The 115,343-nt window shown below is 35.4% G+C and carries 79 protein-coding genes (1 of these 79 cut by a window edge); 49 read left to right on the forward strand and 30 right to left on the reverse strand.

Annotation, left to right across the window (positions count from 1 at the left end; translation table 11 throughout):
- Positions 1–312: 312 nt before the first annotated feature.
- Complete coding sequence (locus ABTV69_RS17315) at positions 313–1,263, reverse strand: PhoH family protein (RefSeq protein WP_144212431.1); 951 nt, start codon at positions 1,261–1,263, stop codon at positions 313–315.
- A 262-nt stretch (positions 1,264–1,525) separates the two neighbouring features.
- On the opposite strand from ABTV69_RS17315, the gene ABTV69_RS17320 reads away from it, so the two are divergent.
- The 6 genes from ABTV69_RS17320 (at position 1,526) to ABTV69_RS17345 (ending at position 7,818) form a co-directional block, all read left to right on the forward strand.
- The gene (locus ABTV69_RS17320) at positions 1,526–2,353 is read left to right on the forward strand and encodes an SAM hydrolase/SAM-dependent halogenase family protein (RefSeq protein ID WP_433830964.1); all 828 of its coding nucleotides are present in this window, start codon (positions 1,526–1,528) and stop codon (positions 2,351–2,353) included.
- 286 nt (positions 2,354–2,639) lie between these two features.
- On the forward strand, positions 2,640–2,936 hold the full coding sequence (locus tag ABTV69_RS17325; protein WP_433830966.1) for a putative quinol monooxygenase: 297 nt from the start codon (positions 2,640–2,642) through the stop codon (positions 2,934–2,936).
- Between the two features lie 205 nt (positions 2,937–3,141).
- Positions 3,142–3,867 (forward strand): gliding motility-associated ABC transporter permease subunit GldF, encoded by a 726-nt coding sequence (gldF, locus tag ABTV69_RS17330; RefSeq protein WP_433830968.1) that lies wholly within the window; start codon positions 3,142–3,144, stop codon positions 3,865–3,867.
- Positions 3,867–5,552, forward strand: coding sequence for a gliding motility-associated ABC transporter substrate-binding protein GldG (gldG, locus tag ABTV69_RS17335; RefSeq protein ID WP_433830970.1), 1,686 nt, complete (start codon positions 3,867–3,869; stop codon positions 5,550–5,552). Before gldF ends, gldG begins: the two co-directional genes overlap by 1 nt.
- A 107-nt stretch (positions 5,553–5,659) precedes the next feature.
- The gene (gene dnaN, locus ABTV69_RS17340) at positions 5,660–6,778 is read left to right on the forward strand and encodes a DNA polymerase III subunit beta (RefSeq protein WP_111283020.1); all 1,119 of its coding nucleotides are present in this window, start codon (positions 5,660–5,662) and stop codon (positions 6,776–6,778) included.
- A 410-nt stretch (positions 6,779–7,188) separates the two neighbouring features.
- Positions 7,189–7,818, forward strand: coding sequence for a DsbA family oxidoreductase (locus ABTV69_RS17345; protein WP_433830972.1), 630 nt, complete (start codon positions 7,189–7,191; stop codon positions 7,816–7,818).
- An 88-nt stretch (positions 7,819–7,906) separates the two neighbouring features.
- Here the strand turns inward: ABTV69_RS17345 and ABTV69_RS17350 are convergent, their stop codons facing one another.
- Positions 7,907–8,038 (reverse strand): hypothetical protein, encoded by a 132-nt coding sequence (locus ABTV69_RS17350; protein WP_433830974.1) that lies wholly within the window; start codon positions 8,036–8,038, stop codon positions 7,907–7,909.
- Between the two features lie 220 nt (positions 8,039–8,258).
- Between ABTV69_RS17350 and ABTV69_RS17355 the strand changes: the two genes are divergently transcribed.
- From ABTV69_RS17355 to pdeM, 6 genes are all read left to right on the forward strand, one after another.
- On the forward strand, positions 8,259–8,579 hold the full coding sequence (locus tag ABTV69_RS17355; RefSeq protein WP_433830976.1) for a hypothetical protein: 321 nt from the start codon (positions 8,259–8,261) through the stop codon (positions 8,577–8,579).
- A gap of 16 nt (positions 8,580–8,595) precedes the next feature.
- The gene (locus tag ABTV69_RS17360) at positions 8,596–8,982 is read left to right on the forward strand and encodes a YidH family protein (protein WP_433830978.1); all 387 of its coding nucleotides are present in this window, start codon (positions 8,596–8,598) and stop codon (positions 8,980–8,982) included.
- A gap of 36 nt (positions 8,983–9,018) precedes the next feature.
- Entirely contained in the window at positions 9,019–10,023 is a 1,005-nt protein-coding gene (locus ABTV69_RS17365) for a ligase-associated DNA damage response exonuclease (protein WP_433830980.1), read from the forward strand.
- An 80-nt stretch (positions 10,024–10,103) separates the two neighbouring features.
- Entirely contained in the window at positions 10,104–11,705 is a 1,602-nt protein-coding gene (locus ABTV69_RS17370) for an ATP-dependent DNA ligase (protein WP_433830982.1), read from the forward strand.
- On the forward strand, positions 11,706–14,165 hold the full coding sequence (locus ABTV69_RS17375) for a ligase-associated DNA damage response DEXH box helicase (protein ID WP_433830984.1): 2,460 nt from the start codon (positions 11,706–11,708) through the stop codon (positions 14,163–14,165).
- 6 nt (positions 14,166–14,171) lie between these two features.
- Complete coding sequence (gene pdeM, locus ABTV69_RS17380) at positions 14,172–14,810, forward strand: ligase-associated DNA damage response endonuclease PdeM (RefSeq protein WP_433830986.1); 639 nt, start codon at positions 14,172–14,174, stop codon at positions 14,808–14,810.
- Positions 14,811–14,921: 111 nt separating this feature from the next.
- On the opposite strand, the gene ABTV69_RS17385 is transcribed toward pdeM, so the two are convergent.
- From ABTV69_RS17385 to ABTV69_RS17395, 3 genes are all read right to left on the reverse strand, one after another.
- On the reverse strand, positions 14,922–16,052 hold the full coding sequence (locus ABTV69_RS17385) for an efflux RND transporter periplasmic adaptor subunit (RefSeq protein ID WP_433830988.1): 1,131 nt from the start codon (positions 16,050–16,052) through the stop codon (positions 14,922–14,924).
- Position 16,053: 1 nt separating this feature from the next.
- Positions 16,054–20,430: a CusA/CzcA family heavy metal efflux RND transporter gene (locus ABTV69_RS17390; protein WP_433830990.1), complete on the reverse strand. Its 4,377-nt coding sequence runs from the start codon at positions 20,428–20,430 to the stop codon at positions 16,054–16,056.
- 79 nt (positions 20,431–20,509) lie between these two features.
- Positions 20,510–20,827: a hypothetical protein gene (locus ABTV69_RS17395; protein WP_433830992.1), complete on the reverse strand. Its 318-nt coding sequence runs from the start codon at positions 20,825–20,827 to the stop codon at positions 20,510–20,512.
- A gap of 496 nt (positions 20,828–21,323) precedes the next feature.
- Between ABTV69_RS17395 and ABTV69_RS17400 the strand changes: the two genes are divergently transcribed.
- The 5 genes from ABTV69_RS17400 (at position 21,324) to ABTV69_RS17420 (ending at position 25,608) form a co-directional block, all read left to right on the forward strand.
- Positions 21,324–22,166, forward strand: a complete 843-nt coding sequence (locus ABTV69_RS17400; RefSeq protein ID WP_433830994.1) for an STAS domain-containing protein — start codon at positions 21,324–21,326, stop codon at positions 22,164–22,166.
- A 15-nt stretch (positions 22,167–22,181) separates the two neighbouring features.
- Positions 22,182–22,580, forward strand: a complete 399-nt coding sequence (locus ABTV69_RS17405) for an STAS domain-containing protein (protein WP_433830996.1) — start codon at positions 22,182–22,184, stop codon at positions 22,578–22,580.
- Positions 22,561–22,977, forward strand: coding sequence for an anti-sigma regulatory factor (locus tag ABTV69_RS17410; protein ID WP_223711099.1), 417 nt, complete (start codon positions 22,561–22,563; stop codon positions 22,975–22,977). The genes ABTV69_RS17405 and ABTV69_RS17410 overlap by 20 nt, the downstream gene beginning before the upstream one ends.
- Positions 22,970–23,983 carry a SpoIIE family protein phosphatase gene (locus tag ABTV69_RS17415; protein ID WP_433830998.1) on the forward strand — a complete coding sequence of 338 codons (1,014 nt, stop codon included), beginning with the start codon at positions 22,970–22,972 and terminating at the stop codon, positions 23,981–23,983. The genes ABTV69_RS17410 and ABTV69_RS17415 overlap by 8 nt, the downstream gene beginning before the upstream one ends.
- A 71-nt stretch (positions 23,984–24,054) precedes the next feature.
- The gene (locus ABTV69_RS17420) at positions 24,055–25,608 is read left to right on the forward strand and encodes a sensor histidine kinase (RefSeq protein ID WP_433831000.1); all 1,554 of its coding nucleotides are present in this window, start codon (positions 24,055–24,057) and stop codon (positions 25,606–25,608) included.
- Positions 25,609–25,620: 12 nt separating this feature from the next.
- Here ABTV69_RS17420 and ABTV69_RS17425 read toward each other — a convergent pair whose 3' ends face one another.
- The gene (locus ABTV69_RS17425) at positions 25,621–25,914 is read right to left on the reverse strand and encodes a winged helix-turn-helix transcriptional regulator (RefSeq protein WP_433831002.1); all 294 of its coding nucleotides are present in this window, start codon (positions 25,912–25,914) and stop codon (positions 25,621–25,623) included.
- Between the two features lie 438 nt (positions 25,915–26,352).
- Here ABTV69_RS17425 and ABTV69_RS17430 point away from each other — a divergent pair, with 438 nt between their 5' ends.
- The 13 genes from ABTV69_RS17430 (at position 26,353) to ABTV69_RS17490 (ending at position 45,928) form a co-directional block, all read left to right on the forward strand.
- The gene (locus ABTV69_RS17430) at positions 26,353–28,707 is read left to right on the forward strand and encodes a mechanosensitive ion channel family protein (RefSeq protein ID WP_433831004.1); all 2,355 of its coding nucleotides are present in this window, start codon (positions 26,353–26,355) and stop codon (positions 28,705–28,707) included.
- 578 nt (positions 28,708–29,285) lie between these two features.
- A complete protein-coding gene (locus ABTV69_RS17435) occupies positions 29,286–29,897 on the forward strand; it encodes a phage tail protein (RefSeq protein WP_433831006.1) in 612 nt (203 codons plus the stop codon).
- A gap of 11 nt (positions 29,898–29,908) precedes the next feature.
- A complete protein-coding gene (locus tag ABTV69_RS17440) occupies positions 29,909–30,523 on the forward strand; it encodes a phage tail protein (RefSeq protein ID WP_433831008.1) in 615 nt (204 codons plus the stop codon).
- Between the two features lie 5 nt (positions 30,524–30,528).
- Complete coding sequence (locus ABTV69_RS17445; RefSeq protein ID WP_433831010.1) at positions 30,529–31,122, forward strand: phage tail protein; 594 nt, start codon at positions 30,529–30,531, stop codon at positions 31,120–31,122.
- Positions 31,123–31,132: 10 nt separating this feature from the next.
- Positions 31,133–37,657 (forward strand): MBG domain-containing protein, encoded by a 6,525-nt coding sequence (locus tag ABTV69_RS17450; RefSeq protein ID WP_433831012.1) that lies wholly within the window; start codon positions 31,133–31,135, stop codon positions 37,655–37,657.
- A gap of 28 nt (positions 37,658–37,685) precedes the next feature.
- Positions 37,686–38,999, forward strand: coding sequence for an OmpA family protein (locus tag ABTV69_RS17455; RefSeq protein ID WP_433831014.1), 1,314 nt, complete (start codon positions 37,686–37,688; stop codon positions 38,997–38,999).
- A gap of 269 nt (positions 39,000–39,268) precedes the next feature.
- Entirely contained in the window at positions 39,269–40,201 is a 933-nt protein-coding gene (gene nadA, locus ABTV69_RS17460; protein WP_433831016.1) for a quinolinate synthase NadA, read from the forward strand.
- A 28-nt stretch (positions 40,202–40,229) separates the two neighbouring features.
- Entirely contained in the window at positions 40,230–41,744 is a 1,515-nt protein-coding gene (nadB, locus tag ABTV69_RS17465) for an L-aspartate oxidase (RefSeq protein ID WP_433831018.1), read from the forward strand.
- A 31-nt stretch (positions 41,745–41,775) separates the two neighbouring features.
- Positions 41,776–42,507, forward strand: a complete 732-nt coding sequence (ric, locus tag ABTV69_RS17470; protein ID WP_433831020.1) for an iron-sulfur cluster repair di-iron protein — start codon at positions 41,776–41,778, stop codon at positions 42,505–42,507.
- A gap of 11 nt (positions 42,508–42,518) precedes the next feature.
- A complete protein-coding gene (locus ABTV69_RS17475; protein ID WP_433831022.1) occupies positions 42,519–44,642 on the forward strand; it encodes a ribonucleoside triphosphate reductase in 2,124 nt (707 codons plus the stop codon).
- Positions 44,623–44,790, forward strand: a complete 168-nt coding sequence (gene nrdD / locus ABTV69_RS17480) for an anaerobic ribonucleoside-triphosphate reductase (RefSeq protein WP_433831024.1) — start codon at positions 44,623–44,625, stop codon at positions 44,788–44,790. The genes ABTV69_RS17475 and nrdD overlap by 20 nt, the downstream gene beginning before the upstream one ends.
- Positions 44,744–45,460: an anaerobic ribonucleoside-triphosphate reductase activating protein gene (locus tag ABTV69_RS17485; RefSeq protein ID WP_433831026.1), complete on the forward strand. Its 717-nt coding sequence runs from the start codon at positions 44,744–44,746 to the stop codon at positions 45,458–45,460. The genes nrdD and ABTV69_RS17485 overlap by 47 nt, the downstream gene beginning before the upstream one ends.
- A 21-nt stretch (positions 45,461–45,481) precedes the next feature.
- On the forward strand, positions 45,482–45,928 hold the full coding sequence (locus ABTV69_RS17490) for a copper resistance protein CopD (protein WP_433831028.1): 447 nt from the start codon (positions 45,482–45,484) through the stop codon (positions 45,926–45,928).
- A 65-nt stretch (positions 45,929–45,993) separates the two neighbouring features.
- Here ABTV69_RS17490 and ABTV69_RS17495 read toward each other — a convergent pair whose 3' ends face one another.
- Genes ABTV69_RS17495 through ABTV69_RS17505 form a run of 3 tightly spaced genes read right to left on the reverse strand, consistent with a single transcriptional unit; the run spans position 45,994 to position 48,091 of the window.
- Positions 45,994–46,356, reverse strand: coding sequence for an immunity protein Imm33 domain-containing protein (locus tag ABTV69_RS17495; RefSeq protein WP_433831030.1), 363 nt, complete (start codon positions 46,354–46,356; stop codon positions 45,994–45,996).
- Between the two features lie 14 nt (positions 46,357–46,370).
- Positions 46,371–47,069 carry a LytR/AlgR family response regulator transcription factor gene (locus tag ABTV69_RS17500; RefSeq protein WP_433831032.1) on the reverse strand — a complete coding sequence of 233 codons (699 nt, stop codon included), beginning with the start codon at positions 47,067–47,069 and terminating at the stop codon, positions 46,371–46,373.
- Entirely contained in the window at positions 47,066–48,091 is a 1,026-nt protein-coding gene (locus tag ABTV69_RS17505; protein ID WP_433831034.1) for a sensor histidine kinase, read from the reverse strand. The genes ABTV69_RS17500 and ABTV69_RS17505 overlap by 4 nt, the downstream gene beginning before the upstream one ends.
- A gap of 141 nt (positions 48,092–48,232) precedes the next feature.
- Between ABTV69_RS17505 and ABTV69_RS17510 the strand changes: the two genes are divergently transcribed.
- From ABTV69_RS17510 to ABTV69_RS17525, 4 genes are all read left to right on the forward strand, one after another.
- Positions 48,233–50,620: a TonB-dependent receptor domain-containing protein gene (locus ABTV69_RS17510; RefSeq protein WP_433831036.1), complete on the forward strand. Its 2,388-nt coding sequence runs from the start codon at positions 48,233–48,235 to the stop codon at positions 50,618–50,620.
- A gap of 166 nt (positions 50,621–50,786) precedes the next feature.
- On the forward strand, positions 50,787–51,374 hold the full coding sequence (locus tag ABTV69_RS17515; RefSeq protein ID WP_433831038.1) for a TetR/AcrR family transcriptional regulator: 588 nt from the start codon (positions 50,787–50,789) through the stop codon (positions 51,372–51,374).
- A 60-nt stretch (positions 51,375–51,434) separates the two neighbouring features.
- Positions 51,435–52,244: an SDR family NAD(P)-dependent oxidoreductase gene (locus ABTV69_RS17520; protein WP_433831040.1), complete on the forward strand. Its 810-nt coding sequence runs from the start codon at positions 51,435–51,437 to the stop codon at positions 52,242–52,244.
- A 502-nt stretch (positions 52,245–52,746) separates the two neighbouring features.
- Positions 52,747–53,223 carry a hypothetical protein gene (locus ABTV69_RS17525; RefSeq protein WP_433831042.1) on the forward strand — a complete coding sequence of 159 codons (477 nt, stop codon included), beginning with the start codon at positions 52,747–52,749 and terminating at the stop codon, positions 53,221–53,223.
- Between the two features lie 31 nt (positions 53,224–53,254).
- Here the strand turns inward: ABTV69_RS17525 and ABTV69_RS17530 are convergent, their stop codons facing one another.
- Genes ABTV69_RS17530 through ABTV69_RS17540 form a run of 3 tightly spaced genes read right to left on the reverse strand, consistent with a single transcriptional unit; the run spans position 53,255 to position 57,151 of the window.
- Positions 53,255–53,605 (reverse strand): hypothetical protein, encoded by a 351-nt coding sequence (locus tag ABTV69_RS17530; protein ID WP_433831044.1) that lies wholly within the window; start codon positions 53,603–53,605, stop codon positions 53,255–53,257.
- A gap of 18 nt (positions 53,606–53,623) precedes the next feature.
- Positions 53,624–54,712 (reverse strand): PepSY-associated TM helix domain-containing protein, encoded by a 1,089-nt coding sequence (locus ABTV69_RS17535; protein WP_433831046.1) that lies wholly within the window; start codon positions 54,710–54,712, stop codon positions 53,624–53,626.
- A gap of 57 nt (positions 54,713–54,769) precedes the next feature.
- Positions 54,770–57,151 (reverse strand): TonB-dependent siderophore receptor, encoded by a 2,382-nt coding sequence (locus tag ABTV69_RS17540; RefSeq protein ID WP_433831048.1) that lies wholly within the window; start codon positions 57,149–57,151, stop codon positions 54,770–54,772.
- A 469-nt stretch (positions 57,152–57,620) separates the two neighbouring features.
- On the opposite strand from ABTV69_RS17540, the gene ABTV69_RS17545 reads away from it, so the two are divergent.
- The 7 genes from ABTV69_RS17545 (at position 57,621) to ABTV69_RS17575 (ending at position 66,423) form a co-directional block, all read left to right on the forward strand.
- The gene (locus ABTV69_RS17545; protein ID WP_433831050.1) at positions 57,621–58,610 is read left to right on the forward strand and encodes a hypothetical protein; all 990 of its coding nucleotides are present in this window, start codon (positions 57,621–57,623) and stop codon (positions 58,608–58,610) included.
- A 341-nt stretch (positions 58,611–58,951) separates the two neighbouring features.
- The gene (locus ABTV69_RS17550) at positions 58,952–59,854 is read left to right on the forward strand and encodes a carbohydrate kinase family protein (RefSeq protein WP_433831052.1); all 903 of its coding nucleotides are present in this window, start codon (positions 58,952–58,954) and stop codon (positions 59,852–59,854) included.
- Positions 59,855–60,011: 157 nt separating this feature from the next.
- Positions 60,012–62,189, forward strand: a complete 2,178-nt coding sequence (locus tag ABTV69_RS17555) for an HAD-IIB family hydrolase (RefSeq protein WP_433831054.1) — start codon at positions 60,012–60,014, stop codon at positions 62,187–62,189.
- A 216-nt stretch (positions 62,190–62,405) separates the two neighbouring features.
- Positions 62,406–63,938, forward strand: coding sequence for a glycosyl hydrolase family 32 (locus ABTV69_RS17560; RefSeq protein ID WP_433831056.1), 1,533 nt, complete (start codon positions 62,406–62,408; stop codon positions 63,936–63,938).
- A 226-nt stretch (positions 63,939–64,164) separates the two neighbouring features.
- Complete coding sequence (locus ABTV69_RS17565) at positions 64,165–64,689, forward strand: PPC domain-containing DNA-binding protein (protein WP_433831058.1); 525 nt, start codon at positions 64,165–64,167, stop codon at positions 64,687–64,689.
- 378 nt (positions 64,690–65,067) lie between these two features.
- On the forward strand, positions 65,068–65,658 hold the full coding sequence (locus ABTV69_RS17570; RefSeq protein ID WP_433831060.1) for a Crp/Fnr family transcriptional regulator: 591 nt from the start codon (positions 65,068–65,070) through the stop codon (positions 65,656–65,658).
- A 75-nt stretch (positions 65,659–65,733) separates the two neighbouring features.
- The gene (locus tag ABTV69_RS17575) at positions 65,734–66,423 is read left to right on the forward strand and encodes a CPBP family intramembrane glutamic endopeptidase (RefSeq protein ID WP_433831062.1); all 690 of its coding nucleotides are present in this window, start codon (positions 65,734–65,736) and stop codon (positions 66,421–66,423) included.
- A gap of 399 nt (positions 66,424–66,822) precedes the next feature.
- Here the strand turns inward: ABTV69_RS17575 and ABTV69_RS17580 are convergent, their stop codons facing one another.
- On the reverse strand, positions 66,823–67,179 hold the full coding sequence (locus tag ABTV69_RS17580; protein WP_433831064.1) for a hypothetical protein: 357 nt from the start codon (positions 67,177–67,179) through the stop codon (positions 66,823–66,825).
- Positions 67,180–67,350: 171 nt separating this feature from the next.
- On the opposite strand from ABTV69_RS17580, the gene ABTV69_RS17585 reads away from it, so the two are divergent.
- The 7 genes from ABTV69_RS17585 to ABTV69_RS17615 are packed head-to-tail and all read left to right on the forward strand — an operon-like array spanning position 67,351 to position 72,708.
- A complete protein-coding gene (locus tag ABTV69_RS17585) occupies positions 67,351–68,478 on the forward strand; it encodes an NAD(P)/FAD-dependent oxidoreductase (protein ID WP_433831065.1) in 1,128 nt (375 codons plus the stop codon).
- Positions 68,479–69,192, forward strand: a complete 714-nt coding sequence (locus tag ABTV69_RS17590) for a methyltransferase domain-containing protein (protein WP_433831067.1) — start codon at positions 68,479–68,481, stop codon at positions 69,190–69,192.
- Positions 69,189–70,241 (forward strand): type III polyketide synthase, encoded by a 1,053-nt coding sequence (locus ABTV69_RS17595; RefSeq protein ID WP_433831069.1) that lies wholly within the window; start codon positions 69,189–69,191, stop codon positions 70,239–70,241. The genes ABTV69_RS17590 and ABTV69_RS17595 overlap by 4 nt, the downstream gene beginning before the upstream one ends.
- 11 nt (positions 70,242–70,252) lie before the next feature.
- A complete protein-coding gene (locus ABTV69_RS17600) occupies positions 70,253–70,690 on the forward strand; it encodes a 3-hydroxyacyl-ACP dehydratase FabZ family protein (protein WP_433831071.1) in 438 nt (145 codons plus the stop codon).
- Positions 70,687–71,955 carry a beta-ketoacyl-[acyl-carrier-protein] synthase family protein gene (locus tag ABTV69_RS17605; RefSeq protein ID WP_433831073.1) on the forward strand — a complete coding sequence of 423 codons (1,269 nt, stop codon included), beginning with the start codon at positions 70,687–70,689 and terminating at the stop codon, positions 71,953–71,955. Before ABTV69_RS17600 ends, ABTV69_RS17605 begins: the two co-directional genes overlap by 4 nt.
- 1 nt (position 71,956) lies before the next feature.
- Positions 71,957–72,211, forward strand: coding sequence for an acyl carrier protein (locus tag ABTV69_RS17610; RefSeq protein ID WP_433831075.1), 255 nt, complete (start codon positions 71,957–71,959; stop codon positions 72,209–72,211).
- Positions 72,208–72,708 carry a 4'-phosphopantetheinyl transferase family protein gene (locus ABTV69_RS17615; protein WP_433831077.1) on the forward strand — a complete coding sequence of 167 codons (501 nt, stop codon included), beginning with the start codon at positions 72,208–72,210 and terminating at the stop codon, positions 72,706–72,708. Before ABTV69_RS17610 ends, ABTV69_RS17615 begins: the two co-directional genes overlap by 4 nt.
- An 8-nt stretch (positions 72,709–72,716) precedes the next feature.
- On the opposite strand, the gene ABTV69_RS17620 is transcribed toward ABTV69_RS17615, so the two are convergent.
- The 11 genes from ABTV69_RS17620 to ABTV69_RS17670 form a co-directional block, all read right to left on the reverse strand.
- Positions 72,717–74,966, reverse strand: coding sequence for a hypothetical protein (locus ABTV69_RS17620; RefSeq protein WP_433831079.1), 2,250 nt, complete (start codon positions 74,964–74,966; stop codon positions 72,717–72,719).
- Positions 74,967–75,169: 203 nt separating this feature from the next.
- Entirely contained in the window at positions 75,170–75,823 is a 654-nt protein-coding gene (locus tag ABTV69_RS17625) for a hypothetical protein (RefSeq protein ID WP_433831081.1), read from the reverse strand.
- A 77-nt stretch (positions 75,824–75,900) separates the two neighbouring features.
- Entirely contained in the window at positions 75,901–83,184 is a 7,284-nt protein-coding gene (locus tag ABTV69_RS17630) for a pectinesterase family protein (protein WP_433831083.1), read from the reverse strand.
- Positions 83,185–83,556: 372 nt separating this feature from the next.
- Positions 83,557–85,248, reverse strand: coding sequence for a glycoside hydrolase family 28 protein (locus ABTV69_RS17635; RefSeq protein WP_433831085.1), 1,692 nt, complete (start codon positions 85,246–85,248; stop codon positions 83,557–83,559).
- Positions 85,249–85,270: 22 nt separating this feature from the next.
- A complete protein-coding gene (locus ABTV69_RS17640; protein ID WP_433831087.1) occupies positions 85,271–86,491 on the reverse strand; it encodes a glycoside hydrolase family 88/105 protein in 1,221 nt (406 codons plus the stop codon).
- 6 nt (positions 86,492–86,497) lie between these two features.
- Positions 86,498–88,141, reverse strand: coding sequence for a glycoside hydrolase family 43 protein (locus tag ABTV69_RS17645; RefSeq protein ID WP_433831089.1), 1,644 nt, complete (start codon positions 88,139–88,141; stop codon positions 86,498–86,500).
- Positions 88,142–88,309: 168 nt separating this feature from the next.
- Positions 88,310–89,959, reverse strand: a complete 1,650-nt coding sequence (locus ABTV69_RS17650; RefSeq protein ID WP_433831091.1) for a DUF5123 domain-containing protein — start codon at positions 89,957–89,959, stop codon at positions 88,310–88,312.
- A gap of 12 nt (positions 89,960–89,971) precedes the next feature.
- Complete coding sequence (locus tag ABTV69_RS17655; RefSeq protein ID WP_433831093.1) at positions 89,972–91,867, reverse strand: RagB/SusD family nutrient uptake outer membrane protein; 1,896 nt, start codon at positions 91,865–91,867, stop codon at positions 89,972–89,974.
- Between the two features lie 25 nt (positions 91,868–91,892).
- Positions 91,893–95,114, reverse strand: coding sequence for a SusC/RagA family TonB-linked outer membrane protein (locus tag ABTV69_RS17660; protein WP_433831095.1), 3,222 nt, complete (start codon positions 95,112–95,114; stop codon positions 91,893–91,895).
- Positions 95,115–95,263: 149 nt separating this feature from the next.
- On the reverse strand, positions 95,264–96,019 hold the full coding sequence (locus ABTV69_RS17665; RefSeq protein WP_433831097.1) for a hypothetical protein: 756 nt from the start codon (positions 96,017–96,019) through the stop codon (positions 95,264–95,266).
- Positions 96,020–96,575: 556 nt separating this feature from the next.
- Positions 96,576–100,910, reverse strand: a complete 4,335-nt coding sequence (locus ABTV69_RS17670) for a two-component regulator propeller domain-containing protein (RefSeq protein WP_433831099.1) — start codon at positions 100,908–100,910, stop codon at positions 96,576–96,578.
- A 331-nt stretch (positions 100,911–101,241) separates the two neighbouring features.
- On the opposite strand from ABTV69_RS17670, the gene ABTV69_RS17675 reads away from it, so the two are divergent.
- Positions 101,242–103,854, forward strand: coding sequence for a glycoside hydrolase family 3 C-terminal domain-containing protein (locus ABTV69_RS17675; protein ID WP_433831101.1), 2,613 nt, complete (start codon positions 101,242–101,244; stop codon positions 103,852–103,854).
- A gap of 66 nt (positions 103,855–103,920) precedes the next feature.
- On the opposite strand, the gene ABTV69_RS17680 is transcribed toward ABTV69_RS17675, so the two are convergent.
- The 6 genes from ABTV69_RS17680 to ABTV69_RS17705 form a co-directional block, all read right to left on the reverse strand.
- Positions 103,921–105,705 carry a mechanosensitive ion channel family protein gene (locus ABTV69_RS17680; RefSeq protein ID WP_433831103.1) on the reverse strand — a complete coding sequence of 595 codons (1,785 nt, stop codon included), beginning with the start codon at positions 105,703–105,705 and terminating at the stop codon, positions 103,921–103,923.
- A 78-nt stretch (positions 105,706–105,783) separates the two neighbouring features.
- A complete protein-coding gene (ilvN, locus tag ABTV69_RS17685) occupies positions 105,784–106,290 on the reverse strand; it encodes an acetolactate synthase small subunit (protein WP_433831105.1) in 507 nt (168 codons plus the stop codon).
- A 419-nt stretch (positions 106,291–106,709) separates the two neighbouring features.
- Positions 106,710–107,735 (reverse strand): NAD(P)-dependent alcohol dehydrogenase, encoded by a 1,026-nt coding sequence (locus ABTV69_RS17690; protein ID WP_433831107.1) that lies wholly within the window; start codon positions 107,733–107,735, stop codon positions 106,710–106,712.
- Between the two features lie 265 nt (positions 107,736–108,000).
- Complete coding sequence (locus ABTV69_RS17695; RefSeq protein WP_433831109.1) at positions 108,001–108,603, reverse strand: murein L,D-transpeptidase catalytic domain-containing protein; 603 nt, start codon at positions 108,601–108,603, stop codon at positions 108,001–108,003.
- A gap of 194 nt (positions 108,604–108,797) precedes the next feature.
- Entirely contained in the window at positions 108,798–109,583 is a 786-nt protein-coding gene (locus ABTV69_RS17700) for an SDR family oxidoreductase (protein WP_433831111.1), read from the reverse strand.
- 143 nt (positions 109,584–109,726) lie between these two features.
- On the reverse strand, positions 109,727–115,343 hold the 3' portion of the coding sequence (locus ABTV69_RS17705; protein WP_433831113.1) for a DUF7507 domain-containing protein. 3,044 nt of this gene lie beyond the right edge of the window; 5,617 of the gene's 8,661 nt are visible here — the last part of the coding sequence; the start codon falls outside the window, past its right edge; it ends in the stop codon at positions 109,727–109,729.

The raw sequence follows: 115,343 nt of genomic DNA on the forward strand, positions 1-115,343 counted from the left end.
GTATATACAAATGTGCTGTCTTTATTATTTTTAATTTTGTTTTATTGGGGATTACATATTCTGTATCATACCAGGTACCAAGAAATTTATTTTTAGGTTTTTCTTTTTTATATAGATTGTTCCTTTTTACATGAAATTATGCAAATCAACAATAGAAATATTAAGCCACTTTTTTTCATATATAAAATTTCAAAAAATCTTTTTAAAAAAAAATATTCGTTTTGCACCTTTTTATAAAACGTACAAAACGAATATTAATAAATGTTAAAACACATTTCACGATTTACATTTAACATTTCACTAAAAAAAGTATCAATCGTGATTCTCAATTTGCTTGTAAGCATCGATAACCTTTTTAACCAATCTGTGGCGTACGATATCTTTATCATCAAGATAAATAATACCGATACCTTCAATGTCTTTTAGAACCAAAATAGCTTCTTTAAGACCAGAAATAGTTCTTCTTGGCAAATCGACCTGTCCAGGATCACCCGTAATCATAAATTTGGCGTTTTTACCCATACGAGTCAAAAACATTTTCATTTGCGAGTGTGTGGTGTTTTGTGCTTCATCAAGAATTACGAAAGCATTATCCAACGTACGTCCGCGCATAAAAGCAAGGGGCGCAATCTGAATAATTCCTTTCAAAATATAATCCTCTAATTTTTCGTTCGGAAGCATGTCACGCAACGCATCATAAAGCGGTTGCATGTAAGGATCGAGCTTTTCTTTCATATCCCCAGGAAGAAAACCAAGATTTTCACCAGCTTCTACTGCAGGACGTGTTAGAATGATCCTTTTTACTTCTTTATCTTTAAGCATTTTAACCGCCATAGCGACACCGGTATACGTTTTTCCGGTTCCAGCAGGACCAATAGCAAAGACCATATCGTTTTTCTTGATCGTATCAACCAGCAATTGCTGATTTGGTGTCATTGCCTTGATAATCTTACCGCCAACACCATGAACTAAGATTTTGTCATGATCGTAAGCTCTTTTTTCTTCTTGACCATCACTCATTATTACACGCTCAATTACATTATCGTCGATATTATTGTAACGTGTAAAATGAAGCATTAATCTTTGAAATCTTTTTTCGAATTCGTCTAAAACTTCTTTTTCGCCAAATGCTTTTAAAGTTGTCCCTCGCGCTACGATTTTAAGCTTCGGGTAATACTTTTTAATGATTTCTAAATGGCTGTCCTGCGCGCCCCAAAATTCTTTTGGTGCAATATCTACTAGCTCGATTATTCTTTCGTTCAAATGAAGTAGTTTTAAATTAAAAATTCCTTTTAATATTTAGTGGTTGTCGGGTCACTTTTAGGTCACAGTATTCTGTCGCAGTTTTCAGTTTTTTGTTTCTTAAACTTAAATCTTTGTTTTTGAATATTGTAACTTGCAAATGCTTTAAAAATTACAAATTGTCTTTTCTTTCTTTCAATTTGTGTTTACTATTATTAGCTTTGCATTTCTCAAATTTAATGAAATTTAGATTTAAATACTATCAATAGTTATAAACAAAATTATGTCAATAATTACCCTTACTACAGACTACGGCTTAAAAGATCACTTTGTGGGGTCGCTGAAGGGTAAAATACTTTCTGAAAATTCAGAGGTTCAAATCGTTGACATTTCTCATGACATTGATCCCTTTAATACCGCCGAAGCAAGTTACATTATTGGAGCTGCCTATATGAGCTTTCCAAAAGGCACCGTGCATCTTATTGGTGTGGATATCGAACGCAATAAAGAGAACCAGCATATTGCTATGCAATGGAATGATCACTACTTTATTTGCGCCGATAACGGAATTTTAAGCATGCTTACGCAGAAAATCGTTCCGCAGAAAATTGTAGCGATCAATATTCACGATCGTTTTCCTATTGAAGCTACAGATTTGGATATTTTTATTCAAGTTGCTTCGCATTTATCTAAAGGCGGATTACTGAATGTAATTGGAAAAGAAATTCCGTCTATTAAAGAAGCAACCGAACTGCAAGCGCTTGTAGCTGATGATGGAAACTCGATAAAAGGAAACATCATTTACATTGACCATTTCGGAAACGTGGTTACGAATATTTCTAAAAAGCAATTTTTAGAAATATCGCGCGGTCGTCCGTATGAAATTGTAATGAAACCAAAAAGCATTAAAACGATTCTGCCAAATTATTCGGCAATTGCCACTTCTGATAAATATCCTATCAAAACTTATGAAGGAGAAAAACTGGCTATTTTTAACGAAGCTGGTTACCTTGAAATCGCCATTTTTAGAAGCAATCCTACTAAAGTTGGTTCTGCAAATAGTTTGCTAGGATTGAATTATCGTGATGTGATTACGATTAAGTTTTCTTAAAAAACATTTTAGATTTTAGATTGCAGATTTTAGATTTCCGTCTAGTTTGTCATTCCTAACGAGGAATCATACTAGGAATTCCTAATAGTTGAGTTCCAATCTTTGTTGAATCCCGCGTGTGATTTCTCCTTACGTCGAAATGACAAAAATGCACCTAAAAACATCTCATTAATATATTTTAATTTTTATTTAAAACAACAATCTATTTTGGTATTTTTGCGCACCTGTAAGACTTTAGGCATTCAAAAAATCTAAAATCTGCAATCTAAAATCTAAAATAATTAAGATGTTCGTAAGAATAGTAAAAATGAGTTTTCACGAAGAAAAAATTCCTGATTTTCTGGAAAATTTTGAATCTGTGAAAGAGAAAATACGAAATGCTGAGGGAAATCGTTTTTTAGAATTGTATCAGGACAAAAATGATAAATGCATCTTTTTCACTTACAGCTATTGGGAAACCGAAGCCGATTTGGAAAATTATAGAAATTCTGAACTTTTTAATACCGTTTGGAATTTTACAAAGAAACTATTCAATGCAAAACCAGAAGCGTGGAGCGTTGACAAATTAGTTAGTTTAAAATAGTTTCAAGTTTAAGGTTTCAAGTTAATATTGGAACGGAGAATTGGAACGAATTTAACCGCAAAACTTTGAATAAAAACTTTGCGTTAAACTTTGCGCCTTTGCGGTTAAAAACAAACACAAAGTAAAGCAACTTGAAACGTGAAACATGAAACAAAAAAAAATAATCGATTAAACGATTAAACAAATAAACGAATAAACGTTATACATGAAATCAATCATTTTACGAGAAATAAAATCCTTTTTTGGTTCTCCTATTGGCTATTTGGTCATTGCGATTTTCTTAATTAGCAACGGACTATTTTTATGGGTCTTTGAAGGAGATTATAATATTCTAAAAACAGGTTATGCCGATTTAACTCCGTTTTTCACATTGGCACCTTGGATTTTAATTTTCTTAATCCCAGCGGTAACTATGAGAAGTTTCTCTGACGAAAAAAAACAAGGAACTTTAGAATTGTTATTGACAAAACCTCTATCAATCTGGGAAATCGTAAATGGTAAATTTTTTGGTTCATTTTTGCTGATTATTTTAGCCATCGTTCCAACTTTGATTTACGTGAAAGTAATTTCAGATTTAGGTTCGCCAGAAGGCAATATTGATATGGGAAGCACCATTGGTTCTTACTTTGGATTATTGTTTTTAATTGCTTCTTATTCATCAATCGGAATATTTACTTCTACCCTTTCAGAAAATCAGATTGTGGCTTTTATTATTGCCGTTTTCTTATGCTTTTTCTTCTATTTTGGTTTTGAAGGATTGAGTTCACTAATCCCAGGATCAAATGGTTTTATTTCAGCTTTCGGAATGCAAAATCACTTTAAAAGTATGAGTCGAGGCGTAATTGATACTCGCGATATTATTTACTTTTTAAGCATTGCAATTGCTTTCTTGTCTTTTACTGTTTACCAATTAAAATCTTATAAAGCTTAATGAAACTCTCTACAAAACATAATTTAAAGACATTAGGCATCACTATTTTTATTTTAGTTGTTTTAAATGTACTTGGAACCATATTTTTTCATCGTTTTGATTTAACAAAAGACAAACGTTATACTTTATCTCCAACTTCATTAGGAATTCTAAAACAAGTTCAGAATCCGCTTTCTATAAAGATTTATATGGAAGGAGATCTTCCAGCCGATTTTAGACGTTTGCAGCAAGAAACCAAACAATTATTAGAAGAATTCCAAGCTTATAATAAAAATATTGTTTTCGAATTTGTTGATCCGTTAGAAAATGAAGACGAAAGCGAAGAATTGACAAAATCACTTTTCCAGAAAGGTTTAACGCCAATAAACATTACGGTTGACGATAAAGGAAAACAATCTCAAGCAATGGTTTTTCCTTGGGCAGTTGCGGTTTACAACAACAAAGAAGTTAATATTCCATTATTAAAAAATATAATGGGCGCTTCAACTACGCAAAAAGTAATGGGATCTATCCAGCATTTAGAATATTCCATCGCTGATGCTATCAATAAAATCACTAAAAACAAGCAGAAAAAAGTTGCTATTTTAAGAGGAAACGGCGAATTGAAAGAAATTCATATCGCTAAAATGCTGATGCAGGTTAAAGAAAGCTATTATATCGGACCTTTTACTTTAGATTCGGTTGCAAAAGATCCAAACGGAACTTTAAATGCGCTTAAAAAATACGATTTAGCGATTATTTCTAAACCAACAGAAAAATTCTCAGACGAAGAAAAAGAAGTTCTGGATCAGTTTATTATGAATGGCGGAAAAACGCTTTGGCTAATCGATCAGGCGGCTGCAGACATGGATAGTCTGTACAATGAGATGGGGGCAACTTTGGCTTATCCGAGAGATCTAAACCTAAACGACATGTTTTTCAAATACGGATTTAGAATTAATCCTGATTTGATTAAAGACGAACAAGGAAGCCCAATAAAACTGGCAACTGGCGAACAAGGAAGCGCGACACAATATCAAGATTTTATCTGGAAATTTGCTCCTCAAGTTTATCCGACAAGCCAGCATCCGATCGTTAAAAATCTGGGCGGAATTAAATTCGATTTTGCAAACCCAATCGATACTTTGAAAAACGGAATTAAGAAAACGGTTTTACTGCAATCTTCTCAATATTCCAAAACTATCGGAACGCCAACTGAAGTGAACCTGAATATGGTTACGGAGAAAACAACTCCACAAGATTATTTGAATAAAGGAAACAAACCGCTTGCTGTTTTATTGGAAGGTTCTTTCCATTCGGCTTTTGAGAATAGAGTTTTGCCTTTCAAAGACAATTCTTTTACAGCACAAGGAAAACCTAATAAAATGATTGTGATTGCTGACGGAGATTTGGCTAGAAATCAATTGGACAAAAATATGATGCCAGTTGAATTAGGTTACGACCAAAGAACTGGCCAATTGTATGACAACAAAGACTTCATCATGAATTGTATCAATTACCTTCTTGATGACACAGGACTTATTAACATTAGAAGTAAGGACGTTGAACTGCCTTTATTGGACAAAGAAAAAGTTTATGAAAGTTATACTTTTACACAATTCATAACTATCGGAGTTCCAATTCTTATTTTATTAATTTTTGGATTTGCTTTTACTTTTATTAGAAAAAGAAAATACAGCAAATAGATGTTAATAAAAAAATGTAATACTTTGGATAGTTTAAGATATATTTGTAATCCGTATATTTAGACCTTTATTTACTCAAAGGTGCATCAAAAAATAAAACAAAACAGATGAAATTTATAGTATCGAGTTCGTACTTATTAAAGCAATTACAAGTTTTAGGTAGTGTAATCAATAGCAATAATACGTTGCCTATTTTAGACAACTTTTTATTTGAACTAAACAACAATGAGTTGACCGTTTCGGCTTCAGATCTTGAAACGACTATGTCGGCTACATTATCGATCGATTCTACAAGTAAAGGAAGCGTAGCAGTTCCTGCAAAACTTTTACTTGAAATTTTAAAAACTTTCCCAGAGCAGCCGTTAACTTTTACTGTTGAAGACAATAACACAGTAGAGATTAGCTCTAATTCTGGAAAATATGCATTGGCTTATGCAGCGGGAGAAGAGTTTCCTAAAGCGGTAAGTCTGGAAGATCCGTCTGTAACACTTGTTCCTGCAGAAGTTTTGGCAACTGCGGTAAGCAAAACTATTTTTGCTGCTGGAAACGACGACTTACGTCCGGTAATGTCTGGAGTATTCTTCCAGTTTTCACCAGAAGGATTAATCTTCGTAGCTACAGATGCTCATAAATTGGTAAAATATGCTCGTACAGATGTAAAAGCATCTCAAGTAGCAGATTTCATCATGCCTAAAAAACCTTTAAACATTTTAAAAAGTATTTTAGGAAGTTCTGATGCAGAAGTAAAAATTGAATACAACGATTCAAATGCGACTTTCTCATTTGACAATTATATCTTAATGTGTCGTTTAATCGACGGAAAATACCCTAACTACGAAGCGGTAATTCCTAAAGAAAATCCAAACAAATTAATGATCGATCGTTCTTTATTCTTAAGCTCTGTTCGTCGTGTTGCAATTTTCTCTAACAAAACTACACACCAAATTCGTTTGAAAATTGCTGGAGCTGAATTAAACGTTTCTGCAGAAGACATCGATTACTCAAACAAAGCAGAAGAAAGATTGACTTGTGATTATCAAGGTGATGATTTACAAATTGGTTTCAACTCTCGTTTCTTAACAGAGATGTTGACAAACCTTCAGTCAGACATGATTATGCTTGAAATGTCTTTACCAAACAGAGCCGGAATTTTGACTCCTGTTGATGGTCTAGAAGAAGGAGAAACAGTTACGATGTTGGTAATGCCTGTAATGTTAAATAGCTAACATTAAAGTTTCTTTCTGTTACAGGGATATTTTTTAGTTTTAAATAAAAGATCTATCATTGTAAAAAAAAAGATATCGCTATTAACCAACCATTTTTTATACCTAGAAACCGCAATTCCCATAAAGAGTTGCGGTTTTTTATTTTTCTTTTTTGTTGATTTTGTTTCAGGTTTCAAGTTTCACGTTGATATGATTTGTTTTGATTTTTTTTACCGCAAAGTGCGCAATCCCGATAGCTATCGGGAACGCAAAGTTCGCAAAGTTTTTTCTCAAAGCTTTGCGAACTTTGCGTTTTTACTAAGTCATCAAAAATAAAAAACCTTGCGAACTTTGCGGTTAAATAAACACGCATATCAACGTGAAACTTGAAACCTGAAACAAAAACAAACAAAAATCCTTATCTTTACGATATGAAAATAGAAATTTGGTCGGACATCATGTGTCCGTTTTGTTATATCGGAAAAAGACAATTGGAAACTGCTCTTGCAGTATTTCCTAATGATGAATTTGAAATTGAATGGAAAAGCTTTCAGCTTGATCCAACCATCACTTCGCAACCTGATATGGACGTTTATACGTTCTTAGCAGAAAGAAAAGGCATGTCGGTTGAACAATCTAAAGAAATGCACCAAGGTGTCGCAGAACGCGCTAAAAGTGTTGGCTTAGATTATAATTTTGATAAGGCTGTAATCTCAAATTCTTTAAACGCACATCGAATCATTCAATTGGCAAAAACTAAAAATATGGGTGATCGAATGGAAGAAATTTTCTTTAAAGCTTATTTCACAGATGGACAAGATTTGAATAATGGCCAAACTTTGATTAAATTAGGAATGCAAGCCGGTTTAGAAGAAAATCAAATAAGAGAGGTTCTTGAAAGCGATGATTTATTTATCAAAGAAGTGGAAGCAGATATTAAAGAAGCTAATGAAATTGGCGTGCAGGGAGTTCCATTCTTTGTGTTTGATCGCAAATATGCCGTTTCGGGCGCTCAACCTATTGAAACTTTTGTAAAAACAATTCAGGAAGTTTTAAAATAAAACTTTAATCTTATAAAAACCTAAAAGCGTGCTGTCTACATTTAAACAGCACGCTTTTATTATTTAGTTTTACTAGAAACTAAAAAAATTAATGACCAGCTCTACCTTTAGAATCGTTAGATTTTGTTGTAGTACTTTTTCCTCTAGAACCAGCTGTTGATTTTTGAGTTTTTCCAGAATCTTTCATTCCAGATTTCGAATCTTTTCTTGAAGTTTCCATAATGTTTATAATTTTTTAATTATTAGTTATACAAAGTTGCAAAATACGTAACTGCTTATTTTACAGAATTATATTTGAGTTTTACAAAATGAGAATTAAGTAAAATAGCCGCGATAACAAATCATGTAAGATTAAAAGTAAATCCTATAATTTTTTTAAGCATCTAATTTTCAAATTTGTATATATCAAATTTGAAAATTACTAATTTAAAACAGCAGCCATGAAAAAAGATTCAAACAGCCGACAAACTGCAAACTTAAGTGATTTTAAATGCAGTAAACCCGATCACGTTGACACTGCACATGAAAATGAGGCAATGGACCAAGAATTTACTTCGGGACAAAATGAAGATACTCACTATAGAAAGCAGTGCAATCATTTTTCTGATGACTGCTACGAAATCATAGAAAGCGGATTAAATCTTGCCGAAGATAATACTCCTTTTTCTACTTATGATAACAGTAATCCTTACGACAGTTATAATCTAGATAATGAAGATGACAAATACAACTGCCCTCCTTATAGAAATTTTGAATACTAAAAACATTTGAATATTTATGTCGCCAAAGAATGATCAGGAAGTTATGAACGAATACTTGTCTAATGAAAGAACTTTATTGGCTTGGATTCGTACTGGAATTGGAATAATGGTTTTCGGATTTGTGGCAGTAAAATTTTCATTGTTTTTAAAACAACTTCCTGCTGAATATTTAGCAGAAACAGTTGCGCCCAAAAGCAATTTCACAATCTATTTAGGAATAGGCTTATTGATTGCGGGTGCTTTGACGATTTTACTGTCTTATATACGTTACATTCACACAATCAAACTATTAAAAAAAGGAAAATATCAGTATTCAACTGCAATGCTTACTTTTATTACAATGATGTTATTTGTGCTAAGCATATCACTAATAGCTTATTTAATCATAGCGGCCAGCGCATAAAGTATAATTATCTAATTGCCATATCATCTAATTGAAATGAATATACCATTATTACAATTTAACGATAAAGGAATTTACTGCCAGCAAGCCGATGTCTATCTCGATCCGTGGCGGCCAGTAAAGAATGCGATAATAACTCATGGACATTCTGATCACGCGCGTTGGGGACATGAAAACTATATTACTCATTATTCCAATATTCCAATTATAAAACATCGTTTAGGCGAAATAAATGTTTCGGGTAAAAACTGGAATGAAACCTTTACGATAAATGGCGTAAAATTCTCTTTTCATCCAGCTGGACATATAATTGGTTCGGCGCAAATTAGAGTCGAACACAAAGGCGAAGTGTGGGTTTTTACAGGTGATTATAAAACCGAAGACGATGGAATTTCAGTTCCTTACGAAGTGGTTAAATGCCATTCATTTATAACCGAATGCACTTTTGGACTTCCTGCTTTTAAATGGGAACCGCAAACCAATGTTATGACCGATATCAATAATTGGTGGGCAGAAAATCGTGCAGAAGGAAAAACGTCAATTCTGTTTGGTTATTCTTTAGGAAAGGCACAACGATTATTAAAATATCTTGACACTAGCATCGGCCAAATATATACGCATGGCGCAATAGAAAATATGACCAATGTTGTTAGATCACAAATCGATTTGCCACCAACTACGAGAATTACTTTAGAAACCAAAAAACAAGACTTATTAGGCAATATTGTAATTGCACCGCCCAGCGCACACGGAAGCACTTGGATAAGAAGAATGACACCCTTTGTTACAGGAACTGCTAGTGGCTGGATGGCATTCAGAGGCGCTAGACGCAGACGAGCTGTCGACCGAGGTTTTGTTTTAAGCGACCATTGCGATTGGAATGGATTACTAGAAAGCATCAAGGCCACTGGAGCCGAAAAAGTAATCTGCACTCACGGATATTCAGACATATTCTCAAGATATCTCCGAGAATTAGGTTACGATGCCAGAACAGCAAATACACAATACGAAGGAGAAACGAATGATTCTGAAGAAGGATAAATGTCAAATGTGAGAAGTTAGACGAAAACGAAAAACATTAACTTCTCACATTTCACCTCTAACATTTTACAAGAAAAAAAATGAAAAATTTTGCCGAGCTTATAAAAACCTTGGATAGTTCTAATAAAACATCGGTAAAAGTTGATGCTTTGACAAATTATTTCCTGAAAGCAAGTGACGAAGATAAAGTCTGGACGATTGCGATACTTTCGCACCGCCGCCCTCCCCGACCGGTTAATACGACTTTATTGCGTCTTTGGGCAAACGAATTGGCGAACATTCCACTTTGGCTGTTTGAAGAAAGTTATCATATTGTTGGTGATCTAGCTGAAACTATTGCACTAGTTATTCCTACTACAAAAGAACATTCCGATAAAAGTTTGACTGAATTTCTTGAAGAAATCATTGCTTTAAAAAAGAAAACTGATTTGGAGAAAAAGGAATATTTACAAACCAATTGGTTGAATTTAAATTATTACGAAAGATTTGTCTTCACTAAATTAATTACAGGGAGTTTCAGAATTGGTTTGAGTCAGAAATTGATGACCAGAGCACTTTCTAAAGCAGAAAATATTGAAGAAGACACATTGGCTTATAAACTGATGGGTGATTGGAATCCGAACACGATTACGTTTCAGGAATTGATTTTGAATGAAAGAAGCAGTGATTATTTATCAAAGCCTTATCCGTTTTATTTGGCGTACCCAATTGAAGGCGAATTGGAAAATTTAGGAAATCCAGAAGATTGGAGTGCCGAGCATAAATGGGACGGAATTCGTTCGCAAACGATTATTCGTGAAAACGAAATTTACGTCTGGAGTCGTGGCGAAGAATTGGTAACCGACAAATATCCAGAATTCAATTCTTTTGTTGGAGTCATTCCAAATGGAACTGTAATTGATGGCGAGATTCTTCCCTTCGTAGAAAATGAAATCGGAACTTTTAATGATTTACAGACTAGAATTGGCCGAAAAAATATTTCTGCTTCGGTTTTAAAGAAAACGCCTGTAATCATAAAAGCTTACGATTTATTGGAGTGGCAAGGAAATGACATTCGAAATCTTCCTTACGAAGAACGTCGTACAGTATTAGAAGAGCTGTTTACTACTTTAATTGGAAAAGACATTCCGTTACAGCTTTCTGAACGAATTAATTTTTCGAGTTGGGAAGATATTACAACTGAAAGACTAAAGTCCCGCGAAATGAGAAGCGAAGGTTTGATGTTAAAAAGGAAAGATTCTCCTTATCTCGTTGGAAGAAAAAAAGGAGATTGGTGGAAATGGAAAATCGAACCTTTAACCATCGATGCCGTTCTCACCTACGCTATGCGTGGTCATGGACGACGATCCAATTTATTTACGGATTATACTTTTGCCCTTTGGCAGGAAAATGAAAACAACGAACGCGAACTTGTAACTTTTGCGAAAGCATATTCTGGTTTAACCGATGCTGAATTCAGAATGGTCGATGATTTTATTAAAAAAAATACTTTAGAACGATTTGGCCCCGTAAGAAGTGTTACGCCAAAATTAGTTTTTGAAATTGGTTTTGAAGGAATTTCACTTTCTAAAAGACATAAAAGTGGCGTAGCAACTCGATTCCCGCGAATTTTAAGATGGCGTCACGATAAAAAGATTGAAGAAGCCAATTCGATAGAAGATTTAAAAAATATGATTTTATAGATGAACAGAGAGCAGTTATTTACAATCGCCAGCAATTGGTTTGAAAGTCAGGGATGGAAGCCTTTTCCGTTTCAGACACAGACTTGGACTGCTTTTCTGCAAGGTAAAAATGGTTTATTGAATGCGCCAACAGGAAGCGGAAAAACCTATGCATTATGGCTTCCGATCCTATTAAATTATATCAAAGAAAATCCGAATTACAAAATAAAACACAATCCAGGTTTAAAAGCCATGTGGATTACCCCACTTCGTTCTTTATCTGTCGAAATCAAACAAGCCGCAGAACGAGTTTTAACCGATTTAGACATTCCTATGACTGTTGGAATTCGTTCTGGAGATACTTCTTCATCAGAAAGAGCCAAACAAAAAAGCAAAATGCCCGATCTGCTAATTACCACTCCTGAGAGCCTTCAATTGCTTTTGGCCTCAAAAGGCTATGCCAATACTTTTAAAAACTGCAGTTCAATTGTAATTGACGAATGGCATGAATTATTAGGAACCAAACGCGGCGTTCAAGTAGAATTGGCTTTATCCCGATTAAAAACTATTGCCAAAAATATTCGAATTTGGGGAATTTCGGCCACAATAGGCAATTTACAGCAAGCTCAGCAAGTTTTATTAGGCGTTGATTCTGAAGCTTTTTATAATTCCGTTTTAATAAAAGCAGTAATTCATAAAAAAATAAAAGTAGTTTCTATCATTCCAGAAAAAATGGATACGTATCCGTGGCGCGGACATATGGGATTGCATTTAATTGATGAAGCTGCTAAGATCATAAAAGCCAGTAAAACGACTTTAATTTTTACGAATGTTCGTTCGGCTTGCGAAATCTGGTATCAGCGATTATTAGAAAAATATCCAGAATTTGCTGGAGAAATGGCGATGCACCACGGAAGTATTGATCGTGAAACCAGACTTTGGGTAGGGAATGCGATTCGAAATGAAGAATTAAAAGTCGTTGTTTGCACTTCGAGTTTGGATTTGGGCGTTGACTTTGCTCCTGTCGAATCCATTATCCAAGTTGGCGGGCCAAAGGGTGTTGCACGTTTTATGCAGCGCGCGGGACGAAGCGGTCATCAGCCTGGAAAAGAAAGCGTTATTTATTTTCTAGCTACTCACGCTATCGAACTTATCGAAGCTTCTGCTTTAAAAAAAGCGGTTGAAAATAGTGTTATTGAAGATCGAGTTCCGTATTTAAACAGTTGGGATGTTTTGGTGCAATATCTCAACACTTTAGCCGTTTCCGATGGATTTTATCCTAACGAAATTTTCAAAGAAATTCAAGGAACATTCAGTTATCAAACTATTTCAGCAGAAAATTGGAATTGGATTTTAAACTTTATTACTCAGGGAAGCCAAAGTCTCCATGCTTATGACGAATTTAAAAAAGTAGAAATCGACGAAAACGGCTGTTATAAAATAAACAGCAGAATGGTTGCCATGCACCACAGAATGCAGATTGGAACAATAGTTGGTGATGCTGTTATGAATGTGAAATACGTGAGTGGCGGTTATATCGGAACGATTGAAGAATGGTTTATTTCTAAGTTAAAACCGGGCGACACTTTTATTTTCGCAGGAAAAAAACTAGAGTTATTCAAAATCAGGAACATGCAGGTTTTAGTTAAAAAAGCGAGTCCGAAGAAAGAATCGAAAATTGCGAGTTGGATGGGCGGGCGTTTGGCTCTTTCTTCTCAAATGAGCGAATTGCTACGAAAAGAACTGTATCGTGCCAATACTGATAATCTTTCGCCTGAATTAAAAGCTTTACAACCTTTATTTCAAAGACAAAGAAAAGAATCGATTGTGCCAAGTTCAGATGAATTTCTAATTGAAACTTTTAAAACAAGAGAAGGTTATCACGCTATTTTTTATCCTTTTGAAGGCCGTTTTGTTCACGAGGCACTCGCAAGTTTATTGGCTTTCAGAATTAGTTTATTGCAATCCATCACTTTTTCTTTGGCCTATAACGATTATGGTTTTGAATTACTATCAGATCAGGAAATTGATATTGAAGCAGTTTTAGATAATAATTTATTTTCAACGGAATATGTGCATCACGATTTGCAGAAAAGCCTAAATTCCACCGAAATGGCGCGAAGAAAATTTAGAGATATTGCTGTAATTTCGGGATTGGTTTTTACAGGTTTTCCTGGAAAAATGGTCAAAACGAAACATTTGCAAAGTGGTTCTCAATTATTGTTTGAAGTTTTCAGAGATTTTGAACCCGATAATTTATTATTGCATCAAGCGTATCGAGAAACATTCGAACATCAATTGGAAGAAGGTCGGTTGATACTGGCTTTGGAGAGAATTGCCAATCAGAAAATTATCTGGAAACAATGTTTAAAACCAACACCTTTTAGTTTTCCAATAATCACCGATCGATTAAGAGAAAAATTATCGAGTGAAACTTTGGCTGAAAGAATCCAAAAAATGACGGCTTCTTATATGAAATAACAGCTTATGAAAATTCAAATACAAAACGAAACTTTTACACTTCATCCAAGCGGAGCTGTTTTTTGGGAATCTAAAAAAATCATTATCATTTCTGATGTTCATTTGGGAAAAGTAACACATTTTAGAAAACACGGAATTGCAATTCCTCAAAATGCCGTTTCAGAGAATTTTAGAAGGATAACTGATGTTTTAGACTATTTTGAACCTGAAAAAATTATCTTTTTGGGAGATTTATTTCACAGTGCGAAAAATTCAGAATGGGATTTATTCGAAGAATGGATTTCAAATCACAATCAAGAAACGTACTTAGTTGAAGGAAATCACGATATAATTGACCAGAAACATTATTATCAAATTGGAATTCTTGTCGTTGATGTTTTACAAATTGATCATTTTTTCTTCACGCATCATCCAACAGAAAAAGACGATTTGTTTAATTTTGCAGGACACATTCATCCTGGAATAATCTTGCGCGGATTGGGAATGCAGAGCTTAAAACTGCGTTGTTTTTTTCAAAAACCAAACCAAATGATTTTGCCTGCTTTTGGAGAATTTACAGGAAAATTTATTCTGAAACCTGAAGAAGAGCATCTTGTTTATGCGATTGCTGGAGATGAAGTAGTTTTGATAAATAAAAGTAATTAAAAAAATATATCACTTTTATTTACAATATTTTAAAAATTATTATTTAAAGTAAAAAATAAAACCCAGTAAAACTAAATTCACTGGGTTTCTATTTATTTTCTAACGAAAAAATTACTGCTCATCGTTATTCATTGCCGACATCAAAAGCGTGTAAGCATTTTTGATTATCACTTTTGAAGAACTTGAAATTGCATCAGAAGTGATTTGAGTAAAACCTTCATTTTTAACTCCAGATTTAACTTCATTCATTTGATATTGATTATTCCCAATATCGGTAAAAACATAAAATTTTCCTTCCCAACGCACAACGGCATCTTCTGGAACCGTTAGCGCTTTTTGGTTTTCGATTTCAACTTCCGCATTCACAAAAAGTCCTGGCAAAAGATCAGGATTATAACTGTTCACATTACAAATGATTTCTGCTGCTCTATCTCCGTTTAAACTTTGGTTGATAAAAGCAATTTTTGCTGCATACTTCTTCGCATCTGAAGCATTTGTATACGCCATAACTGTTTGACCAATTGAAAGCGACGTCACATCTTTTTCGAATGCGTTTAAAGTCAGAACAATATCTTTTTTATCAATTAATTCGAAAAGCATATCCGTTGGATTTACATATTTTCCGATGTTGACATTTACTTTAGAAACCAAACCATTTATCGGCGAAATTACTTTTATCGTTTTGCTAATGTTCCCAACATTTAATGTTTTAGCATTAATTCCTAACAAGTTTAATTTTTGTTCTAAAGAAGACATGGTGATACGCTCCGTTCGCATTTCAGTCGTAATTTGCTCCAAAACTTTATCACTTGCCGCTTTGTTTGCATTTAACTCTTTCTGTCTTTTGTATTCATTTTGAGCCAGTTCGAACTTTTCTTTCGCCATTAGATAATTTTGCTGCAATTCTATAAACTGCATATCTTCTAAAACAGCTAAAACTTGACCTTTCTGAACGTTCATTCCCGCAATAAGATTGGTGCTTTTCACGTAACCTCCCAACGGAATACTGATACTAATTACGCTTTTTGGCGGAACCGTTACTGTACCTTGAAGTTGCAAAATCTCCTTTACATTCTTAATTGTTGGATTTCCATTTTCTAAACCAGCATTTTTAACTTGTTCAGGACTTAATTTAATGATGTCAATGCTTTTATTTTCAGCACTTTTGCTTTCTTCGTTTTTCTTCTTTCCGCAAGAAATTAGAAATAAAGCGCTTATAAACGCTACAATATATTTTTTCATTTTAAATATTATTAAGATTTTGTAATGTAACAACTGCTTTATTGTAAGCATTAAGTGCATCTAAATATTCACTTTTAATCGTAATAGCCTGATTGACTACCAAAACCCATTGCAAATAATCGATATCTCCGTTTTGCAATTGACTGCTTGACGCATCGATAATCGTTTGAGCATTTTTCAATCCATCAGTTTCATAATACTGTAAACTTTCTTGGTATTTTTTCAGCTCGCGATCTGCATTTTCAATGTTCGTTTTCACTTCTATTTTAGCTGCTTCAGAAAGTTCAACAAAGCTTTCGTATTCAGCTTTTGCTGCTCTTTTTCGTTCTGACTGGCTTGCAAAAAATATCGGAATTGAAAGCCCTGCATTTACATAATTAAATCTTTGCCCGCTACCGTAATAAACTTCTTGACCTACAGTATTAGTTTGAGAGCCAATAATGCTTAAATTATTGTATCCTAAAGTAATCTCGGGAAGCATTTTTGCACCTTCCGTTTTCCATCTGTACTTAGCCGATTCTGACTCAAACTGCGAACGCTGAACGGCAGGAAGATTGTCTGTTTTTAAATTTTTGATAGACGAACGATCTAAAACCGCTTTTAAATTTATCTTTTTTGGAGCGTGTTCCACTTTGTCTTGAAGAATGGCATTGAACGAATTCAAAGCAATTTCAATATCACGGTTTACCATTACCAATTGATTGCTATAGAATTGTCTCGCAGATTGTGAAGCGCTTTTTTCTAAAACATTTGCTTCTCCGGCTTTAAACCTTAGATCTGATTTTTTCTCCATAATTCTGTAGATAGAATCAGCATAAACTAGAAGCTCTTTTTTGCTGTTTAGCCACAAATAATCGTAGTAAATATTTCGAACACGCGTTTTTATTTCTTGTGAAGTCAATTGCACTTCTGCTTTTGCTTTATTGAAATCGGCTTTCAAAGCTTTTTTCTGATTGCTGTAAACCGTCGGAAAAGCAAAAGTCTGGCTGATTCCAAATCGAGTATCATTCTGCGCGCTATTAAACTGTCCGTAATCGGCGTCTATTTGCGTTTGCGGAATATTATAAGCCGCTTTCTGCAAATAGCTTTTAGATTGTTCATTCAATTTTGCCGATTTAACTATTCTGTTATTTTGAATCGCGATTGAAATCGATTCGTCAAGCGAAATTGGTAATTCTTGCGCATTTGCCATATTACCAATAAAAAGAATACTCAATAAAATGGTTAGATTATTCATGTGTTTTTTTCTTTTTTTAGTGAAAACTTTAGCGTGATACGTCATTAAATAAATGGCTGGTAATACAAAAAGCGTCAAAAGAGTTGCTGTTACTAGTCCGCCGATAACAACTGTTGCTAGTGGACGTTGCACCTCTGCTCCTGCACCATTACTTAAAGCCATTGGAAGAAAGCCTAAAGAAGCCACAGCAGCTGTCATCAATACAGGACGCAATCTGTTTTTTGTCCCTAAAAGAATAATATCAAAAGGATCTGTGATTTCTCCTTGTTTCTGAATTCGGTTGAACTCGGATATTAAAACAATTCCGTTTAAAACGGCTACACCAAAGAGTGCAATAAATCCAACACCAGCAGAAATACTAAAAGGCATATCGCGCATCACCAAAGCAAATACACCACCGATTGCCGATAATGGAATTGCTGTAAAAATGATAATTCCTTCTTTAAACGATCTGAAGGCAAAGTATAACAAAGCGAAAATCATTAATAAAGCTGCCGGAACAGCAACTCCTAATCTTGCTTTTGCTTGCTGCAGGTTTTCAAAAGCTCCTCCATAAGTAATATAATAACCTGGATCAAATTTGATTTGCTGATTCACTTTTTGCTGTAATTCTTCTACAATCGATTGAACGTCTCTTCCACGAACATTAAACCCAACAATGATTCTTCTTTTGGCATTTTCACGTTGAATCTGATTGGGACCTTCCACTTCTTCGACACTTGCTACTTGATAAAGCGGAATCTGCATTCCTGAAGGCGTTGCAATTAAAAGATTTCTAACATCTTCAATTCCTTTTCGTCCACTATCTTCAACACGAACGACCATATCAAAACGTTTTTCACCTTCGTAAATACTTCCTGCAACGGCTCCCGCGAAAGCGGCATTAATTGTTCTATTGATGTCAACCACTCGAAGACTATATTTCGCCATTTCTGCCCAATTGTAATCAATTACTATTTGTGGCATTCCGGTTACTTTTTCTACATATAAATCGGCTGCGCCTTCAACGGTTTTACTGATTGCTCCCAATTTTTCTGCATACTCAGAAAGTTTCTGAAGATCTTCTCCGTAAATTTTGCAAACCAAATCTTGTTTGGCTCCCGTCATTAATTCGTTAAAACGCATTTGAACAGGAAACTGAAAACCAGTTGTGACTCCAGGTGCGATTCGTTTGACCGTTTTAGTCATTTTATCAGCCAATTCAGGAAACGAAGAAGCACTTGTCCATTCTGATTTGTCTTTCAAAACAATAATCATGTCTCCACCTTCAATTGGCATCGGATCAGTCGGAATTTCAGCACTTCCGATTCTAGAAACCACTTGCTGTACTTCTGGATATCCTTTCTTTAATTCAGCAGAAATCTTCTCTATCGTTTTGGTTGTCGTAGAAAGATTGGTTCCTAACAGCAAACGCGTTTCAACAGCAAAATCTCCTTCTTCTAGTTGCGGAATAAACTCTCCTCCCATTCTTCCGAACAAGACAACAGTAATTCCGAAAAGCGCAAATGCGGCAATAACAATCCATTTTTTAATACCTAAAGCTTTCGTCAGCCAACCTTCGTAAGCATTTTCTAGCTTAGCCATTATACGATCAGAAAGATTCTTTTTATGGCTGATTTTTTTACTTAGAAATAAAGCGCTGATCATTGGTACATATGTCAGTGACAAAATAAAAGCTCCTAGAATGGCAAATGCAACAGTTTGCGCCATTGGTTTGAACATTTTGCCTTCAATTCCTTGCAGAGAAAGAATTGGCAAATACACAATCAGAATGATAATTTGTCCAAACACCGCCGCGTTCATCATACGCGCTGCCGAGCCTGTTACTTCCTTATCCATTTCCTCTTGCGAAATATTATTTACTATCTCGTATTTTTTAGAACTGTGAAGATGATGCAGAATGGCTTCTACAATAATTACGGCTCCGTCTACAATTAGTCCGAAGTCTAAAGCTCCAAGGCTCATTAAATTGCCGCTTACGCCAAAAGTATTCATCATGATAATGGCAAAAAGCATCGCTAACGGAATAACAGAAGCTACAATAAAACCAGCTCTAAGATTTCCTAAGAATAAAACTAGAATCAGAACAACGATTAAAGCACCTTCAATTAAGTTTTTTTGTACCGTTCCAATGGCATTATCTACCATTTTAGTTCTGTCCAAAAACGGTTCAATCTTTAAACCTTCAGGAAGAATCTTCTCGATTTGAGCAATTTTGTCTTTTACATTGACGATAACATTATTGGCATTTTCGCCTTTCAGCATCATGACGATTCCACCAACCGATTCTCCATATTCGTCAGTCGTTAAAGCACCGTATCGAATCGCAGAAGAAATCTTGACATCGGCAACATCTTTTACCAGAATAGGAAGTCCTCCTTGTGTGCTTTTAACCACAATATTTTCAATGTCTTTAATGCTTTTAGCTAAACCAGTACTTCTAATGTAAGAAACCGTTGGACCTTTCTCAATATAAGCTCCACCAGTGTTTTCATTACTGCTATTTAATGCGGTAAAAACTTCACTTATTGTTAAATTTTGAGCTTTTAATCGGGCTGGATTTACAGCAATTTCATACTGTTTTAATTTCCCTCCAAAAGTAGAAACATCGGCAATTCCTTGCGTTCCTAGGAGCTGTCTTCTGATGGTCCAATCTTGAATGGTTCGTAAATCTTCTAACGAATATTTTTCTTCGTAACCCGGTTTAGGCTTTAAAACATATTGGTAGATTTCTCCCAAACCCGTTGTTACAGGCGCCATTTCTGGCGAGTTAGCATTTCTGTCTATTTCTACCTGCTGGAGTCTTTCTGCAATTTGCTGACGAGCCCAATACACATCGGCATCGTCTTCAAAAACAACACTTACCAGCGAAAGTCCGAAGCGGGAAATACTTCTGCTTTCTTTTAAATTTGGAATATTGCTAATTGCTTGTTCAATCGGAAAAGTAATTAGCCTTTCTACATCTTCCGCGCCAAGCGAAGGAGCTGTTGTAATAATTTGCACCTGATTATTAGTGATGTCCGGCACAGCATCAATTGGTAATTGGGTAACCTCATACACACCGTAGACAATCCACAGCAGTGTAAAGATTCCAATTGCCAGTTTGTTCTTAACTGAGAACTGAATTACTTTATTAAGCATAATCTATTAATTAGAAAATAATAAATGAGTGACTGAAAACAATACGTCTCAGGCACTTGAATAAAAATTTTGAAATTAATTATGCAATTGGAGGTCTAAATAAAGAAAGGAGATTTGGATCTGAAAAAAGGTCAGATCGGTAAGTTGGAATTTTTGATTGTGGCAATTCCGGATTAAAAAGAACCGGAAGCAAATCTTTGTCGTCTAAAATGAAAACAAAATGTGCAGTACTACTAATTGTCTTAAAAGGAAGCCGCATGTCGCGATCGTCATCATTGTCGTTTAAATCTTCTCCCCAATAATGCATCGATAAGAAATCTACAAAACTTACATTTTGCAATTTATTATGCTCTTGATAGTGCTCAATAAGTATTGGCAGCTTATAAAACTGCTGCACAAAACTACTGTTGGAGGCAATGAGAAGGATAAATATGTAGACAATTGTTTTTCGCACGAAGCAAATTTAGCTTAATTTCTCTAAAATTTGACAATTTTCAACTGTTGAAAATCTCTTTTAACAATTTAGAAATATAGAAGATCACTTTTATTCCTAACCACATTGATGAAAGTATGCTTATTATCAAATTATCAAAATTCTAATCTATTCTGCTACTTCGTTGTACTATCAAACTACGAATGATTAAAAATTTCCAGTAGTATCTTTGTAATTTAAATTATGAGAAATAACTTTCTTTATTGACCTCTCTCTAAATTTGAAAACTATTATTTCTTTATCAAAAACCTAACAAAATTTCAAATAATAGCTAACATATAGGCTTTTAACTTAAAAAAAACTTCTTTATATTGATTTTAAATTTAATAATTTTTTTCTCATACAATTTAAAGTCATATATTTGAGATGGAAAATTCCAAAATCTAAAAGCAAAAAGCAAATGCAAAACAACGTACTAGGTGTCTTAAAAGAGCACGAAAACAAATTATTAACGATATGGTCTCAAATTCTTTCAGATAGCGGATCTGATGATGGAGCGGTTGAAGAAGAAGAGTCAAAAGAATTTGCTTCGCTCTTTTTAACTGCATTAGTAAAATCAGATGAAAAATATGAGAACTCACAAGAGTTTGAAAAAGTTCAAGATCTTATAGTAGGAATATCTACTTCTAGAGGAAAACGTGGTTTTTCGCCAAGAGAAAATGGGCAATATTTAATTTCATTTAAAGAAGCTGCATTTCGAATTCTTGCTGAATTAATAGAAGAGCCAAAAGCACTTTATGATGCTAATCTAAAATTAAGCGCAATTTTGGATAATATGATGATTATGACTTTTGAAGCCTTTATGAAAGGAAGAGAAGATGTAATCTCTAGACAAGTTGATGAAATTAGCGAAATTTCTACTCCTGTAATTACCGTTTGGGATGGCATTGTTGCTTTACCAATTATTGGAACTTTAGACAGCTCAAGAACACAAACTGTAATGGAAAGCCTTTTACAGCAAATTGTAGATACTGGAAGTTCTATTGCGATTTTGGATATTTCTGGTGTTCCTGCTGTAGATTCTCTTGTAGCGCAACACCTTATTAAGACAGTTAGTGCAACCCGTTTAATGGGAGCTGAATGTATCATTAGCGGTATTCGTCCAGAAATTGCGCAGACAGTTGTGCATTTAGGAATTGATCTAAGTGGTATTACTACCAAAGCTTCGTTGGCAAGCGCTTTAAAAGCAGCTTTTGAAATGCTTCAGTTAAGTGTTGTGAAGAAAAGAAAAATTGTAGAATAAAGATTTCGGGTTTTTATGGAAAGAATTCCTATACTAAAAATGGGAGATTTTCTGCTTGTAACTATCCAAGTAGATTTATATGATCAATTGGCAGAAAATCTTGAAACAGATTTAATAAATACCATTAGTAAACATAGTTCAAAAGGTGTACTAATAGACATCTCGGCAGTTTCCATTATAGATTCTTTTATGGGAAGAATTCTTGGAAACATTGCTGTCATGTCAAAAATATTAGATGCACAAACCGTTGTAGTAGGAATGCAACCCGCAGTTGCTATTACATTGGTAGAACTTGGATTATCTTTAAATGGAGTCATAAGTGCCTTAAATGTAGAAAAAGGTATGGATTTACTTCGCTCAAATATGCACATAAGCGATAACGAAGAGCTGGAGTATGACGACGATAACGAATAGTAAAGAAGAAGCCCCCGTTGTAAAAGAACAGGACGTTGTACCATTGCGCAATCGCGTAAAAGAATATGGTGTAAAAGCTGGTATGAGTATTTTAAATCAGACCAAACTTATTACGGCCACTAGTGAACTTTTGCGTAATCTGCTGAAATATGGAGGCGGCGGAAGAGTTATTATCGAGTCTGTGAGCAACGGACGCGATAATGGCGTACGCGTTACTTTTATTGATAACGGTCCTGGAATAGCAGATATATCTCTGGCAATGAAAGATGGATACAGCACCGGAAAAAGCATGGGATTAGGCTTACCAGGAACAAAAAGACTTGTCAACGAATTTGACATTAAATCAGAACTTGGAAACGGTACTACCGTTACTATAACAAAATGGAAAAATGGATAACACGTTTTCCACTTATAAAATTGATGATAGAAGTCTCATCGCTTTTATAAAAAGAGAAATACATAATCTTGCCCTTCAATTGGGTTTTACTCCGCATAGAGCCGCAGAAACAGATATTATTGTTGCAGAACTTACTTCAAATTTAATGAAATATGCAAACGGCGGTGAATTGCTTTATCGTGCGCATGTTGATGGAGAATATAATGAAATTGAAATTTATTGTCTGGATAAAGGTATCGGTTTTGATAATGTGGCCAAAATCATGAATGATGGCTATTCGTCTTCTAATACACTTGGACACGGTTTAGGTTCGATCAAAAGATTGAGCAATGATTTTCAAATTTACTCCATGAAAAACTGGGGCTGTGTGCAATATGTCAAAATCTGCGAAAAAGCAGATCTCGTACTTCCTACTGCCAAAAGTGGATTAAATACCAGTAGTATTGCTGTCAATTACCCAGGCGAAAAACTTTGCGGAGATGGGTATTATATAAAACAAACTAGCAAAGGTTTTCAGATATTTGTAGGCGACGGATTAGGACATGGAGAAAGTGCCAATGAAGCAGTTGAAGCTGCAATAAAGGCCTTTAGACAATCTGGAGCGTCAGATCCGTCAGCTATTTTAAGAGATATTCATTCAACAGTAAAGAAAACAAGAGGATTAGTTGCGACAATAGCATCTGTAGATTATAAGTCTGAAGTTTGGAATATTTGCGGTATTGGAAACATTAATACTCGAATATACAATGGATTAGAGAATAAAACCTATACGCCTTATAACGGAATAATTGGTCATAATATTCCGCGAACTTTGAACAATACAGTTGTTCCTTATAAAAAGCATCAAATCATTATTATGCACAGTGACGGTTTGCGTACACGATGGAATTTAAACGACTTAACTTCTATTTTTAAGCACAGTCCTGGCATAATAGCATCGGCACTTTACAAGGAAAATGTAAGAGGTACTGACGACGCCACTATATTGGTAGGTAAAATAAATTGAGCATGATAAAAGAGATCATACAAATAAATCTTGATAACGAAATGGACTTAATATTGGCCCATAAACGTTGTATGAAAATTGCAGAAATGTGTGGTATGGCCTCTTCATTTCAAACTCGATTTTCGACCGCAGTATCTGAGGTTGCCAGATGCGCTATTGCAAAAGGCACCAATTCTCTATTAGTTTTAGGACTTAATATTGTAAAAGCTACCCAAAAAGAAATTATTGCTGTAATTACAGATACAGCCGATTTAAAAAGTTGCAGCCCAGAAGCTTTTCTTTATGCTTCTAAAATTTCTGGAAATATCCAATACACTTATGCTAACAATCAATCGGTAACGAGAATAAGCCAGCCCATTACTTCGCCTGGACTTTTATCTGAAGCGAAGATCAAAAGCATTATCGATTATTTTAAATTTGAACCGCCTTTATCTCCGTACGACGAAATTAGAAAGAAGAATATTGAGCTTATTGCTCTTTCAGAAAAATTGGCTGAAAGTGAAAACAAATACAAACAATTAGCCAATACGATTCCGATTTTAATTTGCGTTTTAAATGAGCGCAACAACGTTTTATTGGTAAACGAATCTCTAGAAAATTATCTCGAAATACCTTTACTTGCTTTCGATCGCAAAACTTTAATCAATTTTGTTCATCCTGAAGATATTGATGGAGTTTTGGAAGGCTGGAACAAAGCCAAACAAAACCGTACTACTTTCTTGGAAGAAATAAGAATTAAAAATGGTTCTGAATATATTTGGCATTTAATTTCTATAGTTCCAAATAAAACTGAAGACGGAAGTTTTAATAGCTGGCTGGTTTATTTTGTTGACATCAACGCACAGAAAATGATGGTGGAAACGTTGAAAGACAACACCGAATTAAAATTAATCAAAAATGAACTGGAAACCGCCAACTCTAAACTTCGTTTTAAAAACAAAGAGTTAGAGCAGTTTGCTTATATTGCCAGTCATGATCTTCAAGAACCGCTTCGAAAAATCATGATTATGCTTTCTCGTGCTGGAGAACATTTGAGCGAAGATGAAAAGAAAAAGTATTACTTCGACCGAATTACACTTGCAGCGGGAAGACTATCCAACTTAATTACCGATGTCCTTAATTACTCTAGAATAGATAATCAGCAGCAATTTTCTAAAGAAGTAGATCTTAATCAGATACTTATAGAAGTTTTAGGTGACTTAAGTTTGGTTATTGAAGAAAAGAACGCAGTGGTTAACATAAGTCCTCTTCCAAAAGTTTTTGGTCTTGACACACAGCTCCGTCAATTGTTCTATAACTTAATCAACAACTCTCTTAAATTCAATACCGCAGAGCCTTGTGTAACGGTATCTTATAAAGATATTCCAAAAGACGAAAACGAACCTGTGGGAGCTGCAAATTATGAGGTAATTGCGATTTCCGACAACGGAATTGGAATGGATAGCCAATATTCAAATAGAATTTTTGACATGTTCCAGCGCCTCCATGAAAGAGATCAATATGGAGGAAATGGTATTGGGTTAGCCCTCTGCCGACGTATTATTGAAAATCACAACGGCATCATAACTTTTAGCAGTAAACCAAACGAAGGAACTACTTTCTGGATTTATCTTCCAAAAAAATAATTTTATTTTCTTCTAAGCCAATCCTTCCAAATGTTGAAAAACAGGAATTAAGGCTTTTCCTTTTTCTGTCAAATTGTATTCGATATGAAGCGGTTTCAGCTTAATCGTTACTTTTTCTAAAAGTCCTTCTTCTTCCAATTCTTTTAAGGCTGTAGCCAAAGATTGCTTATTTGAGCCTTGAATTTGGCGTAGTAAATTATTAAAACGCAAAGGCGATTCTACAGCCAAACGAAAAATTTCTGCTTTCCATTTGCCTGATAACATCTTCAGTAATCTTTGTGCTGGACAAGTTTCTGTTTCTTCCATAATTATTGCGGGTAGTCAAAAAAAAATGACCTATTGTTTTGGATTTTTTTTTGGCTAAAATTTGTTGTTATTCTAAAGTAAAAGTATAAAATGAAAGCAAAGAAACCAAGCGAAATGAGCGTTGAAGAGCTATTAAAAACACAAAAAACAATTAAAACTACAATTAGGATTTTAATTCTAATTGCAATTTTACTGCTTCTCATAATTATGTATATATTCCTCGAAAAAGGTTTTTTAGGGTTGATGCTAGTTCCTTTTTCGATGGTAATACATAGTATCAATTCCAATTTCATCAAAGAAGTAAAGAATAAAATCGCAATTAGAAGCTTAAGTTAGTCCCTATCAATAAAAAGGTTCGTTTTTTATAAATTTAATTTTTCTTAACTGAAAGTCTTTCAAAAAAAATTAAATTTGGGCTCCCAAATAAGCCTTTAAATTATGATCATTAGCAAAAAGACCTTTTATTTTTTCTCCCTATTTTCACTTATTTTATTCTCGCAGTTTAACTACGCTCAACAGGAGAAAACAGTTAAAAAAGAAAGCCGAGGAAGATTATTTAACGACACTACAGCTACAGACAGTGATTACTTGACAGCCATTGAAAAAGCTGGAGAAGTACTAGAATCTGCTTATAACGATATTGATTTTGCAGGCGATACGCGTCATCTTTTTGGCGATATGAAACGCACAGAAAGTAAACTGGAATTAATTTTAGCCAGTTTAAAAGGCGCAAATCCGAATGTGCGAAACCAGCAGATGTACCGTATTGTTTTACAAGAAATCCAACAAGAATTGGAAGAACAAAACAAAGCGATTAACGATCGAAATCTGAATCTTGAAAACATTAAAAAACGAGTAATTGATCTTCGCAAAGACAAAACTTTAATGACTTTATTAAAGGATACTATTCGTCGTAAACAGTTTCAAAAAGAATTCGGAAATCTTAGAAAAAGATATGTGGCTACTGATAGTTTGATGACTAAAAATCAAACTACTTTAAACAGCAAAAAAAGACTGACCGTACAGCGAAAGATCTCCGTTTCTAACGCTTTGGCTACTGTTGAAAGCAAACTGGAAAAATCTGGCATCAGTATTTTTAGAAAAGAATATCCTTCTTTATGGCAGATTAGCGATTCTGTTGCCAAGAAACGAGTAACGCACAATATTGGAGCCAAAATTATAATTGAAGAAAATGTGGCTGCCTATTATCTGAGTTATAAAGCTGGCGGACTTATTACGCTATGTTTCTTTATGGGGCTTCTGTTTTGGTATATTTCTCGAAATATCAAATACCTTAAAACAAATGGTTATGCCGAAAATCTACAACTTTTAAACTTTAAATATTTAAACCGAGGTATTTTACTGCCTGTTTTGGTTATTTTATTAAACATTGCAGTAGTCACCAATTTATACGCTCCTGCTCTTTTTTTAGAATTAATTCAGCTTTTTCTTTTAGGAGTTTTAATCTTCCTCTTCAAAAATCAATGGTCTGGGGTTGCCATGAGAAATTGGCTTTTCCTTTTAGGACTATTCTTTGCACTTTGCTTTTTGGATTTGTTTATCACCATTGGATTATTACAGCGTTTTGCTTTTGTTGCAATCAATATTTTAGGAATTCGTTACGGTTTAGTTCAGATTAAAACACTTAAAGAAGAACTTTATATAAAGGGCTTTTTTAAATGGGCAAGCATCATTTTTATCGGATTAAATGTTTTGTCTATTCTCTACAATTTATTTGGAAGAGTTTCACTTTCTAATATGTTAAGCCTTACCGCTTTTATATCACTTACTCAAATTGTTGCTTTAAGCGTTCTTTTGAAGATTATTCTAGAAATTATCCTTCTTCAAATTTACACGACTAGAGTAAAAAGAGGAATCGAAAAAATGTTTGATTACGAAAGTTTATCAGATACTTTAAAAAAGCCATTCATCATTGTAATCAGTTATATGTGGCTGATCGTAATTGCATCCAATTTGAATATCTGGGAGTTGCTTCGCGGTTCTTTAACAAAACTGTTAAGCCATCCAAATACCATAGGAAGTATTACGTTTACGCTTGGTAATATCGTTTTATTCTTTATTATTATCTGGGCAGCGCACTTATTACAAAAATATGTGGCTTATTTCTTTGGAGAAATTGACGATGAAAACGAGGAAAATATCAATAAAAGACAGCATTCAAAATTGCTTATTACAAGATTGGTTGTTTTAATAAGCGGTTATCTTCTTGCTGTTGCAGCTTCTGGAATGCCATTAGACAAATTGAGTATTCTTTTGGGAGCTTTAGGTGTCGGTGTCGGACTTGGACTTCAAAATATCGTAAATAATTTTGTATCAGGGATTATCTTGATTTTTGATAAACCCATTCAGGTTGGGGATGTTGTAGAAATCAGTTCAGAATCGGGGCGCATTAAATCGATGGGATTGCGTACCACTAAAATCAATGCGCCAAACGGTGCCGAAATCATTATTCCGAATGGTAATTTATTGTCCCAAAATATTACCAATTGGACGTATACAGACAATTTCAAATTGGTCGAAATCACTTTTGAAATCAATGGAGAAACAATTCCAGAAGAAATTAATACGGTTGTTAATGAAACGCTGGCTAATCTTCCGTTAGTAAACAATTCAAAACCATCACAAATATACTACAGCGCAATTTCTGACGGCAAATATAAATTGCTAATCAAGTTCTGGTGTAGTATTTACAGAACAGAAGAAACGATAAGTTCTGCCAGACAAGAACTGTATGTAAATTTCAAAAATAAAGGATTAACTTTTTCAAGCTAATCCATATAATGAATGTGAAATTGAGAGCTGTCCCACAAAGACAGCTCTTTTTTTATTACAAAACATTTCTGTTTTCTTATCTAAACAGCTTGTCAGCGCTGTAAAACAGGGGACAAATAAGGGACAAATCAATAGCCACTATAAACTCAAAACACGAGATTTCATACTTTTATCCATTTATGATATTCTAACAGATAGGGTCTGTACACTAGATCTCGTCTAATTGCTAAAACAAAAATTCTACTTTTATAATCTTTTACAAACACAGATAATTTAACTGAAATAATATTCTTGTTGTAATTATCAGAAACAGAAACAACGTTGTGATATTTATGTAAACTTCTAAAAACTCTGAATATTACGCTACTGATTTTCAGCACTAAATAAAAAAAGAGGTGTTTTTACCTATTTTAAAAAGCTAAGGAAACTGTAGTTTTGTACCTCTAAATTAAACTTTAGTCTTTTTATAAGAAATTAAACATAGAAAAATCAATTCATGTAAGAATAAATCTTTTATCAACTTTTAAATATAAAACTCTAATTAAAATCGATAGTCAAACTCAAATACCATTTAACATATGAAAAAAAACTACCTTTTAACATTTCTTCTAATCTTGTCTACTAATTTTCTTTCTGCTCAGGCGATAGGCTATTTAGGAGAAATTCGTCTATTTGCAGGCACTTTTGCGCCCAAATACTGGGCAATTTGTGACGGCAGTTTATTGCCAATAAATCGATACAGCACTCTTTATAGCGTCATTGGCAATCAATATGGTGGTGATGGAATTAGCACATTTGCGGTTCCTGATCTACGTAGCAGAGTTCCTGTTGGAGCAGGCCAATTGCCAGGCGGTTCTAATTACATAGCAGGAGACCAAGCAGGTCAAGAAAATATCACTCTTTTATCTAGCGAAATGCCTCTTCACGCTCATTCTGTTGCAATTGCTGTCAGTAACGAAAACGCATCTACAACACTTCCTACTTCGACTTCAAGCATTGCTGTCTCTGGAATGAATTCAGGTAGAGCTTTTGTAACCAATTCAGGTTACAGCACCACTACAAACACCGTTGACATTCAATCAATTACCACTAATCCAACAGGTTCAGGACAACCTCTTCAGTTATCAAGGCCTAGTCTCGGATTAATTTATATTATCGCTTTAGAAGGATACTATCCAACACGTCAATAAATTTTTATCATATGAAAAAATACTACTTACTAGTACTTATTCTACTACTATTTACTGGAACAACATACGCACAAGACGAGCAGTTTGTAGGAGAGATAAGAATATTTGGAGGCAATTATGCACCAAAAGGTTGGATGAAGTGCGAAGGGCAAATTCTTGCAATTCAGACAAACCAGTATTTATTTTCCCTTTTAGGCACGACTTACGGAGGCAATGGAACCACTAATTTTGCTCTTCCAGATCTGAGAGATAGAATGGCGATTGGTGTTAGCCAAACTAATTATCCGCTAAGTCAAGTTAATTTAGGTCAGGTAAATCCCGGCAACAATACCATAAAAACGGTTAATTTGCCTCCTCACACTCATTCTGCTACAATTAAAGCTTCTTCATCAGTAGGAAATTCAAAAGTGCCTTCTACAGCAGTTTCAATTGCTGCACCGATTCAGAACTTTAATAATTCTGAACGCAACATTAATTATTACAATTCGTCTGCTAAAGATGTAACACTCCCTGTTACAAGTCTGTCTGTATCAACTGCAGGCGCAGGAAGCCCTGTGGCACTTCAACCATTTTTATCAACTAATTATTGCATCGCAGTGCAAGGAATTTATCCATCTCGTAATTAATAAAAATGAAAAAAATATACCTTTTAATAACCGTTTTATTCTTCTGTACAAAACTAACTTATGCCCAAGATCCTTACCTCGGAGAGATTCGAATTTTTGCAGGCAATTATGCTCCTCCAGGTTGGGCTATTTGTGATGGTAGAACATTACAAATTAGCGATAATGATGCTCTTTATACTTTACTAGGCACCACTTATGGTGGAGATGGTGTAACAAACTTTGGTTTACCCGATTTACGAGGCCGTGTTGCAACAGGAGCTTCGTCTAATTCAGCTTTAGGAACTAAAGCAGGAGTAGAATATGTTACCTTAACTCAAGCTAATCTTCCGTCCCATACTCACACAGCGAGCATTAAAGTAAGTTCAGCGAAGGCAACATCACATGTTCCAACTGCTAATGCTTCAATTGCTTCTCCTTCTATAACGGTCAACAATATAACAAGAGACATATTGGGTTATAACGAAAAAACTCCTAATGCTGCTTTAGCTCCAGTAACTTCAACTCCTGCAGGTAATAGTTTACCAATAAATGTAATGCAACCCTATACAGTAGTTAATTATATAATAGCTCTATATGGAATATATCCTATTAGAAATTAAAACAAATACAATGAGAAAAATATACACAACAATACTTGTTATATTCCTTTTTTCCAGCTCCATTTTTGCCCAATCAACAGAAACCTTTGAGACTGAAATTGTAGGTAATACCTCGTTTACAGACAATGGTGTAGTTTTTAATGTTATATCTCAAACTGGAGGGCCATTTGTAATAACAAATGTTGCGGGAACTGGATGGAATGGCACAGCAGCTGATAATCAATATATAGACAATTCAAATGCAGCAGACATAGGCGTTCCCGTTCAATTTACAATTAAAAGCACTTCTAATGCTTTTAAATTAAAATCACTTTATCTACTTCTAAGACAATCTGATTTAAATCCCGGAATTGGAACTGTTAACATTAAAGGAAATTTCAAAGGAAGTAACGTTTTTGATTTAACGCTGAGTGGACCATTCAATAATACTAGCTCCATCAATACTGGTTTTGATCTTATCGATTTAGGCACTTATAGTACATTTGCTAATGCGATAATTGATGAATATACAATAAGTACAACAGGGTCATTTGAGTATGTTGCCCTTGATGCAATGAAATGGGAAAAAGTTGTCTCTGGAATTAATGTAAACAGTTCTTTAACTCCATTTACTTCATGTCAAGGCTTGCCTTCTTCGCAACTACAGTCTTTTTCAGCTTCGGGTTCAGGCTTAAATGGCGATATAATGATAACAGCTCCAACAGGTTTTGAAGTATCTTTGAATGCGGGTGGAAGTTATGCTAATATTATAAACATACCTAATATTGGCGGAAATGTAAATAATACAACTGTTTACGTTCGTATGGCAGCAAGTGCTATAGGTTCGCCTTCTGGAAATCTTACACTATACTCCAACGGGATAGATCCAAAAACTCTTGCATTAACAGGAACAGTAAATTCAGCTCCTGCCATAACAGGAAATCTTTCATCAATAGCTATTTGTACAGGCGCAAATACTAATTTTTCTGTAATTGCATCAAATGCAACAGGATATAAATGGCAGGTAGATAAAGGTGCAGGTGCAGGTTTTACTGATGTACCAAATAGTCTTCCTTATTCTGGCATAAATACTTCAACTTTAACTATAACCGGTGCAACAGCTGCATTAAATGGATATAAATATCAAGTTATAGTAAGCGGAGGATGTACTCCTAGTGCTACTTCAAACAGTGCAACGCTTACTATCAATTCAGCTCCTTCCATAACAACGCAACCATCTGTCACGCCAATTACAGTTTGTGATGGAAACACTGCTACCATATCTGTTACAGCATCGAATGCAACAGGTTATCAATGGTATGTAGATCAAGGCGCAGGTTTTAATCCTGTACCAAATAGTTTTCCCTACTCCGGAATGAACACTAATACTCTAACTATTACTGGAGCAACTGCAGCCCTAAGCGGATATATATATAGAGTTGTAGCAAGTGGAAATTGTACACCAAACGCTACTTCAAATAACGTCGCATTAATTGTAAATTCTTCTCCTTCTATAATCGCACAACCTTCTTCAAAAGTAACTTGTGCGGGTGAAAACACGATTTTTTCTGTAAGTGCATCTAATGCAACTGGATATCAATGGCAAGTTGAAAAAGGGCAAGGATTTGAAAACATATCGGATAATGCTACTTATTCTGGAACAACTACAGCCACTCTTTCAATAACTGGAACGACTTCTGCACTAAACGGCTATCTTTACAGAGCTGTAGCGAATGGAACATGTACACCTATTACAGTTTCAAACAATGCATCATTAACTGTTAAGTCTATTCCAGCTATAACAGCAGATCCTTCATCAATCACAATCTGTTCTGGTGGCAATGCTACTTTTTCTGTGACAGCATCAAATGCAACTGCATACAAATGGCAAGTCGATCAGGGTAATGGCTTAGGTTTTCTTGATGTACCAAGTGGCTCTTTTTATTCTGGATTTAATACTCCAACCCTCATAATAAATGGAGCACCGCCAACATTTAATGGATATAAATTCAGAGCTATAGCCTCAGGATCATGTACGCCAGCTGCTACTTCAAACGTCGCTACACTAACTGTTAAGTATATCAACATAGTTACAGCTCAAAATAATATATTATGTTTCGGCTCTTCGACTGGTTTTGCAACTGCAAGTGTAACCGGAGGAGTTGGCGCATATACTTATTCTTGGTCTAATGGAGCAAGTTCTGCCTCAATAAGCGGATTAATAGCAGGAACTTATACTGTAACAGTAAGTGATGAAGGTGGATGCTCTAATACAGCAAGCGTGACAATAGGACAACCGTCATCTCCTTTAACGCTTACAGCTGGTACGGTAACCAATGTTTCATGTTACGGAGGTGCTAACGGAACTGCAGAGGTAATTGCTTCTGGTGGCACACCAGGTCTTACTTACTCATGGAATACAAGCCCTATTCAATCAACTGCAACAGCCAGAGGACTTGCTGCTGGAACTTATACTGTAACCGTAAAAGATGGCAACCAATGTGTAAAAACATTAGATTTTGAAATATCTGCACCGCCTGCTCTTGTACTAACACAAGGTCCGATCACTCATGTTTCTTGCAAGGGAGGAGCAAATGGTACTGCTACCGTCATTGTTGCTGATGGTAAACCAAATTATTCTTATTCATGGAACACAAATCCTGTACAAACAACTGCTACGGCGACAGGACTTACTGCCGGTACATATACTGTAACTGTATCAGACAACAATACATGCACAAAAACACTACCTTTTACTATTAAAGAGCCAGCAATTTTAGATGCTACAATATCAAAAACAGATGTTCTTTGTAGAAATAGCGCTACCGGAACCGCTACAGTAAGCCCTACTGGAGGAAGTGGCACATACACTTACCTATGGTCTCCATCTGGAGGTACTGCCGCTACTGCTACAGGATTAGCTATTGGGAATTATACCTGTTTAATTACAGACTTTAACGGTTGTTCCATATCAAAAACTATTCTTGTAGATCAGCCTTCTGCATTAAGTGTCACTGGTAATTTTACAAATGCTACTTGTTCTAGTGGTGGAGACGCTACTGTTTTTCCTAGTGGAGGTGTCGGACAATATAAGTACCTATGGACTCCAGGAAATGAAACAACACAAACGATTAGCAATTTAACAGCAGGCAATTATAGCTGTTTGATTACAGATGCAAATGGATGTACCATTACAAAAACTTTTACAATAGGTACAACCAATACTTTAGTTGCACTTGCTACACAACAAGACGTAAAATGTAATGGCGCCCACACTGGATCTGCATCTGTAGTTCCATCTGGAGCTGCAGGACCATTTACTTATGCTTGGTCTCCTTCTGGAGGAAATGGTGATACAGCCACAAATCTAGCTGCAGGAAACTATTCTGTAACCATCACAGCGGGCAACGGATGTTCTATTGTAAAAAACTTTACAATCACAGAACCGTCAGCAATTGTAATCACAAAAACGGGACAGACAAATGTTAGCTGTCCTACTGGTTCTAATGGATCATTATCTGTCCACGTAACTGGAGGAAGTGGTGGGTACAAATATTTATGGGCACCTTCTGGAGGAACTGCCGCAACAGCATTAGGCATTACAGCAGGAACATATACTTTAACTGTAACAGATGGTAACGGATGCGTTAAAACAGAAAATTATACCATTACAGAGCCTGATGCACTTAAACCAACAATATCGAAAACTGATGTTTCTTGTAATGGAGCTTCTAACGGATCTGCAACTGTAACCGTTACAGGAGGAACTGGCGCTTATACCTATTTATGGGCACCTTCTGGAGGAACTGCAGCTACAGCTGCTGGTCTTTCTGCAGGAACTTATACAGTTACCATAAAAGATGCTAACTTATGCCAAACCACAACAACAGTTAAAATAGATGAGCCTTCTGCTCTTACTGCAGCAATATCAAAAACAGATGTTCTATGCAATAAAGCTAATAACGCTACAGCAACAGTAACTGCATCAGGAGGAGCTGGAAATTATACTTACTCATGGTCTCCTTCTGGCGGAACTGCTGCAACTGCAACTGGATTAAGTCCAAATATGTATACAGTTACCGTTACTGATCAAAACGGATGTTTTATAACAAGAACAATAAAAATTATAGAACCTTCTCCCCTTTCAGCAACGCAATCTCACACCGATGTTAAATGTAACGGAGGAAATGACGGAGCAGCTTCGATAATTGTCTCTGGCGGAACAGGGACCTACAATTATTTATGGGCACCATCTGGAGGTACTGCCGCAACAGCAACTGGACTAACAGCAGGAACATATACTGTAACTGTCACAGATGAAAATAATTGCAGTATAGCCGAAATTGTGAATGTTGGCGAACCTTCTCCCCTTTCAGCAACTCAATCTCATACCGATGTAAAATGTAACGGAGGGAATGACGGAACAGCTTCAGTAACGGTTACTGGCGGAACAGGAAACTACAGCTACTTATGGTCTCCTTCTGGAGGAACTGCCGCAACCGCAACTGGACTAACAGCAGGAATATACACCGTAACTATCACAGATGAAAATAATTGCAGTATAACCGAAACTGTGAATGTAGGCGAACCTTCTCCCCTTTCAGCAACTCAATCTCATACCGATGTAAAATGTAACGGAGGGAATGACGGAACAGCTTCAGTAACGGTTACTGGCGGAACAGGAAACTACAGTTACTTATGGTCTCCTTCTGGAGGAACTGCTGCAACAGCAACTGGACTAACAGCAGGAACATACATCGTAACTGTCACAGATAAAAATAATTGCAGTATAACCGAAACTGTGAATGTAGGCGAACCTTCTCCCCTTTCAGCAACTCAATCTCATACCGATGTAAAATGTAACGGAGGGAATGACGGAACAGCTTCAGTAACGGTTACTGGCGGAACAGGAAACTACAGCTACTTATGGTCTCCTTCTGGAGGAACTGCCGCAACAGCAACTGGACTAACAGCAGGAACTTATAGCGTAACCGTTACAGACGAACATTCATGCTCAACAACGAGCACCATCGAAATTACAGAACCAGATGCTTTAACTTTATCTGCAACCTCTATAAATGTTTCTTGTCTTAATGGAAATAACGGAACAGCTTCAGTAACAGTTAATGGAGGAACAGGCAATTACAGCTACTTATGGTCTCCTTCTGGAGGGACAGCTGCAACAGCAAGCAATCTTAAAGCTGGAACATATACCATAACCGTTACCGACGCTAACTCTTGTACCGCTTTTACAACTGTCGAAATCATACAACCTGCAAATCCTGTAAGTTTAAGTACTTCTACAGTAACTGAAATCACTGTAAATGGCGCCTCTTTATCTGGAACAGCCTCTTCTGACGGAATAAATACAGATAAGGGAGAATGTTTATCAGAGGTTGGTTTTGTATATGCTCAGCACGCAAATCCGACTATAGAAGATACTAAAATAAATGTTACTGCTACATTGGGAACATTTGCAAGCACCCTGTCTGGACTTAGAGGAAATAGAACATATTATATTAGAACCTACGCTATTAATAGCAATGGTGTTCTTAATTACGGAAATGAAGTTAGTTTTACCACACCAAAATATACGCTTACTATAACTGCCGCAACAGGACATACTAAAGTATACGGCACAGCTGACCCAGCGTTTAATTACACCTCCTTAGGTTTGGCTAACGGGGACACAAGCTCAATAATAACAGGGCTACTTTCTAGAGAAGCAGGAGAAAATGTTGGAAAATACAATATCAATATCGGAACAATTAATGCTGGTTCAGATTATATAATTGAATTTAAGAGTGCCGAGTTTGAAATTACAAAAGCCAACCAAACAATCACTTGGAACCAGACTTTAGAATATGGCTGTTCGGATTCTGATGTAGAAATCTTGACTGCAACTTCAGATAGCGGTTTACCAATTTCGTATACTATTGCAAACTCAGCAATAGCCACAATTTCTGGAACAACTTTAACTATCATAGGATCTGGAAGCTCAACAATTACAGCTTTACAAAACGGTGACCAAAATCATAATCCTGCTGTAACAGTTATAAAACCAATCGAAATAAGCCAAACCGGGCTTATTGTACAGCAATGGGACAATGTACTATTCTTTGATAACAAATCGAACAATTTTGTGGCTTGGCAATGGTTTAAAAACGGCGTGGCTATTTCCGGTGCAACCCGTCAGTATTATAGTGAAGATCAGCCTTTAAATGGTGCTTATTACGTAGTTACAAAAGATAAAAACGGAAATTCAATCAAGTCTTGTCCAATGGAAACTTTTGGAACTGCTTTTACCAAAAAGATAAAAATCTATCCAAACCCAGTTAGACCTGGAAATGAATTTACTTTAGAATGTGATTTTAGCGAATCTCAACTAAACGGATCCGAGGTGAGTATTTATGACATTACAGGAAAACTAGTTCAGACTATTTCAAATGTAAAAACCAAAAATTCAATTATGGCACCATCGCAAGTGGCTATATATGTTGTCGTGCTTAAGCTGGCCGATGGTCAGTTAAAAACAATCAATTTATTAGTTAAATAAAATGAGATTTAATTTAAAATTACAAGCAATGAAAATTAAAACGACCATAGCTATACTACTATTATTTAATGTCACGATAAAAGCACAAGAATTTAATTTGAAGATTAATGGAGGCCAATCGGGAATTTTATATGATAGCACTATCGGAGACGGGAAATTAAAATTTGGCGGAGGATTAGGTGTTGGATACACCTACTTCTTCAGCAATCACTGGGGAATTTCAACCGGAATTGATATTACTTACAATCAAAATAGTTTTACCTTAAACAATGGAAACACTATTTCAACTTACGAAGTAGACGATCAAACTTCTGCTTTTGAGTATCAAGTAACTCCAACCAATTACAAAGAAGAGCAGCATTTTATTGGTATTGCAATTCCGCTTCTAGCTCAATACAGAACATCTATTGCGCCTAATACGCAATTCTATTTTGGAGCTGGAGGAAAAATTCTTTTTCCAGGAAAACAAACCGTAAAAGCCTCTGCATCCGAACTGCAGCTGAGCGGTTATTATCCCGATATGAATCTGATAATTGATGATTTACCTTCACACGGATTTGGTAAAGTAAACAATTGGCAGGATAAAACAACGGTAAGCTTAGAATCTTCTTTTTTATTAAGTTTTGAAACAGGCCTTACTTTCAAAATAAAAGAAAAAACACAACTTTATACAGGCTTATACGTTGACTACAGTTTGTCTGATTTAGCAAAAGATACTCCAAGCACTAATATTGTGGCTTACGACCCAAACGGAATTGATAATATTCAGGCAAATGGTACAATTGGAAACAGAAAAATTGTGCAGGGAAGCCGTTATCTTTCTGCTGGAATTCAGCTTAAACTAGGTTTTTTATTAGCCAAAAACAAACAAGAACCAGCACCCTCAAAAGTAGAAACAATGTCGCAAACAGAAGCTCCTGTTCAAGAAAATGCTCCTGTTCAACAAAACGTTGTTGAAACTGCACCTGCAAAAATAGAGCTAACGCCAACTGAAAAAACATATATTGAAAAACCTCTTGCCTTTCAAGAAGTTGGAAACACAAGCGTAACGCCAGAATTGGCTACAAGATTAGACGAAATCGCCAAAATTCTAAACTCAAATAACGATACCGAGTTAAATATTACAGGTTATACTTGCGATATTGGAACCGAAGCCCTCAATTTTGAAATCGGAATGAAAAGAGCTGAAGCGGTTGCCGATTATTTGAAAAATAAAGGAATAAAAGCCAATCGAATGCATTTATTTTCGAAAGGACAAAGCGAACCTTTAGTTCCAAATGTTCCAGTAGAAAATAGACCACTAAACAGAAGAGTGACACTTACGCTGATAGACACGAAATAAGACTTAGAGTTATTAAAAATTTAAAGCCTGAAAGAAGAGATTTCTCTTTTTCAGGCTTTTTCCTTTTATTCAAATATAGTATCCGAAACAACGCCATCGCGTAATATAAAAAAACAAATATCTAACAGTATGATTAGAATCATGTTTTAAAAAAAATGTTGATAATACATTTACCCTATTAAAATTATATGCTTTAAGTCATCGCATTTAAAACAAAATCAAAACCAAAATTTCGCTCTCCTACTTAAAGGAGTAAAAAAAACCAGACAATGAACAAGAACTTTTTAGTACAGGAAATAATCCGATTGAAAAAAGAAAAAAATGCCGTTATCCTAGCTCATTATTATCAAGATGAGAATATTCAGGAAATGGCAGATTTTATCGGTGACAGTCTTGAACTGGCTAAAAAAGCTCAAAATACAAATGCTGATATAATTGTTTTTGCAGGAGTTCATTTTATGGCAGAAACCGCAAAGATTTTAAACCCAAACAAAAAAGTAGTATTGCCTGATTGGAATGCTGGCTGTTCTCTTGCAGATGGCTGTCCTCCAAACGATTTTAAATTATTTAAAGAACAGCATCCTGATCATGTTGTTGTGACGTACATTAATTGCTCTGCCGAAATAAAAGCCATGAGCGACTTAGTTTGCACTTCGGCGAATGCAAAAAAAATAATTGAGTCTATTCCCGCAGAACAAAAAATAATATTTGCTCCAGATGAAAATTTAGGCAAATATCTACAAAAAGAAACCAAGCGCGAACTTGTCTTATGGAAAGGCTCATGCGTTGTGCACGAAGCCTTTTCATTGGATAAACTAATTGAGATATACAACAAAAATCCTACTGCAAAAATTGCAGCACACCCTGAATCTGAAAGTCATATTTTAAAAGCAGCACATTACATTGGCTCAACTTCAGGAATTATTAATTTCATTAAAACGGATCCTGCTGCCGTTTTCATTGTGGCCACAGAAGCCGGTATCCTTCATGAGCTTGCAAAAGCAGTACCTGATAAAACGCTGATTCCGGCTCCTACCACAGAAGACAACAGCTGTGCCTGCAGCGAATGTGCTTTTATGAAAATGAATACATTGGAAAAACTGTATTTATGCCTTAAAAATGAAAGTCCAGAAATGCTGGTTACAGAAGAACTGAGAACAGAAGCTCTAAAACCTATACAAAGAATGCTCGAGCTCTCTTAAAACAAAATAACGCTAAAATCAAAATAACATGCTTAAAACAGATATATTGATCGTAGGTTCTGGTATTTCAGGATTATTCTTTGCTATGAAAACGGCAAAAAAACGTCCCGATTTATCCATTGTTATAATGGCAAAAGAAACGGCTAAAAATACCAATACAAGGCTAGCTCAAGGTGGCATTGCTGTAGTTACAGACCATTTAAAAGACAGTTTTAATAAACACATACACGATACGCTTCGCTCTGGAGGCGGTCTCTGCGATAAAGAGATTGTTAATATGGTCATTAAACAAGCACCCGAAAGACTTCAAGAGCTAATCGAAATCGGAACTTCTTTTGATAAAGATGAAAAAGGCCATTGGGATTTAGGTTTAGAAGGCGGACATTCTCAACATAGAATATTACATCATAAAGACAGCTCCGGACAGGAAATTGAGAGCAAATTGCTCAAAATTATTAAAAAGATGCCCAATATTGAACTTTTAGAGAATCATATGGTCATTGACATCAACACCGAAACAAAGAAAGCTAAAACTACTTGTACCGGAGTTTTCTTTTACGAAAAAAAACACAATCGCATCAAATACATGAGAACGCGAACAATTGTTTTAAGTACAGGAGGATGCGGGCAACTTTTTGAAAATACAACAAATCCTAAAATTGCAACTGGAGACGGACTAGCGATGGCGGCGCGCGCAGGTGCAGAAATTGCAGATATGGAGTACATTCAATTTCATCCAACGGCTTTATTTACCGGAAAAGAAAATCCGCTGTTCTTGATTTCAGAAGCCGTACGTGGTTTTGGCGCTCACGTTGTAAACGATGATGGTAAAAGATTTTTATTTAAGTATGATATCAGAGGGGAACTAGCCACTCGAGATATGGTATCCAATGCCATCAGCAAAGAACTTCAATTGAGCGGAAAAGACCATGTTTATTTAGACTGTAGACATCTAGATGCTCGTAAATTTTACGATCATTTCCCAGTAATTGCTGCGCATTGTAATGAATTAGGAATAAAACCAGAAAAAGATTTGATTCCTGTTGTTCCTGCAGCTCATTATCAATGTGGCGGAATTAAAGTAGATCAAAACGGCGTTACCAATATCAAAAATCTATATGCGATTGGTGAATGTGCACGAACAGGACTTCATGGAAAAAATCGCTTGGCATCCAATTCACTTCTTGAAGCTTTAGTTTTTGCACATCAAGCTTCAGAAAATGTAGACCGAACAATTGCTGCATTTGTTTTTTCATCAAAAATATTAATACCAAAATTTCCAAAAGCAGAGTTAGCTACTGATTACCATGCCTTTGAAATATTAAAAAAAGAATTGCAAAAATTGGTCACCTCTTTTTACACCAGCGAAGAACGTGATGCCGATTTAGCTTTTGAAAAAATTAAAGCATTGCATGATAATGCCATTTCACTTATTGAAACTTATGAGATTACGATACCTTACATAGAATTTTCAAATATGATTGCGGCTTCAATGCTTATTCTTAAACATTGTAAAGCTGCAGCAAACAAACAAATGTGCTGAAACCAAAGTTAATTTATATACCCCCTAAATTATGAAACTAACAAGCAAAACTACAATTGGTGAAATCGTAGCAGATGATTTCAAAACAGCAGCCATTTTTACAAAATTTCATATCGATTTTTGCTGCAAAGGACATCGAACAATCGAAGAAGTCTGCAAAAAAAGAGATATTGAAGAAAGTGTTCTTATTGAACATATAGAAAAAGCAAGAAGCAGTTCTGCTAATCAATCTTTTGATTACAAAAGTTGGTCGGCCGACATGATTGCAGATTATATTACCAAAACCCATCATAAATATATTGAAGAAAAGTCCCCCATCATTCTTCAATATTTAGATAAATTATGCGGTGTTCATGGTGCGATTCATCCTGAGTTGCATGAAATTCATACCATTTTTTCAAAATCGTATTTGGATTTAACAACTCACATGAAAAGAGAAGAGTTGGTAGTTTTTCCTTTTATCAAAAGAATGAAAATAGCACACAGTAAAGGTACAGAACTGGAAACACCGCCTTTTTTATCTATCGAAAACCCTATTTTGACATTAAAAGAGGATCATCTTACAGAAGGAGAACGTTTTAGGAGAATTGCTGCATTGACCAATAATTTTACGCCACCAATCGAGTCTTGCAATACCTACAAAGCTGCTTTTGCCATGCTGGAAGAATTTGACAAAGATTTGAAAAAGCACATTCATTTGGAAAACAATATTTTATTTCCTAAAGCAATTGAACTTGAAAAAACATTTGAAAAAGTGTCCTAAATAAAAATACTATGGAAAAATATGTAATCAAACGCAATGGTGAATATAAGCCTTTTGAAGCTTATAAAATTCAGGATGCCATTCAGAAAGCCTTTCAAAGCGTTAATGAGCCTATAGACCAGAGAATTTATAAAACAGTTCTATCTGGTCTTGAGATAAAGTTTTCGTGGCCTGTCGAAGAAATTCAGGACATGATAGAAAGAGCGTTTTTTGAAAAAGGGTATTTCCAGGCTATGCGTTCGTTTATAATTTATCGTCATACCAGAAAATTACAACGGGAACATATTAATGGTTTAAACGACTACACAACATATATAGACAGTACGCAAACTGTTGAAGAATACATTAATCAATCGGATTGGAGGATTAATGCGAATGCTAATATTTCGTATTCAAACGCTGGTTTAGTCAGTAATACCGCAGGAAAAGTGATTGCCAATTATTGGCTGGATAAAATATATAACAAAGAAGAAGGTTCTGCTCATAGGAATGGCGACATACACATTCATGATTTGGATTGTCTTACCGGATACTGCGCTGGTTGGAGCCTGCGTGTGCTATTAAATGAAGGTTTTAATGGCGTGCGCGGCCGTGTCGAGAGCAGACCTCCTTCTCATTTTAGAGAAGCATTAGGGCAAATGGCAAATTTCTTAGGAATTTTGCAAAGCGAATGGGCTGGCGCTCAAGCTTTCAGTTCTTTTGATACCTATCTAGCTCCTTATGTTTTTAAAGATCAGCTTTCTTATGAAGAAGTTTTAAAAGGAATTAGAAGTTTTGTTTACAATCTAAATGTTCCAGCGCGTTGGGGACAATCGCCTTTCACAAATATTACTTTAGATTGGAATGTTCCAGAAGATTTAAAAGAACAAATTCCGACCAGAAATGATCAGCATTTATTTTTGACCGTAAATGATAAAAATCTATTTGAAGAAGCCAAAAAAAGAGGCGCTAAAAAACTGATAGACTTAAAATATGGAGATTTTCAAAAAGAAATGAATCTTATTAATAAAGCCTATTACACGATTATGACGGAAGGAGATGCAAATGGACAACCGTTTACTTTTCCGATTCCGACAGTAAACATCACAGAAGATTTTGACTGGCAAGGAGAAAATGTCGATTTGTTATTTGAAAACACGGCCAAAATTGGTTCGTCTTATTTCCAAAATTTTATTGGAAGCCAGTATATTTTGGACGAAAATGGAAATCGTATAGAAAACCCAGAAGCCTACAAACCAAACGCTGTTCGAAGTATGTGTTGCCGTTTACAGCTCGATTTAAGAGAATTATTAAAACGTGGAAATGGTCTTTTCGGAAGCGCAGAAATGACGGGAAGCATTGGAGTCGTAACCATAAATATGGCACGTTTGGGATATTTGCACAAAGGAAATATCATCAATTTATTTGCTCATTTGGATGAACTTTTGCTGATCGCAAAATCGACTTTGGAGAAAAAGAGAATCTTTATTCAAGAAATGTACGACCGCGGGCTTTATCCGTACACGCAGCGTTATTTGAAACATTTTAGAAATCATTTTTCTACCATTGGCGTAAATGGAATGAATGAAATGGTTTTGAATTTTTCTAAAGGAAAGCAGAATATTACGTGCAATTCTGGAATTCATTTTGCCACAGAAATCTTAGATCACATTCGATTGAGAATGAAAGAATTTCAAGAAGAAACTGGAAATCTTTACAATCTAGAAGCAACTCCAGCTGAAGGAACAACGTACCGTTTTGCAAAAGAAGATAAAAAGCGTTTTCCAGAGATTTTACAAGCGGGACAAAATGAAAATATCTATTATACTAATAGTTCACAAATTCCTGTAGATCATACCGACGATCCTTTTGAGGCTTTATTGCTTCAAGACGAATTACAATGCAAATATACTGGCGGTACAGTTTTGCATCTTTATATGAGAGAAAAAATAAGCAGTCCAGCAGCTTGTAAAAACTTCGTAAAGAAAGTTTTAACCAGCTTTAAACTGCCATACATAACCGTAACACCAATTTTTAGCATCTGCCCTATTCATGGCTACTTAAATGGAGAACATGAATACTGCCCAAAATGCGACGAAATTTTACTCAATAAAAACAATCAAAAACACTTGGCTTATGAGAACGAAAACGCTTAAAATTCTAGAAGAAAAAAAATCCCAAAGAAGTAAATGTTTGGTTTATACACGTGTAATGGGATATCACAGACCTGTAGAAAGTTTTAATATTGGAAAAAAAGGTGAACACCAACAGCGTACACATTTCGAAGAAAGCATTATCTATTAAAGGAATATTTAGCCTCACGCCTTTTACTTTATTAGATTATCCGCACAAAACAGCCTGCATAGTGTGGTTTGCGGGCTGTAACATGCGGTGTTTATACTGCTACAATCCAGACATTGTTTTAGGAAAAGGAAAAATTGATTTTAACAAAGTTCTTTCCTTCTTAAAAACTAGAAAAGGATTATTAGACGGAGTGGTTTTAAGCGGCGGCGAATGCACTTTACACAAAAATATAATTGATTTTATAAAAGAAATCAAAGCAATGGGATTTGAGGTTAAAATAGATACCAACGGTTCCAATCCAAAAATATTAAATAGCCTGATTCATAACCAATTAATTGATTATGTTGCGTTAGATTATAAAAGTCTTCCTCATACCTTTAAACAGCTAACGCAATCAGGCTTATTTTTAGAATTTGAAGAAAGCCTTTCGCTTTTAATTCGGTCGAATATTCCGTTTGAAGTTCGCACGACTTTTCATTCTTCTTTAATTTCAGAAAATGATTTTGTGAAGATGATTGCATATTTGGAAAGCAAAAATTTTGAAGGAAATTATTATGTACAGCATTTTATGAATAATGTACCAACGCTTTCAAAATTAGACGATTCGAATAAAAAAATACAGCTTAAAGACTTTTCAACTTCAAAAATAAAAGTTATTTTTAGGGAGTAATAAATTTAAAACGAATGTTTTATGACTTTACATCATTGTGTACTTATAGTTCATCTATTGGCTGCGACAATTTGGGTTGGCGGACATTTACTTTTAGCAATTTGTTATCTTCCAACAGCATTAAAGAAAAAAGATCCGCAGCTAATTTTAAATTTTGAAAAGAAATTTGAAGCACTCGGAATGTCTTCTCTTGCTTTGCTAATTATTACAGGAATTTGGATGGCGTATGACTTTGGGATTAAAGCAGAAACCTGGTTTCATTTTTCAAGCGGATTTGAAAAAGTAGTTTCCATAAAACTGATTTTACTTTTCTGCACTTTTATCTGTGCAGTTTGCGCTCAATTTTTTGTTATTCCAAATCTTAATAAAAACAATATTTACAGAATTGCCATAATTATTATAACGGTTACTTCAATTGGAGTTGCAATGCTAATTTTAGGGTCGACATTGCGTTATGGCGGAATTTAGATTAACTCAACTAACTGATTTTTAATGTAAGCGCAAATGTTTCACGACTTTGCGCTTTTTAATTTTTATATCTCTAGTAAAGACAAATCTTCCCACACATCTACATAATTGCCATTTTCTGCAATTAAAACTTTGCTTCCAGGAGCTAAACCCAAATAAGGTAAAAGTAATGGACAATATTCTGCTAAATGAGAAGCATGTAACGGCTTAAAGAAATCATCATCCTCAGAATATTCACCAGCCCAGATATACCAACCATTTGTACCGTTTTCAACGCGAAGTCGTGATGCGTAAATTGGCATTTCGTAGTTTTTCTCAATTATATTTAATGAAATTCCAAGTTTTAAATCCAATTCACACGGTTCAAACTTAATTCCGTATTTATTACAAATTTGTTTTTGAATTTCAATTATTTCGCTATTTTCCATCTTTTTATTTGTTTTTAAACCAACCACTCACTAACCAGTTTTCTATACGTTTCACCAATTGGCAAAACAACTCCACTTTTCATCAAAATCTGATTTCCATCAATCACTTTTATTTTATTTTTTGGAATAATGTACGAACGATGAATTCTAATGAATTGATTCGATGGCAATTTCTCCAAAATATCTTTCATGTTTTCTAAAGCCATTATTTTTTCATCATTGGTATGAATACGAATATAATCGCGTAAACCTTCAATATGTAAAATGTCGTTAATGGCAATTTTATAATGCTTTCGATCTGCTTTTACAAAAAGAAAATCATCTCCAGCTTTTTCAGTAACTTGAAAAGTTTCTTGCCAGCGAATGAATTTCTCGACACTTTGATAAAATCGATTGAACGTAATCGGCTTCAATAAATAATCAATTACATGAAACTGAAACGCTTCTAAAGCATATTGCGGATAAGCAGAAGTTATTATAAAATTATATTTCTGATTGAACATTTGCATCAATTCAATTCCCGTTAATTGTGGCATTTGAATATCAATAAAAATCAAATCAACCTGTTCAGTGTTTAAAACTTCAATTGCTTTAAAAACATCACTATCAGCGTATAAAATATTTAATCTTGAAACTTTAGAAGCATAATCGGCAATTAATTTTACAGCAAACGGTTCGTCGTCTAGAATGATGCAATTTATTTTTTTATTCATTTTAAATCTATTTCAAGTTCTGCTGTAAAATGGTTTTCGTCGTTTGAGATTTTTAACTGATGTTTTTTAGGATAATAAATCTCAAGTCGTTTCTGTAAATTGTCCAATCCGATGCCTCCCAATTTGTCTTTTTTCTGAGTTCCGATTTTATTCTTCACTTTAAAATTCAATTTGTTTTCAGAAACTTTCAATTCGATATGTATCGGTTCAGCATTCGAAACTTCTCCATGTTTTAAAGCATTTTCAACAAAAGGCGATAAAATATACGGCGGAATTTCTTCAAATTCATTTTTGATTTCGACCTTAAAATCAACCGAAAAATTCTCTTGATGTCTCAATTCTTCGAGTTCAATATACGCTTTTATATAATCAACTTCGTCAGCTAATTTAATCTTTTCTTTCTGTGATTCGTAAGTCGTAAAACGCATAATCTGACTTAATTTATCAATTGCCGTCAACGACTTATCTGACTGAAAATAAACCATTGAGTAAATATTATTTAAAGTATTAAATACAAAGTGCGGATTAATCTGCGCTTTCAAAAATTTGATTTCGGTATTCTTATTTTCTTCTAAAATAAGCTTGTTGTATTCTAAAAGACGAATCGAATAAATCACAAACCAGAGAAACGAACTCAAAATAATACTCATACTGCTGTAATGAAGATTATCAAGCATATAATTGGCAAAATCAGTTGTAGTATAATTGACGCGATCGAATAAAATTTTGGTTATAACCTGCTCGATTATCCATCTTAAAAAAGTAAAAACCAAATAAGAAACAAAAGCTCCTGCCAGAAGTTTTTTCCAACTAAAGGATTTGAAAACCTGCTTCATTACAATCAAATAATGAAAATAAAAAGTAAGTATAAAAACAATAAAATAAGTGCAAACGAATAAATCTGGAACTGAAAAAGACTTTGCTACTATCGGATTTTTCACGAAAGTGAAATAAGAAATTAAAAGCCAATAAATAAGATGAATTGCGCCTTCGAGCTTTTTGGTAATAGTGCCTTTGTACATTCGGATTGATTTTAAAACAAAGATATACATTCGAGAAAAAGCATTTTAACGGGTTTGCAGATTAATCGAAGGGGTTTGTCGATAAAAGTGGTTTTTAGGTTTTAATTCTAACAGTTTTGTCCTGTAATTAATTTTTAAACCATGAACAAAATCATTTTAGTATCCGTCTTATTTCTATTTCAAATTAGCGTATTTGCCCAACAATTTTCTGTAAAAGGAAAAATCATCAATCAGAATAAAACGCCGTTGGAATTTGCAACTGCCACTTTATTAAAGGCAGATAAAACCTTGTACCAACAAGCTTCTTCTGACAGTTTGGGGAATTTTACTTTGAATGCAGAAAAAGGAAATTACCAATTAATAATAGAACAATTTGGAACTGAATTCAGTAATAAATCAATTCTAATCAATCAAAATATTGATTTAGGAAATTTGAAAGTAAAAGAACAAATTCAGCTGGATGGCGTTACCGTTAAATCGAGAAAAAAATTGGTTGAACAAAAAGTAGATCGTTTGGTTTTTAATGTCGAAAATTCGGTTGTTGCCACTGGCGGAACAGCTTTGGATGCTTTAAAATCAACACCAACCGTAAGAGTTCAAAACGAAACGATTGCTATTGTTGGAAAAGGAGAAGTTTTGGTGATGATTGATGATCGTTTGAATAAAATGACGCAAGAGGATTTGGTTGCATTTTTAAGATCAATTCCTGCCGATAATATTAAAAGTATTGAAGTAATTACAACGCCGCCAGCAAAATATGAAGCGGAAGGAAATAGCGGTTTAATTAATATTAAATTGAAAACTGCTAAAGCAAATTCATGGACGGCGAATCTTGGAACTACTTATACGCAAAGAAGTTATGCAAGCGGAAATCTAAACGGATTGTTTCTTTACAATTACAATAAATTGTCGCTTCAAGCTTCAATCAATAAAGGAAAAAATCAATTTCGCACCACTTCTGAAAATCGAATTTCTTACCCAAACGAACTTTGGAAACAAAATATTACAAACCAATCAAAAACCAATTTATTAAGTATTGGTTTTGGTGTCGATTATAAACTTACTGAAAAATGGGCTTCTGGAGTAAAATATTTAGGAAGTTTTAATGACAAAAATATAGCCAATAATCCGCTGACGACTCGTTACAATACTTCTGGAGAAATCAATTCTTATATTTTGTCTGATGTGAATTCACAGAACAAACCGCAAATGAATTCTCTAAATTGGAATAACCTTTTTAGTTTAAATAGTGAGGGCAAAAATATTACGATCGATTTGGATTATTTTGATTATCAAAAAGAAGATTCTCGAACCTTTTCAGGCAATGAAATGGATAATGAGAAAAAAAATATTTCAGGAACTTACTTCGCAGCGATCAATTCTAATTTAAATCAATTTAAAAATTATTCGGCAAAAATTGATGTTTCATTTCCTTGTTCTTGGGCGAATATCAGTTTTGGCGGGAAAGGATTTTATACGAATACCAAAAATAATTTAACCGTTTTTGATAATGAAACCGGCACTCCTGTTCTTGACACAAATCATTCTAATATATTCACTTACAAAGAATATAACGAAGCCTTATATTTTTCTGCCAACAAAAAATTAAATGAAAAATGGGAAAGCCAAATTGGTTTAAGAGCCGAAGCAACACAAACAGAAGGTTATTCTGAAAACTTAAATCAAATCAATAAAAACAATTATATCAAATTGTTTCCAACGGCTTATGTGACTTACAAGGCGAACGATAATAATTCGTTTTCTCTAAATTACAGCAGAAGAATCCGTCGTCCAGATTTCGATTATTTAAATCCGTTTGTGATTAGAACAAGTCCGTTTTATTATTCAGAAGGAAATCCGTTTTTGAAACCTTCTATTATTGACAATTTTGAGTTTTCTTACATCAGAAATCAAAAATGGGTAAATAAAGTTTATTTTTCTCAAGTTTCAAACTTCGGGCAAGAATTAGCGATTATAAATCCTGAAACAAATATCACTAAAAGTACGCCAATAAATTATGCAGACACTTACCAAATTGGGATTTCAACCTATTACAATTTCAACAAATACAATTGGTGGAACAGCTATATGGGATTCAATTTAAACTATCAAAGAGTACAATCTAAAACGGCTCTAATTGTCTCTACAGAAGGCTACAACAGTTATATCTACAGCAATAATGATTTTACAGTGAATCAGTCTAAAACACTTTTTCTGGGTTTAAACTATGGTTTGCAATTACCAGGTCGTTATCAGGTTTTTAATATTACTACAATGAATATTTTAGATGTTTCTGTGAAATTTTTAGCTTTAAAAAAGAACCTTTCCATAACTCTGACAGGGGAAGATGTATTGAATGCGCAAAAACCTTTAATTTCTTATTATTCAAACGGAATTAAAAACACCGTGAGAAACTACCATGATTCTAAAGCTTTTAGAATTGCTTTGAGTTATAAATTCGGAAACCAAAATGTAAAATCTAAGGAAAGAAGTTTTGGAAATGAAGAGGAAAGAAATCGCGCGAATTAATTTATTGCACTAAGTTAATTTTAGATAAACAGCTTCAACATAACTATTTTGCAGATTTTGAAGCTGTTTTATTTACTTAATAAACAATCACATACAGAAAAAAAACATTTTTTATTTGCATATATGACCAATCGGTCATATATTTGCATCGTAAATACAATCTATCATGACAAAAGGTGAAGAAACCAGACAATTTATTATAGAGAAAGCCGCTCCTATTTTTAATACAAAAGGAATTGCAGCTACTTCTATGAGCGATATTATGGAAGCAACCAAATTGTCAAAAGGAAGTATGTATGTTCATTTTGAAAATAAAGATGTTTTGGCTTGTGCTGCTGTAGATCATAATATGAAAGTTTTGAGCAGCAAACTACAAGCAGAGCTTTCCCAAGGAAAAAGTGCTACGAAACAACTTTATGCATACATCGATTTTTTTAGCAATCCGATAAATCCGCCACTTATTGGTGGCTGTCCTTTATTGAATTTTGGAACAGAAGCCGATGACACAAATCCGATTGTAAAAGAGAAAGTAAATAGTGCGATTAAACGCGGGCAACAGCTTCTGACTTCAATTATAGAAAAAGGAATTTCAGATAAGGAATTCGATCCAAACTGGAATGCGGCAGAATTCTCAACAATTCTTTTTGCCATGTTAGAAGGCGGACATTTGATGTCTAGAATGTCTGGAAACAATGACAATATGAATATAATAGTGCAAACACTAAAAAAAAATATATCTGAAAAAAGGATATAATTTTTTTATTCAAAATATGACCGATTGGTCATTTATTAAATAATTATAAAAACAATTACCATGTCAAAAACAATTTTAATTACAGGAGCTTCAAAAGGATTTGGAAGAGCTTGGACAGAAGCATTTTTAGCTAAAGGATACAACGTAGCTGCAACAGCCAGAAATCTTGAAACTTTAAACGATCTTAAAGAAAAATACGGAAACAGCATTTTACCTTTAAAATTAGATGTAAATAAACGTCAAGAATCTTTGGAAGTGGTTCAAAAAGTAAAACAGCATTTTGGAACAATTGATGTTTTGATTAACAATGCCGGTTATGCGCTTACTGGAGCTGTCGAAGAAGCAAGCGAACAAGAAGCAAGAGAACAATTTGAAACTAATTTCTTTGGAACTTTATGGTTAACGCAAGCCGTTGTTCCAATCATGAGAGAACAAAAAAACGGACATATTATTCAAGTTTCTTCAATTTTAGGATTAGCAACTTTACCAACAGCAATGGGACTTTACAGCGCTTCCAAGTTTGCTGTTGAAGGATTGAGTGAAACTTTAGCATCTGAAGTAAAACAATTCGGAATCAATGTAACTTTATTAGAACCAAATGGCTACGAATCTAACATCTGGCATACCGGAATTACAAGCGAAAGTTTACCATATTACGACGAAATCAAAAAAGCTTTGGCAGAAAGAGAAAACATATTCGGAAAAGTTCAGGCAACAGCTCCAGCCGTGGTGAATTTAGTAGAATCAGAAAATCCGCCACTACGATTATTGTTAGGAAAAGTAGCTTTGCCATTCGTAAAACAAAGCTACGAGCAAAGACTAGAAAACTGGGAAAAATGGAACGCTGTTTCGGTTGAAGCACATGGTTAATTCATATATCTAACGCAATTTGATTCAATCAAATTGAAACATAGCTCAAGGTTTCAACACTGGGGCACAATGGGAATCTCTTCTGTTTGTGTACCCACGGTTGAAACCGTGGGCTATGTTTAATTAGAAAACCTATAAAAAAAACAAAAGCATTTAAAAGCTCTGGAAGAGCGAAATATTTATAGATATAAATTACGCGCCAAAATTAAAAGCTCCAGCGGAGCGACATATTTCGCATCTAAGGAGCTATCCTAAAACCCAATAAATGAATTTCTATAAATATTTCGTCCCGATGGAACTCCATAATAATTTTTAAAGCATAGTCTTAAATTTGTTTAGAAATCCAGTAAAATCTAACAAAAATGCTATTTATTTTAAACAGCATTTTTTTAATTTAAAACTTAGAAAATTTACAATCAAATAAAATCTCCTGATTATTATGTAACATCATTCAATTGAAAAACAATTAAATTTGAATAACATTCTATTAAACTATTCTGTTATGAAAAATCTGTCACTGCTTTTCCTTTGCCTTTTTTGTCTTTCCTGTGGAAAAAAAGAAAACAAATACGATAATTCTTCTGAAACCTTACAAGATACTGTACAACAAAAGACAGTTGCTGATACACCTTTAGTTCAAGAAGAAAACACACAAACAGGAGATACTATTTTTATGAAATCAAAAAATGAAAATAATGTTTATACCGCCGAAGGGACTTTACATGCAGTAACTTCTAAAGTTTATGTAAAATTTACCAATCTGGATTCTAAAAATCTTAAAGCAAAAATTATTCTTCCTGAAAGCGGAAACATTCGCTTTAACCAAATCATTGCTCCTGATAAAACTTCAGACGGGCCTTTTGGAATGGATTTAGAAACAAAATTGGAACAGAAAGGAGATTATATTTTAATAATTGGACATTCGCAAATGGCTGATAATCCATATGTGGGAAAATTTGTAGTTCAATTGGATATGTGAGAAAAATAAAGAAGTGCAATTTAATCTAAACTCAAACCTTTTGCCAAGTTATTCCGTTATCTTCATGAAAAAATGGACAAAGAATATTTACCTTTTCTTTTTTTTCGTTTATTAAATACCAATCAGAACAATTAATCAAATCCAAAAATTCATTTTCCTCTTTTAGCAATTGATCACCATCATCTCCAGTCTCACCATTTTCTAAATAAATACTGTATCGAACAGAATGTTTAATTAATCTCATAATAGGAGTAATTTCTTCTGAAGATCCGTTCAAAAAATCAGTATCAAATACAATATCTCCCGAACTTCTCATGTCCCAATTCGTTTCAACCAATGAACCAATATGAAGTTCTTTCCAATATAATTCGAAGTTTTTCATTATTTACAGACGATATCATTACTTTTTCTTCTTAGACTTCTTCCCTTTTTTCCACCAAATAATAAATCCGGTAATAGGCAACGAAGCTCCAATCAAACTGACCACACTCCAAATTATTTTTCCTGGCAAACCAAAGAAAACTCCTGTATGCAATTCGTAATTACTCGCTTCGTAAACATCGGCAGCATTGTTGTCTTTGTATAATTTCGTTCTGAGCATTTGACCTGTTTTGCCATCAAAAAAGATCGTATTCTGATTTCTTGCCCAATTCTTTGGATAGACCATTCTCAATCGCATTTCTCCTGTTTTTCTAATTGAAAACGAAACTGAAGTTGCTCCAGGATATTTTGCATTCGCGTTTTCGTAGATTTTATTAAAACGAACAGGAATCGTTGTCGAATCAATTTTGGCAATAGAAACTACTTCATCTCCTTTTCTGAGTTTGCTTCCTGTAACAATGCCGACTCCTTTTTTAACAGCATCATATTTAAAATAAGTTCCAGAAAAAGCAATTAAAAGTAAAAAAATGGAAGCGTAAAATCCGAGAACTTGGTGCAAATCATAATTAACTCTTTTAAAAGAACCACTCCACTTTATCTTTAAGGATTGTTTAAGCTGACGTCTTTGCTTAGGAAACCATAAAATTAATCCCGTAATCAGCATAACGATAAAAATCACAACCGACCAGCCTTGTATCAATTCGCCAAACTCTCCCAATAACAAAGTGCGGTGAATTTCTAGTGCCGTATTCAACCAATCTGCATTTCGCTGATTAATTAAAGTTCCATCATACGGATTAAAATAATAGGTCTTTTTCTTTTTGGTCGAAATTTGAACTGTAGCATTCGGTTCCGCTTTCTCAATTTTTAAAGCTGTAATTTTCTGTTTCGGTTCCAGACGTTCATAATTTTCAATTATAGTTTTTAACCCTATAAATGGCTTTTCCTGAACGGGAACATGAAGATATTCTTGATACGAATAATCACGAATTTCTTCTTCAAAAACATAAAGAAATCCGGTGATACTCACTATAAAAACAATGAGGCCCGATGCTAAACCGAGCCACAAATGTATTTGTCTGATAGTATTTTTAAAACCTTTGGTCATAATGTGCTATAAAATCCAAATGTAGACAATATCCTTTAAATTGACGAATTGAAATCTTTAGAATTTGAAAGTAATGTTTCCTGTAACTCTTGTTGGGTTTTGAGCGGCTAAACGATACGACCAGTATTTTTCATTCGTAAGATTATCTACTTTTAAACCTAAACGAAATTTTGGTCGGTCATAAAATACCGAAGCATCTAAAACGGTATAAGACGGAATACTGAATTTAAAAGTTGCTGTATTGGTTTGATAATATTCACTTCCATAAATTCCACCAAAACCAAATCCTAAACCAGATGCAGCACCTTCTGTCAATCTATAACTTGCCCAAAGATTCGCAGTTGTAGGAGAACCAGCCGTTGTAGGTCTTAAACCATTAATGCTCGGATTTGCTTTTGTGTATTCGCTATCATTGTAAGTATAGCCTGCTACAATGTTTAAACCTTTAATAGGATTTGCAATCAATTCTGCTTCAAAACCTTTGCTCAATTGCGTTCCGTCTTGAATCTGAAAGTTTACGTGATCTGGATCATCGCGAGTAACATTAGTTACCTTAATGTCGTAATAACTAAAAGTCGCGCTAATTTTATTGAAGTCAAATTTAACACCACCTTCTAACTGATTCGCCTGATTGGGTTTAAAAGTATTTCCATAGAAGTCAGAACCACCAACATTATTAAATCCGTTCATGTAATTTCCGAAAACAGAAACTTTATCTTTAACCAATTGGTAAACTGCTCCCAATCTTGGCGAAAATGCCGTTTGATTATAATTTCCAGCAATAGAATCACGACTTGGATAATACACTCCTTTATTAATATAACGATCAGCTCTAAGTCCAGCCATTACTAATAATTTGTCCGTAACATTTAAAACATCAGAAACATAGGCACTGTATGTTCTTTCGTCATTTGAGACCATATTGGTATATGTTGCAGTTGCAAATAAAGGTTCAATTTTATTGATAGTAAAGTTGTTATAAGCATCTCCAGGTTTTCTGAAATTAAGCGCCGGCATGTTTACTGTGGCATCGTTACGTGTTGCACGAAGGCTGTAAAAATCTAAACCTGCCACTACTCTATTACGCAATTTCCCGATTTTGAAATCTCCGTTGAAATTCTGCTGAATATCTGTTCCATAATACGGATAATCTTGATTGGTAACTTGCTGTCTTAAAGTTTCATTGCTTAACATAGTCAAAGCCACAACATATCCTTCAGACGAAGATCTTGTGCGTGAAACGATAGTTTGCGACGTCCATTCATCAGAAATTTTATATTTCAACTGCGCAAAAATATTATACTGCTGACCTGTATAATTTACGGTATTATTAGCAAAAGAAAGATTGTACGGAATTCCTAGTTCTTCGATACTATGAGCCGTAGCGTCTGCTTTTGCATAAGGCGTTAATCTTGTTGGAGACGTTCCTTTAGACACACTAAATTCAGCATCAATCAATAAAGTCAATCTGTCGCTTACTTCATAAGAGAAACTTGGCGCGATGAAAAAACTTTTGTTAAATCCTGCATCTTGAAAACTTCTTTCGCTATGCAAAGCGGTATTAATTCTAAAAAGAGCTGTTTTATCTTCATTTAGAGGCGTATTAATATCAGCGGTCAAACGATTCAAATCCCAATCTCCAGCCGAATACGACACTTCTCCTTTAAAGAAATTAAAAGGCTTTTTGGTAACACGGTTAAACAATCCACCGAAAGAAGAAATCGTACTTCCGAATAAAGTTGCAGATGGGCCTTTTATCACCTCAATTCGCTCTAAATTAGACGGATCGATTGTATTATATGTAAAACTTCCAACGCCGTTTCTTACTAATTGAGGAGTTGCAAATCCACGAGAAATATTAGTTGTTCTTCCTTGATTTCTCACTTCGGCAATACCTGCGCCTGGAACGTTTTTAAAAGCACTATTATAATCTGTGATAACTTGCTCTTTCATTAATTCCTTACTTACAATTGTATAAACCTGAGGGTTTTCCATATTTTTTAGTTTCATTTTAGAAACTTCTTCACTTTCTTTTCTAGCAAATCGGTTTCCTCCAGAACTTACAATTACTTCTTCTAATTTTTGGGATGTATATGCCATTTCAAAATCAAGAATAACTTCTGTACTATTCTGATCAACAATAACTGAAGCCGGAGAAGATTCGTAACCGTTCAATTTTATTTCAACGAAATAAGTTCCGAAAGGAATATTTTTTAATTGATAAGTACCGTCAGAATCGGTTGTGGTAGTTTTATTTAATTCTGAAATTTTCACTGTTGCACCTTGTAAAGAATTTCCGTCTTTAAGGACAGCCTTACCGAAAATTGTACCAACAGTTGATTGACAAAAAGCCGTTTCTGAACAAAGGAAAAGAATCAAAAAGGCTGCAAAAACTTGACATACAACATTGTTTTTAAGTGTTTTAAAAATTGTTTTCATATAAAATTTATAATTTATCCTTATTTAGACTGGTTACAAATATATAAATGAGAACTGACTTCTTACAGAAAGATTAAAACTTTCTTAAAAAATAATTAAAAAACAAACCATGAGATTTCTCTCGTTGTAAAAAGATCTACGATTATAGAAGATTACCTTCCCAATCGGTCTCCTCCGGAATAAACATTTTATGCCATTTTTCTACAAAGAAATTTATGTTTTGACTATCAGATTGAATTAATTTTAAATTCTTACCCAAATTATACTTTAATTTAATTCTTAAAAATGATATTTTTTTTCAACTCAATCATTTTAATCTAATTCGAAAAACATACGTCATAAACAAATATAAATTAAATTTTCAGACACTAAAATCTTATTAAAAACACCGTGCTAATTCTGAAATAAAAGTATATTAGCATCTCATTTAAAATAAACTAACCAACCAATTTAAACTTCAAAAACAAATATGACACGCAGAATCTTATTGCTATTTATAACTATTTTTTTACTTCAAAGCTGTAATATCGGAACTTCTGGAACTAATAGTAATGAAAACATTGACCACGAAAAAAGAGAAGAAATAAAACAGTTAAACGATAAACTATTCAAAGCAATAATGAGCAATGACACGAAAGGCGTTAGGGCATTATTAGCTGATGGGCTTGTCGAAAAGAATGGCAAAGAAATAGATGATTTGATAAAACAAGTTAGCACTTCTTTTCCATCCAAAAGTTATCGAATTCTAGATGAATATAATGTTCAAAATTCTACAACTGGCATCAATAATACGATTCCAACCGGAACTAAAGAGAGTGATTTAGTTATAAATTACTTAGCAATGAACAAGGATATGTATGTATCATTATTAATACCTAATGGACATGACAATGAGTTATTGCTTACAGTAATTTACGGCAAATATGACGATCAATGGAAAATCAATATTTTGTATGCCGGACAATATAATTTATTAAAAAAAGGTCCTGCTGATTATTACAAATTAGCACAAGAAAATTACAATAGATCTTACTTGATCGATGCAATAAACTATGTAAGTTTAGCAAAACAATGTTTGAGACCTGCCAGTGATATTATTAAATACCAAAATGAAAATGAAATTAATAGCTTTTATGATAAACTGATAAAAGAAGCTAGCTCGAAATATACTCTACCATTAACTCTTGAAACGATTACCACTAAACCTAAAGTGTACAGCATTTATCCTGAAGTTTTAAAGGAAGGATATATTCCGGTTATTGACTATGTTACTGCTATTAGTTTAGAAGATACGATTGCCCTAAGTGCAGAAAAAAATAAAATGAAAATAGAAATTCGCAAGCTCTTTACTGGAATTTATAATTATAAAGAAGGCGTTTTTTATAGAGCATTCAGCGAATTTCCTGATGGCGATAAACCAAGAAAATATTATAAAATGCTCGATAAAATAACGAAATAGCTTTTTGCTTTTTTTTATAAAAGTCTCGCAGGGGATAACGCGATGTTTCTATGGGACAAATTGCTGTTTAAAAAATTATTGAAAGAATCAAAAAAAAGTAAAAAATCAACCTGATTTGAAACAAAAATTATCAAAGCTAGTTTCATCGAACGTCATTTTACAAAGAAAATTAAATCGTGATTTTTATTGCTTTCTAGCTGCTGATTTTTAGCTATTTACTAGTCAATCAATTCATTTGATTAAAAAAATGGGTTGCACAAACCGTTATTGTTTTCTATTTTTATGGAATCTGATGAAACCCTAATCATCGGATTTACTATTTAAAATAAGAGAAAATTAAAATGAGCGACGACAAAAAACTAAAAGCTGTAGCTTTCGGAGAAGTACTTTGGGATATTTTTGAAAATGAGAAAAAAATTGGAGGAGCGCCCTTAAATGTAGCGCTTCGCATGAAAGCTCTAGGGGTTGATTCTAATATGATTAGTTGTGTGGGAAATGATGCTGATGGGGAAGAAATCATAAAAGAAGTCAGCAAATTGGGTTTAGAAACAAATACCATTCTAAAGTCTGATGATTATCCAACAGGATTGGTCAATGTAACATTAGACGAAAGCAAATCGGCTACTTATGAAATTATTTATCCTTCTGCTTGGGACAAAATTATTCTAAACGAAGAAGCAAGAGAATTGGTCGTAAGCTCAGATGTTTTAATTTATGGAAGTTTGGTCTGTAGAGACGAAGTTTCTAGAGAAGCTTTAGAAGAATTGCTTCATCACACACATACTTATAAAGTTTTTGATGTAAATCTTCGAAAACCGCATTACGATTACGAAATTCTACAGCAATTAATGCAATCTGCTAATTTCATCAAATTTAATGATGAAGAACTAATGGAAATCAGTGCTGCTTTAGATTCTCCATACAATACTTTAGAAGAAAATATGAACTTTATTTGCTCTTTAACCAATGCTACAGCGATTTGTGTGACAAGAGGAAAAGATGGCGCTCTATTACTTTGGGACAAACATCTTTATGAAAACGAAGGTTACACCATAAAAGTGGAAGATACCGTTGGTGCAGGAGATTCGTTCTTAGGCGCTTTAGTCACTTCACTTTTAAACGGAAAAGAACCACAAGCTGCCTTAAATTTTGCTTGTGCCACTGGAGCTTTGGTCGCGGGATCGGCCGGAGGTAATCCCGAAATTTCAATTTTTGACATTGAGAATCTGATCAATAAAAATTAAAAACAACAAAAAGCCTGATTTACGAAATCAGGCTTTTTTATAGTTAAAACATCCTATTTTCTTCACAAACATGGGAAATATGTAAATTTAAAATGGAATTATTTCTTCCTAATTTATAGGAGCGCTGTAAATTGCAAATCCAATAAAATAAGGAAGAATGATGAAAAAATTACGAATTTCACTTATCAACATACACGGTCTTTTGAAGGGTTCTGGTCTCGAAATCGGTCGAGATGCTGATAACGGAGGTCAAACCAAATACATATACGAATTAGCAGAATTTTTATCACAGCATGAAGATGTAGAACACGTTCATCTTTTTACCAGATTAATAGACGATCCAAATCTTTCGCCTGAATACGCAGTTCCTGTAGAGATTATTAATGATAAATTAGATATAAGGCGAATTCCCTTTCTAGGAAAAAAGTACAAGGCAAAAGAACAGCTTTGGGAAGGTCTCGACACCTTTGTGAATGGCGCTATGCAACACATCAAGCAACATAACATTTTCCCAGATTGGATTCACTCGCATTATGCTGATGCTGGATATGCCGCAGCCGAATTATCAGCCGTTTTAAATATTCCTTTTGCCCATACTGGACATTCTTTAGGGTATTACAAAAAGAAAAAATTAATCGAAAGCGGAGAAACAGAAGAGGAACTGGAGAAAAAATTCAAGTTTAAAGCCAGAATTGCTGCCGAGGAAAAAACATTAGAACTTGCAGAATTTATTGTCACTTCTACCGAACAAGAAATTGAAACTTATAAAGCATACAAAAACTTCGAACTAGGAAAATACCACGCCATTTCTCCTGGAATAGACACTAGAAAGTTTGTTCCTTATTATTATCAGGAAAATGATTCGGATAAACATATGGAAGAAGCGCAACGAAAATACTGGGTTGCCGAAACCATTTCTAAATTCTTAACCAATCCGCATAAGCCTATCATTCTGGCGCTTTCGAGGCCTGATCGGCACAAAAACTTAAATACTTTAATTGAGGTTTACGGAAAAGACAAAGAGCTTCAAAGCATGGCCAATTTGGTCATTTTCGCGGGTATTCGAAAAGACATTGCCAAAATGCCCGAATCGGAAAAGAACGTTTTAACTGATTTGCTTCTTTTAATGGATAAGTATGATTTGTACGGAAAAATGGCACTTCCAAAGAAGCATGATGTTGAAAATGAAGTTTCGATTATTTATCGTTATGCCGCAGAAAAGAGGGGCGTTTTTGTAAATTTAGCACTGCATGAAAACTTCGGCTTGACCGTAATAGAATCGGCTAGTTCTGGACTTCCTGTTGTGGTGACAAAAAACGGCGGTCCTTCAGAAATTATTCCGGTTTGTCAGAATGGAGAATTGGTAGATCCTCAGCAGGAAAATCAAATCAAAAAAGCGCTTCGAAATATTTTAACCGATGAAAATCAATGGAAATATTACTCCAATAACGGAGCGATTAATATTCAAAAGTATTATAGTTGGGTGAGCCACGTTAATCATTACGTTGATTTAATCAATGAAAATCTGTCGGTTTCTTCAACTGGAATTAAAAAACAGCATTATCCTAATATCAACGTCAGCCGATTAAAACGAAAAATCGATCATTTATTGGTTTCTGATATCGACGGAACTCTAATAGAACCTAAACTGGCAAATCCAGGCCTCAAAGAATTAAAAGCGCATCTAACCAATCGTACCGATAAAATGGCTTTTGCAATGGCTTCTGGACGAAATTTAGCTTTAGTCAAAAAAGTAATCGACGAAGAAGAATTTCCTCTACCCGACTTTATAATTTGTTCAGTTGGAACTGAGATCTACTACACCAACGGAAAGGATTATATTCTGGATAAGGGTTGGGCAAAATTCCTTGCAGGAAGATGGAAAAGAGACGATATCGTCAATCGATTAAAAGCAATAAAATGGATTAAACTTCAGGAAGAAGAAGCACAAAATCCTTATAAAATCTCGTATTATTATGATAAAGAACATTACAATCATGAGGAATTAATCGCGGTTTTAGGAACAGGTTGGTACAAAGTCAATATTATTCCGAGTCACGGTCAGTTTTTGGATTTTATTCCGAAAAGAGCATCAAAAGGAAATGCAATTAAGTTTTTATGCCGAAAATGGTCGATTCCATTAGGAAACGTAATTGCTGCGGGAGATTCTGGAAATGATGTTGATATGTTTAGAGGTCCCGTAAAAGGAATTATTGTGGGAAACCGAAGCGCAGAACTTGCCAATTACGAAACAACCAAAAGCATTTATGTCGCTAAAACTTCAGCCTCAGAAGGAATTTTAGAAGGATTGAAATATTACAAAATCATTAAATAAAAGAATAAGCCACGACCCGAGCGATAGCGAAAAGGCGAAGCAATTGCACGATTAGAACGAATTTAAAATTTGTGTGAATTTGTGTAATTCGTCATAAAAACAAAAGACAACAACTTTGTCAAAGTTTGAAACTTGACAAAGTTCATCAGATTTAAAATATGTCTTAATTCGTGAATTCGTGGCGAAAAAAAATACTAACGATAAATAAATAATAAAATGTATTCAGGTTCAGGATTTAGCAATTGGGAAATTGGAGATGTTGATGTATTTATAGATGAAAAAGGAATTCATCATTTATTTCATTTAATTATCCCTAATCACGATTATATTGCGCATGCAGTTTCAAAAGATGGCCTTTCGTGGAAAAGAGTAAAAAACGCCTTGTTTGTAGGCGATCCAGGAGAATGGGATGATGATATGTTATGGACGATGCATGTCAGCAAAAAATCGGATGGAGAAGGTTATGAAATGTATTATACTGGCCTAAAACGCCAAGATAAAGGAATTGAACAAAAAGTAGGAAGAGCCGTTTCGACCGATTTGCTAACTTGGAAAAAAGAAAATCTACACGGACTTCCTTTTAAAAGTGAAGCACCGCATTACGAAGGAAAAAACAATAATCCGAGACAATGGATTAGTTTTAGAGATCCATTTAAATACCAATACAAAGGCGACGATTATTTACTAATCTGTGCCCGAAGCGCCTCTGGACCAACATACCGCAGAGGCTGTATTGGTGTTGCCAAAAAAGAAAAAGAAGGTTATACTTTACAGAAACCACTTCATATTCCGTATGTGTATGATGATGTCGAATGTCCCTGTGTATTTGAAATTAAAGGAACGCATTACCTTTTAGGATCTATTCGAGAAGATATTAAAGTGCGCTACTGGTCTGCACCCGAATTTAGAGGCGAATACTGCGCATTTCATAATAACGTTTTAATGCCACAAGGAAATTACGCCGCTAGAGTTGTCAAAGAAGGAAAACACTTTCTGGTTTACAATTTCTATTTCGCAGACGGAAATGTCAATACGCATCGTGTAATCCCGCCGCCAAAAGAATTGGATGTTGATAAAAGCGGAAGGCTTTTGCTGAAAAGCTACTATTATTGGGAAAAGCTTTATCAGAAAACCATTTATCAAAAAGATTTGCCTCACCCCTTGCCGATTCTAGGAAATCCAACTGCAGAATTTGTGTTAGAAAATGAAAACAAATGGCGTTTTGGCTGTCGAAGCGGTTATGAAATTTATTGCTTCGAAAAACCTTCAATGGATTTTGTTTGGGAAGGTACGCTTTCTGTAGAAGGAATGGGAAAAACGGGATTTGTAATTGAATGCGACAAAGAAGGAACTGGATATTATATTTCGATTGATTTTATGAATGGTTTCGTGCAATTTAGAGCATGGGGATTTAATGAAAAAGATGTGAAGAATAATTTTATCTTCGAAAACATTCAAACCAATCAGTTTGAGATTAGCGAAGAAAAACAGATTTATTTTAAAATTATCCGCTACGGCAATTACTACGAACTTTCGATTAACGATGTTGTAAAACTGACTTTGTTGGATTTTAAATACAGTGAAGGAAAAGTTGGAATTTATGTTTGTTCGGCTGTAATTTCGATAAGCGATTCAAAAATTCATGCCATTCCAGAACCAGAAAATGAATACGCAGCAGCGGATCCTGAAAAATACACGATCGATTACAATAGAATCATGCAGATAGATGCTAAAACAAATCCCAACTAATATTTAAAATTTGATTACGTTGAACCTAATTTGCAAGATTCTTTTTTTTCCGCAGATTCAGCAGATTTTACAGATTTTTTTTGCTCACTCTACTAAATCTGGTAAAGAACATTTTTTACACAAAATCTTTAATCTGTGGCAAAAAACAATTAGCATAATTTGTGAAAGTATTGGCAAGCCAAATCTAAATCTTGTTTTAATTTGAACCACAAATAATACAAATACCATGAGAATACAATTCAACAAAATTATGGCTGGGCTTTTATTCTGTCTAGCTTTTAATCTTTCGCAAGCACAACAAAAAAATGACAGTCAAAAATGCCGTTACACCAAAACTCCTCAAGGTTATCTGATGGTTCTTCGCGAAGGCGATAATGTTTTAGAGCAAATTGAAAAACTGGCCAAAGAGCAAAATATTCCGTCAGCTAATTTTAGTGGAATTGGTTTTGCGCAAGATGCTACTTTCGGATTTTATGATTTTAGTCAAAAGAAATTTCATCCCAAAACTTTCAATAAAGTAGAGATGGGAAGCATTACTGGATCTATCGCTTGGAGCGGAGAAAAACCTTCTATACACATGCACGGCGTAGCAACCGATGATAAATTTGATGCTTACGGCGGTCATATTTTAGGTTTAAAAGTTGGTACAGGTTCTATGGAAATTTATATTACGGTAAATCCTGAAAAACTAGAAAGAAAAGTAGAACAACCGCTAAATGCGAATGTTTTACAATTGCCTTGTTTACAATAGTATTTTAAATAAATACAAAAGTCTTAAATTTGTTTTGTAATTTGGTTTTGCCAATAGAAAAACAAATGAAAGATTCTAACAACATAAAAACCAAAAGTTTGAAAATTAATTTTCACTTGATTTTGAAAAGATTCTTCAAACTCTTGGTTTCTTATGCTGTCTTTATTGCGTTTCATTATTTATTTCATTCTCGTCACCCAGACAAATTTGAATTTTCCCTTGCTATCATCTTTGGAACTCTTTTATGGCTTTTATTGCTAATTCAAAAGAAAATTTAAACAAACTGCGAAAACATTCTTTTAATTATTAGATAACCCAATTGTTTTTATTTTGAAAGATAAAACTTATATTGGCATTCCAAACTGATACTTTTATAAAATGCCACAAAGTCCGTCTCCAGAAGATGTAAAACGAGTTTTCGAAAATTACTTTACTGCCGATATGAATATCTGGAAAGGGTTTTCGGAGAAAATAAAAGTCCGTGAATTTGCCAAATCCGAAATCATAAAAGATTATCATGGAGTCGAAAAATATCTCAACATTGTCATTAAAGGGTCAGCAGGACTATTTGTTTGGGATGGTAAAAGAGATATTTGCATCAATCTTCTTTACGAAAATAGCTTTATTAGCGATTATATGTCTTTTCTAAATCAGCAGCCATCGGTTATTAAAACTGAAGCCTTGGAAGATTTGGTACTTTGGTCTATTCCGCATCAAGATTTAAACGAATTGTATCAAAGATCTGAAACCGGTTTGCGAATTGGAAAAGCCATTTCTGAAATGCTTTATGTGCGCAAACAGCAAGAACAAATTAATCTATTGACGCTTTCTCCCCAAGAACGTTATTTAAAACTGATTGAAGGCCGTCCAGAAATTTTTCAAAGAACACCACTTAAAATCATCGCTTCTTATTTAGGGTTAACAGCAGAAAGTTTAAGCCGAATTCGAAAAAGAGTTATGGAAAAATGATTTCTTACCCAAAGTCAATTTTATTTTCATTTATGCGCGCTAAGTTTGCTTCACTAAACCAAACAAATTTAAACGATGAAAAATAAAATCAACTTCGGTGCTATTATAGTTTATTATGTAATTGCTGTAATCTGCAGATATGCAGCTACTAAAACTAATTTATTATCTGGAATAGAAAATCCATATTTAGTAATTCTACTTCGCGGTGCTGGTCCTGCTTTGGGTGCTTTGGCTGCAATCAAAATATTCTCTTTGAACAATCCAATGTCATTAAAAGGAATTTACAAAAATGCAATTGTTCCGTTTGCCGTTTATTGGATTCTTCCAGCGGTTTTAATTGCTGGCGTTTATTATGCAACTATTGGTAAATTTCCAATTTTATTGATGTTTACAGTTTTAGTTTACGGGCTTTTAGAAGAAATCGGATGGCGTGGATTTTTACAAGAACAACTGAAATCGCTTCCTAAATTTATTTCTATTTTGATTATTGCGGTTCTTTGGTTTGCTTGGCATTTAAACTTCGAAATGACTCCAAGCAACATGATTTTCTTCGGAATCATTTTCTTCGGAACTTGGGGAATCGGGAAAGTATATACTTCTACTGGATCATTATTGGCAGTTGCTGGAGTGCATTCGCTAAACAATTTTTTCCGTGATGGGCTTCACGAAAAAGAACTTATTCTAATTGCAGTTCTGCTTACAATATGGATCGGCTTTATTATTCTTTACAACAGAAAATATAAAACTGTTGTAAATCCAGCTTAATCATTTTTAAAACACATAGAAACATAGTTCTAGATTGTGAGTAAAGGCGTTTCTCTTGGAATATTTCACATCGTTTTCTGCGCAGTAAACTTTGTCAAAGTTTCGAACTTTGACAAAGTTTTGCCACAAACCTTTTTAATGAAAACGAATAGAGCTAATTTTCTTTTCTCGCAGATTACGCAGATTTTACAGATTTTTTCTGCTCAATCTGCGTAATCTGCGAGAGTAAATTTTTCTCACAAGGTATTTTAATCTTAAAAACCCTTTAATCTGTGTCAGAAAATAACGTTTGAGAAAGTTAGCTTGCCACAAAGCTATTGTGTTAGAAACTAGTTTCTTTCTGCATTACTTAATTTCAGAAAATAAAAATCTATGTTTCTATGCGTTTAAAAAATTATTCTAGTTTAATCGCTCAGTAGTTTCCATTCTCAAACAATGCTCACTTCCTAAATACAACGGATCTCCATGTTTCTCCGACCAAAATCCGTCCAAAACATCTTTTGTAATGCATCTGTAAACGACAACACCTTTATACGTTTTATGGTCATCGCCTTTGTAACTGAAATTAATTACCAGAATATTATCTTTAAAAAAACCTGTTCCTTTTTGTTTGTGCGAATTGATAACCCAATCTGCTTTTATTCGGTTGTTTTGATCTAAGGTCAGCGTCAAAACACCTTTGTACGTCATCTCGCTGCTTTCGTCTTGATTGCTTCCTGATATAGAATAAGTGCCTACTAAATCTTGTATTGTCATTTTATTTAATGCCTTCTATTTTTTTGCAAAAATAAAAAATTATCTCTTAAATGATTTCCATGCCTTTTTAAACTAAAAGCCACTTTATCCGTTAAGATAAAAGTTGAAATTTTGTTAATTTCTTATCGAATTAAGTAAGACTATTCGAGATTTTATGATTAAATTGGTAGTATGAGAACAAATCCCGACGTGCTTATTATTGGAGGCGGTCTTGCTGGTCTGGCAAGCGCTTTGCACTTATCCAAAAAAGGATTGAAGGTTATTCTTATCGAAAAAAATACGTATCCTAAACATAAAGTCTGTGGCGAATATATTTCGAATGAAATTCTGCCGTATTTCTATTGGTTAGATCTTGACGTTAGAGAACTTCATCCAACAAGCATTTCAAACTTTGAGTTCACGGCACAAAATGGTAAAACGGCAAAAACGAAACTTCCTCTTGGTGGTTTTGGAATCAGCCGTTACGAATTGGATTGTTTTTTATTTGAAAAAGCAGTCGGAAATGGTTGTACCATTCTAAACGAAACCGTGACCAATGTTACTTTTGAAAACGACATTTTTACTGTAACAACTTCTGAAGAAATTCTTTCAGCAAAAATAGTTCTGGGCGCTTACGGCAAAAGATCCAATATTGATCAAGTCTTGTCAAGAGAATTCATTTCTAAAAAATCGCCTTGGCTGGCTGTAAAAGCACATTACAAAGGAAATTTTGACGAAACCCTTGTCGGTTTATACAATTTTCAAGGCGGTTATTGTGGTGTTTCAAAAGTTGAAAACGACATTATAAACATTTGTTATTTGGCCGATTTTGAAACTTTCAAAAAATACAAAAACATCGAAGAGTATCAAAAATCAGTACTTTATAAAAACAAAAAACTGAAAGCGATTTTCGAAAACAGTACTTCCCTATTCGAAAAACCTTTAACCATCAGTCAAATTGCATTCGATAAAAAAGAGCCTGTAGAAAATCATATGGTAATGATTGGTGATACGGCAGGATTAATTCATCCGATGTGCGGCAACGGAATGGCAATGGCAATTCATAGTGCCAAAATAGCTTCTGAATTGATTCTTGATTTTTATTACGGAAAGATTGAAAACAGAATCGAATTCGAGAAAAAATATATTAAAGAATGGAAAAAGCATTTTAGCAAACGATTATTTTTTGGACGAATTTTAGCCAACGCTTTAACTCATAAAAAATTGACTCTTGCAATGACAACGGTTGCTGCATCGATTCCAGCATTACTTTCTTTCATTATAAAACAAACGCATGGCCGACCAATAACAATTGAATAAATGAGCGTGAACACAAAATATAGAACAGAAGAAATAGAACTAATGGACGATTTTTCGCTTCAAGGCGAAGAACTTCTTGGCGCATTAGACCAAATTGCTTCTATCAACCAATTGCTTGGAGGAAACAAACTGACGCTTCACGGCATAAAAGAACTTTTAAAAAAGACTGATACTTCTAAAACAATTACCATAGCCGATATTGGCTGTGGAAATGGAGACATGCTGCGAATGCTTGCCAAATATGGAAAAAAGCAAAATCTGAACTTTAAATTAATTGGTATTGATGCCAATGCTTTTACAATTGATTATGCAAAAAGACTTTCTGAAGATTTTCCAAATATAGACTATTGTTGCATGGATATTTTCAGTGAAGATTTTCAAGAGTTACAATATGATATTGTCTTGTGTACGTTGACATTGCATCATTTTACAACAGCTCAGATTACTGAAGTAATGCATACTTTAAGCAAAAATGCTTCAATTGGAATTGTAATAAACGATTTGCACCGAAGTAAACTCGCCTATCGCTTATTTGAATTGATAAGCGTTGTTTTCAATCTCAATCAAATGTCGCGCAATGATGGTTTGATTTCGATTTTAAAAGGATTCAAAAAGAACGAATTGGAGCATTTCTCCGAAAAACTAAATCTAAAAAACTATTCCATAAACTGGAAATGGGCATTTCGCTACCAGTGGATAATTACTAAAATATGAGTGTAAAGATAGTTACAGCTGTTAAACAGCTTCCGCAATATTCTCGAACGACCGAAGAAATACTTCCGCTTGTAGATGTATGGCTTGAAGGTCAGGAAGAACGTTTCATAAAAAAAGTAAAGAAAATTTTTGAAGGCGCTTCTGTAGACAAACGTTATTCTATAATGGAACCTTCGGAAGTTTTTACCGCTACTTCATTTGAAGAAAAAAATGATATTTATAGCCGTGAAATGATTGTTCTCGGACATCAAGTTCTCGAAAAAGCATTAGAAAAAACAGGCTGGGATCCGCAGAGTTTGGATTATATTATCACTGTAAGCTGCACCGGAATTATGATACCTTCGCTTGACGCTTATTTGATTAATAAAATGAAATTGAGACAAGATATTGTTCGCCTTCCCGTAACCGAAATGGGCTGTGCCGCAGGAATATCGGGAATTATTTATGCGAAGAATTTTCTAAAATCGAATCCTGGAAAGCGTGCAGCAGTAATAGCGGTAGAATCGCCAACCGCTACTTTTCAATTAGATGATTTTTCGATGCCGAATATTGTCAGCGCTGCGATTTTTGGAGATGGCGCGGCCTGCTGTCTGTTATCTTCAAAAGAAGAAGATGCTGGTCCTGAAATTCTCGACGAACAGATGTATCATTTTTATGATGCCGAACATATGATGGGTTTTAAATTAACGAATGGCGGACTGCAAATGGTTCTCGATATTGAGGTTCCAGATACTATTGCTTCTCATTTTGGTGATATTATCCATCCTTTTTTAAAACAGAATAATCTTGAAATTAAAGATATAGACCATATGATTTTTCATCCGGGAGGAAAAAAAATCGTAACCACGGTTGAATCGCTTTTTGGCGGATTGGAGAAAAACATTGACGATACAAAAGAAATCCTAAGAGAATACGGCAACATGTCGAGCGCGACGGTTTTGTATGTTTTAGAAAATATTATGAACCGAGATCCGAAAAAAGGAGAAAGAGGTTTAATGTTGAGTTTTGGTCCAGGATTTTCGGCGCAAAGAGTTTTATTACAATGGTAATTTGAAAGCTTATGAAATTAACTGATATAATTGCACAGCTTCCGTATAGCGAGCCTTTTCTGTTTGTAGATGAATTGCTTCATGCTGACGAAAATGGCGTAACAGGAACGTATACCTTCAAAGAAAATCTCGATTTTTATAAAGGTCATTTTAAAGATAATCCTGTTACTCCAGGCGTTATTCTAACCGAAACAATGGCACAGATCGGAATGGTTTGTTTGGGAATATTTCTACTAGGGAATGAATTGGGTGAAAATACCGTAATCGCTTTTACTTCTGCCGATATGGAGTTTTTAAAACCCGTTTATCCTAATGAAAAAGTAACGGTAACTTCGGAGAAATTGTTCTTTCGTTTTGGAAAATTGAAATGCAATGCTGTAATGAAAAACGAAGCTGGCATAGAAGTATGCAGAGGTGTTTTGGCAGGAATGATAACCAAAAAATTATGAAAAAACGAGTTGTAATAACAGGTCTTGGAGTTGCGGCACCGAATGGTGTTGGAATTACAGCGTTTACTCATGCGCTGCAAAACGGCATTTCTGGTATTCGTCATGATTCTCAGTTGGAACAATTGCAGTTTTCTTGTCAGATTGCAGGTCAGCCTCAAATAGCTGAAGAATTGAAAGCACACTATTTTACTGAACTCGAACTTCGCGGATTTAATAGTACAGGAATTTTATATGGTGTTATTGCAGGCATGGAAGCTTGGCATAACGCTGGTTTGCCCATAAACGAAAGTCCAGATTGGGACAGCGGCGCTATCTTTGGCGCTGGAACTTCTGGCATAGACAAATTTCGTGAAAGCATTTATAAAATTGATGAATTGCAAACCCGAAGATTAGGAAGCACTGTTGTTGCTCAAACCATGAACAGCGGTGTAAGCGCTTATCTCGGAGGCAAAATAGGATTGGGAAATCAGGTTACAACCAATTCTTCGGCTTGTACAACTGGCGCAGAAGCAATTTTGATGGCTTACGACAGAATACAATCTGGACAAGCAAAACGAATATTGGCTGGAAGCACATCAGACAGTGGCCCTTATATTTGGGCAGGATTTGATGCTATACGCGTGTGTTCTTCTAAATTTAATGACAATCCAGAAAAAGGTTCTAGACCTATGAGTGCTTCTGCAGCGGGCTTTGTTCCCGGAAGTGGCGCTGGAGCTTTTGTTATTGAAGATTTGGAAACGGCTTTAGAAAGAAACTCGGTTATTTATGCTGAAATTCTTGGCGGCAATGTCAATTCCGGCGGGCAGCGCGACGGAGGAACCATGACGGCTCCAAATAGTATTGCGGTTCAAAGATGCATTAAAACTGCCATCGAAAACGCAGGAATTCATCCGAATGAAATTGATGCTATAAACGGACATTTAACGGCGACCACAAAAGACAGTTTGGAAATCGAAAACTGGACAATGGCTTTGGATCGAAGAGGTTCTAATTTTCCGTATATCAATTCGCTTAAAAGTTTAACCGGACATTGCCTAAGCGCGTCTGGAAGCATCGAAAGTGTTGCTGCCGTGCTACAATTGCACGAAGGATTTTTGTTTGGAAATACAAACTGTGATGATCTTCATCCTGAAATTGCAGCACTAATTGATCCGTCAAAAGTGCATTCAGAAACTATTAAGACTAACCCCAAAATAATTGCAAAAGCCAGTTTTGGTTTTGGCGATGTTAACGCATGTATTGTATTTAAAAAATTTGAAAACTAAAATGGACAGAACTGAACTTATCGAAAAATTAAAAGTGATTATCAAGCCTTTTACAACCAACGAAGAAGCATTTGAAAATCTTACCGAAGAAACCGATTTTATAAAAGACTTGAATATCAATTCGGCTAATCTCGTTGATATCGTGCTGGACATTGAAGAAAATTTTGATATCGTAATCGACAACGCCGATATGGAACGCATGCTTGACGTAAAAACAGCTGTTGAAATAATCGAAAGTAAACACGCCCAAAAATGATTGGCAATGATATTATAGACCTTGCGCAGTCGCGTGCAGAAAGCAATTGGCGGCGCAAAGGTTTTATAGAAAAGCTTTTTACAGCTAAAGAACAATTGCTCATAAAAAATTATGCCAAACCTGAAACGATGGTTTGGCTTTTATGGAGCATGAAAGAAGCAGCATACAAAATCTATAATCGTCAGACCCAAATACGCGAATTCAGTCCGAGGAAGCTTTCTTGTGCGATAGATTCTTTACATACAAATTATGCCTTTGGAAAAGTAGTTTGTAATGATAATGTGTACTACACCAAAAGTATATTTTCATTAGAAAGCATTCATACCATTGCGGTAGACAACTTCGAGAATATCAATAATGTAATTGAAATTGAAAAGCAAGAAATTGTAAAAGACGAAAGTGGTATTCCGTATTTAAAAACTGCAAATACACTTCAAGATATTTCTATCAGCCATCATGGAAAATTTGAGAAGTGGGTAACTTTAAATAAAACATGATAATCATATTATTGAAGCTTTTTGACAGCAAATTTAAAACTCTCGGACCCCAAAAGGCCGTCACCGCTTACTCCTTCAATTTCTCCAATAAACTGGCTATTTATATCTGAACAAAAAAAGGTTATAGAAGCTTCCCCACTTTCGTTTGTAATAAGATCTGGTTTCCAGAATAAAGTATTTCTAAAATCTGGTAACGGATCATTTATCGTTACGGCATCGTAAACAGCTTCATAAAATATCCTTTTAAGATATACTGTTTTAACAGTAAAAGTGTTATCCATTTCAAGAAGCTGCCCTTCGGTAAATGAAGGATAGCGGTATACAATTGTAGTTCTGGTTGATTCTGCCCCACTTCCGTCTGCAAAATATTTTCCTCCCTCAACAGGTTTTCTATTACCACTATCTCCATAGTGATTACTACAATTCAGAATGTTACTGACACATACATAATCATCATTAGCTTTGGCCAATTCATCCAATTTTCCAAGATATTTATCTCGAAATGCTGTTTCTCTTTTTTTAGAAATCAAAACTTCATTTAGTTTGTTTATCGAATTGCGATCATCAAAAACAGGTTCATCTGCCGTTTTTGTTTCTTCTGATGCTAACGGATAAATGATTGTTTTATTTAACCGCTCTTTATTAATCTCATCAAATGAAGCATCTTTCATAACAAGTCGATATTTAGGTTTTGACGGAGTTAAAAGCTTTACATAAGCATAAGAACCCTTTTTTTTCAAATAATTTGGACCAATTGCAAAAACGCCTGTTGAATCAGTCATTATCAAATCATTATTTTTTTGATCAGATCCAAAAACCATCAATCCTTTCTCCCCAGACCCAACAGCATCTCTCGAATTTGGATTCGCTAACTGAACTCTTCCTTTTATTTCATCAAAAATAATGGGTTTAAATACTTTTTCCGATTCCTCAATATTAGCTTCATTCCAGACATATGATCTCCAACCTTGCGTAAGCATCAATAAATCCAATGCTTGTTTACGATCTTTATTTTCTTCATTAAAATAATAACCAGGATTGTAAACTGTTCCTTTTAATTGAGTCGACAATAAATAATGGGTTTGTATATTTTTAGCGTCGAGTTTATTTTTATACAATCTGTCATACACACTCAAACCCAAATGCGCCACAACTGGCTCGTTATTTTCATCGGTAACTTTTATCTTAAGGTTTACTTGATCTCTAACTTTAAAATTCCTTTTCTCTAATACTGTTTTGATATTTAATTTCTGTTCTAAATTTACATAAACCAAACGTTCTGCAATTGGTAAAGCATTTTTGTCAAAAAGTGTTACTTCGGCAATTCCTTGAGGAATATCTTTTAGAGGAATTTTAATCATCAGTTCTTTTTTCAAAATACCACTCGCAATACTGTAGACAATTCCCCTCACCTGTAGACGTAAATACACCTTTTCGTCATTTAAGGCATTATTTTGAGCCACTTTAAAAACCAGAGTATCTTTTTTGTTGTTGAGCAAAGTGAGTATTTTTCCTTTCGACACAATTGGTGCAACTGGGAAAGTTTTGTTTAGTTTTGGTTCTGTTAATTCAATATGATATTTATTATTGCCATCAGGAATAAAACTCATAATCCCCATACCTTCATGAGTGCTTTTGAAATTTAGGATTGGAGTATTATTTTCAAATAAAACACCAGAAACAGCAATAGGAATTCCTTTAGAATTTACTGTCTTAAAAGCCAAATTATTTTGAAGTTTCGAAACAAGATTGCCTCCTTCTGCAAAGCTTGTAAAATGAACAATCGTATCCTTTTCTAAAGATGTTACTTCGTTTTGTTTACTTATTGTTTTGACAATACTTAGCTTTTTAACTGCATAAAACTCTTTTGGCTTTTTATTAAAGGAATAAGAACTGTAAGCCGATAAAGTATAAACGCCTGGATTTAAATCACTTTCTAATAAAATATGACCGTTTACAAAACCTTTTTCAATTTCGTATTTTTTCTCCCAAACCACCTTGTCTGTTTTATCTTCAATTAATTGAACAAATAAAATTTTACTTCGTTCTGATGGAACAAAATGATGTCCGTCTAAAACATAACCTTTAAACCATAGATCTTCTTCGGTTTCATAAATGCTTTTACTGGTTTGCAAATACACTTCATCAGCAATATTTTTTGTTGCAGGATTTTGCAGGTGATCCATAATTGCAACATTATTTTGTGCTGAGAAAATAAATGATTGTAATAAAAAAATAAGAATGAGTATTTTTCTCATGGTATTAATTTTTTGTACATTTTTTAGATTAAAAAAACTGAAGAAGTCATTTTATCAGGTCTTACAAGATAATCATATACTTTTATTTTTCTGATACTCTTAATTAATTTCTTTTATTAAAAAAAGATCAAAACAAAAAAGCCGCTCTCGAAAAAGAGAGCAGCCTTTTAAACAAACTAACGTTAATATTTGTATTCAGAAAATCAATTAAAAAGAACTGAATGATCTTTTTCAATAAATTCGGAATTGGATTTTTTAACCGTAGAAATAAATGTTTTCCCTTCAGATTTCTTCACATCTCCAAAATACTGCATTGTAAAACTTACATCATTTTGAGTCGAAGTGATTACGCCATCTTTGTAAACAGTTGCTATACCTTTTCCTGTAAAACTTACTTTGTATTTGGCACCATTTTCGGCAACTTTAAAAGTGCCGCCTGTTGGTCGAATCCTAACTCCGTTTGTAACCGACAAAGCGCCTTTTACGGTATTAATATTTGTACCTAAAAGAGATTGCCCCCATTTGGTAAAAGTAAAAGCGGTAGCTTCAGAAAAACCTCCATAACTATAATCACCTTTAGCCAAATTATTCTGAAGAGAAGAAAACAATTCGAAGTAGACTACTGCCCCATCTTCTGTTGCAGAAATGGACTTAGATCGCAGCGAAAAATCGATATTATAGGCATTGCCTCGAATACCATAGTTTTCCAAATAACCTTGTGATAATTCTACCGTTTGGCTACCTATTTTTAAAAATCCTTTATTTGCAGTAAAGTCTCGATCACTTTCAGCATCACTTGAACAAGATGCAAGTAAAGTAATGAAAAACAGGACTATTAATTTTATATTATTATTCATATCTATAATGATTTAATTTTAAAAACTCGCTTTTATTTCGTCGAGACGAGTATTTAAACCTCATCCCGAATCCAAAATTATTTCACGATAATTCTAGCCGATTCTCCTGTTTTAAGGCTCTTAATGAAATAAGCTCCAGAAGCTAAATCAGAGACAGAAATCTCCGTTTCAGAACCGATTACATCCACTTGTTTTACCAAAAGTCCATTCATGCTGAAAAAAAGTAATTGATCCAATTCTACACTCGTTTTTAAGGTCACTTTTCCAGAAGCCACTGTTGGGAAAACCAAAAATTCTCCTAACTTTTTCCAGCGTCCATAAAGCGTGAAATCATCTTTCTGCCCAGTTCCAAAACCTGTTATTTCTTTTGCGTACAAAACGTCAGCATACCAGCCTAAAAAACGATATCCAGAACATTGTGCTTCTTCTAGTGTAAAAGCAATGCCTGATTGTGCACTTGTTTTATTTGGATTAACCGCTCCAGCAGGCAAATTCAGATAGGAAATGCTATAAAAAGTCGGTGCTTCATTTGGTTTATTGTTTCCTGCCACACCCCAAAATGCATAAAAGGTTTGGTTTCCTGTAGCCGTACTCGCAATTTCTTTAATTGTATTTGGCGTCGTAGCCGAAGATGACCATCCATAAAAAGTAAAATCTTTTAAAACTGGTGTAGGTAATGCCAACGCTGTACCTTCTGTGTATTCTATTGGGTTTAAATCAGAAATGGCTTTACCATCAATTGAATTGAGGTACGAAACACCCGATTTTACAATTGGTTTAGGATCTGGTTTGTTGTTTCCTCCTTCGCCCCAAAAAGCATAAAAAGTTTGATTTCCTGTTGCTGTCGCCGGAATTGTTTTTAACAGTCCAGGTGCAGTCGCTGTAGCCGACCATCCGAAGAACGTGTAACCATCCAATTTTGGTGTTTTTAAGTTCGTAATAGCACCTTCCATGTATTCGATTGGATCAAGTGTTATGGTTTTTCCATCAATAGAATTAAGATAGTTTATTTGTGAAAACTTCGCTTCTGCTTTTAACCATCTTGGATCTCCCAGTACTCCTCCTTCTAAAGAAGCTTTCGCTAAAGGTGAATTTTTAGAGAAGCTAAAGTTTCCTTGTAACGGATTAGGATATACTAAAGCAGAAATTCCCAAATTACTTAATGTTTTACTATTAGTTTCAGCCACCGTAACAGATCCTTTAACTAATTGCGAAGAAACACCAACAAGAAGGTTGTTGTCTATCACTAGTTTTCCTGCTCCCGCCGCATTATTAGAATTGAAGAGATAAATAGGTTTAGCATTTTCTCTTTCGTCTTGCATGATATTATTTTTAAAGGAATATGTCGAAGTAGCACTGTACTGATTGTCAACAAACACAAAACCATTTCCGGTTTGATTTCCAGAGTTGTAAATGGTATTACTTTCAAAAGAAACATTTATTGTTTGGACAGTCGCATTTTTATTTTGAAGAATCAAGAAACTGTTCCCTTTTTCGTAATTAAAAACGGTAGAATTTTTCACCGAAATCGAATTTACAATATGCGAGTCAGGCTGAATAAAACTTCCTCCTGTTGCTGCGCTTCCGTCAATAATACAGTTTTCTAAAGCAATTTTTGAAATAGGACTTTCACTAGCTCCATCAGCTGCTAATAAACTTTGTCTGATTCCTTTTATAGTGGCATTTTTAATTTCGAAACTTGATACACTAGCACCTTTTTTCAACTGAAGCACATTTGCTCCAGCATTGGTCAAATCAAAATCAACACCATCAAAACTGAAGCTTCCTGAAATAATTTCTGGATTCTCCGAAGCGAAAGATCCTGCAAAAACAGGTTTCGCGTCTGCATCTGGCACAAAAGTATATTTATGGTTTTTAACCGCTAGATCTGTTGTCGTCGTATATGTACCACTCGCCATGATAAATTTAGAGCCGTTTTCTGCCACATTGTATTTTTCTACAAAATTCTGCGGATTTACATATACCTCTAAACTTCCGTTTTGGTTTTCTGTAATGTGATTTACAATACTGTTGATATAAACTTCAACATTCGTATATTTTCCGTCAATTGTCTTTAAATTACCGTCAGCAGAACTTGCAGGATTTAATCCCTTTTCTGTTTCCCATTTATCAGGCATACCATCACCGTCTGTATCAGTAGGAGCTTCTCCAGAAGGCAATACCGGCCATCCGCCTGTTGCTGAAGGCGTGTCGATATAACCGTTAGTGCTTCCGTTACCTCCATTCATAATACTAGCCTTGCCAGAACGTGTGTCGTCTACCGCTCTCTTATCGACAGCATCTCTGTATAGATTTGCCCCTGCATTTTCTAAAACTAATTCATAGGCCTTTGTCGCGCTATGAGTCGTAATTTCTCCAAAAGCGTGAGGTGCACTAATTTTAATTGAAGCTTTATCAGCGTCGCTTACTGGAAGTTGGCTTCCGTGAAACTGACTGTAAACGCCATATGTCCAGTTATCCTGCGTTGCTCTTTCTGATCCAACCACATAATTTCCGTCTACAAAATATTTACCCCAAATTCCATATAATGGCGAAGTAGCGTCCAAACTTCTTCCTGTTGACAAAATACGCTCTTTGGTCGAGTTTGAAGTTCCAGGGCCTGGTTTCCAATAATTGTTTACCAGATTCACATTCATCGCATCTCCGCCATAACAGCTGTTTCCGCCCCAATTGTAAATTACATTATTACGAATATCAACTAAATCTGTTTTAGCAAAAATATCATTCGCATATTCTCCCAACCTTGGATTTCGGCTGTCATGATGCGCTAACAAATTATGGTGAAAAGAAGCGTTTTTACCTCCCCAAACACCGCCATATCCGTGTGCTCCTTTGGCGTGAACAGAATTTCGAAGACTTTCAGAAATAATACACCACTGTAAAGTAAAGTTTTCATTTTGATAAAAAGAAACACATTCGTCAGTTGACCAGCTCATTGAACAGTGGTCTACTATAATATTTTTTTGAAAACGTCCTCCCAAAGCATCATTCTCCACATCGTGAGTATCGCCCATTCTAAAACGCAAATAACGAAGAATAATATTATTTCCTCTTACTTTAACATTGTAATCTTTTAAAGTAATGCCACCTCCTGGTGCTGTTTGCCCAGCAATTGTGATATTGTCGGTAATATTTAATTCGCTTTTCAATTCAATATTTCCTGACACTTTAAAAACAACAATTCTAGGTCCTGCCTGACCAATAGCATCACGAAGTGAACCTGCACCGGAATCATTTAAATTGGTTACATAAATCACTTTTCCGCCACGACCTCCCGTAACATATTTCCCGTAACCTTCAGCTCCTGGAAACGCAGGAACCGATTCAGTTCCTCCTCCCGTTGCTTCTTTTTTGACTTCGATTTTTCCTTCTCCGACAAAGAATTCTGGGTTTGTTGTTTTATCGTAAGTTCCTTCTTTAAATTCTACTCCATTAATAGCAAGTTTTTGAACATTTAATACGGTATTCAAAGATGCTTTCCCATTTTCTGATATAGTTAAAGTTAAAGTTGAGCCAGCGGCACGTTCGTGACTAAAAATAATATAATTATCTTGACCAACTTTTATTGTTCCGGAACCAAAAGCATTTGCAGAAGCCCCATCAATAACTGTTGGATAATTTAATGTTGGAAATTTTGTGCTTTTCTGCGTCAAATCCCAAGTCCCAATAAATTCGCTGTTATCTCCTTTTAAAAGTAGAGTTCCTGTATTCGCATTTACACCTTGACCAATGTTTAATGGCGAAATTGTTCCATTTCCAGAAACAGGTCCACTTAACGTCAATATGGTTTGATTGGCTATTCCAGAAATCATTTCGAATTTTACATTACCAGAAATGACCATGGGCGCTTCTAAAGCCATACCCGCTCCACTCGTATTGTAATACACTCTTGTTCCTTCCTTAAAAGTTAATGTTCCCGTCGCTTTGTGTGCGCCTCTTAAACGAAGTGTTCCCGCGCCAGACAAAATCATATCGGCAGGAAAAACATTTGCCGTTGTTTCTATTTCTTTAGCAACCGAAACCGTTTTGCCTGCGATAGGCATTGCAGCTGGGTTAAAGTTACCTGCATTGTCCCAGCTTTTGTTTACAGCTGCTGTAAATTCATAATCAAAATTAGACGGTGGTGTTACTTCATCTGGTTTGTTATTTCCTCCAACTCCCCAATAAGCATATAACGTCTGATTTCCTGTTGCTGTCGCTGCAATTTCAGTTAATGTATTTGCTGTTGTTGCAGAAACGGACCATCCGTAAAAAGTGTATCCTACTAAAGTTGGAGTTGGCAGTTTTAGAACGGCACCCTCAGTATATTCTATCGGACTCAAACCTGATAAAGCAGCTCCATCAATAGAATTCAAATAGCTAATAGAAGATTTTGTTATTCCGCCATTAATGGACATGCTAATGCTGCTCAAATCACTCAATCCTCCATATTCGTTTGCCGCTTGAATGGTATAATTATATGATCCTGCAACCGTAGAAGCATCTATAAAAGTTGTTTCTGTAGTAATCGATACGATTTTACCATCTTTGCTGATAACATAACACAACGCGTATTTATTCTCATCCCATTTTAAAGTATTTTTGTCTGAAACTACAAGATTTGCTGGTTTTGCAACTTGTTCTACAATGACACGCGGATCCCATTTGTCTGTACCACTTAAAACATTTTCTATCGTAAATTCGTCAGCTTGCGCTTTAGTCAAAACTGGATTGTAATTTCCTGTCTGCGCTGAGCCATTTACAGTAAATATATTGGTTCTATTATCAGTATTAACTGCTATTCCATTTCCGTTTACACTATTGTACTCTGCAAAAAGCGCTGGCACTGTTCCCATACTTGCCCAACCAGCCGTATTCGGTTCAGTCATCATTTTGGTGTTGAGATAAACCGCTCTTGGTGCATTTTGCCAAGGACGTCCTAAATAATAACTTGTCGAAGCAGTAATCGTATTGTTATTAAAAATATAACCGTATTGAGTAGCCGTATCATGATTTGGGGCTACGATATAACCTGCAGCAACAGAAACCAATTTACATTCTTCAAACCAGTGTGTTCCTCCGCCACAGATAAAATCAACATCTCCTTCGATTGTAGATTTGTAGTAAAAACTTCTTTTTCCTCCTGTAACCTGTGTGTCTTGTTTACTTCTAAGACGAACTCCATTATAAACATTTCGGTCTCCCGCAGGATTCAATGCTGGTCTTTGTCCAGAAGTTGTGATTCCGTCTTTATGCTCGATCGTAACATTTTCCATGTACAAATCATTGGCTTCAATAGAAAGAACAGCGTTTTTAATTCCCCATCCTGGATTTCCTTGCAGAATTACTTTGTCTTTGGATTGTGCAATTAGCGAAACATTATTTTTTCCTGATGGAAGCCTTAAAACCACATCTTGCGGATTTGTTCCGTCTCCACCTAAATTATAAGTTCCGTTTGTAATTAATACTAAAAATCTTGATGCCGAATTATTAGGCGCAACACTAAAAGCTTCTGCTATTGTTTTTACATATTTCCCTGAAGCAATTTGATCGGCAGTTGCATCTGCATCAACAATCAAATCAAATTTACGTTTTGTTGGGATTGGCTTTTCCATTGTTTTAAAAGACAACGTCAGCGCTGGCCCATCATTTCCTGAAAGATCTTTTACAAATCCTGCTGGAAGTGTAAATGTATATTGTTTATTATATTCTAACCCGAAATAGCTGAATTTTACTGTTTTGTTTACAAATTCGGCGCTTAGGTTTTTGCCATTTAAAACAGCATTTCCTGCTCCCATTTGAACCTGCTCGTTATAGTTTAAAATGATACTTCCGTTGGCTGCAACAGAACTCGACGCTTCCGTAGGAAATGAAGATTCCAAAACTGGCGCAACAGTATCGGTTACTAAAACTTCATCGGCTTTGATCATTAAATTTGATAAAATTGTAGCCGTAACATCACTTGCAGATCCATGTTTTGGTCCGCTAATGTTAGGAAACCATCTTAAATAGATTTTCTCTTTCCCTTCTGCTTCAGCAGGAAGAATGCCACCGATATTGGTAATGGTATTGGTATTGATTGTAGTAAGTGCCGAAACATTTACAAAATTTACTCCGTCTAATGAATATTGAAACGTCCATTCATCACAACCGTAATAATAGCCTAATAATCCCGAAGCAACATTAATATTTTTATAACCCACTGTAGAAAGTGTCGTCATAAAATAATAGAGATTTCCTCTTTCGGTATTCCAAACGCAAAATCCGCTTTTTCCGCCCCTGTTTTGAAGTCTTACATTGGGCGCAAAAACATTATCTGCAACATTATAAGCAAATAACTGCGGTCTATTTTCTACTTTAGAATACAATTCAGCAACTCTAGGATTTGCATATTGATCATTTTTGAATGTCCATCCTGCAATGAAAGTCTGATTGGCGTACGTTCCTGTAACAGTTTTATTCTCGTTCATCACTACAGAAGTACTTAATGAAGTTGAACCGTCAGACCAATTACTGAATTTTATTATATCATTTTCAACCGCTGTAATCATCACATTGGTGCCACTTTCATAAACCGAAAATGCACCATCTTTTCCTGCTGGAGAAATCGTGTAATCGCCTAAACCAAAAGCTCCGTTTGTATTTACACTTAAGGTGTAAGTTGCCACAGCATCATATTGCGCAATAAGCGTTGCATCTGCATTGAGAGTATAAGTGAACGGATTTGCTGTTGATATCACAGCCCCATTCTCATCTACCCATTGTTTAAAATTGTAGCCAAAATTTTTATTGGCTGTTAATTTTATTTCGGTTCCTTTGGCAAATGTGGTTCCTGCAGGATTAAGCGTAACGGTTCCAGATGAAGCCGGATTTACATCTACAGTTAGTTTGTGCGTTATGGCATTTGGATTCTCGGTTACTTTCTCGAAATAATCTACATTAAACAGATATCCTGTACCAGGCCCCAGAAACACCAGATATAAATCATATGAACCTGTTGTTGGCGTAATGGCAGCCGAAAATTTCTTATAATCGGTAAAGCTGGTACTTCCTGATACTGTGGCAGAACCAATTAAAGTTCCCGTTGCAGAACCCAATCTAAATTCGATTGTTCCTCCAGTCGCTCCTGCTGCCGCAATATCAAAACGGGTAACAAACTCTGTAAAATTAACGGCATTAAATTTAATCCAAGTATTGTTCTTTATGTAACCAACGTTTCCGCCTCCCGAGCGGGCGGCATTCGTTTCGGCTCGTGCTCCTGAAGCCTGATTAAAAGTTTCAGCTTCAATTTTCTCAATAGTCTGAGAAAACCCCATTACCGTAAAAAGTATGAGGAATAGGTGAATAAATTGTTTTTTCATTTTGGTTTAAATATGGTTTTAGTTAGTAATAGTTTTCAAAAGAGCTTTTTCTTGTTTTTCAAATTCTTTTGATGGTTTTTATTTTTTTAAACTGTTAATTTTTGTACACGGCTGAAACAGATTCGAATTCGCGAAGACGCGGATTTACACTGATTTATTAATTGCTTTTTTAAAAATCCGTATTATCAGCGTCTTTGCGATAGCAAACCTGCAGTATAAGCGTTCTATTTACACGAGCAGCAATTCTTTCCTCTAGCTTCTTGCTTCTTGCTTCTTGCTTCTTCATTCTTTCTTCTTTCTTCTTTCTTCTTGCTTCTTGCTTCTTGCTTCTAGCTTCTTGCTTCTAGCTTCTTGCTTCTAGCTTCTTTCTCTCTAATCCAAGACTTTTACTTCTCCTTTAATCGATTCCAACACTTTCAAATCTTTATTCATCACCATTTTCTTTCCGTTGGTTTTTAATGAAATGTCCTTTGTTTCTAGACCACCGACCCAAAACATCTGATTTTCTCCCGTAGATTTCAAACCATTTAAACTCACATTTTTACTGTTTAAAAAACTCACGGCAATTCCGGGTTTGTCTAATCTTAAATCCAAATTTTTAAAAGCGATTTTGCTCGCGTAGTTAATTTGTACACCAACATCAGAACGGATGATCATATTTTCAAATTCAATATTGGCAACTGGCATTTCTGGAATTCCCATAATTTTTAAAGCCTGAGCAGCACCGTTTACAGAAATGTTTTTGAAATACATATTTTTAAATGCAGGAGTTTCCTCTGTGATTGTTTCTTTAGCTACCGTTACTTCTCCCGTTTCCTTATCTTCAGACAATGATTTTCCGAAATAATATAAATTGAAATTGATGGCGTCTGTTGGAATATTATTCATACGAATGTCTTCCATCCAAATATTCTCCACTACACCGCCACGGCCGCGAACCGATTTAAAGCGAAGTCCACAATCTGTTCCGTTAAATGTTAGATTTTTAGCATATATATTTTTCACGCCGCCAGACATTTCGCTTCCAATGGTAAAACCTCCGTGTGCGTGATAAACCACACAATCTGTAATTACAAATAATTCTGTTGGTTTTGCTCGGTCTCTTCCTTCTTTATCTTTTCCTGATTTAATGCAAATGGCATCGTCTCCAACATCAAAACGGCAGTTGGTTACCGTTCCGATTCTGCAAGATTCCAAATCTAAACCGTCTCCATTTTGAGAATACCACGGATTACGAATCGTTAAGTTGCGTAAAGTAAGATGTTCGCACATTAACGGATTTACATTCCATGCAGGAGAATTTTGAAACGTAACGCCATCTAGAAGCAGTTTTTTACAATTGACCAAACTTACCATAACGGGACGAAGCGCTTCTTTGTAAGGTTCCATATTTTCTACAGTTTCCTTTTTAGGCAATTTGCTTCTTTCCTCATTCCCTTCATAAGCTCCTTTTGACGGGTACCAGATTTTCCCGTCTTTAGACAAAACACCGCCAGAATTCACTAAATCGCTCCATTGACCAGCCGTCATTTTTCCGATTTTAACAGGTCTCCACACAGCACCGTTACCGTCAAAAATGCCCTGACCTGTAATGGCGATGTTTTCTAAATTAACGCCCATAATAGGCGATTCGCAGCGAATCACTTTATTTCCTTCAAAATAAGACTCTATCAGTTTGTATTGTTTTAAATCGCTTGTGAAAGAAACAAAAGCACCATTTTCAGTATGAAGATTTACATTGCTTTTCAATTTTATTGGCCCTGTTGTCCAAAGTCCCGCAGGAATTAGCACCACTCCGCCACCCGATTGAGAGCAGTTTTCAATCGCTGTATTAATTGCATTTGTACAAAGCTGTTCCGTATTAGGAACCGCTCCAAAATCAACAATATTTAGCGTATCGTTTTTAAACTTCGGAATTTGCACTTCTGGCATTTTAAAAGGAATTTTCAAACTTGAAATGTCTTTTTTTTCTGCCACAATTGAAGTCCTTTTCTTTTGACTAAAACCAGATAAAGTCATAAGAAGAAATGCTGTTATCAGAAGAGTGCTTTTAATTTTTATCATAATTCATTATAATTTTGAAACATTATTTTTTGTCTAGAACTTTTTGTAATTCAATACCAGCCATAATATAAGGCCCAACTGCTTTTGCATCATTTTCTCTTATAGGCTCTGAAATATAATATTCGAATGAGCCGTTTCGGTCTTGAGGATTTTTACCGCCCAATCCGGCAACGGCACAGCATTTTGTAATCGAAATGGTTCCATCTGAATTTTCTTGTATAAATTCTTTCTGAATGCCATTAAAACCTTTTTGTGCCGATTTAAGAAACTGTTTCCCAACATAACCTTTGTTGTAGGCTTTTGCAAATGAATACACAAACATCGTCGAACAAGTCGATTCCAGATAATTGCCTTTTCTTCCCGGCTGATCCATTACTTGCCACCAAACTCCTGTTTTAGAATCTTGCGCTTTTAAGACAGCTTCAAAAACCTTTTGAATGATTTGGATTACCTCCTTTCGCTTAGGATGGCTTTCTGGAACAAAGTCTAATATGTCAACCAAAGCCATGCAATACCAGCCTTGCGCACGTCCCCAAATATGTGATGAGGTTCCAGTAGTTTTGTTTGCCCAGAATTGTGCACGTTTTTCATCATAACCGTGAAAATTCAGGCCTGTTTTTGCATCAAAAGTATGTTTCTGAATCAGTTCTGCTTGCAGAATTGCATCGTAAATTGCTTTTGGATCATTAAATACTTGTCCGTATTGCGCAGAAAAAGGATCCGCCATATAAACGCCATCCAGCCACATTTGCCACGGATAACTTTTTTTATGCCAATAACCACCGTCGGAATTTCTTGGATGTCCTTCTAATTGTTTATGCAATACATCCATTGCTTTTTTATAGCGCGGCTCATTAGTCTTTTTATAAATCTCAAAAAGTATTTTTCCTGAATTTACCAGATCTAAACTGTATTTTTCGATTTCATACCCGCCTTGAATATTACCCTCTTTATCAATCAATTGTTCGGCGTAAGAAAGTCCGTAATCCCAATATTTTTGATTCTGGGTATAATCATACAATTTCTGATTGGCCAATGCCACCAAACCATTGGTATAATTCCATTTCGGATATTTCACACCATCCAAAAACACTGGATTTGGAACGCGTTTCTGATCTGAATCGGCCATTTTTATCGCCCAATCAATTGGCGCTACTCCCTCTTTATCTGTTGGTTTTGATTGCCCGAAGGAAGTTAGACAAACAAACAAAGCAAGAAAATAATAGGTCATTTTACGTCTCATAATCTTTTAATTTTCTTCGACTCTAAACCAATCGTAATCGGCATAACTGCTGTCATTAATAGTTTTAGATCCTGTTGCAAAAAGTCCGATTTTGGCACCAACCCATCTTCCTGCGCTTGGCTTAAATGATTCTCCCAGTTTTTTGAAATTCTTTCCATCCACACTGTAATAAAAAGTAACTTTCGCATCAAAAGGTTCTTTGTTCTGAACCATTTCTACTTTGGCGCGCAAACTCACTTCTTTTTTATTTACAGGGATTGACGCAATTTCTTTCTCTAATTCTTTAGAAGTTCTGGCACTTTTCATAGATCGCTGAACCAAATTCAAATTGCCCATTTTATCCTGTTCAATTGCGATATAAGCGTAATCTTCTCCAAAGACAATCAAACCTGAGCCGCTCACTCCTGCGTCTGGATTATTTTCAAAAGTTAATTTTGCTGTTGCTGTAAAATTCGCGCCTGGAAATTTTTGCAGCAAAAGATTCGGCATCATCCACATGGTTTTGTTTCCTTCTTTTCTCGGAATGCAATTCAGACGCAAAAAACCAAGATTTGCAGAAGACCAGCCCCAATGTTCCGCTGGATTCTGATTGGCTTGCCATTGCCATTGCAAACCATACTGGTGGCTATTAAATTCGTCTGAAGAAATTAAGGGTGTAGCTGGATAATTTTTCCCTACATTTGGTTTGGTCCATTCCATAACAGGTTCTCCAATTCCGTCTTTATTAGAATCTTTCCCCATAATTGGCCAGCCGTCTTTCCAAGTCACAGGCTGCAGATGAACCACTCGCCCATAAGCCCAACGGTCTTGAAAATGCAAAAACCATCCGTCTCCGTTTGGCGTTTCTACATACCCGCCTTGGTGAGGGCCATTCACAGGCGAATCTCCTTGATTCAAAACCACTTTATATTCATACGGTCCCCAGACATTTTTGGAACGCATTGCCAATTGCCATCCGGGTTTTACACCTCCCGCAGGAGCCATAATCCAATAATAACCTTCTCGTTTGTACATTTTTGAACCTTCAACTGTAGTATGACCGTTATGTCCGTCAAAAACCAAAGCTGGATTTCCTATTAGTTTCGTTCCGTCTACTGCCATTTCAGAAAGCATTAAAACTGTTTTTACGTTGGCACGGCTTCCCGCGAAAGCATAAGATAAATAGGCCTTTCCGTCTTCATCCCAAAACGGACAAGTATCAATAATTCCTTTTGCTTCTTTAACCAAAACGGGTTCTTCCCATACACCTGCTGGATTTTTAGTTTTAACCATAAATATTCCAAAATCAGGATCTCCCCAATAAATAAAATATTCGCCATTGCGGTAACGAATTGATGGAGCCCAAACGCCATCGCCGTGACGAACGGTGCGATAATGTTCTACAGGAAAAAGATTTTGCAATGCATATCCAACCAATTCCCAGTTTACAAGATCTTTAGAATGAAGTATAGGAAGCCCTGGCGTGCTATTAAAACTAGATGCTGTCATGTAATAACCGTCTTCTCCAGCGCAAACATCAGGATCAGAGTAATCTACATGTAGGATTGGGTTTTTATATTTTCCATTTCCCAAGTCAGCGTTCCAGCCTTGTGCTCCTGCTCCTAAATACCAAAATAATCCTAAGGCGAGTAGTAATTGTTTGAATTTCATTGTATTAATTTTTATTAAATAATTCGCTTCTTTAAAACATCAAAAGCGTGATATTTTTAAAGTTCAATTTTCGTCTATTAATCTGCGAAAGACAGTACATTGAAGTATCCTCAACCACAAGGATACTTCATGTAAGTACTGAAACCACTTAATTAACAAAACTTAAACTTATGGCAACCATCTTGTGTCTCCTACTCTATTGGTTACAATTGGAGAATTTGAATCTTTAATCATCAAATTGCCATTTGCAGGATCAACAAATAAATTTTGTGCACTGATACCTAATTCGGTTCCCTGAATTGCAGCGGCGCCTAACAGATAATCGGTAGTTGTATAATTATTTCCGTACGTTGTTGGCGTATTGGCTGCAATTGCTTGGATCACTTTACCGCAAGCAGATGCCATTAATACATTTTTAAAGATCAAAGTAGATCCCACAGCATTCGGAATATTGATTAATGATCTGTTGTAAGCGTAATCATAAAGGGTAATGTTTTGATACTCCAATTGAATCGGATAAGCTGATGTGCCATAATCCCAAAGATTCTTGAAGTTTCTGTTCTTGTCTGTAGTCTGATAATAATCTCTCATGAAAGTACAATTTGAGAATTTGGCTTTCTTCACGTTATCTGCTCCGGCAGAACCAAAAACAAATGTTCCGTAAGGTCCTGTATGTCCTCCGACTTGATCGAATGTACAGTAGCTCATATCTAATTCGCCAATTTCTTTGTATTTTCCGTTTCCTTGATGTCTCCAGAATCCGCGTTTGAAATAATTGAAAACACAGTTATAGAATGTAATTTTATCAATTTTCCAAGCGGTACCGCTATTAAAGAAATAACTGGCATCAATAGTTTGATAGAAACGAATGTTTTCAAATGCCAATTCCGTCAAATAAGAACCTTCAGCAATATTCCAGTTTCCATTCATTTCAATCTGAGGACGTTCTCCCTGGGTTCCTCCTGTCAATTTAAATCCTTTTGAGATTGTGAAAGGTGTAATTTTAAACAGCGATCCTGCTTCAAGGAAATATTCTGTTCCTTCTGGAATGGTAGGGTCATCATTGTTTGTTCTCAATAAAGCATCTAAATCCATACCTTTTGTAACAATGATGGTTGCCGCTGATGGTCCTGCCGAACGGAAAGAAACCTGATTGTACGGCTTATCATAACGTCTCGGTTTATTGTTGTCGAAAACATTTACGTTGTACAATGTATTTTTTTCCAAGCCAGCAACAGTAGCTTCTCCTTTTGCTATTTCTGCCGAAGTAAGTTTGCGGCCTATTGCAGGAATCTCTGCCGATTGTGCAGGCGCTACAGAAATACTGTCAACTGGATTCTCTGAAGAAATATCCCAATTTACAGTAACTTCCGTTTCAGTAATGTTTACCTTTTCCACTTCATGCAAAATAGGTTGAAACGGCGGACGCTCTTCTGTTAAAGCATTCGTGTACGACCATTGCGAATTATGGCCGTCAATTGCATGATTCGATCTTACTCGAATATAGAACTGCGTTTTATACGGAATATCATCCATTAAAATTTGGGTGTCTGTCGTAGTATACGATTTGTACAAACTTTTATAATAATTGTCTAAATGCAGCTCAACTGTATAAGAAGCTGCATCATTTACTTTATACCAAACAATAGCAATCGAGTTTCCTTTTACCAAAGGAGCCGTAAGGACAAATTTTGGTTGAAATAAATCTAGTTCTTGCGGATATTTAAACTCATCGTTCTCACAAGATATCAATAGTTCTCCGCAGGCAATTAAACCTATTAGAGATAGTATATAAAGTATTTTTCTAAAGTTTTTCATGCTTGGTACGATTTAAAAATTAAATCCATAATAATTTTGAATTGCTCCTCTATGATCTGTAATTACCTTTGAAGGATACGGACATAAATAACGTAACGGATCTGTTGGAGATACCGACGCGGCATTATTGTAATTGATGAATCCTCTGAAACTCCATTTGATATCGTTTCTTGGTTCGTAACTTGCTGTTTCATTGTTTAAGGAATACCAGCTTACCGCAAAAGGAAGTTCTGTATAACCAGCAGGGCGAGCCTGAAGAATTTCATCAATCCCTTTGATATCCAAAATAGTTCTGCCCGAATTGACTGGGTCCGGAATGTTTTTATAATAAATGCTTCCTGGAACTTGGTCAATACCTGGAACATAAGCTCCATTGGCTACACGCCCCCAATTGTATAATTTATAATACTGATTGTACACCACTTCACTAAATTTATTCCAACGCGCTAAATCAAATTTACGTTTGCTTTCTCCACCAAATTCCCATTTGCGTTCGTCCATAATCGCTTTAAAGAATAATTCAGGCGATGATTTAGACATAACATAACTGTCAACTTTAGTTCCCCAATCTGCCTGAGCAAAAGCTCTTCGTCGCACACGTCTTAAACATTCCTTAGCATCTTCACGAGGACCAAAACGTTCGTTTACCGCTTCTGCATACATTAATAGCACATCTGCAAAACGCATCCAAGAATAATTTATTCCCGTTCCTTTTTGGCTTGTGCTTCCAAGCGGATCATTCATCCATAGTTTAGACCATTTACCAACAGCCAAACGAGCCAGGTCCAGACGAATTACCTGATTTAGATTTTGATCGTATGACAGCGGTGCGCAGGTAACATCTCTTCTTAAATCCTTATTGTCGAATGAATAAAGGTATTCTCCACATAAACTAAGAGTTCCAGAAGCGCTTCCGTAAGGATGGCTCCCTTCCACAATCGGAATCCCAGCAAAATAACCGTACTCCCCTGTAGAGTTTTTCAGCATCGGAATTGAGAAAATAACATCATCATTAACAGGCGTTTCCCAATTGCTTTGTTTCATCCAAAAATCTCTAAAACTCAATTTTAAATCATGCTGTCCGCCTTGAATTACTTTTTCCAAATATTGGATTGCGATGTCATAATACTGCTCGTGATTTTTTCCTCTTTCCATGTGTCCGATACTTGCAGGATTATTTTCGTCTGGACGAAGTGTCCATCCTCCTCTAGTAAGTGCCAATAATCCAATCAAACCTTGGTTGAAACTTCTAGAAGCGCGTTCCACTCCATAATCCAACTCGTTTGCATTTTTCATTAAAGGCTCAACCGACTTCAAATCGTCTATTAGAAATTCAAGAATTACATTTCGGTCTGTGGTTCCAACGGCAAAATTTTCATCTCCTGTTGAAGATTTGGTGCGAAAAACAACATCTCCCCAAATACGGATCATGTCTAAGTAAACCATGGCACGTATTGTTTTTACTTCTCCATACATCTGCATAATATTAGAAGGCGCATTTTTTGGATCTGCTTTATACAAATCAGAGCTTTCAATTCCTTCAATAACATCATTTGCCATATTGATAATTTTATACATAGCACTCCAAGTACCATTTAAAGTAGTCCAATAGGGTTTTGGATCGTAACAGGCAATATCAGAACCGTTTCCGTTTACTGTATTGGTTGAAACACCCGACATTTCTACGTCTGTATTTGTATTAAAAACAAAAGCTAGACGATTGGCATATGCATCATCGGTAAGCATCAGTGTATATACAGTTGCAACAGCAGACTGAATATCCTTTTCTGATTTAAAAACTTCTGCTTGGGTAAAGCCAGAACCAGGCTGTACATCTAGATATTCATCGCAAGCTGTAAATGACAGTGCAACAATTAGCAGAATACTAAATACTATCTTTTTATTCATCTTTGTAAGATTTAATATTGTTTAATTAAAATGACAACTGTACTCCAAAAGCATAATTTCTCGTTCTTGGATAAGCGTTGTAGTCAATATTTGGTGTTAATCCAGTTTCCAGATTGATATCTGGATCGTATCCAGAATAGTTTGTCCAAATAAATAAGTTGCTTCCTGTAGCATACAATCTGATTCTGCTGAATCCTACCTTTGAACTGTTTTGTTTTGGAATCGTATATCCAATGCTCAGTGTGTTTAATCGTAAGAAAGAACCATCTTCAACAGCATAAGACATTGCAATAGGACGGCCAAGAGATACTGGGTTCCACATTGTCGCATTTTCATTTTGTTTTGCCAGCTGTTCAGGCGAATAACGAAGATCGTTACCCATATCATCATAATTTCTCCAACGGTTGTTTAATCCCACATCCATACTAAAATTATTCTGATTGTTTTGGTAGAAAGAAGTCGTCATAATCTTATTGGCATTATATACATCAAACCCTGACATAAAGTTGAAGAACGCCATTAAATCAAAGTTTTTCCAAACTGCATTTACACCAAAACCTCCAGAAAAATCAGGATTAGTATCCCCGATTACTTTTCTGTCTTTGTCGCCAATTACATAACTATTAGGATCTGAAGGATCAACAGGAGTCAGTTTTTTAAACTTAGCATTTCCTGGAACTGGATCGCCAGAAAGATTTTTTGAATTAGCAACTCCCTCTTTTAATTTCCAAGTTCTAGTTACAGCATCAAAAGACTCAAAATCATCCATTGTATAGAAGCCGTCGTTTACAAATCCGTAGATCAAGCCTTTTGTTCCGCCTACATAAGCACGGTAGTCGTCGTCATTTAACAATTGAGTTCCCGCCCAACCCGAACTTAAAATCCATTCTTGTTCTCCGCTCGCCAGTTTGTCAATTTTGTTTTTGTTGTAGCCAATATTAAAAGTCAAATCAACCTGAAAATCTTTTTTCTTAATCACACTTCCGTTGATTGCAAATTCGACACCTTTATTAGAAGTCTGTCCAACGTTGGTCATCATTTTTGTAAAACCAGAAACCGATGCAATATCTGACGGCACCAATAAATCTTTTACTTTATTATGATAAAAATCTAATGTTCCTGTAAGCCTTTCTTTGAAAAAGCCAAAATCAAGACCAACATTGGCTGTATACGTCGTTTCCCATTTTACATTTGGGTTGTTCAGATATTTGTCATTATAAAAATTATAGTAGTAATGATTTTCTTCTCCCCATCCTACAGAACGATCACGAGCAACACCGTAATATTTTGCATATAAATCGCCTTTAATTCTATCATTACCAGAAGCTCCATAACTTAAACGCAGTTTTAAATTAGAAACCGTTTGGCTGTCTTTTAAGAAACTTTCATTCGAAAGCCTCCAAGCAAAAGCTCCTGCAGGAAAAACTCCCCATCTGTTGTCTGGACCAAATTTTGTAGAACCGTCCGTACGAATAGTAAACGTAAAAAGATAACGGTCGTCGTAACCATAATTGGCTCTTCCAAAAAAGGAAGAAATTCGGTTTGGAGATTCTGCATTTGAACCATTATCAAATGGAGTTCCCAACGCTAAGTTGTCTAAAGCCTTTTCTCCTGTTATATCTTCAGGGAAATAACGGGTTCTAAAAAACTTAATTGAGCTTTCCTGATCTTTAATCTCCTGTCCGATCATCAATTGAAAATCGTGGCGCTCTTTTACTTTAAATCCGTAGTTCAACACGTTATTCAACTGCCAGCGTGGCGACTGCGTCATCGACCAATACGTTAGAGGCAGGTTATTGTTTTCTAATGCTGTTTTGGTATCTGTACCCCAGAAACGCCCATCTTCAGAATATTTATATTCATAGCCAAATGAAGAACGGAGCGTCAATCCTTTTTTGATTGTCCATGTTAAAGCTCCTGTAGTATTAAATGTTCTTGTTGTGCGATTGCGGTAATTTTTTTCTGCTTCTTCAAATGGATTAAAACGAGGTTTTATCTCATAATCGTCGGGATCGAAGTACGTATTATCTTCAGGTAAAGTCATATACTCTTCTAGCCCTGCCGTTGGTGCTTCGCGCAAAGCTCTAAGCAAACTTACTCCATCTGTTCCTGAACCTTCAATAGTTTGATTGGTTAAACGCGTTTGGTATTCGAACGTAAGATTGTCGGTTAATTTTGAATTCAAAATTAAGTAAACATAATTCTGACGCATTCCTGTTCCCAGCAAAACACCCGGCTGATCTTGGTTTACAAACGTAAATTTGAATTTTGTTTTTTCACTTCCGCCACTTACATTGATATCCGTATATCTCGCAATCGGATTGCTTCCAAAAATTTCATCCTGCCAATCTGTTCCTTTATTTCCTTTATAAATATAAAATTCGCTTGGTCTGCCATACATATTATAAAATCCAGTTGGGTTAGAAGTGCTTTTACGTGCAAATTCATATTGCATCATAACAAACTCATACGGATCCATAACATCCAAATGGTTGGCAAGCGTCTTAATTTGCGTGTAATTGTGAATGTTTACCGCTACTTTTCCTGCTTTAGGAACTTTAGTCGTCACGATAATAACTCCATTCGCACCTCTTGCTCCATAAACTGCCGTCGAAGCAGCATCTTTCAAAACCTCTACAGATTCGATATCTGTCGGTGGAATATCATTTAAGTTGGCCACCTCAAAGCCGTCAACTAAGATTAATGGCGAGTTGTCTTCGGTAATAGATCCACCTCCACGAATTCTAATTTTCACATCTGCTCCAGGCGAACCGTCAACAGTTGTAACCTGAACCCCAGGAAGTCTTCCCGTCAAGGCTTCTGCCACATTGGATGTGGGTACTTTTGCCAATTCGGTTCCTTTTATACTGGCAACCGCTCCAGTTAAGTTTTTACGTTTTTGCGTACCATAACCAATCACAACAACTTCATTCAATTCGCTGTTTGATTCTTTCATGGTTACCGTAATGCCAGATGTACGTCCTTTTAAGGGCACAATTTCATCATTCATTCCCACAAATTTGATGATTAGAACAGCAGTTTCCGGATCTGCTACTGCTACGCTGAATTTACCATCAAAATCGGTAACGGTATTCGTATTTTCATTCTTTACCATAATTGTTGCGCCCGGAATACCCGCCATGTTATCCTTAACCGAACCGCTCACGGTTGTACGCTTCTGAGCATAAATGCCCCCTGTTAAAAACAGAACGGCCAAAATGCTCCAGATATATTTTTTTATAATCATAACTAGAATATTTTTTATTGGATTATAAGCCTGTCTTTGGATTCATTAAAAGAATTTAAAACAACAACCTTTTACGGCTATCATGTTATCTTTTAATCCAAATAATGGCTAATCGTATTTCGTATTGTTTTGTTTTGAAAAGAAGTTTGTTAAGGTTCGTTTATAAGAAAATCGACATTCGTAACCTTATTAGCTTCAATGGCAAAAGTGGTTTGCAGCTCTTTCGTCTTCACTACTTCCATGTTCTGATTCAGACATTCTATTTTAACGCGAACGTTATTGGCTTCTTCACCTGTTTGAAATAAAACAAAGTCGTCCGTATAGTTTATTCCACCGCTCGAGGTTGCTTTGCTTCTGGTCACAAACATGTCTTCTTTAATATACGTTCCGTCAACCACTTTGTAGCCGCTTCTTTTTACCAAAACCGTAGTTTTAATAGTGGTGTAACTTTTGTCTGCAGTAATATCTAACGTCTTCAAACGAAGAATTCCCGTTCTGGTAATAATATTTAACGTTAACGGCTCGTCAAAAGGCGAAGCGTAAGGCATTGCATCAGATAGGTTGATGGCCTGGTTTGCCAATGCTGGCTGTGGCACGACCAATTCGTTAAGATTCGTCGGAGATGGAATCATTTGCTCTGGATAATCAGAGGCTACTAGTTTGTATTTTCCGTCGTCAAGCGAAAAAGGATATAGCGAACTGTAATTTGCCGCATATTCTCCATTTTCTTTGTACACAAAAAGAGGTCTCGTTGAAATCCCTACATTTAAATTCCAAGGTTCGCCGTTTAATTGAAAATCCAGTTTTTTAACCGTATGGCTTTCATATTTGAGATCATCACTAGAGCAAGAATTTAAAAGAAAAAATATCCCTGCTCCAAGAATCAGGTTTTTTATCATTTTCATATCTGTTAAATTTAAAAATGATAAAAATTTCTCTTTGGATTCACTTTAGGACAGCAGTCCAAAATTGGCAGTTGAATGTTAAAGTTAGTTTGGTTCATAAATTTTGGTTTTAAAGTTAGTTAGTTAAAAATCAATCAAGATTATGAAGCAAAACTAGAAATAGCATCTCTCAAAAAGGGGTATTTTTTGCTTTTCGAAATGGTACAAATTGCTATTTAAGCATATAGAACCAATTATTCGATAAATTTTTCTTACTTTTTTTATGCAATGCAAAAAAAATATCTTAAATAAAAAAAGATATCGTAATCAATTCTTTAAACCTATTTGTAAATTCTTTTCCCAAGATTCAATTGAGCTATGTTTAATAAGATTGGGAAGAAAAATGCTCGAGAGAAATATTGTGATAAAACATTACGCCTCAATGGTTAAAACATTGGGCTATGTTTAATAAAATTGCAGGGAAATGTTTGAGAAACATAATCAAAAGTTCTAACCATTGGGAGCCAAAGAATACTTTCCTAAGATTAAAACCATTGGCTATATTGAAAAGATTAGATTAACGGAATTGTCGGCGATATTCTGCTGGAGTATGATTGTATTTTGCTCTAAAACATTTTCCAAAATATTTCAAATCATTAAAACCGACTTCAAAACAGATTTCTTTTATCAGCAGATCATCTTCTTTTAAAAGTCTCGCCGCTTCGCTTAATCGCATATCTCGGATAAAAACAACAGGCGATGCTCCAGTAATGCTTTTGAGTTTATTAAAAAAACTGGCACGTGACATGCACATCAATTTTCCTAATTCGTCAACCGAAAAATCAGAGTTAGATCTATTTTCTTTTACAAATTCAATGACCTGAAACATAAATTTCTGATCTTTATTGGATATCTGAAGTGGCTCTTCTTTAGCAATTTTAATTGTGCTGCCACTTGAGAACAATTGCTGCAAACGACCACGCTGTTCAAGGACATTTTTAACTCTTGCTTTTAGCAAACTGACATTAAAAGGTTTGGTCACATAATCGTCTGCACCGTATTCTAATCCTTCCAATTTGCTTTCGATTGAAGATTTCGCACTGAGCAAAATAACCGGAATATGGCTGATTGACAAATTATCTCGAATTGCTTTCAACATTTCGATTCCGTCTTTCTCAGGCATCATAATATCGCTAATGACAAAATCTGGCAAAATTTCTTCAGCTTTGGCATACCCCTCTTCTCCATTTTCTGCGGTATAAATCGTATAATCACTTTCCAGAATAGAAACAATAAACGCACGCAATTCAGGATCGTCTTCTACCACAAGTCCGATAGGCTGCTCTCTTCCCAATTCTTCTGACAGTACTATTTCTTCCTCAAGATCAGATTCAAAATCTAGATCCATTTCATTAGAAAAATGCTCTTCTGTTTCATCTAACAAAATATCTACATCATTTTTAAAGTGCTGATAGCCTTTTAAAAATGCAACCTGAAAACTACTTCCCTGACCTTTTGCGCTGTCTACTAAAACAGTAGCACCATGTTTATCTGCAATGTCTTTTATAATAGAAAGTCCAAGACCTGTACTCGGATTAGAAAGATTTTCATTGTAATTTGAAAAACGGACAAACAACCTTTTTTGAAGTGTCGGACTAATTCCTGGTCCGTTATCACTTACAGTCAAAAACACATGTTTTTCCGATTCTTCCACTTTTACTTCAATAGAATCGCCTTTACTGCAAAATTTAAAAGCATTAGAAAGCAGATTAATCAAAATTTTATCTAAGCTATCGGGATCAGCCCAAATATGAGGATGTGAAGGATTGATGTTAACGTTCAAATTAATATTGCTTTGCGCACTCATTTCTTCAAAATCTTCACACATTTGAGAAACAAATTCGCCTAGATTGATTTCGCGAATAGCCAGTTTTTTGTCTTGAACTCGCCTCAAATCTAAAATCTGATTAACCAAATTCAATAATTTATTACTGCTTTTTTCTATAATTCGAAGCTGGCCTTTTGTAGTGTCTTTTAAATCTTCATCTGCAAGCATTACCTCCAACGGCGCTGTAATCATAGTAAGCGGCGTACGAATTTCATGTGAAATATCAGTGAAGAATTTCAGTTTCAACTCACTCATTTGTTTTTCCAACTTCACATCATTACGCAGTTTTAAAATAGTGATAATCGCTCTTCTTATCAAGAAAAATAAGCCTCCAGCGAGCACCAAATAGCAGAAATAAGCAAAATTTGTCCCCCATATCGAAGGGCGAATTGTAATTTTAATTTGCCTTTCATTATTCATCCATAAATTATGTCCGTTTGTTGAAGAAATTAGAAGCGTATAACTTCCACGTCCTAAATTGGTATAATTGATAGATTGTCCTCCTTTAATGTAATTCCACTGTTTATCAATCCCTTCTAGTTTATATCGATACACGATATTTTCGCTTTTTAAATAATCCAAAGCCGAAATTTGAACTCTAAAGAAATTTTGATTGTGTTCTAGCGTAACTTCATCTAGCAGATCAGGATTTTTGGGAGTTTCCGGATTTATTTCGTGCAATTCTTTGTTATTTACCAAAAATCCAGAAATTGCTAAATAAGGTTTAAAATGAAATGGTTTTATATTTTCTGGTTTAAAATAAATGACCCCATTAGAATATCCTACAGCAAGTTCTCCATTTGAAAGTTCGCATTTGGTTGCCTCAGAAAATATCTCTGTCCCAATTATCGATTTTAATTCTGGAAAAGTCTCAGCACTGTTGTTTTTCGGATCAAAACGTACGATCTGATTATCGCTCATGAGCCAAATTTTCCCCACTTTATCCTCGGCTATAGAAACAACTCCCTCCACTGGAAACGATACCATTTCATTCCATATCGATTTTACATTCAATTGTCCTTTCTTGTCTAAATCAGCCAAAATCAATCCCATACCATTGGTTGCCAATGCCATCTGATTGTCATGCGTTATTAGAATATCTAGAATATCATTTCCCGAAACCTGAGAATATTCATTAAACTTTATTTTGCTTGTCGCTTTAGTTTCTTCTGAAAAAGAAAATAATTTATACGACGAAATAAAAAATATTTTGTGGTCTTTATTTTCTGCAATCGAGCGGACTTTATCTGCCGTTTTTATCGGATAGTTTTTTAGTTCATTTTTAAAATTAACAAATTGGATTTCGCTGCTTGATTCACGAACAATATTTACACCGCCGCCCCAAGTTGCAATATAAATCTGTCCGTTTGCGGCTTGATAAATTTTAAAAATATCATCAGAATTAATTCCGTAAAGGTTATTTTCGTCATTTTTATAATGGGTAACTTTATAACGGAAAGGCTGATCTGTTGGCAATAAACAGAACAAACCGTTTCCTCTTGTTCCTATCCAAATTCTCCCTCTATTGTCCTGAAGCATACTGTAAATATCTGCTCCCCAGCCAGGACCAGCTGCTGATAAAGTTCCATCAGAAGCCAAAAGTCCGATTTTCTTCTTCTGGCTGTCAAACAAAGCAATTTTCTCTTTACGGCTTGCGACCCAAAGATTTCCTTGAGCGTCTTTCATCAAACTTCTCACATTATGCTTATGATGATCGTTTGATGAATCGAGATTTAAAGTTGAGAAATTGCTATTGCTAAAAGTAACTAAATCTAAACCTTGCTTGAAAGAACAGAACCAAAGATTTCCCAATCGGTCAAACATTGCCGTGTGCATCAAATCTGAAATCGACTCTTTCGATTCGTTAATGCAGCTTATTATAGAAGACAATTTATTATTTCTTTCGTCCCAATAAGAAAATGGCGCATTGCTCGATTGAATCCAAACTGTTCCATTTGGAGATGTAAGCAGAAAACTTTTTCTTTCTCCTCCAGCAGTTGCAGCATCACTGTAATCAACAGACATTTTTTTTATCTTTTTGGTCAACAGATCAAACTGAAACACCCCTTCACCCCGAGCTTCAAACCAAAACTGTCTAGAACGTGTTGATCCCAAAAAAGTGATTCTCTTATTGGGAAACCCTATTAAGGTCTTGCTACTATACGCATCTAGTTTTCCCGTTTTCAGATCACAAAAATAAAAAACCTGCCCTGCTGTTATGATAAGCATTTTAGTATTGGCAACCAGTTCGGTATAAATTATATCTTCTTTAATAGCAAGTGGGAAGTCAAAAAAGGTCGTTGCTTTTTTGTTGTAACGCGCCAATTCTCCGTTGTTCCCTCCAAAAAATATATCTTCTTTGGTTTCTAAAAATGTATTGTACACGCAAGGCTTCCCATTAAAAAAGAAATAATGCGGCTCTCCTCCAGATTTATCCAATCGGCAAGTACCTGCTTCAGTAAAAAACCAAGTCGTTCCCTGTTTGTCTTCAAAAATATCACGGATTTTTCCACAACGTTTTGCAGGATCAAAAGCTATTTTTCTAATTTTTTTATTGGTTTCAAAAGCTAATAGATAATTTTTCTCTTCGGGAAAAAGCCAAACTCTTCCCGAAGGCATCACTTTAAAATCAACAAAAGCAATATTAGCAGACTTTAAAGACCCCTCTTCAATTGGATAATGAAAACTTAGCTGTCGAGTATCAAAATAGTAAATATCATTTTTCTCGGACTGAATCCAGATTCGATCGCTGCTATCAAACTTAAATTTAAAAACGCGATTAGAGATTAAATTCAAAGATCCATTTTGTTTTACTCTAAATTTTTGGAAATTGTTTCCATCGTAACGTATCAATCCGTTAAAAGTAGAAAGCCAGATAAATCCTTTTTTATCTTGCTGAATATCAAGAATACGGGATTGCCTTAACTTTAAATCGTTTGCAAAATGAGTTAGCGTACCAGAAGGTTGCGCATGGCACAAAATCCCTATCCAGTAAAGAAAAAATACAAGTAGATTTCTTTTCATTTAAAAACTTTATAAAATTAAGCAGATCACAAAAATATCAAAATTCTTTTCCTAACCTAAAAGAAGTACTGATTGCAGCAAAATACCACCATAAAAATAGCGATTTACCTCCCTCTTACTTTTACATCATAAATCTAAATTATTAATACAAAGCTTTATAACATACTCTAATTAGCAATTTATCCTAACTTTAGAGCTATAAAAATTTAATTTTGTCAAACAGCAAAAAACTAACTTTAGCTTAAATATTGCTGCTATTACAAAACGAATTTTTATTCCTGTTTTTAAACAGTGACTAAAAACCTAATAAATCTAACACTATCCAACACCTATGAAAAGAAAATCCATAGTTATTGCGTTACATTTTTTTGCTTTAACCACCTTTGCGCAAGAAAATTTACCGTACAAAAATCCAAATCTGCCAACAGAGCAACGTGTGAATGACTTGGTATCGAGAATGTCGCTAGACGAAAAAATAAATCAATTAATGGATTCTGCTCCCGCAATCGACCGTTTAGGAGTTCCAGAATACAATTGGTGGAACGAATCATTGCATGGCGTTGCCCGTGCGGGATTTGCTACTGTTTTTCCGCAGTCTATTTCAATTGCTTCTTCTTGGGACCGCCAATTGATATTGGATGTTGCGACTGCCATTTCAGATGAAGCTCGTGCGAAACATCATGAATACTTAAGAAGAGGCCAACACGGAATGTACCAAGGTTTGACTTTTTGGTCGCCAAACGTAAATATCTTTCGTGATCCTCGTTGGGGCCGCGGACATGAAACATACGGTGAAGATCCGTTTTTAACAAGCCAGTTAGGTCTTAATTATGTCAACGGCCTTCAAGGTACAAATGACAAATATTTGAAAGTGGTTGCAACTGCCAAACATTACGCTGTGCATTCGGGACCAGAGCCATCGCGCCATTTTTTTGATGCCAATACCAGCGATATTGATCTGTACGAAACTTATCTTCCTGCTTTTAGAACTTTGGTAAAAGACGGACATGTTTATTCTGTAATGGGGGCTTATAACCGCTTTAGAGGCGAGTCAGCCAGTGCAAGTCCATTTCTTTTTAATATTCTTCGAAATGTTTGGGGATTTAATGGCTACATCGTATCCGATTGTGGTGCTGTAACCGATATTTGGAAATACCATAAAATTACCAATGATGCCGCAAGCGCTTCAGCATTAGCAGTAAAAAATGGTTTAGATTTGGAATGCGGAAGCAGTTTCCAGTCTTTAAAAGAAGCTGTTGACCGCAAAATAATTTCAGAAGCCGATATTGATGTTGCTGTAAAACGTTTATTTACTGCAAGGTTTAAATTAGGAATGTTTGATCCAGATGAGATTGTTCCGTATGCTCAAATTCCGTTTTCAACCAACAATAATGCGGCAAATGATTATTTGGCTAGAGTAGCTTCTCAAAAGAGTATCGTTCTTTTAAAAAACCAAAATAATACGTTGCCTCTTTCTAAAAACACCAAAACGGTTGCTGTAATTGGACCAAATGCAGATGATATTCAGTCTTTATGGGGAAATTACAGCGGTGTTCCAAGCAACCCAATTACTGTTTTAAAAGGCATTCAAAACAAATTGGAACCCAATGCAAAGGTTTTATATGCAAAAGGAACTGATTTGGCAAAAGGAGTTCCTGAGATGAAAATTATACCATCAATATATTTTCAGAATGAAAACGGAACACAAGGTCTAAATGGTGATTATTTTGATAATACGGAATGGAACGGAAAACCCCTTTTTACTCGCGTAGATGATAATATTGATTTTGAATGGGACATCAACACGCCAGATCCTCGCTTGAAAATGGGAAATTATAGTGTGAAATGGACTGGTTATCTTACGGTACCTAAATCGGGAACGTATAACATTTCAGAATGGTCAAAACCGTTTATGACTGTTGAAATTGAAGGTGGGAAAACTACTGGAGGGAAAAACAACCACCATCCGCGTTTTCGTCCGCAGCAAATAAATTTAGAAGCAGGAAAAAAATATAAAATTGAAGTAAAATACCAGAACTTCTATGGCGATGCAACTGCGCAATTATTTTGGGCAGAACCACAAGAAAACTTAGTGCAGCAAGCAGTAGAAACTGCCAATGAAGCCGATGCTGTAATTCTTGTTCTAGGATTAAATGAGCGTTTAGAAGGAGAAGAAATGAAAGTGGAAGCAGATGGTTTTAACGGCGGAGACCGAACTAGTCTGGATCTTCCAGCCAATCAAGAAGAGCTTATGAAAGCCGTTAAAGCTACAGGAAAACCGGTGATATTGGTTTTAATTAATGGTAGTGCGCTTTCTATTAATTGGGCAAATGACAATGTTCCTGCTATTTTAACAGCAGGATATCCAGGTCAGCAAGGTGGAAATTCCATTGCAGATGTTCTTTTTGGCGATTACAATCCAGCAGGAAGACTTCCTGTTACGTATTATAAATCGGTTGATCAGCTTCCTAAATTTGAAAATTACGATATGGAAGGCAGAACGTACCGCTATTTCCATAAAACGCCTCTTTACCCTTTTGGATTTGGTTTGAGTTATACGACTTTCAAATATTCTAATTTACAGCTTCCAAAAAACTTTAATTCTGACGCAGATTTTAAAATTTCTGTTGATGTTACTAATACTGGAGAACGCGATGGAGATGAAGTTGCTGAACTGTATATAAAAGACGAAAAAGCCTCTACTCCACGCCCGATTTGCCAATTAGAAGGTTTTGAGCGAATTCATCTTAAAAAAGGAGAAACAAAAACAGTAACCTTTACTATTACGCCAAGACAGCTGTCTATGATCAATAAGAAAAAACAGCGTGTTGTGGAACCAGGCTGGTTTACCATTTTTGTTGGCGGAAAACAACCAGACGGTTCTAGTGACATTCAGAGCGGAAGAATCAACTTTACAGGAAAAACTATAACATTAGAAAAATAATATTTTCTAAATGATTACAAAACTGAACAAAAAAAAACGAGCCTCAATTGAAGCTCGTTTTTTACATCACAACATAGTTTCATTTTCATCAGGATTAAAACTCCCTTTATCTGGATATGTAATGCTATCCTTCAGCTCTTCGATTCGTTTGGGATCAAACTTAGGCAATTGCAATTCATTTTTGTCTTTCCATTTTTTTACTGTTTTAGCCGCTTCTTCGGCTTTTTCAGCAGAAACAGGAGTATCTCTTGTCATATAAAGCGTTTGCGAAGGATAAGCCAGAGAAGTGCCACTTTTTTCGATAATATCCAACATTCGCAACAAAAGATCTTCCTGAACTTCTTGTGAGGTTTCAAAATTTATTGCTTCGATATACGCTGTAATTTCAACTTTTAAAGAGTCGGCAGTAATTCCTGTAAAACGGACTATTGGAGGCGTATTTAAAACGGCTGGATGCGCAAACAATAGCGATTTTAATTCAACAAGCAAATAACGCAGCTGATCGGTAGTAGTTTCCATTCTAAAACCTAAAATAGGATTGAATATAAAACGGTCACGATGTGCATAATTTTCTATTTTACTGGCAGACAGCTGGCCATTTGGGATGGTGACAATACTTCGAGCTGGAGTACGAAGTGTGGTAGAACGCATCCCGATAGATTCTACTGTTCCTTTAATATCATCGACGCGGCAATAGTCACCAACACGGAGCGGCTGATCTGCAATAAGACTAACACTTCCAACAAAATTCTCTATTGTTTTTTGTGCTCCAAGCGCCAATGCGATCCCCCCAATTCCAAGAGCGGCAAGTCCAGCTGTAACATCTACTCCAATAATTCCTAAAATAGCAATAATACCGATCACAACAATGGCCACTTTCATGGTACGGCTTAAAAACAATACCGCAGATACCGCAGAAGCACGCCCCCGATTGTTCATTCTGCTTCTTGTAAACATACTGACAAAATCGGTCATTCTCCATAGCAGAATTAAAAAAGCCACAATTCCAATCGTAATGATTATGATGCTAAACCGTTGGCGGACTATTATCGAAATTCCCATTCGCTGTGTAAAAGCTACGAACAAAATTACCGTCAGATACATCTGAACAGGAAGTGTAAAAGCTTCTATAACGGCATTACCTTTTTCGCTATCTGCTCTTTTCCATACTTTTTGAATCAGAAATATAAAAACAAATATCAGCAGTCTCGAAAGCAAGTAGGTAATCACAGCCATGACAACAACAACTCCCCAATGCCCAATAGGAACATTTCCTAATTTCCTTTCTTTTAAGGCTTTTGGCAAAACTCTGTCCAAAAAAGTTTTTTCAACCCTTGCATCTGCTCCTAAAATTGCTTCAATCGTCTCTGCAGAAAAAAGCCATAAAGCAGGCTGACTATCATCTGATTGGTTTTCTAGATAAAGCTGTATGTTTATTTTATCAGTAGATATGCTTCCGACCAAATCTACACCTGTTGCCAAATTATCATCGATACGGCCTAACTCTTTATTGCTTAGAATTGAGGAAGGCGAAAAATTCCCTCCCTGATCCAATAGTTGCTGAAAAGTTTTGGCAATTCGTATCCTTTCAGACATTTTTCGATACGATCGTTTGCTAAGCATGAAATACTGGCTCGCACGCAGATAATTCTGATCGCCGATTGCTTTTATAAATCCGTTGACGGTTCCTTGAGGCGTCCTTCTTCCTAATGAATCATCAGGTGTTTTTGCAGGCTCTTCGGTGGGAGTTTTTGCCGTACCCAAAAGTTGTGCTTGCAACTTATGAGGTGCAAGCATTATAACCGATAGCAACAGTAAAAGAGACAGTAAACGTTTAGTACCTAAAATCATATCTTTTTGCTTTAGTAACTTAGACTATTAAAAATAAGAAATATAGTAGAAAAACAACTTGTTTCACTTCGTATTTTTTTAAATATCTACAGAAAAGCCTTCTATAGATTGCATGAGAGCAATTCTAGAACTTTTTACAAATTCTATTACACCCAAACGACTTAATTTGCCAATTAAGTCAAGCATTTCTTCTTCTGTTCCAGTGGCTTGCGCTATCGTGTATTCTTTTTGAATTTCTACAATTTTAAAATCGTTCTCACGAAGTAAACTTTCTACGTTCGAATCTGACATAAATGCTGCAGTTGAAATTTTAAACAATACAAGCTGTCGGGAAATAATTTCATCATTTACAGCATAATAACATTTAAAAACCTCAATGATTTTCTCTATTTGTGCCGTCAAATTGGCAACAGTATTCAAAGTTTCATTTACTACGATTGTATGTCTGTATATTTTATCAATTTCACAAATAGACATATTGAGGCTTAAAATTTCTATCTGCTTTCTAATAAACATAGCGCTCAGCTTATTGATTAATCTTAGTTGATCTTCAGAATAGATCGTAAGTGTAAATTCGTTTTTCATTGTTTGATTTTTATAAATGCTATTTCTGGTATTAAAAAAGGAAATAAAAAAAGCCTTTCACGTTATGACTGAGAAAGGCTTTTTGAATAGACAATAATATCCTGACTCGTCATGTGATACGAATAATGATAATTGAAATAATAATGCTATTCTGAATTGAATTTTTCATAACTGGTTGTAAACAAAAAAACCTCCCGTTGCGGGGAGGTTTTCTAAATGGTATCTTTTACTTATTTATATAACATCCCTACACTACTATCGAATGATAATAATGTTACTAATTGCAGCGATGTTAATTATGTTTTTCATTTGTTTGATTGAATGCACAAATATATTGATATTTTTTATTCTGCAAAGATTAATTATAACAAACAAAAAATCCGCCTCTACTGTGACAGATTTATTGTTTGCTGATTTTTTTAAGGTATTAAGACAGCTCTACCTTTTATTTTTCCTTGTCTCATTCTATCATACACTTCGTTGGCGTCGTCTAGTTTATGTTTTTCAATTTCGATATGAATTTTCTTTTGCCTTGCTAGACCAACCACTTCCATCAATTCTGTGCGTGATCCCCAATACGGATTGGTCATGCTCACTCCAAAGGGCAAAACATTCATGCTGTATTGATAATGTCCGCCACCAAGACCCACAATCGTAAGATCGCCATCAAGACTTACCACTTTGGTTCCTAAGTCAATTGTCGAAGTTGCGCCAACAAAATCGATAACCACTTTGGCTTTCTTAATTCCTGTAATTTTATGAATTTGTTCTGCTGCATCAGCATCTTTAGAATTAATGGTAAACGCGGCACCTAATTCTTTTGCAAATGCTAATTTATCTTCGGTTACGTCACAAGCAATAATTGCTGCGCCACTTATTTCTCTTAATATTTGTAATGCAACGTGTCCTAATCCGCCAACTCCGATTACGACAACAAATTCGTCAGGCATTAATTTCGGAAGAGAACGTTTAATGGCTGAGTATGGTGTAAGTGCTCCATCTGTTAATGGAGCTGCGATAACGGGATCTAAATCAAAAATAGGCACCAAAAGCCTAGACGATGGTACCAACATATAATCGGCCATACCGCCATCTAATCCTAAACCGCCACCATAAGCTTGCTCAGATTGATGGTCACAATAATTTTCTTTTGACTGCTGGCAGGGTTTGCAATGACCACATCCCCACGGACCATAAACCAAAACGGCATCTCCTTTTTTATAACCTTCTACATTTTCACCAATTTCTTCGATCCATCCAGCATTTTCGTGTCCTAGCGTAAATACTGTCCCTACAACGGTTCCCTCGTCTATAATATGCAGGTCGGAGTGGCAAACACCAGCACCGCCAATTTTTAATAAAACTTCGTCACCTTTAGGAACAGGTTTTTCAAGATCATTAACAACACGGACATCTTTGTGTCCAAAAAAACGTACTGCTTTCATAAAATAAACTTTTGATTACTATTCTACTAATTTACAACTTGTATTTTCTAACTACTTTACCAAGCGAGTTAAGTTTATCCTAATTTATTGCTAATTCCTAGAATTTACAGCAGGTGATAGATGAAAGGGCAAAATAAAAATGGTAAAAAATCTAATGAGTAGGTATAAAAAAAGAGAACCTAGGTTCTCTTTTCAATTTATTTTATACTGTTTAAAATCAGTTGGATTGTATCAGTTCATCAAAACTAATTGTTCCGTAATTCATTTAATAATAAACAGACAATAAGATTTTTGAATTTGAACTTTCTATGTATTTTTCAAGTCTCTTAAAAAATTCTTCGTTAACCATTGGACATCCATGACTGTTGATAATATAATATTCTTTTTCGTCTGTAGGAACTTCTTTGTAATGATGCAATACAATGGCACGTTTCATGGCATTGTTATTACTTTCGTCTAGTCCTGCAAGCCTAAAAGCTTTTCCGAAAACACCTTTATAGGCCTTTTCTACCGAATATCTTCCAAGTGAAGTGCAATTTGAATTTGGGACATTACTAAATTGTAGGATATCGCCTTTTATTCCTGTCTCAGAACCTGATCCATGTGCTACCAAACCTTGGTCAAGGATTTCATTAGTTTCTAGATTGTAAACAAAAAATCGATTTTTTCCTGATTTAATCTTCATATCAACAAGAAAAGCAATTTTGCGATTATACTTGTGATTTGTCGCCGTAAAAGCCTTAATTTCATTTACATGTTCTGTAAGTCGTGCAAATTCAAGTTCGCTTAAAATTTCATCTTCTTCTCGTACATTCATAGTAGTGAAAGAACTTAAAGAAATAAACAGTGCCACTAAAAATATTCTCATATTAAGCAGAAAGTTAGGTTAATAATTATAATTTGGGGTAATCGATAATCTGTTGCTGCAAAATTATACACAAAGTTTATACAATTCCCATATTATAAGTTAAAGATATTATAAATATCTGAAAACAACAACATTAAACGTTAAAGTTTAACTAAAAACCGTTGATGTGCAAAATAAAGGTGCTAAAATATTATCTATTTAGCTGACAAAACAGCAATCAAGTATCCTTTCCACAATTCTTTTCCAAAAGAAGCGTCAGGACATAAATTTATTCCTGTAGTAAATAACTGATGACGAGTATCAAGCGGTTCTTCCAATTGTATTTTTTTATCGCTTTGAATAACTTCAAGATAAGTTTTAACCATTTCTTCAAAACGAAATATTTCTGGACCTCCAAAATCAGCTCTCATACCACTTGGGGATTTTAATGCAATACCTACCAACATTTTGGCGACTTCTTGTACAGCTATTGATTGGAACCTCAACCCAGACGGAATTGTTATAGCATCTTTATCAGTACTTTGATCCAATGTTTTTATCATATTTAGTACAAAATCATGAAATTGCGTTGTTCTTGCTATTGTAAAAGGAATATCGCTTTTGGCTATTGCATTTTCTACTTCTAGTTTCCCTTGGTAATACGGGTAATCGCTTTTGTCAATTCCGACAATTGATATGTAAATGAAATGCTTGATTGAATTTCTATCTACTGCATTTAACAGATTTCTGGTTCCTGCAATATCTGTCTGATTGAAGTTTTTAGGATTGCTTGCGCAATGAATAATAACTTCAACATTTGCTGCTGCTTCTTTTAAACCGTGATTTTCAACTAAATCTCCTGTGAAAAATTCTATTTCTCTCTCGTCTGAATTATTTGTTCGAGTTGTTAATACAGCTGTTTTGAAACCTTTTTCTAATAAGGCATCAACAACATATTTTCCTAAATGTTCGTTTCCGCCTGTAACTAGTACTTTACCCATTTACCTTGTTATTTTAGTACTATATTAGAAAAAAGCAGTTTAATTTCAAAAGTGAACCTTTTTTTACTTTAAAATATTATAAAAAGCAACAGGTATCACCTTTTAAAATGAAACCTGTTGAATTTTGTTGATTGATAACTCTTTTATTGCATACTTAAATAAAGATAACCTGCAGAACTCTGTTCTTTACTATCAGAATCAACATATTTTATTATGTAATAATAAGTTCCTGTTGGTAATCCTGCGCTTTGTTTTACAACTGCTCTACCATTTGAATAGCCGTTAAACACATTACTTGCATTATCATACCCATTTGTATGAAAAACTATAACTCCCCATCGGTTATAAATTTCAACAGTATTTTGAGGATAACACTCAATTCCATCAATTTTAAAGGTATCGTTTTTACTATCTCCATTTGGTGATAATGCATTATGTGCTATAACCTGACAACCTTTTATATCCAATACTGTTGGTCCGTTATCTGTTGGAGATGAACCATCAGACAGATCTGAAACCTCTTTTCCTGTTGGATCTATAGGAGTTGGCGGACCAGTTGCTTCCGCCACAGCCTGATTTACAACTTGACCTTTAGCAATATCACTTGTTGTAATAGTATAATCTGCTCTGTAAAGCCATCTTTCTATTAAATCTAAACTTCCGTTTGCGTTAAGATCTCCCGTGCCGGTGGCTGTATTTACAGAATCTAAAGTAGGAGTTGATAAACCAGGCATTGGATCGTTTACTCTTACATTAGTTAACACTGTATTTCCAACATTCGTAACCGTAAACAAATAACTAATTACATCTCCAGCTTTCGCATTATTAAGATCTCCGCTAAAAGATGCGATCTCCTTTACAATTGCAATTTTCGGATTATTAGGCAATGGCACCACAGTACAATCTGGACATAATGGATCATAATAAGGGTCACCAGAAGTTGATGGATTAGTTGGATCGGTTGAAGTATCATTGACAACAGTTCCATCTGGATCGTCGACTGTTGGTGGAGTATTTCCTTGACCAATTGCACTATTATAAATTACGCCATTATCAATATCTGTTTGCGTAATTGTATAAATTACTTGTCCGTTTCCTATTTGTCCAGGTTCTAGCGTACTAGGAGTTATGGTAAGATTGGCTACTCCAATGTACGAATCGTTTATTTTTACATTTTCTAATCTAATATTTCCTGTATTCCTCACGCTAAATGTGTAGGTAATTGTTTCTCCCGCTTCTGGAAAACCATCTCCATTTGTATCATTTGTTGCGGTAAATACGCCATCTTTAAATACTTGAATTGATGGCGATGGTACAATTGGTGTTACAATTTCACTATCCTGATCATTCTCGGTCGGATCATTATTGTTTGGAGTTGAATTTGGATCAAAATTATCAGATGTTATAATTTGTGCCACATTTTTATACTCGTCTGCCACTCCCAATGAAGCATTAATTCTAACAGTATATTTAAGAGGTACAGACGCTCCTGCTACTATATTTAAAACTGGCCACGTAATTGTATTTCCTGCTAATGTACCACCACTATCTGCACTAATAAATGTATATCCAGACGGAAGCACATCTTTTGCACTTACTCCAGTTGCATTGTCAGATCCGAAGTTGGTTACCGTGATTGTGAAATCGATTCGATCCCCAACGTAAGGAGAAAGATTGCTGGCTGTTTTAGTCAATGCAATATCAGAACATAGAATAACATTAACATCTACTTTAAGAGCATTCCCTATAGTGTTTTCGCAAACGGCATCACTATGAACTGTAACATAATATGATGTATTTGCAGTTAGCGAAGGTGTAACAAAAACAGCTCCTGTATAAAGCAATACAGAGAGATTAGCGTCTTGATACCAATTGTATATCGCATTACTTACCGTACTTGATGCTGTAATTGTAGAAGTGCTTCTGGTACAAATAGTTGCATTAGATAAAGTAGCGGTAATATCTGACGCTACTGCTAAAGAATTTACTGTTACCGTTACAGGTTTTCTTGTGTTTGGAAGATTCTCACAAACTCCGTCTCCACTTACGCTGACATAATAAGTCGTTGTGATAGTTGGTGTAGGATTGTATGATGCTCCTGTACTTAAAGCTGTCGTAGTCGTCTGATCGGCATACCATGTAAATATTGGTGTTGTAACCGTTGCAGAAGAAGCTGTCAGCGAAACTGAAGAACCATTACATATTGTGGCATCAGCAGCTGTTATATCTAAAGCTAACCCTAAAGCATTTACTGTTACAGTGACAGGCTTTCTTGTATTTGGAAAATTCTCACAAACTCCATCTCCACTTACGCTGACATAATAGGTAGTTGTGGCAGTTGGCGAAGGACTGTAGGTTACTCCCGTACTTAAAACCGTAGTAGTTGTCTGATCGGCGTACCATCTGAAAACAGGCGTTGTAACCGTCACAGTTGAAGCTGTAAGCGATACTGATGAACCTGAACAGATTGTAGCATCAGCAGCAGTTATATCTGAGGCCAGTCCCAGAGAGTTTACTGTTACCGTAACTGCTTGTCTTGTTCCAGGAAGATTTTCGCAAACTCCATCACCACTTACGCTCACATAATATGTCGTGGTAGCAGTTGGCGAAGGACTGTACGAAGCTCCTGTGCTTAAAGCTGTTGTAGTAGTCTGATCGGCGTACCAAATGAATACTGGTGTTGTAACAGTTGCGGATGAGGCTAAAAGAGAAGCTGAAGAACCCGAGCAGATCGTTGCATCAGAAACTGTTATATCTGAAGCTATACCTAAAGAATTTACTGTTACAGTGACAGGCTTTCTTGTATTTGGAAGATTCTCGCAAACTCCATCTCCACTTACACTGACATAATAAGTCGTAATAATTGTAGGCGATGGATTGTACGTCGCTCCCGTACTTAAAGCTGTTGTAGTCGTCTGATCAGCGTACCAAATAAATACTGGTGTTGTAACAGTTGCGGATGAAGCTGTAAGCGAAGCTGATGAACCTAGACAGATCGTTGCATCAGAAACTGTAATATCCGAAGCTAATCCTAAAGAGTTTACTGTTACCGTAACTGCTTGTCTTGTTCCAGGAAGGTTCTCGCAAACTCCATCTCCGCTTACGCTGACATAATAAGTCGTAGTAACTGTAGGTGATGGATTGTACGTCGCTCCCGTACTTAAAGCTGTTGTAGTCGTCTGATCGGCGTACCAAATGAATACTGGCGTTGTGACTGTAGTTGAAGATGCTGTTAAAGTTGCAGCAGAGCTAGAACAGATTGTAGCATCAGAAACTGTTATGTCCGAAGCCAATCCTAAAGAATTTACTGTTACCGTAACTGCTTGTCTTGTTCCGGGAAGATTCTCGCAAACTCCGTCTCCGCTTACACCTACATAATAGGTTGTCGTAGCTGTTGGCGAAGGACTGTATGTTGCGCCTGTGCTTAACGCAGTTGTGGTAGTCTGATCGGCGTACCAATTGAATACTGGCGTTGTAACTGTAGTTGAAAATGCTGTTAAAGATGCAGCAGAACCATTACATATTGTAGCATCAGAAACTGTTATGTCTGAAGCCAAACCTAAAGAGTTTACCGTTACCGTAACTTCTTGTCTTGTTCCGGGAAGATTCTCGCAAACTCCATCTCCGCTTACACCCACATAATAGGTTGTCGTAGCTGTTGGCGAAGGACTGTATGTTGCGCCTGTGCTTAACGCAGTTGTGGTAGTCTGATCGGCATACCAATTGAATACTGGCGTTGTAACTGTAGTTGAAGATGCTGTTAAAGATGCAGCAGAACCATTACATATTGTAGCATCAGAAACTGTAATATCCGAAGCCAGTCCTAAAGAATTTACCGTTACCATAACTGCTTGTCTTGTTCCGGGAAGATTCTCGCAAACCCCATCTCCGCTTACACCCACATAATAGGTTGTCGTAGCTGTTGGCGAAGGACTGTATGTTGCGCCTGTGCTCAAAGCTGCCGTAGTAGTCTGATCGGCATACCAATTGAATACTGGCGTAGTTACTGTAGTTGAAGATGCTGTTAATGATGCAGCAGAGCCATTACATATTGTCGCGTCAGAAACTGTTATGTCTGAAGCAACTGCTAAAGAATTTACCGTTACCGTAACTGCTTGTCTTGTTCCGGGAAGATTCTCGCAAACTCCATCTCCGCTTACACCCACATAATAGGTAGTTGTAGCAGTTGGCGATGGACTGTATGTTGCGCCTGTGCTCAAAACTGTCGTAGTAGTCTGATCGGCGTACCAATTGAATACTGGCGTAGTTACTGTAGTTGAAGATGCTGTTAAAGATGCAGCAGAGCCATTACATATTGTAGCATCAGAAGCTGTTATGTCTGAAGCCAATCCTAAAGAATTTACTGTTACCGTAACCAATTGTCTAGTGCCTGGAAGATTCTCGCAAACTCCATCTCCGCTTACACCCACATAATAGGTTGTCGTAACTGTTGGCGATGGACTGTATGTTGCGCCTGTGCTCAAAGCTGTCGTAGTAGTCTGATCGGCATACCAATTGAATACTGGCGTAGTTACTGTAGTTGAAGATGCTGTTAAAGATGCAGCAGAGCCATTACATATTGTAGCATCAGAAACTGTTATGTCTGAAGCCAGTCCTAAAGAATTTACTGTTACCGTTACTTCTTGTCTAGTATCTGGAAGATTCTCGCAAACCCCATCTCCGCTTACACCCACATAATAGGTTGTTGTAAATGTTGGCGAAGGACTGTATGTTGCGCCTGTGCTCAAAGCTGCCGTAGTAGTCTGATCGGCATACCAATTGAATACTGGCGTAGTTACTGTAGTTGAAGATGCTGTTAATGATGCAGTAGAGCCATTACATATTGTTGAGTCAGAAACTGTTATATCTGTAGCAACTGCTAATGAATTTACTGTGACGGTTACTGGTTTTCTCGTATTAATAGCATTTTCACAAACATTAGTTCCCCTTACACTTAGATAATAAGTTGTGGTAACTGGTGGTGTAGGATTGTATTCATTTCCAATAAAAAGCGGATTAGTGGAAGTTTGGCTTAAATACCAAATAAACACTGGACTGTCAATTGTCGTTGTTGGAATTAATACTGCTGGACTGCCTTCACAAACGGTCTGATCTGATATATTAATGTCTGCTGCAGTCGCCAACGGATTCATTGTTACTGTAACTGGTTTTCTTGTATTAATAGCATTTTCACATACTCCCGTTCCGCTTACACTTACATAATAAGTTGTAGTAACAGTTGGCGAAGGACTATATGTTGTACCCGTGCTCAAAACTGTTGTACTAGTCTGATCTACGTACCATCTAAAAATCGGAGCTGTTACAGTTGTAGAAGAAGCGGTAAGAATAACTCCTTCTCCCGGACAAGTTGTTACATCTGTAATCACTACATCTGATGCTTGTGCCAATGGATTGACATTAACCGTAACAGCTTTTCTCGTACTAGGCGCATTCTCACATATTCCAGTTCCGGCTACACTTACATAATAAGTAGTGGTAGATAGCGGTGAAACACTATAAGAAGGCCCAGTATTAAGAATTGTTGTGGTAATCTGATCTGCGTACCATCTAAAAACAGGACTTATTACATTAGACGAGTTAGCTGTAAGTACAATTGGCGAACCGTTACAAATTGTTCGATTGTTGGCCGTTATATCGGCTTGAGTTGCCAAAGGATTTACAGTAACTACTACAGGTTTTCTAGTATTAATAATATTTTCGCAAACTCCGTCTCCGCTTACACTTACATAATAAGTTGTG

The sequence above is a fragment of the Flavobacterium anhuiense genome, assembly GCF_050990855.1.
GTDB classification, from domain to species: Bacteria; Bacteroidota; Bacteroidia; order Flavobacteriales; family Flavobacteriaceae; genus Flavobacterium; species Flavobacterium anhuiense_C.

Coding starts and splice junctions, on each gene's coding strand:
- ABTV69_RS17410 (WP_223711099.1), top strand. CDS start 22,561: ATGACGACGATAACGAATAGTAAAGAAGAAGCCCCCGTTGTAAAAGAA.
- ABTV69_RS17345 (WP_433830972.1), top strand. CDS start 7,189: ATGAAAATAGAAATTTGGTCGGACATCATGTGTCCGTTTTGTTATATC.
- ABTV69_RS17450 (WP_433831012.1), top strand. CDS start 31,133: ATGAGAAAAATATACACAACAATACTTGTTATATTCCTTTTTTCCAGC.
- ilvN (WP_433831105.1), bottom strand. CDS start 106,290: ATGAAAAACGAATTTACACTTACGATCTATTCTGAAGATCAACTAAGA.
- ABTV69_RS17425 (WP_433831002.1), bottom strand. CDS start 25,914: ATGGAAGAAACAGAAACTTGTCCAGCACAAAGATTACTGAAGATGTTA.
- ABTV69_RS17455 (WP_433831014.1), top strand. CDS start 37,686: ATGAAAATTAAAACGACCATAGCTATACTACTATTATTTAATGTCACG.
- ABTV69_RS17325 (WP_433830966.1), top strand. CDS start 2,640: ATGTTCGTAAGAATAGTAAAAATGAGTTTTCACGAAGAAAAAATTCCT.
- pdeM (WP_433830986.1), top strand. CDS start 14,172: ATGAAAATTCAAATACAAAACGAAACTTTTACACTTCATCCAAGCGGA.
- ABTV69_RS17435 (WP_433831006.1), top strand. CDS start 29,286: ATGAAAAAAAACTACCTTTTAACATTTCTTCTAATCTTGTCTACTAAT.
- ABTV69_RS17540 (WP_433831048.1), bottom strand. CDS start 57,151: ATGAAAACAATTTTTAAAACACTTAAAAACAATGTTGTATGTCAAGTT.
- ABTV69_RS17555 (WP_433831054.1), top strand. CDS start 60,012: ATGATGAAAAAATTACGAATTTCACTTATCAACATACACGGTCTTTTG.
- ABTV69_RS17385 (WP_433830988.1), bottom strand. CDS start 16,052: ATGAAAAAATATATTGTAGCGTTTATAAGCGCTTTATTTCTAATTTCT.
- ABTV69_RS17370 (WP_433830982.1), top strand. CDS start 10,104: ATGAAAAATTTTGCCGAGCTTATAAAAACCTTGGATAGTTCTAATAAA.
- ABTV69_RS17510 (WP_433831036.1), top strand. CDS start 48,233: ATGAACAAAATCATTTTAGTATCCGTCTTATTTCTATTTCAAATTAGC.
- ABTV69_RS17610 (WP_433831075.1), top strand. CDS start 71,957: ATGGACAGAACTGAACTTATCGAAAAATTAAAAGTGATTATCAAGCCT.
- ABTV69_RS17420 (WP_433831000.1), top strand. CDS start 24,055: ATGAAAATTGCAGAAATGTGTGGTATGGCCTCTTCATTTCAAACTCGA.
- ABTV69_RS17560 (WP_433831056.1), top strand. CDS start 62,406: ATGTATTCAGGTTCAGGATTTAGCAATTGGGAAATTGGAGATGTTGAT.
- ABTV69_RS17520 (WP_433831040.1), top strand. CDS start 51,435: ATGTCAAAAACAATTTTAATTACAGGAGCTTCAAAAGGATTTGGAAGA.
- nadA (WP_433831016.1), top strand. CDS start 39,269: ATGAACAAGAACTTTTTAGTACAGGAAATAATCCGATTGAAAAAAGAA.
- ABTV69_RS17445 (WP_433831010.1), top strand. CDS start 30,529: ATGAAAAAAATATACCTTTTAATAACCGTTTTATTCTTCTGTACAAAA.
- ABTV69_RS17670 (WP_433831099.1), bottom strand. CDS start 100,910: ATGAAAAGAAATCTACTTGTATTTTTTCTTTACTGGATAGGGATTTTG.
- nadB (WP_433831018.1), top strand. CDS start 40,230: ATGCTTAAAACAGATATATTGATCGTAGGTTCTGGTATTTCAGGATTA.
- ABTV69_RS17430 (WP_433831004.1), top strand. CDS start 26,353: ATGATCATTAGCAAAAAGACCTTTTATTTTTTCTCCCTATTTTCACTT.
- ABTV69_RS17500 (WP_433831032.1), bottom strand. CDS start 47,069: ATGAATAAAAAAATAAATTGCATCATTCTAGACGACGAACCGTTTGCT.
- ABTV69_RS17600 (WP_433831071.1), top strand. CDS start 70,253: ATGAAATTAACTGATATAATTGCACAGCTTCCGTATAGCGAGCCTTTT.
- ABTV69_RS17690 (WP_433831107.1), bottom strand. CDS start 107,735: ATGAAAGCAGTACGTTTTTTTGGACACAAAGATGTCCGTGTTGTTAAT.
- ABTV69_RS17320 (WP_433830964.1), top strand. CDS start 1,526: ATGTCAATAATTACCCTTACTACAGACTACGGCTTAAAAGATCACTTT.
- ABTV69_RS17365 (WP_433830980.1), top strand. CDS start 9,019: ATGAATATACCATTATTACAATTTAACGATAAAGGAATTTACTGCCAG.
- ABTV69_RS17415 (WP_433830998.1), top strand. CDS start 22,970: ATGGATAACACGTTTTCCACTTATAAAATTGATGATAGAAGTCTCATC.
- nrdD (WP_433831024.1), top strand. CDS start 44,623: ATGAGAACGAAAACGCTTAAAATTCTAGAAGAAAAAAAATCCCAAAGA.
- ABTV69_RS17505 (WP_433831034.1), bottom strand. CDS start 48,091: ATGTACAAAGGCACTATTACCAAAAAGCTCGAAGGCGCAATTCATCTT.
- ABTV69_RS17575 (WP_433831062.1), top strand. CDS start 65,734: ATGAAAAATAAAATCAACTTCGGTGCTATTATAGTTTATTATGTAATT.
- ABTV69_RS17635 (WP_433831085.1), bottom strand. CDS start 85,248: ATGATAAAAATTAAAAGCACTCTTCTGATAACAGCATTTCTTCTTATG.
- ABTV69_RS17620 (WP_433831079.1), bottom strand. CDS start 74,966: ATGAGAAAAATACTCATTCTTATTTTTTTATTACAATCATTTATTTTC.
- ABTV69_RS17515 (WP_433831038.1), top strand. CDS start 50,787: ATGACAAAAGGTGAAGAAACCAGACAATTTATTATAGAGAAAGCCGCT.
- ABTV69_RS17700 (WP_433831111.1), bottom strand. CDS start 109,583: ATGGGTAAAGTACTAGTTACAGGCGGAAACGAACATTTAGGAAAATAT.
- ABTV69_RS17545 (WP_433831050.1), top strand. CDS start 57,621: ATGACACGCAGAATCTTATTGCTATTTATAACTATTTTTTTACTTCAA.
- ABTV69_RS17375 (WP_433830984.1), top strand. CDS start 11,706: ATGAACAGAGAGCAGTTATTTACAATCGCCAGCAATTGGTTTGAAAGT.
- ABTV69_RS17650 (WP_433831091.1), bottom strand. CDS start 89,959: ATGAAAAACTTTAGAAAAATACTTTATATACTATCTCTAATAGGTTTA.
- ABTV69_RS17440 (WP_433831008.1), top strand. CDS start 29,909: ATGAAAAAATACTACTTACTAGTACTTATTCTACTACTATTTACTGGA.
- ABTV69_RS17400 (WP_433830994.1), top strand. CDS start 21,324: ATGCAAAACAACGTACTAGGTGTCTTAAAAGAGCACGAAAACAAATTA.
- ABTV69_RS17660 (WP_433831095.1), bottom strand. CDS start 95,114: ATGATTATAAAAAAATATATCTGGAGCATTTTGGCCGTTCTGTTTTTA.
- dnaN (WP_111283020.1), top strand. CDS start 5,660: ATGAAATTTATAGTATCGAGTTCGTACTTATTAAAGCAATTACAAGTT.
- gldF (WP_433830968.1), top strand. CDS start 3,142: ATGAAATCAATCATTTTACGAGAAATAAAATCCTTTTTTGGTTCTCCT.
- ABTV69_RS17645 (WP_433831089.1), bottom strand. CDS start 88,141: ATGAAATTCAAACAATTACTACTCGCCTTAGGATTATTTTGGTATTTA.
- gldG (WP_433830970.1), top strand. CDS start 3,867: ATGAAACTCTCTACAAAACATAATTTAAAGACATTAGGCATCACTATT.
- ABTV69_RS17490 (WP_433831028.1), top strand. CDS start 45,482: ATGACTTTACATCATTGTGTACTTATAGTTCATCTATTGGCTGCGACA.
- ABTV69_RS17695 (WP_433831109.1), bottom strand. CDS start 108,603: ATGAGAATATTTTTAGTGGCACTGTTTATTTCTTTAAGTTCTTTCACT.
- ABTV69_RS17625 (WP_433831081.1), bottom strand. CDS start 75,823: ATGAATAATAATATAAAATTAATAGTCCTGTTTTTCATTACTTTACTT.
- ABTV69_RS17630 (WP_433831083.1), bottom strand. CDS start 83,184: ATGAAAAAACAATTTATTCACCTATTCCTCATACTTTTTACGGTAATG.
- ABTV69_RS17585 (WP_433831065.1), top strand. CDS start 67,351: ATGAGAACAAATCCCGACGTGCTTATTATTGGAGGCGGTCTTGCTGGT.
- ABTV69_RS17475 (WP_433831022.1), top strand. CDS start 42,519: ATGGAAAAATATGTAATCAAACGCAATGGTGAATATAAGCCTTTTGAA.
- ABTV69_RS17550 (WP_433831052.1), top strand. CDS start 58,952: ATGAGCGACGACAAAAAACTAAAAGCTGTAGCTTTCGGAGAAGTACTT.
- ABTV69_RS17565 (WP_433831058.1), top strand. CDS start 64,165: ATGAGAATACAATTCAACAAAATTATGGCTGGGCTTTTATTCTGTCTA.
- ABTV69_RS17595 (WP_433831069.1), top strand. CDS start 69,189: ATGAGTGTAAAGATAGTTACAGCTGTTAAACAGCTTCCGCAATATTCT.
- ABTV69_RS17360 (WP_433830978.1), top strand. CDS start 8,596: ATGTCGCCAAAGAATGATCAGGAAGTTATGAACGAATACTTGTCTAAT.
- ABTV69_RS17350 (WP_433830974.1), bottom strand. CDS start 8,038: ATGGAAACTTCAAGAAAAGATTCGAAATCTGGAATGAAAGATTCTGGA.
- ABTV69_RS17615 (WP_433831077.1), top strand. CDS start 72,208: ATGATTGGCAATGATATTATAGACCTTGCGCAGTCGCGTGCAGAAAGC.
- ABTV69_RS17680 (WP_433831103.1), bottom strand. CDS start 105,705: ATGATTTTAGGTACTAAACGTTTACTGTCTCTTTTACTGTTGCTATCG.
- ABTV69_RS17355 (WP_433830976.1), top strand. CDS start 8,259: ATGAAAAAAGATTCAAACAGCCGACAAACTGCAAACTTAAGTGATTTT.
- ABTV69_RS17675 (WP_433831101.1), top strand. CDS start 101,242: ATGAAAAGAAAATCCATAGTTATTGCGTTACATTTTTTTGCTTTAACC.
- ABTV69_RS17535 (WP_433831046.1), bottom strand. CDS start 54,712: ATGACCAAAGGTTTTAAAAATACTATCAGACAAATACATTTGTGGCTC.
- ABTV69_RS17590 (WP_433831067.1), top strand. CDS start 68,479: ATGAGCGTGAACACAAAATATAGAACAGAAGAAATAGAACTAATGGAC.
- ABTV69_RS17495 (WP_433831030.1), bottom strand. CDS start 46,356: ATGGAAAATAGCGAAATAATTGAAATTCAAAAACAAATTTGTAATAAA.
- ABTV69_RS17580 (WP_433831064.1), bottom strand. CDS start 67,179: ATGACAATACAAGATTTAGTAGGCACTTATTCTATATCAGGAAGCAAT.
- ABTV69_RS17525 (WP_433831042.1), top strand. CDS start 52,747: ATGAAAAATCTGTCACTGCTTTTCCTTTGCCTTTTTTGTCTTTCCTGT.
- ABTV69_RS17405 (WP_433830996.1), top strand. CDS start 22,182: ATGGAAAGAATTCCTATACTAAAAATGGGAGATTTTCTGCTTGTAACT.
- ABTV69_RS17665 (WP_433831097.1), bottom strand. CDS start 96,019: ATGAAAATGATAAAAAACCTGATTCTTGGAGCAGGGATATTTTTTCTT.
- ABTV69_RS17530 (WP_433831044.1), bottom strand. CDS start 53,605: ATGAAAAACTTCGAATTATATTGGAAAGAACTTCATATTGGTTCATTG.
- ABTV69_RS17640 (WP_433831087.1), bottom strand. CDS start 86,491: ATGAGACGTAAAATGACCTATTATTTTCTTGCTTTGTTTGTTTGTCTA.
- ABTV69_RS17655 (WP_433831093.1), bottom strand. CDS start 91,867: ATGAATAAAAAGATAGTATTTAGTATTCTGCTAATTGTTGCACTGTCA.
- ric (WP_433831020.1), top strand. CDS start 41,776: ATGAAACTAACAAGCAAAACTACAATTGGTGAAATCGTAGCAGATGAT.
- ABTV69_RS17570 (WP_433831060.1), top strand. CDS start 65,068: ATGCCACAAAGTCCGTCTCCAGAAGATGTAAAACGAGTTTTCGAAAAT.
- ABTV69_RS17605 (WP_433831073.1), top strand. CDS start 70,687: ATGAAAAAACGAGTTGTAATAACAGGTCTTGGAGTTGCGGCACCGAAT.
- ABTV69_RS17390 (WP_433830990.1), bottom strand. CDS start 20,430: ATGCTTAATAAAGTAATTCAGTTCTCAGTTAAGAACAAACTGGCAATT.